Genomic DNA, 115,343 nt, shown 5'->3' with positions numbered 1-115,343 from the left:
TCGTGCGCGGTAAATATTTCATTCCATCTAAAGCCATTCAAGTGTTCTTAAATCATGTAGATTCTTTTGCGAAAAAACAGAGTTGACCTTCACATTAGTGTGAAGGTTTACAATACATGTAAAAGGAGTGAAATACATTGCGAATTGGAGAATTATCAAAAGAAACTGGCGTTAGTGAAAGATCACTAAGACATTACGAAGAAAAGGGCTTACTCCCTTCTAAGCGCCTTGCAAATGGCTACCGTGATTTTGATGAAAGTGCCATCGAAAAAGTGGAGCTTATTCAAATGTACTTACAAATTGGCTTAAATTTAGAAGAGACGGCAAGGATGCTGCGCTGCCTTGAAATTGAACCGCACCTGTACGACAATCCGTGCAGCAGTATCCTTACACTTTACGAAGATAAACTCAATGAAGTAACAAAGCAAATCACATTACTTTCCAACATCCAAACGAATTTGCAAAAACACGTTTCACTCCTAAAACATGCAAAAGAAAAGGAGTGATTACATGTTTGTTATACATGGCAGTTCAAGACAAAACGGAAATACAGAAGCTTTAACACATATGATGATAGAGGACATTGAAACAGAACAAATTTATTTGCGTGATCATACCGTCTATCCTATTACAGACCAACGTCATGATGCAGAAGGATTCCAATCCGTAAATGATGACTATGAGCAGTTAACCAAACGCATGCTAGAGCACGACACGATTATCTTTGCTACACCATTATATTGGTACGGAATGAGTGGACATATGAAAAACTTTGTTGATCGCTGGTCACAAAGCTTGCGCGATACATCTCTTCATTTCAAAGAAAAAATGAAAGGCAAAAAAATGTATGTTGTCATCGTTGGCGGGGATAATCCAAAGCTAAAAGCATTACCGCTTATTGCTCAATTCCAATATATCTTTGATTTTGTTGGTTCTTCATTTGAAGGTTATGTTATTGGAGATGCGAATGGACTGGATGAAATTAAAAACGATGCTGAGGCGCTGGCAAAAGCACAATTGTATAATAATAAATTCAAAAATAGCGAACAGAAATAAGTTTGACAAACCCTTTTGTATGCGCATACAATAAAAGTAATATTATGAAAGGAAGGTACTTTGACCAATGAAGTTCTAATTCTCTTATTTATTTCATCCATCACAAATAGTGAACAAAAATGATGAAAACTAGCAGGGGATTAGTCTGTCCATTTGTCGATACTTTCTTTCGAAACGATCATGTAAAAAATCGTTTATTTATGTACGATTTTTTACATACAAGGGCGACGTTTATCCTCTCTAGTGAAACTAGGGAGGTTTTTTTATGACTATTTTATTCGCACGTAATATTGAAAAGAGCTTTGGTGATCGCACACTATTTACATTACCATCACTGGAAATTCAAGCACAGGATCGCATAGGAATTGTCGGAGTCAACGGAGCTGGTAAATCTACGTTATTACAAATATTAAGTAAAGAAATAGAAGCTGACAGAGGCATAGTAACTCATCATAGTTCTATCGCCATCATTCCTCAGCTCAGCGAAGAACTACCGGAAACCGCTTCTTCTCTCGCAAAAGGAAAATGGAGTATTTCAAACGTTACCGACGCAATGAGCGGCGGTGAACGAATGCGACTAAAGATTGCGCATGCTCTCGAACAAAATGCAGGCATTTTATTCGCTGATGAACCAACAAGCCACTTAGATATGGTCGGTACAGAGCAATTAGAAAAGGCACTTTCATCTTATAAAGGGGCACTTGTTTTAATATCGCATGACCGTGAATTTCTAGATAATATATGTACCAAAATTATTGAAATTGAAGACGGTATTATTCAAGAGTACAAAGGTAATTATTCAAACTATCGAAAACAAAAAGAACGTGAACGAATACAAAAACAAGCAGAATATGAGCAATATATACAAGAAAAAAATCGTTTAGAACAGTCCATTCTACAAAGAAAGCAACGTGCTTCTAACATGAAAAAAATCCCAACACGGTTCAGTTCATCTGAATCTAGACTTTATAGATTAAGTGGGGCTCATGGCCAAGAACAGGTTAGTAAAGCAGCGAAAGCATTAGAGACACGTCTCGAAAAACTAGAAAAGAAGGAAAAGCCAAAGGATCTTTCTCAAGCTCAATTTGACGTGCAATACCATACACCCATTCATAGTAAGGTGGCAGTACAATTCAATAAAGCAACAAAGAAAATAGGCGACCGTATACTATTTAAAAATATGAATGGAACTATTGCCCCTGGTGCAAAGCTTGCCGTTTTAGGGGCAAATGGAAGCGGCAAAACCACTTTGTTCAACATGCTTCTCACAAACGAGCGTGGCATGCAGCTATCGAAAAGTTGTAAAATTGGATACTTCGAACAAACATTATCTATTTTAAAAACAGATAAAACCATTTTAGAAAATATTCTAGAAGAAACAAACTATACAGAAGCATTCGTTCGCACAATACTTGCACGACTTCTATTCCGCCGTGAGGATGTTCATAAACCTGTGCACGTTCTAAGCGGGGGTGAACGAATGAAGGTTGCACTCGCAAAAGTATTTTTAGGAAACTATAATATGCTTCTGCTAGATGAACCGACAAACTATTTAGACTTAGCGACGCAAGAAGAATTAGAAACCATGTTACAAGAATATCCTGGCACAATACTTTTCATTAGCCATGACCGTGCCTTTATTCGCTCTGTTGCAGACCATATTCTACACGTAGATGAGAATGAACCAAGAATCTTCCACGGTAATTACGAGCAATACACAAAAAGAACCACCGGAGATTCTGTAAACGTTACTGAGCAAGAAATGTTACGATTACAAACAAAATTAACAGAAGTCATCGGACGGATTTCCATTCCAAATCATCACGATGACATCACATCTCTCGAACAAGAATACGCAAAATTATTAACTCAAATTCAAAAATGTAAAGAAGCACTCTAATGTCTTCCCTATATATCGACGGGGCATTCCACATTTCCCAAGAAATATTGAATCTTCGACATAGAATACAAAAAGCCGTGCATCAGCACGGCTTTTCATTTTAGATACGGACAGCAGTCCCGCTCACAGCAACCATTAGCATTCCTTCGCGAACTACCTCGTAATCCACGTCGATACCAACAATTGCATTTGCATTTTTTTGTCTTGCGAAAGTTTTCATTTCTTCCATTGCGATGTCGCGTGCTTCTTTTAATTTACTTTCATAAGCACCCGCACGACCGCCGACAACGTCACGGACGGAGGCGAAAAGGTCACGAACGATATTCGCGCCCATAATCGCTTCTCCATTGACAATATCGATGTACTCAATAATTTCTTTTCCTTGAATTGTAGACGTTGTTGTTACAATCATACTTTATAGCCTCCCATATGAGATTTTTACCTACTTATGGTGCACTAATTCTGTACAAATTATATTTACGAACTAAACTGAGCTTCGTATAACCTACTGTATCCTCCACCTTGCTCAATTAATTCATTATGTGAACCTTGTTCTGCAATACCATCTTTATTTACAACGACGATGCGATCTGCATTTTTAATCGTTGCAAGTCTGTGAGCGATAACTAATGTTGTACGGCCAACAGATAGCTCCGCAAGCGATTTTTGAATCGCAAGTTCTGTCTCTGTATCTAATGCAGAAGTTGCTTCATCCAATATTAAAATTGGAGGGTTTTTCAAGAACATACGAGCAATAGCTAGACGCTGCTTTTGTCCACCTGAAAGTTTCACGCCGCGCTCACCGATAACAGTATCTAAACCGTCCGGCTGTGAGTAAATTAAATCTTCTAATTGCGCACGTTTTACTGCCTGCCAAATTTCAGCTTCTGATGCTTTTAAATTTCCGTAAGCGATATTTTCACGAATTGTTCCTGAGAATAAGAACACGTCTTGCTGCACAATTCCAATTTGCTTACGAAGTGAAGATAATGTCATATCTTTCGTATCAATTCCATCAATTTGAATCGATCCAGATGATTGTTCATAAAAACGTGGTAATAGGCTACATAACGTCGTTTTCCCAGCTCCTGATGGTCCAACGAACGCAACTGTTTCACCTGCATGTATTTTCAAACTAATGTCATTTAAAATCGGTTCTTTGTTTTCATATCCAAACGTAATGTTGTTATATTGAATATCACCGTGTACATGCTTCACTTCCATTGCATCTTTAGAGTCTACAATGTCAGGCTCTGTTTCAAGAAGCTCTACATATCTTTTAAAACCGGCGATTCCTTTCGGATAGCTTTCGATTACCGCGTTAATTTTTTCAATTGGGCGGAAGAAAATATTCGTTAATAGAACGAATCCGATAAATCCACCGTACGTTAATTCTCCTTGCAGCACAAACCATGTACCGCATATTAAGACGAAGAGCGTTACGAGACGCATGAGCATATAACTAATCGACGAATTTAACGCCATAATTTTATACGCCATTAATTTTGTTGTACGGAAACGAGCGTTGTTAACAGCAAATTGCTCTTTCTCAAACTTTTCATTTCCGAATGCTTGTACAACGCGAATACCACCAACATTGTTCTCAATGCATGCATTAAAATCAGCAACGTCTGAGAATAAACGTCTAAATGTACCTGTCATTTTTTTATTAAAGTAAAGTGCTAACCATAATAGGAATGGAATGACGAAGAACGTTAATAACGCTAACTTCCAGTTGATCATCATCATAAATGAGAATGCCCCAACTAAAGTCATTACGGCAATAAATAAATCTTCTGGTCCATGGTGAGCAATTTCCCCAATTTCCATTAAATCGTTTGTAAGGCGTGAAATTAAATGACCTGTTTTATTATTATCAAAAAATCTGAATGATAGCTTTTGAATATGATCAAATAATTTCTGCCTCATATCTGTTTCAATGTTAACACCAAGCATATGTCCCCAATATGTAACGACATATTGTAAGCCTGCATTTAACATATAAACTGCGAGTAAACCGAAACAAGCCCATAAAATAAGCGTCCAGTTTTGCCCTGGCAATAACTTATCAATAAATTGATTTACGATAAGCGGGAAGCCGAGTTCTAATAATCCTGCGACAACCGCACAAGAAAAGTCGAGTATAAATAAACCTTTATACGGTTTATAGTACGAGAAAAATTTACGCAGCATATCTTACCTCCATTTTCCAAAATTAAAAAGACTCCCTAAATGATAACCATTATCAAATAATTATTCAAGTTATCCGTCTATGAAACTGAAAATAAGCTTTGCGATAGTTGTCGTTTTTTGCTGGAAAGTCGATATATTCGAATAATTCCCGATATATTTCGAGTTGCGCTGATATATTTGCAAAATCGCCGATATATTTCAAGTTGCGCTGATATATTCGGAAAATCGCCGATATAAATTTCATTTACTAACTACTCTCCCATCCCCCAAAAACAAAAAAGGTACCACCACAAGGTGATACCATTCCTTCTATTACATCGCTTCCGAATCCCACTCATGCTCCTGTTCAACGAATACAATACCTAATTCGTGATGTCCACCAGCATATAATGCAGTTTGTGCAAGACGAAGCTCACCATTTGTATCTAATACTTCTAATTTACAAAATGCTCCTGTCGTCTTCGTTTGAAGCGCATCATAAAATTCCTCGGCGCTTTTTGGAATGACTCCATTTACTTTCGTAATAATTTCTCCAGGCAGTAATTTCAGCTCTGCTCCAATTGTATTTGGAATTGTATCTAGTACAACGAGCCCATCATTGCGTGCAGCAAAATACGCTGGTCTTGTTTCATCGGCAATTTTTTCTTGCATCGAAATTGTGAAACGCCCAAGCATAGCGACTCCCATCGCGATAATTGCAAGTACGTGCCACCAGTAACTTGCGATTCCTAAAACGAGCACAAGTCCTGCTAATCCGTACACACGTCTTCCTGTAAATAATAAAGCTTCCGTCGGCTCATAACTTCTAATCCTTCTCATAAATCCAATTAAAAATGGAACGAGGAATAGAGAATATGTATTTGAACCTATTGAAACGACAGGCCACCATGAAATAAACTGCGTTACCGCATCACCCGGTACAAGAATAAAAATAGGAACGATCCATAAACGCTTTGATTCGTGTAAACCAATCTTTAATCCACGCTTCCCCTGCCTAAGCCTCGGCGTCGAATATCCTACTGCGTTTTTAGAAATCAATAAGCCTTCTACAATAAGCATAACGCCTAGTAAAATAACAAGGGATACAATGGTACTCTCTTCACCTTCTCGAAGCTGTAAAAAGGAAACTGGTAGCTTAGAAGATAATAGAACACATACAATCGCAATGCTAAATGTATAAGCCGCCGATAAATATCGATACATAGCCGTTAATCCAAATAGTAACGTCCAAATTAAAATGGCCCATAAGCTTGCTTTAGAAACAACAAGTCCAAGCCCAATCGTAATAATAGATACTACTAATCCGTATCCAATCCCTGCAAATAGAGAGGTTCGCAGTTCAAACCAAATATCATAAACTTTAAAAGAAAAATCTTTTCGTTCTCTTAACATACGTAAGTATCCAACGAAGATACTACTTATTACAAATATATAGACAGCAGGGTGTAAGAAAAAACGTCCAACTGCCCGCATTATTTCAAAAATCCACGCCTCCACGAACTCATTCACCACCATTTATATCATTCTTTCTTTTTATATTATCATAACTAAACAAACGTTTGTTTAACACAAAAAAATACAGGCAGCAAACTGCCTGTATTTCTTCTTATTTTGCCATTAATTTTAATGCTGACTGTAATTGTAGATCATTTTCTCCAGAACGGATTTTTTCGATAATTTTAGTTTGAATCGCTTCAGCTGTCTTTTTATCAAGCTGTCCTGTCGCTTCCATTTCATTTGCATTTTGGAATGCTTTCAGAGCCGATTCTGTCTCTTTACTAAAGTATCCATCTTCACGACCTGGTACATAACCTAAGCTCTTAAGCATTTCCTGAGCATGTTTTACTTGTACATCATTTGAATTGTATGAAAGTGTTTTTTCAATTTGAATTGGTGTCGCATGATAATAATTTGGTTGCTTCACTTCTACTGTTGGCGCGATTCCTTTTTTATGAATCCAGTTCCCATCCGGCGTTAACCATTTAAACATCGTTAATTTAATGTTGCTGCCGTCTTTAAATGGAACAGCTTGCTGGACAGTACCTTTACCAAATGTCTTTTCACCAATTAAATCGTATCCTTCTCCTTCTTTTAGCGCACCCGCTAAAATCTCTGAAGCAGAAGCACTTCCATTATCAATTAATACTGAAATTGGATATGGTTTTCTCTCTTTCAGTTCCGTAGAGAATTTCTTCTTCTCACCATTTCGCTGCTCTACTTGTAGCATCGGCTTTTTATTCGTCATAATTTCCCCTAGTATATCTTCTACACTATTTAAGTAGCCACCAGGATTACCACGCACGTCAATAACTAAGCCTTTTATATTTTTCTTCTCTAACTCTTTTAACTGATCCTTAAATTCTTTCGCTGTATTTTCAGCAAAAGAAGTGATTTGCATATAACCGATATCTTTTCCGCTCTCTTGCTTCACAGAACTAAACACTGTAAAGATCGGAATCTTTTCACGCTTAATTTTAAATACAATCGGATCAGTTACTCCCGCACGTTTAATTTCAATTGCGACAGTCGTTCCCTTTTTACCACGAATTTTTAATACTGCTTCTTCACGTGATAAGTCTTTCACACTGTTTCCATCTACAGATAAAATTTGGTCATTCGGTTTAATTCCTATCTTTTCTGCTGGTGAACCTTTAATTGGCGATACGATAATAAGCTTACCGTCCGTCTTGTTCACCTCAGCCCCAATCCCCTCTAATTCGGGATCAAGCGATTCACTAAACTGTTTGGCTGTTTCTTTATCCATATACGTGGAATAAGGGTCCTTCAGCGTAGACAACATACCTTGTATTGCACCTTCAACTAACTTTTCATCTTTCACGTCTTCCACATAACGTGAATCAATTAGTGCATACGCCTCATTAATTTTTGCCAAATTCCCTTGCGCAGTGCTAGCATTCCCACTCGAAATTGTTTGCGTTACTTCTGATGGGTTAACCCCAAATACAGACATGCCTGCAAACATTCCGCCAGCACCAATTAAAAATGCAACAACCATTCCAATAATTGCAACTCTACGTTTCAATGCGGAATTCCCCTTTCCAAAACACACAGGTGGTGTAGCAAAAGGCATCACACAGTGTGTGATGCCTTTACCTATTTCTACTATATGATAAGCTTGTACGAATTATGTTTGCAACTTTTTATACTTTTAAGAAGCGACGAATTGACATTACACTTCCCCACATACCGATTAAAGCACCGATTAACACTAGTAAACCAGCTAATTGGAATACGAACGGACTGTATGGTAGAAGCTCGAAAATTGTTCCGCCAAGTTTTTCATTAAACACACCTTGCAACGAATTATACGTAATTAGAATTAGGCCAATTGGAATAATTGATCCTAATACTCCTAAGAATAATCCCTCTAGCAAGAATGGCCAACGAATAAACCAGTTTGTTGCACCAACAAGTTTCATAATTTCAATTTCTGTACTACGAGCATAAATTGTAATTTTAATTGTATTAGAGATTAAGAACATCGCTGTGAATAAAAGACCAGCAATTAACGCAATCCCAATGTTACGACCAGTTTTTACAGTATCAAATAATCGTTCAACTTGCCCTTTTCCGTACTGAACATTACTAACAAACTGCATTTTTTCAACCTTCTTCGCGATTGTCGCTGTATCGGTTGGTTCTTTCGCTTTTACAACGAATACGTTTTTAAGTGGGTTATCTTGTTCAAATAACTCAAACGTTTTTCCACTATCACCTAAGCTTTTAATTAAACGTTTTAACTCTTCTTCTTTAGAAGAATATTTAATAGAATCTACTTTTGCAATCTTACTCATATCTTCTTCTAATTTCTTTTGATCCGCTTCTTTTGCAGCTGGATCAATGTGTACACGAATCTCTACATCTTGCTCTACTTTCGTCGCAAAATGGTTCATATTCATAATCGCTGTTAAAAAGACACCTACAAGTAATAATGTAACTGTTACTGCACTAACAGAAGCAAATGTCATCCATCCGTTACGTGATAGATTCTTTACACCTTCTCGCAAATGTCGACTAAGGGTCTTAGCCTTCATATCCGTATCCTCCCTCAATCTCATCTCGAACAATTTTTCCGCCTTCAATCGCGATTACACGATGACGGATTGTATTTACGATATCTGCATTATGCGTCGCCATAACAATCGTTGTGCCGCGCTCATTAATGCGAGTAAAAATATTCATAATATCAAGAGCTGTTTCAATATCTAAGTTACCTGTTGGCTCATCGGCAATTACAACCTTTGGTCTATTTACAATTGCTCTTGCAATAGCCACACGTTGTTGCTCCCCGCCCGAAAGCTCACTTGGAAGTGCGTCTGCACGATCTTCAAGGCCTACAAGACCTAGAACTTCTGTTACACGCTCACGAATTGCATCCGGTTCTTCTTCAATTACTTCTAAAGCAAACGAAACATTCTCATATACCGTTAATTTAGGTAGCAATTTGAAATCTTGGAAAATCACGCCTAATTGACGACGGAAATACGGAACATCTCTTTCTGCCAATGTTTCGATAGTAAGTCCATTTACATTAATAGATCCTGTAGATGGTTTCTCTTCACGATACATCATTTTAATAAATGTAGATTTTCCGGCTCCACTCGGTCCAACTACGTATACGAATTCACCTTGTTTAATGTTAACTGTAAGACCAGCAATGGCTTTCATACCATTCGGGTACTCCTTATAAACATTCGTCATTTTTATCATTATTTATCACCCAATACTTAATGATTTTTTTCGAAATACTTTTCTGTACATCTGAAAACAAAAGACATCCTTCATTTTCATTTAGTCATCCTTGTTGAAGATAGTTTACTTATGCTTTCTCATAAGCAATACCACTCTATGTAATATATTTCAGCAAAATTCTACAAACCCCATTGTAACATCAAACGGTTTCCAATTTGGATACATTTTTGTTACAGTTATGTTACATACCAGAAAAAAGGAAAACGAGTTGACTATATTATCAACTCGTCCATTTCACCTTTTTTATTTATGTTCAGCTAACCATTCAGACACTTTTTTCGCATCTTCACCTTGAATAAGTCCTGGTGACATTGAACCGCGGCCTTTTTTAATAATCTCTTCGATATCTGCAGCGTCGTACTTACCGCCTACTTTTCTTAAATCAGGTCCAGTTGCCCCTGATAAATCTGTTGCGTGACATCCCGCACAACTTCTTTGGAAAATTTGTTCTGCGCTGTCTGTGCTTGCAGACTGTTTCGAAGACTTACTCTCTTCTTTATTTCCGCATGCTCCTAAAGCAAAAACAACCGATGTCCCTAGCGCAATAGCCAACAATTTCTTTTTCACTTCTATCGCTCCCCATTGTTGATATTCTTTTTATTCCTAACACACTCATTTTCATTATAAGCATTATCTTTATATAGAAAAACTAAGGTGTATTTCATATTCCTCAAAAATACAGTGAGAACCTTGATAAAATAATGCTTTCATAAGTTGTTTCAATTCTGTGAACAACTTAAAAAACTCCTATAAAGCATCCTTTTTAAAAGGAAAATTAGAAAGTTCTATATAAATCTTTACCATATTACCGCTCTATTTTACTATTCTCTACTTTTTACAAAACAATATACAGCATTGTAATCTACATATAATCCCATCAAAAAGAGAAGTTGTCGTTTCCAACTTCTCTTCCTCTTTACTTCATCTATAAAAATAAAATCAAATTCTTTATATCCTCTATTGTCCTCAGCATGCGCCAACAATTTCGTTGGCTTTTTTTCGCTTATTAGATGCGAGAACGTAAGTAAGCATCAATAAATGGATCAATCTCTCCATCCATAACAGCTTGTACGTTACCAACCTCCGTATTTGTACGATGGTCTTTTACAAGAGAATACGGGTGGAATACGTAAGAACGGATTTGGCTACCCCATCCGATTTCTTTTTGCTCTCCGCGAATTTCATCTAATTCTGCTTGTTGCTCTTCTAGTTTCTTTTGATATAATTTCGCTTTTAACATTTTCATCGCATGCTCACGGTTTTTAATTTGAGAGCGCTCCGACTGACATGTTACAACCGTATTTGTCGGTGTATGTGTAATACGAACTGCTGAATCTGTCGTATTTACGTGCTGTCCACCAGCTCCACTTGCTCGGTACGTATCAATTTTTAAATCTTCTGTACGTACTTCGATTTCAACTTCATCATTGAACTCTGGTACAACTTCACAAGATACGAATGATGTATGACGACGCCCTGAAGAATCGAATGGTGAAATACGTACAAGACGATGTACACCTTTCTCTGCTTTTAAGTAACCGTAAGCGTTATGACCTTTAATTAATAAAGTTACACTCTTAATACCAGCTTCATCACCTGGTAAATAGTCAACCGTTTCTACTTTGAATCCGCGTTTTTCAGCCCAGCGTGTGTACATACGTAATAGCATAGAACCCCAGTCTTGTGACTCAGTTCCACCTGCACCTGGATGTAATTCTAAAATCGCATTATTTTTATCATAAGGATCACTTAATAGTAACTGAAGCTCATACTCATTCATTTCTTGAATTAAGCCTTTTACTTCTGATTCTAATTCCTCATGTAAATCTTCATCATACTCTTCTTTTAAAAGCTCATGCGTGATTTCTAAATTTTCGAACGTCTCATCTAACTGACGGAACTTTCCAACCATATCTTTTAACGCATTCGCTTCATTAATTACAGCTTGTGCGCCTTGTTGGTCATCCCAAAATCCTGCGCCCATCATTTTCTCTTCTAATTCTGCAATTTGTTTCTCCTTAGTAGGGAGGTCAAAGAGACCCCCTAAAAGCCGCTAATCGCTTAGCCATTTTCTCTAATTCCTGTCTAATTTCTACTAATTCCATTTCCTTCACCTCTATGTAATTGCTGTTACTTTCGTATGAAAACAAGGGAAACTCTCTCCACTTATTACGGAGAGAGTTTAATCCTTCTTAATTATACATTTTTGATATAAAAGTTTGCAAAACAGCCAAAGCTACCGTCCTATATTACTGAACGATACCACAGCAGTTTTTATATTTTTTACCACTACCACATTTACATAAATCGTTGCGGCCCACTTGGTCACCTTTTACAACTGGCTTTTTCTTTGCTTCTTCGCCATCGCTAGAAGGATGAACAGCTTCACCTTGAACAACTTCTTGACGTTCTAAGTTTTGTTCAATTTCAGCTTTCATAATGTAACGAGAAATTTCCTCTTCAATAGAAGCAACCATTGACTCGAACATCGCGAACCCTTCCATTTGGTACTCACGAAGTGGATCGATTTGACCGTAAGCACGTAAATGAATACCTTCACGAAGGTGATCCATCGCATCAATATGCTCTGTCCATTTCGTATCTACAACGCGGAATACAACAACCTTCTCAAACTCACGCATTTGCTCTTCTGGCATAAGCTTTTCTTTTTCATTGTATCGCTCAATTAATTTCGCAATAATTGGCTCGCTCATTTCCTCAGGAGCAAGGCGACGTAATTCTTCTTCTTTTACATCTCCGTCTTGAAGAAGGTTTGTATTTAAGTAGTCAACAAGACCTTTAATGTTCCAATCTTCTTCAATTTCCTCTTGTGTATGAAGAGCAACAGCACGTTCTACTGTAGATTTCATCATACCTTCAATAATGCCGCGTAAGTTGTCAGACTCCATTACCTCTTGACGCTGTTTGTAAATAACTTCACGTTGCTGACGAAGTACATCATCATATTGCAGTAACTGCTTACGTGCATCATAGTTATTTCCTTCAACACGTTTTTGTGCAGATTCTACCGCACGAGAAACCATTTTACTTTCAATCGGCTGAGAATCATCCATACCAAGGCGGTCCATCATTGCTTTCATATTATCTGAACCAAATCGGCGCATTAATTCATCTTCCATCGATAAGTAGAACTGCGTAACACCAGGGTCCCCTTGACGACCAGCACGACCACGTAACTGATTATCAATACGACGACTTTCGTGACGCTCTGTACCGATAACTGCTAAACCAACGTTTTTCACATCGTCTCCAAGCTTAATATCTGTACCACGACCTGCCATGTTCGTCGCGATTGTTACAGCACCTTTCATACCAGCCTCTGCAATGATATCTGCTTCACGAGCATGGTTTTTCGCATTTAAGATGTTATGACGTACACCTTTACGCGTTAACATTTTTGAAATAAGCTCTGAAGTTTCAATTGCAACTGTACCTACAAGAACAGGTTGTCCTTTTTTATGACGATTTACAATATCCTCAACAACAGCATTGAACTTACCTTCCATTGATTTAAAGATTAAATCGGCACGATCATCACGAATAATCGGTTTGTTTGTCGGAATTACAATAACGTTCATATTGTAAATGTTACGGAATTCCTCTTCCTCTGTTTTCGCTGTACCAGTCATACCAGATAATTTTTCATACATACGGAAGTAGTTCTGGAATGTAATTGTTGCAAGCGTCATGCTTTCATTTTGAATTTCTACACCTTCTTTTGCTTCAATCGCTTGGTGTAATCCTTCGCTATAACGACGACCTTTCATAAGACGACCAGTGAATTGGTCTACAATTACGATTTCGCCTTCTTGTACAACATAATCTGTATCACGATGCATAACAACGTGTGCACGAAGCCCCTGATTAATATGGTGAAGAAGTGCTACATGTTTTAAATCGAATAAGTTTTCAATATGGAAAGCTTTCTCTGCTTTCGTAATACCATCTTCTGTTAGCATTACATTTTTCGTTTTCACATCAAATGAATAATCTTTTTCATTTTCTAACGTACGAACAAATGCATTTGCAAACATGTATAGCTCTGTTGATTTTTGAGCTTGTCCTGAAATAATAAGCGGCGTACGTGCTTCATCGACTAAAATAGAATCGACTTCATCGATAATAGCAAAGTGAAGTGGACGTTGAACGCACTGCTCTTTATATAAAACCATGTTATCACGTAAGTAATCGAATCCAAGCTCATTATTTGTGCTATACGTAATATCAGCAGCATAAGCCTCTTGTTTCTCTTCGCGTGACATACTATTTAAGTTAATTCCTACCGTTAAGCCAAGGAACTCATGAAGTTGTCCCATTTCGCTCGCATCACGTTGTGCTAAATATTCATTGACTGTAACAACGTGAACACCTTTTCCTGTTAAAGCATTTAAATATACAGGTAATGTAGATGTTAACGTTTTACCTTCACCCGTTTTCATCTCAGAAATATTCCCTTCATGTAAGGCAATACCACCCATTAACTGTACGCCATATGGACGCATTCCAAGAACACGAGTTGCCGCTTCGCGAACAACTGCAAAAGCTTCAGGTAGTAAATCATCTACTGTTTCACCTTTTGTTAGACGTTCTTTAAATTCAAGCGTCTTTCCTTTTAATTGTTCATCAGTTAGTGGCTTAATAGATGACTCTAATGCATCAATTTGCTCAACTGTCTTTTGCATACGTTTAATTTGGCGTTGATTTACATCAAACACCTTTTTTAAAATACCGATCATAGGAAATACGCTCCTCTTTTTATTAAAATAAAACTTCCGATTGTTTTTCTTTTTCTCTATTACAATCAGTCGTTATAAAAATCAAATGTATGTTATGCCAATTTTTCTCCTAATTAAAAAAACTAAAATGTATATACCTAATGATAATTGTAACACTTGTCTTATAACTATGACAACAATCGGCCGATTGTCTCGTTCTAAATTAAGAAAAGTTTTTTAAAAATCTATTTTCAGCAAAAAAAGCGCAGCCTCATTTGGCTGCGCTTTCGAATTATTATTTAGTTTCGATTAAACCGTATTTCCCATCTTTACGGCCATATACAACATTAGTTTCGTTTGTATCAGCATTTGTGAAGACGAAGAAATTATGTCCTAGCATATCCATTTGTAGGATTGCCTCTTCAACGTCCATCGGTTTTAAATCGAATCGTTTTGTACGTACAAGTTCTAATTCATCTTCTTCTACCTCATCCAAAACAGCTACTGCTTCCGGAAGGATAAAGTTCGTTTTTATAGAACCTTTCTCACGTAACTTACGATTTACTTTTGTTTTATGTTTACGAATTTGTCGCTCAATTTTATCAACTACTAAATCGATAGCAGCGTACATATCGCTATTAGTTTCTTCTGCACGAAGTAATAAATCAGTAAATGGAATTGTTACCTCGACACGTTGCTTGTCAGAGTATACTTTTAAATTAACTTTAATCTCTGGGAATGTATCAAAATAACGCTCTAACTTACTTAGTTTTTTCTCTACATATTCCTTTAATGCTGGAGTTACTTCAATATTTTCACCACGAATGTTGAATTTCATAGATGAATTCCTCCTTTCAAGCCTATGTACTATAATTTCGACATTGGCTTAAAAACTCCTTCTAACTTTTTTAAAAAAATTAGTGGAATTGCGATTTTTTTATCGTTTTTTGTTGAAATGAAAAGATGCATCGTTTCTATCTTTATTTTATCCTATTAACATCGTGAATAACGAATATTTCTGTGGACAATTCGTTACAGAAAAGAAACAACTTTTTGACAACTTACCCTATAACAAAAACCCCTTGCGAAAAACAAGAGGTTCTACTACATATATATAACGTTGCCACAAACGCAGCTTTCTCTTCCCAAAACAATATACCCTACAGTTTCACAACATTAGCTGCTTGTGGCCCACGTGCTCCATCTACAATGTCAAACTCTACTTGTTGCCCTTCTTCCAATGACTTATACCCATCTTGTTGAATAGCAGAAAAATGGACAAATACATCGTCACCATCTTCACGCTCAATAAACCCAAATCCCTTTTCTGCATTGAACCATTTCACTCTTCCTTGCATGTTCATTCCATTCCCTTCACTCTAAAAATCAGGGCATTCGCCCCATATTTTGACTATAACGAATGACAACATATGAAGTCAAAGAAGACTTATCGCCTTTTTATTATCCCTTTCGACACTGTCATATTAACTTCTACAAAGTGTCAAACTAGATACTTCCCTTGCCCCTCTTTCATATAACAAACTTCCGATTTGCCTAACTGTAATCCCTGTCGTATACACGTCATCAACGAGTAAAATATGTTGCCCAGAAAACATCTCTTCTCCCTGAAAATAAAAAGGATTGCTTCCTGACACCCTTTCTTTACGTGTCTTCTTACTTTGCTTTTCTGTTTCCCTTCTTCTTAATGATGGATAAGAAATTTTGACAGGCAAACAAGTTGCTAATAACTCAGCTTGATTAAAACCACGTTCAACTTCCCTTTCCTTACTAAGCGGAACAGCGATAACAGTTGAAACATTGGCAAAACACTTTTGAAATAAACTTCGAAAAGGACGATAAAAAATGTGCACTAACTCTGCATCCCCCCGAAACTTAAACTGCGCTACTATTTCTTTCATCTCATCATCATACATATATAACGAACGGTTTTTAAAAGAACGATACTTCTCCTCTTTCATCCACCTTATACAATCTATACAAATACCGTCTTCTTGAAATGAGGCAGGAACAAATTCTAAAGGTCGCCCGCACTCCATGCAAATTTCTCCTATAATATAGGAAAGTTTCTGCTCACATCTATCACATATATATTTTCTATGACACTTTACAAAAAAGTGTACCAACTAACCTTTTCTACAAAACACTCATCACAAAGTAAACAATGCATTAATCGATCAATCCTTGTTCTTTCGCATTTTTATTCATACCTTGAATATGTTTTTTCGCGCGCACCATCGCCTCTGTCTTGCCATAGTGAAAATAAATGACCTCTCCATACGGTGCTTCAAAGCTCCGCCCTGCTCGGCCCGCAATTTGTACGAGCGCACTTTCTGAAAATATTTCTTCTTCCGCCCCTAAAACTGCAACTTGCAAATTTTTCACCGTTACGCCTCGCTCTAAAATTGTCGTTGTAACTAATAATGGGATTTCTCCCTTTCTGAACGCTGCGACTTTCTCTTTTCTCATCGGATCTTCTGCATGTACCCCTTCAACTTTATTATGCAATGATTTCAATAACGAGCTTATTTCTTCTATATATCGTACATGGGGAACGAATAAAAAAACAGGATACTTTTTGTTTAAGTGCATCTTTAACCATTGTAGTAAAACTCGAGGAATTCTTTCACGGTTGAGGCTTTTCTTCCAATTTCCGCACCAGCAAAATAGAGGAACTGGCAACGGATGACGGTGATATCGTCCAGAAACAATAACACCTTTTTGTTCACCTTTTCTAAATTTTCGCTTCCACGTTTCATCTGGAGTCGCAGTTAAATAAATACGCGCCGCTTTTTCTTTCATCGCTTGTTTTACCGCGTACTGTAACATTTGATCTGCACAATATGGAAAAGCATCTATCTCATCTACAACTATGACATGAAACGCCCTATAATAACGTAATAATTGATGCGTGGTCGCAACGACTAATACTGCATCTTTTTCTTTATCTACACTCCCTCCATATAAAGCCGCTACCTTTATATATGGAAATACTTCTTGTAATCTCGGTGCTAATTCCAAAACAACATCCGTTCTTGGCGTTGCGATACAAACTCTTTCTCCTTTTTGAAGCGCTTCGTTAATACCGTAAAACAACATCTCTGTTTTCCCAGCCCCGCATACAGCCCAAATAAAAAATGATTCTTTTTGCTTAATAGCCTCTATAACTCCTTGCGCCGCCAAATTCTGGCCAGTAGACAACGTCCCGTTCCACTGTAACAAATTTGAATTCTTTTCTCTCTTTCTTTCAGCAATCCCGCGAACAAGTACAGCACATTCACTTACTCTCCCCATCGTTATACACTTCCGGCAATATGTGCACACTTTACTGCACCTTTTACATAAAAACGACTCAAATAGCCGCCGATCTACATTTCCACAGCGTTGGCACATATATTTAGAATTCTTCTTTTTTACACCTTGTACACATACAATCTCTCCCTTCTTTTTCAAATCGTTTAATTTCCTCTGTAAATCTGAAGAAAGTTCTTCTAATAGCAACTGTTTCCCCGCTACCATCAACAATCACCTCCAGCACTACTATAAACCTTTCTCATCATCTCGTAAAAACTCAAAAAAGCCGATAACCTACTTATAAAATAGTAAGCTATCGACTTTATACACTTTTTTTATTCTTTTATAAATCCTAGAATCGACCGTATCCTAAGAAATGTTTTTGGTTATACGAGCTGTTAATATCACCGTACGCAATTCCTTTATCACTAGCGTGAATCATTTGGCCATTACCAACGTAAATACCGATGTGAGATGGACCTGCTTTATAAGTACCTTGGAAGAATACTAAATCTCCTGGTTGTGGGCTACTTACTTTTGAAACAGAATTCCAGTAACCATTAACGTCTTGACGACCTACACCAAAGATGTAAGAAATGAATCCACTACAATCAAAACCACCGTTTGATGGAGATGCACTTCCCCAAACATATGGTAAACCTAAGTAGCTTTGTGCTTTACCAATTACGCCACCCACATTTGAAGCTGGCTTTTTCTCTTCTTGTTTAGGTGCTTCTTTCTTAGGCTCTTCTTTTTTTGGTTCCTCTTTTTTAGGTTCTTCTTTTTTAGGCTCTTCTTTTTGAGCTTGTCCACCATTGTTTGCTGGTGCAGCTTGCTCTGCAGGTGCTGGCTGAGCTTGCGCAGCTTTAGCAGCTTGCTCTGCTTGTTTTTGAGCAGCAGCTTCTTGTGCAGCTTTTGCTTGTGCTTCTTCTTCTGCAATGCGTTGTAATTGCAGTGCTTGTTTCTCAAGCTCTTTCAATTGACCTTCCGTACTTGTCATTGAAGTTACAACTGTATCCATTTTACCGCTTAAATCGTTTACCGCTGTTGCTTTTTTCTCTTTTTCAGCGTCAAGTTCTTTCTTAGCAGTTTCAATTTGAGCTTGTGCTTCTTTTAATTCTTTTTGTTTCTCTTTTACCGTTGCAACATCTTTTTTCACACTAGCTTGGTCTTCTTGTTGTGTTTTCATGATATCTTCATCAGACTCAAGAATTTTAGAAACTGAAGTTAAACGATCAACTAAATCTGCAACATTTTTAGAGTTTACAAGAACTTCTGTTACAACGTTCGTATTTGGTTGTTCTTGAAGTGCAACTAAACGCTTTCTTAATAGCTCTTCACGTTTTGCAATCTTTGTTTGTAATTCTGCAATATCTTTATTTTTCTTTTCAATTAATTGCTCAGTATCAGAAACTTTTTTCATTGTTTCATCAAGCTTTGCAGCATTCTCTTGAACAGATTTATCTAAACCTTGAATTGTTTTGTTTAAGTCATTCATTTGCTTTTGTAATTCATCACGTTCTTGTTGTTGTTTATGTAAAGTGTCATTTTGTGTATTAATTTGTGATTTCACGTCAGAAATTTTATCTTCTGCAAATACATTTGGTGTTAGCCCAGAAAACATTAACCCTGCAACTAATGCACAAGATGCCATTTTTAGCTTTTTCATTTTATTTTTTACACCGCTTTCTTTTTTCTTTTTCCGTATATAACCTATAAAATTTATACCATAATTCGGGATTTTTTTTGCTAATGTTACGTTTTTGTAAAACAAATGTAATATTATATGTAGCTCTAGCGCAAAATGCGTATATTTTTGTATGTATGTGTAGAAATTTATATACTTTTCTCACTTCTATAAACAAAGAAAAAACGTAAGGAATCCCTTACGTTTTATTAAATATACGAATACAAATGAAATGCTACTTCATCCATTTCTCAGCCCAATTTTGGACCTCATCCATAACACTTTCTAACGCTTTTCCCTTGTCAGTTAAGCCATACTCGATTCGAACTGGTACTTCTGGATAGACATTACGAACTACAATGCCCTCGCTTTCCAATTCCTTCAAACGCTCTGACAACATACGATCGCTCATATTTGGGATAATATCTGCGATTTCTCTAAAACGTTTCGACTCTTCAAGCAAAGATTTAATAATTAAGCCAGTCCACTTCTTACTAAGCAGAGTAAAAGCTGACTCAAACTTTGGACATAAACAAGAATTATGCTCCATATGTTTCACCTCTCTTCTATTATAATATAGTTTCTTGTAAAAAGTAAGTTATAAAACTTTCCTCATTATTTTATTTTACGTACATTTTACCATTTCCAAATATTAACTTGTCAACTAAACGTAACATACCCGTAAAAAAACCCTCTTAAAAAGAGAGCTTTTTATATCTTTATTACTTCGTATACCATCCAAGACCTAATGCACCTTCACCTAAGTGCGTACCAATTACAGCTCCAAAATAACCTGTACGAATTGTGACGTGAGGATATTTTGCTTCTAATTCTTTCTTCCATTCATTCGCTTCTTCTTCACGTTGCGCATGAATGATAACTGCTTCCATAGGTACACCTTTACTTGCTTGCTCATCAAAAATTTCAATGATACGTTTTAATGCTTTTTTACGTGTACGAATCTTTTCAAACGGAATAATGATTTTATCTCTAAAATATAGAACTGGCTTCACTTGTAACAGACTGCCGATGAAAGCTTGCGCGCTATTCAATCGACCACCACGTTGTAAATGATGTAAATCATCAACTACAAAATAGGCGTCCATCGTTTTCTTCATTTCATCAAAACGAGCGATAATCTCTTTTGGGTTCTTTCCTTCACTTGCTAACTTTGCACCTTCACGCACATAAAATCCTTGTACTTCACAACTAATTTCAGAGTCATACGTGTATACATCAATACCCTCTACCATCTGTCCAGCTGTCGTTGATGTTTGATATGTACCACTAATTCCACTTGATAGGTGAATACTAATAACTGCATCATAATCTTTAGCTAGTTCTTCATATAGCTCAACAAACTTTCCGATTGCTGGTTGAGAAGTTTTTGGAAGTTCCTCTTGTTCACGTACTTTCACATAAAAATCATCTGCTGAAATTTCAGCTTCTTCTTGATAAGATTCTGTTCCAAACACAACGTTTAATGGAATCATATATATATTGAGTTCATCACGAATTTGCTTCGGTATATATGCCGTACTATCAGTAACAATAGCTATTTTCATTTTCGTACCTGCCTTATAAAAAGTTTTATTTCCTAATTTTACACGAAAACTACAAATGGTGCATCCATACATGAAAATGCCGGTTGAAATTATACCTACCATCTCGACAAATTACAACAAAAAGATAAAATACTCACCAAAAACTTCAGCATATTTAGAAAAAATGTTTGAATATAAAAAGGCTCGCTTTTAAAATGGAAAGTACTAGTCATTTTGATAGATAGGGGCGTACACAAGTGCTATTACAATATTTAACAATCAAAGACTACGGCGAACACGAAATCGTCATTCAAAAATCAAGATTTATTTGTTATATTAGCCGAGCAACGACTGAGGAAGAGGCTCAAGAATTTATACAAAAAATAAAAAAACAACATTGGAATGCAACACATAATTGTTCCGCTTATTTAATTGGCGAACAAGATCATATTCAAAAAGCAAATGATGACGGTGAGCCTAGCGGTACAGCTGGCGTACCAATGCTGGAAGTACTTAAAAAACGTGGACTAAAAGATACCGTCGTCGTCGTAACACGCTATTTTGGTGGCATTAAACTTGGCGCAGGTGGATTAATTCGTGCATATGGAAAGTGTACAAGCGAAGGCGTTAATCATGTCGGTGTTGTCCAGCGAAAACTAATGCGTGTGATGCAAACCGAGATTGATTACACATTACTTGGCAAAGTGGAAAATGAATTACGCAATTCAAAATATGCCATTAAAGATATACATTATCTAGAAAATGTCACATTTGATACGTATGTAGAAGAAGACGGCAAACAAGCATTTACAGATTGGATGATTGAATTAACAAACGGGAAATGTACAATTACAGAAGGAGATATGTTGTACTTAGAACAAGATGTTATCTAAGCATAACCAATTTATCACCTTCAAAGATTAATGTAGTGAATTACTTCCCTACAAATGAACTAACGAACTAAGGAGATTATATATGGAAGAACGTTATTATCATCTCCAAAATAGCAGAATAAAAAAGAAGCGAAGAAGGAAACTTTTCTTCTTCCTTATTTTCGCATTTTTATTTGGCAGCATAGGAGTTTATGTGTTAAATTCTTACTCTTCTCTTATGGGGATGTATAGTGGTTTTACTCGTGAAAAATCAGATTTAAGAAACAAAGATGTAGAAATTACAAAGGAACCTTTTACAATTCTCATTATGGGTATAGAAGATTATGCGACAGATGGTCAAAATGGTCGTACAGACTCATTAATGTTTGCAACAGTCAATCCAAAAACGCAAAAGATTTCACTTATGAGTATTCCTCGTGATTCTCGAGTTAAAATTGTTGGCAAAAATAAGGAAGACAAAATTAACGCTGCCCATGCTTACGGCGGAGAAGAAATGGCAATCAAAACTGTCGAAGGCTTTCTAAAAGTTCCTGTAGACCATTATCTGAAAATTGATTTCCAAGGCTTTAAAGGTATCGTTGATGCTGTTGGCGGCGTTACCGTTGACGTACCCTTCGATTTCTGGGAGCGCTCTGACGTGGATTACTACAAAAAAATTCAGTTTAAGCAAGGACAGCAAAACTTAAACGGTGAAGAAGCACTTGCTTACGTCCGTATGCGAAAGCAAGATCCAAATGGCGATTATGGTCGAGCTGCTAGACAAAGACAATTACTGGCCGCTGTTGCTCATAAACTAAACTCCACCTCTACTGTATTTAAAATTAAAGATTTAACAGCTGTCGTTGGAAAATATATAAAAACCGACATTCCTATTTCAGACGGACTTGCTCTTTACAATAAACTTTCTGGATTTGATCCTTCTACAATGCAAACGTTAAAGCTTGAAGGCGAAGACAAAAAGATAGGCGGTATTTATTACTTCCTTCCAGATCCAATCAGTGTAGAAACGGTGCGTAACGAAATTGAAAAAGAATTAGGAGAAAAAGCAAAAAATCCAACTACAAAAAACAACTCAAATCCTGATTCAAGTTCTAACTCTAACGAACAAACAAAAAAAGAGACAAACCAAAATAAAACACCAACTGATCCGCCACCTTCTACAAATGCTCATGCAGAGTGGATTATGCGCAATCAGCCGTAAAAAAAGGCCCAATCTATCCGATTGGGCCTTTTTTTATTTACTTATTAAAGTGTTGTAAAATCGCTTCTACAATACGCTCTGATGCACGACCATCACCGTAAGGGTTAGATGCTTTCGCCATCTTATCATGAGCTTCTTTATCTGATAACAACTCATCAGCAAGACCAAAGATTGTCTCTTCGTCTGTTCCTGCTAATTTCAGCGTACCTGCTTCAATACCTTCAGGGCGCTCTGTTGTATCACGAAGAACAAGAACTGGTACCCCAAGTGATGGAGCTTCTTCTTGTACACCACCAGAATCCGTTAACATTAAGTATGAACGAGCTGCAACATTGTGGAAATCAATTACATCTAGCGGCTCAATTAAATGAATACGGTTATGTTCACCTAAAATTTCATTTGCTATTTCACGAACAACAGGGTTCATATGAACAGGGTACACAACTTGTACATCTTCATGCTTATCAACAAGACGCTTAATTGCACGGAACATATTACGCATCGGTTCACCTAAGTTTTCACGGCGGTGAGCTGTCATAAGTACAAGACGATCATTTCCAAGTTTCTCTAGTACAGGATGACTATATGTTTCTTTTACAGTCGTTTGTAACGCGTCAATCGCTGTATTTCCTGTAATGAAAATACGTGACTCATCTTTATTTTCCTTCTGTAAGTTCGTTGCTGATTTTGCTGTTGGTGAGAAATGCAGATCCGCCATTACACCTGTTAATTGACGATTCATCTCTTCTGGGTATGGAGAATACTTATCCCACGTACGAAGGCCCGCCTCAACATGACCTACTGGAATTTGATTATAAAAAGCAGCTAAGCTTGCAATAAATGTTGTTGTTGTATCACCATGTACAAGTACAATATCCGGCTTCGCTTCTTTCATTACTTTATCCAAACCTTCTAAACCACGCGTTGTAACATCAATTAAAGTTTGGCGGTCTTTCATGATATTTAAATCGAAATCTGGCGTAATTCCAAAGATACTTAATACTTGATCTAACATTTGGCGATGCTGTGCTGTTACAGTCACAATCGATTCAATTTTTTCTGGGTGTTTTTGCAACTCTAATACAAGAGGTGCCATTTTAATTGCTTCTGGACGTGTCCCGAAAATTGTCATTACTTTTAAACGTTCAGTCATGTGATTGCCTCTTTTCTTTCACTAATTACAGCTTCTATTATGACATATAAAAATATGCATGAGTACATCCCTTTTTAACGCATAACAGAAACTTTTCTATTACAAATACTTTTTCTTCCTACCGAGTAATAATCTATCTTTTGTTTCTTAACATCTTCATCAGTATAACAATTTCTCCCATCAAATAAAATAGGCTCCCTCATAAGTTGTACGTACTTTTCTAACGGATATGTTTGAATATCTTCCCATTCTGTTACGATAAAAACCGCACTCGCATCTCTAATCGATTCATCTATACATCTACTATATTGTATAGCATCTCCAAATATATTTTTCACATATTGAATTGCTTTTGGGTCGTAAAGAACAATTTCTGCACCTATATTAAGTAATGCTTCTATTATAATAAGAGATGATGCCTCTCTAATATCATCCGTATTCGGTTTAAAGGATGCGCCAAGAACTGCAATCCGCTTTTTACTCATGTTCATAACTTTTTTCGCTTTTTCAATCAATAGCAGCTGTTGCTTATTATTTACTTCAATAACCGCTTTTAACAAACGAAAATCATGAGCAACATTTCCCGCAATTTGCACCAGCGCTTTCGTATCTTTCGGAAAACACGACCCTCCGTAGCCAATGCCCGCATTTAAAAAAGATGCGCCAATTCTCTTATCCATTCCCATCCCTTTGGCAACATCTAATACATTCGCGCCTACCTTCTCACATATATTTGAAATTTCATTAATGAAACTAATCTTTGTAGCTAAAAAGGCATTCGACGCGTATTTAATCATCTCTGCACTTTTAATATCTGTAACATACGTTTCTAAACATAATTCACTATACAAACTCTCTACTCTTCTTGCTACTTCCTCACTATCCGCTCCAATTACAATACGATCTCCATGAAAGAAATCATAAATACCTGAACCTTCACGCAAAAACTCTGGATTCGATACGATATGTACTGTATGCCTCCCTTTTAACTTCTCCTCAATCCATCCCTTCATTACATCATTTGTACCTACTGGAACTGTACTTTTCGTAACAACAATAATATCGTTCGTCGCATATAATCCAATATCGTTACAAGCACTCTGAATATACGTTAAATCTGCCGTCCCATCTAATAAAGGTGGTGTTCCAACTGCAATAAATATAAACTCTACATCATCAAATGCCTCTTCTTTATTTGATGTAAAAATTAAAGCATTATTCTCATATGCATAATTTATTAATTCATGTAATCTAACCTCATAAATAGGTAAATCCCCTTGTTTTATCCGTTCAATTTTTTCATCATCTATATCAAAACATGTAACTGAATACCCTAATTTTGCCAATCCCACTCCTGTAATCAATCCAACATATCCAGTACCTACTATCGTAATTTTCATTTCCTTTTCGCACAGGAATTTACAATAGAAAAGATATGAAATATAGAACTCTCCCTGCGCTTCCCCCTCTCATATTAAAAATGTGAAAACCCTTTTCCTTCTTCATTATATGAATTACTTCCCTTACTTTTTTTAAAGTTTTTGTAAAATTAAATGTACTATAAAGTAAAACTTAATTAGTAAAAATGAGGCTGCCAGTTCACGCGTGATAAATTCCCACATTTTAACACGAGACTTACTTATTTCTACGTGCAACACTTATAATACTGAAATAAAAGTATTCACTATCGAAGAAAAAGAGGAAATGTCACATTCCAAGGTTCAGTACGATTAACCTTCTCATATGATTCAACATTCTATATACAATTGTCATATATTCTATTCGCTTCCATTAACCGTAAAAAGAAAAAAAGATTGAATTCTAATCTTTTTGTGATACCATATGTTATGAGCCTGTAAATAAACATCATAATTTTCAGATAAATATATTTTCAAAAAAAAAAATTACGTTAGACTATAAAGGGTGGGGTATTAATGGACTCACAAGTGATTTATGCCATTTTGGCATCTTTCATCACTGTACTTGTCGTTACTCCTTTAGTTATTAAATTAGCTTTTAAAATAGGAGCGACAGATAAGCCAAACGCACGTAAAGTGCACCAAAAGATTATGCCACGTCTTGGCGGGTTAGCAATATTTATTGGTGTAGCTGTAGGATTTGTTGTCGGCGGCTTATATGAGCAAAGAATGTTATCGATAACGCTAGGTGCAATTATCATTGTAATCATCGGAATTTTAGATGATATGTACGAGTTATCTGCGAGAGTAAAATTCGGTGGACAACTGTTAGTTGCCATTATGATTGTAAAAAGTGGATTATTAGTGCAAGTATTATATATCCCATTCTTTGGGGATACTGAACTTGGATGGCTTGCTTATCCAATTACAGTATTTTGGCTTGTAGGTATTACGAATGCAATCAACTTAATTGACGGCTTAGATGGATTATCTGCTGGGATTTCATCTATCGTACTTGCAACGCTAGCATATATGGCCTTTACTAGCCCATGGGGTACTGGAACAGCTATTATCTTGCCACTCGCATTAATTATATTAGCAAGTACAATTGGATTTTTATTCTACAACTTCCATCCAGCAAAAATTTTCATGGGAGATACAGGAGCACTATTTTTAGGATACTGTATTTCTGTTATATCGTTACTTGGATTATACAAAAGTGTAACGTTATTCAGTTTTATCGTTCCAATTATCATTTTAGGTGTACCTATATTTGATACGATATTTGCAATCATCCGTCGTATCGTAAATAAAAAACCTATTTCAGCACCAGATAAATCGCATTTACATCACCGCTTACTTGCAATGGGATTCTCTCATCGCAAAACGGTACTAATTATATACGCATTCGGTATTTTCTTTAGTGTAAATGCCATTATTTTCACTACTGCAACGTTATGGTTATCCATTATTCTTCTTTTCGCTTTGATTTTCTTCACAGAAATCATTGCTGAAATAATCGGGCTTGTACATGAACGCTACAAACCAATCATTTCCTTTTATAAAAAAGTGAAAAAACGCGAAGACTAATTGTAGTATAGCCTTTTCAATTATGAAATATTCAAATAGCATCCTCTTTCTTATAAGAGGATGCTATTTTTTATTCTCATTTTATATTTCCAAAATATAGATTGTTTGAGAGTTCCTCTATTGGAGAAAGATATACATAATAAGAAAAGTATCAAGTTTTCTTTTTTACATCTTGATTGTCAAACTGAGGGTGAATGTTATGATCAAGCGAGTATTTCAATGTATTATTTTATTTTTAACGATTACTATGTACGTATCATCTAATACTGAAGCAACAACTATTATTCCTGCTGAATATCATCCAAATACTGGAACAACTTCTCCTACACAAAAAATTGCGTACTTAACATTTGATGACGGACCAAACAAATATACTACACAAATTTTAAACATCTTAAAAGAAAAGAACGGAAAAGCAACTTTCTTTGTTATTGGTGGAAAAGTACCACATTATAAAAAGACAATGCAACGATTAATTAAAGACGGACATTATATCGGACTTCACAGTATGTCACATGATGTAAAACGCCTTTACACTGGTGACCCTTCCACTTTAATTGCAGAAATGGAGCAAACACAAAGCATTGTCCAGCAAGTTACGAAATTAAATACACATCTCGTTCGCGTTCCATATGGTAGTATGCCTTACTTAAAAAAGAATTACCGTGACGCACTTGTATCGGCCCAGTATAAAATGTGGGATTGGACGATCGATACATACGACTGGAAAAGCTATGACAACCCTTCTGCCATACTCGAAAGAGTACGTAATCAAAGTGATGAACAAGTCGAAGTCATTTTAATGCATGATTCGAGTGTAACCGTACAAATACTGCCAAAAGTAATTGATTATTTACAGTCACAAGGATACAAACTTCTTCCCTATAATCCTTCTTCTCATCTCAAGGTAAATTTTTGGAAAGACACAAGATTGTAACAGCTTTAGTGCCTATGTGCTAAAGCTGTTTTATTTTTCTCTTCCCACCCTTCCCATTTTTGTGTAAAATTTTAAATAGTGATGAAGTTTCGAGGTGAATAGAAATGAAACGAATAGATCTCATTTTTAACGCAATACAAAAAGGCAATTATACAGAAGGTGTAACCGCATCAGAACTCGCTACATTTCTGCAACTAGATCGTGCCAATGTAAGTAGCGATTTAAACAAACTTGTAAAAGATAAACGTTTATTAAAAACAAATACGCGACCTGTTCGTTTTTACATAGAAACGAACACTTCGTTGAAAACGCATTCAAAAGGCATAACTTCATTAGATACATTTGCAATTGAAAATACGAGCCTTAAAATTGCAATTGAAAAAGCGAAAGCTTCTATTCTCTATCCTCCAAACGGTATGCATACTTTACTACTGGGAGAAACAGGGGTCGGAAAGTCTATGTTTGCTTCTTTAATGCACGAATATGCAATTGAAGTTGAACAGCTTCCCAAAGATGCACCATTTATCGTCTTTAACTGTGCTGATTATGCAAATAATCCCCAGTTACTACTCGGGCAATTATTTGGGATTAAAAAAGGAGCTTATACAGGAGCAAGTGATCAAAAAGGGTTAATTGAAAAAGCACATGAAGGAATTCTTTTCTTAGATGAAGTACATCGCCTGCCTCCAGAGGGACAAGAAATGCTTTTCACCTTTATTGACCGCGGAGTATACCGCCGCCTTGGAGAAACAGAGAACGAACGTAAAGCACAAGTATTAATCATTACTGCAACAACAGAAGAACCAAATTCATTTTTATTAAAAACATTTACAAGACGTATACCGATGACTGTTACGCTGCCACCACTTCGTGAGCGTACACATAAAGAGCGCTTTGCTTTACTACAGCTATTTTTCACAAATGAAGCAATTCGTCTGCGAAAAGACATTCACGTTAGCCCAAATGCAATGCGTGCTTTCGTCTTTTACAATTGTCCCAATAACATCGGTCAATTAAAAACAGATGTTCAAATTGCATGTGCGAAAGCCTATTCTGATTTGGTCACAAAGAAACGTGATTCTGTCTATGTTTCAAGTACAGATTTACCTTGGTATATGAAAGAAGGGTTGTTCATTGAAAGAAAGAGCCGTCACTTATACCAAATACCAAATGAAACATTTGTATTTACAGGTGAGGAAGGTTGGAGTAATCATAAAACAGAAGATGAAAAACGCTCTTCTATTTACGATTATATTGATTATAAATACGAAGAACTTCAAGCACGTGGTATTGAAGAGGAAGAATTAGAATTACTAATAGAAAATGATGTTCAAAGCTTTTTCGTACAATATTTTAACCAAATATCCAAAAAAACAAGCCATGAAAATGTTTTTAAAATTGTGGATCGTAATATCGTTTCCGTATGTGAAAAAATAGCGGAACTTGCTGAAAAGCATTTATCTAAGACGTTTGATGAAAAAGTATTTCTTGCTTTAAGTTTACATGTACAGACAACTCTACAACGTTTACAAAGCGGAAAACAAATACATCACCCACAATTAAATCAAATTCGTACGAAATATAAAGAAGCTTTTTCCGTAGCTATGCAATGCATTCAACTACTGGAGGAAGAATTACAAATAACAATGCCTATTGATGAAGCTGGCTTTTTAACAATGTTCTTCGTTGTTGATCCAATTCCTGCCTCACAAACAGAAGTAAAAGTATTAATATTAGCACACGGTAATGGTATCGCAACTGAAATGGCAAACGTTGCAAACGAACTTCTCGGCATTGAGGAAGTAACCGGTATTGATATGCCGTTACACGAATCACCGAAAGATTTCTTGGAACGTGTGAAAGTGTATATGAAAACACTACAAAATGTAAATGGGCTTCTCTTACTTGTCGATATGGGGTCACTTGCTTATATCGGTGACATATTAGAAACGGAGTTCAAAATCCCTGTACGTGTTCTCTCGATGACGAGCACACCACATGCACTAGAAGCAGCTCGAAAAGCTCAGCTCGGTTATTCATTAGATGCGCTGTATGAAACAGTAAAAAATTTAACACCGTTTTACTTAAACGTACAAGAAGAAAAGAAAAAACCTCTCTCTCCAATGAAATCTGTTATTTTAACAGCTTGTTTAACTGGTGAAGGAAGTGCTTTAGCTATTCAAAAAATGTTAGAGAACTATTTACGATTTGATAAAGACTTAATTGAAATTATTCCGATTAGTATCGTCCATGAAAAAGATTTAACGAAAATGATCGAGAACATAAAAAAAGAGCGTAATATCATTTGTATCGTCACGAATTTCGATGTGCAAGTGCCGTGCTTAACATATCATTTCCAAGACATCGTAAACTACACAGCGATTCAGCCCATTCAAGAATTAATTACGTATGAAGAAACATATGCAAAAATGGCGGATATTCTTGAACAACAAATGCAGCGTAACGATGGGGCATTACTGATTAAAACAATTCGTTACGCATTAAATACAATTCAAGAATTAATTTCCTTACAGCTAACTCCTGATAGCTTAATGGGGGTTATTCTGCATATGAGCTGTATGGTTGACCGTCTTCAAAAAGGAGAAAGCCTTCTTCCTCACCCTGATAAAGAGAAAAGAAGACAAGATGAATACTGGATGTATATGAAAGTAAAAAAAGCATTGCAACCGATTGAAAATACATTTGAAATACAAATACCTGATGACGAAGTATTTTACGTTATGGACTTCTTTATTAAAAATCAGCCTGTTAAAAATTAATTGAGGCCGTTTTTAAAAATATCGACCGTAACGTGAGTTATATCGGCGATTTTCAAAACATATCGATTTACCGACAATAATCGCTAAAACTAGCACCTTATATAATGAGAAAAGGCTGTTCCAACATATGGACAGCCTTTTCCTCTACTTCTTTACTTTTCTAACTCGCCCTCTTATTTCTCCTCTTTTTTGTGATTTCGTATGAACATTAACATATACATTTGCTTGAATAATTTCTTGAAGTAAATGTACAAATGATTTCCCTTGTAAAGGTCCCTCAAAATCCTCTACATTCACTACACCAGTAATACTTCCCTCGTTCAAACTAATCCCTTGCTCCAGTGGACCATACAAATATAAAACAACAGGACCAATTTGAGTAGACTTCCCTAAATGAATTTGACACGATGTAACCTTTTCTATATTTTTTAGTATTACTCTGTAATGCAATTTCGTTAAATCATCACTAAAAATAAACTCTGCTACCCCAAAAGCTTCTGTATTTACAGGAGGCACTTCCCTCTTACCTGTTAACCTGGCAAAGAAATGTGTTGTCATAAGGCATTCTCCTTATATAAATTTCCCAGCACTACTTCTACTACTTTATGGTTTAGACATAATCATTTATGACTTTTTCAATTTTAATTACAAAGAAAAGATTCACAAAATCTTTACATTAAAATCGTTCCTGTAGATTGAAAGTCTCTTGTATAATGCACATAGAAAAACATTATAGGAGGTTATTTTGAAAAAAAACAAACACATCTTTCACACATTATTAGAGATTTTTCTCGTCTCATTTAAATTAGGACTTACTTCATTCGGCGGTCCTGTCGCTCATCTCGGCTATTTTCACCACGAATACGTGCAAAAAAGAAAATGGATGGATGAACGAAGCTATGGAGATTTAGTAGCGCTATGTCAATTCCTTCCTGGTCCTGCCAGCAGTCAAGTCGGTATGGGGGTTGGATTATTAAGAGGCGGACTATTAGGAGCTATTATTTCATGGATTGGATTCACTTTACCGTCTGTACTTGTTTTGGTTTTCTTCGCCTCATTCCTTAATCAGTTCGATCTTGGAAGTGCTGGCTGGATTCATGGACTAAAACTTGTAGCAGTAGCTATTGTCGCTCATGCCATATGGGGAATGGCGCGAAAGTTAACTCCAGATCGCAACCGTGCGACGATTGCGATTGTAACTGCCGCAATTGCCTTATTATGGCCAAGTAGTTGGACACAAGTCATCCTTATTATAATATGTGGCTTTATCGGCTGGTTTTTATATCGCAACCAACCAATTAGCCAATCACAAAATATAAAAGTACCTATTTCAAAAAAGATAGCAGTTTCTTGTCTCGTCTTATTCTTTGGACTATTACTGCTGCTACCGATATTAAGACCGTTTTCTTATTACATCGCTTTATTTGATAGTTTCTATCGCTCTGGCGCACTTGTATTTGGAGGAGGACACGTCGTGCTGCCCCTTCTTGAAGGTGAGTTCGTACAAAACGGAATGATGACGAAAGAACAGTTCCTAGCTGGATACGGATTAACACAAGCAGTACCAGGACCACTATTTACATTCGCCTCTTATATAGGAGCAGTATTAAACGGGACGCTTGGGGCAACACTCGCAACAATTGCGATTTTCCTCCCTGCTTTCTTACTCGTTATTGGTGTTTTACCATTTTGGAACAGTGTGAGAAAAATATCATTCATACAAGGCGCACTACTTGGTGTTAACGCCGCAGTTGTTGGTATTTTAATTGCCGCTTTTTACGATCCTATTTGGACGAGTACAGTTATAAATGCTTCAGATTTCGTTTTCGCTTCGCTTCTTTTTTGCTTACTAGCTTTTTGGAAAACACCACCTTGGGTTATCGTTATACTGGGAGCCTTTGGCGGATATATTCTGTCCATTTTATAAATAAAAAACGACGGCATGATGTAGCCGTCGTTTTTTCTATTAAAACTTCACAAGCTCTATGCCTTCTGGCAACTCACTCTCTGTTAAAATACGCAATTCCTTCACACGATCCATTACGTAAGAAGAACGCTTCACAAGCTCTGGATCAATATATGCTGGATGAACCATAATTTCTACCGTTTGTTCACCTTGTACTCTTTCTTTTAACTTCACAAAGTAATCTTCCGTCACACCATCCGCATAAAAGTCACTGTAAAACACATCAGAAAATGGATGCACCGCTCTATCTTCCTCACAACGACGAATCGGAACATTATATTTAGCCGCTAATCTCTTAAGAACATCATGTAAAATCGGTAAACCATGCACATGATGATGACTATCTAAATGAGTTGGTGTTAATCCGTAAGATAAAAACTTCTCAATTTGAGCAGTCCATTCTCTCTCAACTTCTTCTGGATTTATATTCCCTTCCCTTACAACACTTTGTTTATGAAACGATCCGTTTTCCCCTACGAGTGACGGTACATCCTTTAACAGTGGTTCTCCTGCCGTTAATACGAGATGTACGCCTACTCCGAGTAGGTTGTACTCTTTCGCTAAGCGTACCGCATGCTCTGTTCCTGGCATATTCATCATCATCGTCGTTGAATTTACAAGTCCATTTATATGCCCATCAATAATGCCGTAATTTGTACCTTCTGTAAGACCGAAATCATCTGCATTTACAATTAACTTAATCATCATAATACCTCCTAATAGAATAAAAAAAGCGGGCTAAATAGCGCCGCTTTTACTTCTCTACCTTTTTGAAGAACTGCGGAAGATACTCTTTATGTGCTTCCAACATTTCATCTAAAATTTGTTTTGCAACTTTATCTGATGGTACAAGTGGATTGATTGTCATAGCAAGCAGCGCCTTATGATAATCCCCTGTAACAGCAGCTTCAATTGTTGTGCGCTCGAATGATTTAATTTGTTGTACTAAACCGCGAACTGGTACTGGAAGGTCTCCAACTGCAATTGGTTTGGGGCCTTCTTTCGTAATAATACAGTTCACTTCAACAGCTGAATCATGTGGTAAGCTTGCAATTGTTCCGTTGTTTCGTGTATTAACAGGCTGGATATCACCTTTATTATTGTAAATAGACGTAATTAAGCTACATGCTGCATCACTATAATAAGCTCCGCCACGTTTTTCTAATTGTGGTGGTTTAATATCTAAGTTCGGGTCTTTATATAACTCAAATAAATCATTTTCTAATTGTTTTACTACTTCTGCACGTGTACCTTTTTCAACAGAAGCTTCTTTCTCTTCTTCTAACATTTCACGTGTTTTGTAGTAATAACGATGGTATGGACATGGAATCGCACGAAGTCCGCGAATAAAGTCTGGCTCCCAGTTAAGCGCTGCGATATTTTCCATCGTAATTTGTTTTTCTGGATCTGTCACAAGCTCTAACACACGGTCCATTACACTTACGCCATCTAAGTATACATCTAGTCCGTATACCATATGATTTAAACCTGCGAAATCAACGTGAACACGACTCGCATCTACTTCAAGTAATCTTGCAAGACCCATACGAATTCCGATTGGAACGTTACATAGACCAACTACTCTTTGAATATTTGTATAACGAAGAACTGCCTCTGTTACCATACCAGCTGGATTTGCAAAGTTAATTAACCATGCATTTGGACAGAGCTCCTCCATATCCTTACAAATATCTAAAATAACAGGAATCGTTCTCAACGCTTTGAATAAACCACCAGGACCATTCGTTTCCTGACCGATTACATCATACTTTAACGGAATTGCTTCATCTTTTGCACGTGCTTCTAATAAACCAACGCGAAGTTGTGTTGTTACAAAGTCAGCATCTTTTAATGCCTCACGGCGATCAAGTGTTAAATGTACCTCGATTGGTAAGCCTGATTTTTTCACCATACGTTTCGCTAAGTTACCAACGATTTCTAACTTTTCTTTTCCTGCCTCAATATCTACTAACCAAATTTCACGAACAGGAAGCTCATCATAACGCTTAATAAATCCTTCAATTAACTCTGGTGTATAACTAGATCCACCGCCGATTGTAGCAATTTTAATTCCAGTCATGCTTTATTCCCCTTTCGCTTCAAGCTTTTTATAAAGATCGATAAACTCTGCTGCTAATTCTTTCACTGTAATCGCATTCATTAAATGATCTTGTGCGTGAATTAAAAGAACACTAACCTCTGTTTTTTCTCCTCTTGCTTCTGATTGTATGAGCTCTGTTTGGAAATGATGCGCTTCATTAATCGCTTCTTTTGCCTTTACCATCGCTTCATCTGCTTCTGCCATTTTCCCCTGTTTGGCAAATTGAAGTGCCTCCATCGCAAAGCTTCGTGCGTTACCACTATTTAAAATCAATTGGAATGGAATTTGTTCTGCTGTAGTCATCATAATTACCGCCCTCTCTATAAGGTTCAACCGATTTAAATACCCCTTCAGTTTGAACATGTCTATTAAAGTATGAATTTATTAATGATAGTTTAGTGTTCATATAGATGTTTTTCATCTTTTTGAACATGATATAAAGGTAATTATTCTGACGAGCTATAGGAACTCGCCAGAATAATATTTTTTAAAGTGATACTGAATTGTCGCTTCCTTTTGTTTCAGCTTTTGCAGCCTGTACATAAGTACGGTCACACATTAATACGAATGGATAGTAAATTACTACCGCGATTGCAAAGTTTACTACTTGTAATGCTGCACCAGCGATGCTTCCGCCCGCTACAAGATAACCACTAAAGATTGGTGGCATTGTCCATGGAACTAAAGCAACTGTTTTTGGCACCCATCCTAAAGAAATTGCTGTATAAGAAGTAATTACTAATACAACTGGTGTAAGTACGAATGGAATGATTAACGCTGGGTTTAATACAATTGGTGTACCGAAAATAACTGGTTCGTTAATGTTGAAGAAACCAGGACCGATAGATACGCGCCCCACACCGCGAAGCTGCGCACTTTTTGCAACAAGCATTACCGCTACTAGGAATGCTAATGTTGCACCTGATCCACCGATGTACACATATACATCAAAGAATGGTTTTGTGAAAATATGTGGTACATCATATGCAGACATACCATCGTTAAATAATTTAATATTTTTTTCTAATGCTGGTAAATAAATCGGGTCAATAATACCACCAACGATATTAGGACCATGTAATCCGAAGAACCATAATACATGAATAAGTAACGCTACAATAATTGCACTTGGTAATGTACCTGCTAAACCTTGTAATGGTACTTGAATTGTTTCAAATACGATTTTATGAATACTTGTTCCTGCTAATTTCACTGCTAATTGAATACTTGCTGTTACGATTAAAATAACGAATGCTGGAACTAACGCTGCGAATGATTTCATTACTGCTGGTGGAACACCATCTGGCATTTTAATTGTAATATCTCTTTGAACGAAGAACCTAAATGCCTCTGTTACAAGAAGAGCTACAATGATAGAAACGAATAAACCTTGTGATCCTGTCCACGCTAAATCAATACCGCCTTCTTTTGGCGTTGTCGGAGAAATAATAATTAATGCACCGAATGTAATAATTGCTGCTGACAATGCGTCAACGCCGTAAGATTTCGCTAAATTATAACTTATCCCTACTGCGACTATGAGGGCGAGTATAGCGAAGGAACCTGCCCACATACCACCGCCGATATCTTTCCAAACGTCACCGAATGCACCTTTCATAAATTTTTGGAATGCATCCACTGGTAAGTTATTAACAAGTATTGCAAATGATCCAACTAAGATAAGAGGCATAACTGCGATAAATCCATCACGGATCGCAACTAAGTGACGCTGCGACCCAATTCTACCTGCGATTGGAACTAAATATTTCTCCATAAATGCAATAAACTTTTGCATTTCGCTTCCCCCCTAATTATTTTTTAAGTGTTAATGCGTGATCTAAAACTGCTTCTCCATTCATCATGCCGTAGTGCATTGGATTGATAACGTCGATTCCAACGTTTCTCTCATCAGCAAGCGTTTTCATTGAAGAAAGCATGTAACGAACTTGTGGTCCTAGTAATAATACATCTGCTTGATCGATATTCGTTTTTACTGCATCCCCAGATACAGCCCAAATCTTGCCTTCTAAACCGCGAGCTTTTGCAGCCGCTTCCATTTTTGTAACTAGTAAACTTGTAGACATCCCTGCTGAGCAACATAATAAAATATTCATTTGAAAATCCCCCTTGTGTAGTATAAAAAATTTATGTTTTATTTATTTTTCTTTACGCTATTTATTAATGCAATTAGCGTGCCAACTTTTTAAAACCACTAAAATCAGCACTTTTTCGACTATTTCCTTTGTGTGTTAACGCTTTCAATTAGTGTGTCGTCCAAAAAACACACAGTGTGTTATAAAACAACACGCTTTTAACACATAACTGTATGAAAATAGATTAGTGTTTAGTTGTCTAGTTGTGTTTAATATGAAAAAACACTAAAAAAACTTTTTTATCGTAGGAATCTAGTAAAAAACAACATTTTCTTGGGCTCAGTCTTCTATCTATTCTATTGTCCAAGCAAACTCTACTAGATTACATAAAATAGAATAAAATAACACAATTCGAAAGGGGATTCCTATGCCAAAACATAGAAAAAAAAGCAAAATAAAGATTTATAGAATAACAAGCTATAAAAAAGACAAGCGTTCTGAATTAGACTCTGACAAATTTGAACTAGAACAGCAGGACAAGCATGATATACAAGACAAACAGGACAAACAGGATGAGCAGAATAAGCAAGATAAGCAAGTACAATCGGAAAATGTAACTATAGTACCTACAGATTCACACAGCTTAGATGTGTGGGATGAAATTTCTCTAAAGGAAATACAAGCTGGTGAACATACGAGCCTATTTGAAGAAAAGAGTAATTATCAAAATATTAATTTAGTCCAAGTAAACGATGTTCGCTTATACTTGGACAAGCAACTACAATTCAGTTCCGTTGATGAGCAAATTTATCATGAAGCACTTGTACATCCGATTATGGCAAAAGTAATTGATCCAAAACGTGTTCTCATATTAGGTGGTGGCGATGGCCTTGCCTTACGAGAAGTTTTGAAATATGAAACTGTGCTACATGTAGACCTTGTTGATTTAGACGAGGCAATGATTAATATGGCACGTAATGTTCCAGAAATAGTATCTTTAAACAAAAATGCTTTTTTTGATAATCGTGTGAACGTGCACGTATGCGATGCAAAAGAATTTCTAAATTCACCTTCATCTTTATACGATGTAATCATTATTGATTTTCCAGACCCAGCGACAGAATTATTAAGTACTTTATATACAAGCGAACTATTTGCTCGTATAGCTACATTCTTAACAGAAGATGGTGCTTTCGTCTGTCAATCTAATTCACCTGCTGATGCACCTCTAGTATATTGGAGTATCGGTAATACAATTGAACACGCTGGATTAACTGTGAAGAGTTATCATACAATCGTTCCTTCTTTCGGAACTGACTGGGGATTTCATCTTGCTACTAATTCTGCACATGTACTCGATCAAATTGAACAATTATATGTAGTACCAACTCCTCGAACATTGCCTGCTCTTCTTTTTCCTTTATTTCAATTTAAAGAAGAACATTTAGAACAACGTAACCTCGCTCTTTTAAATTCAGAATCAAATCTTATCTTACATCAATGCTACAAACAGGAAATGAAGTTTTGACAATATTATAATAAGGAGTGCTACCCTATGGAATATTCTACTTTTGGCAAGCATATAATAGTAGATTTGTGGGGAGTGGACTTTTCCCTATTAGATGATATGCAATTTTTAGAATATCATCTAGTTACAGCTGCAGATTACTCTGGTGCCCATGTTTTAAACGTAAGTAAAAAAGAGTTCCAGCCATATGGTGTTACTGTATTAGTGTTATTATCAGAAAGCCATCTTTCCATTCACACTTACCCGGAACAAAATTTTGCAGCTATTGACTGTTATACTTGCGGTACAACCGTTGAACCACAAATATCGATTGATTATATCGTAAATATATTAAAACCGGAGCGGATGCATATAAAAAGATTAATTCGTGGTATAGGAGAAATTGTTACTGCCGATTAATTATAACTCTTACTCATCCGAAAAAAGGAGGATTGTAAAATACCATCAGTGGGATGAACATTTCGCTGATGGTACAGGCACATACATAAAATGAAATTTTAATTAGTGGGTGTTTTACTGCCCGTTAATTCGAGATAAAAAAACCTTGCATAAGCAAGGTTCATTCATCCACCGACATCTTCCTATATAACTCTACAAACTCACTCGCTAATTCTTTCACCGTAATTGCATTCATTAAATGATCTTGCGCGTGTACCATTAAAAGAGTAACTTCGGTCTTTTCGCCACCAGCTTCTTTCTGGATAAGCTCCGTTTGTACACGGTGCGCCTCTTTTAATTCCTCTAGTGCTTCTTGTAATTTAGCTTCAGCTTCTGTAAACTCCCCACGCTTCGCACAATCAATTGCTTCCATTGAACAACTTCTCGCGTTTCCCCCATGCAAGATTAAATGAAAAGCTTTTGTCTCTATCGTATCCATTTTAGTTCTTTACTCCCCCTTTTCTTCCGCCAGTTTTTGTTTATCCCATATTTTTAAGAACGGTAAATAAATGAAGAATGCTAGCGCAAAGTTAACAAGTTGCAAAATAACACCTGAAATTTTCCCGCCCGATCCTAAATATCCACTAAAAAGAATAGGTGTCGTCCAAGGTACAGCGGCCCCACTCGGACGTGCGACCCATCCCCATTCCATTGCAAAGTAAGAAACAATTGTTAACACAACTGGAACTAATATGAATGGAATTAGTAAAAGTGGGTTCATTACAATCGGCATACCAAAAGTTACCATCTCATTAATATTAAATATACCAGGTGCAATTGACAATCTCCCTAAACTTTTTAATTGTTGACTTCGTGCAAATAGTAACATTCCGACAACTAGAGCAAGCGTTGCACCAGAACCGCCCATATAAATCCATAAGTCAAAAAACTGTGCCGTAATCGTATTTGGTACATCTTGCCCAGCTTGAAAAGCGACTCGGTTTTGATCCATTAACGACAACCAAACGGGGCTCATTACACCACCAACAATAGTAGCACCATGAATTCCACACGACCAAAGAACATGAACGAGAATAACTGCTATTATTGCGCCCCAAAGACTAGCACCAAGTACACTAAGTGGTTCCTGTAAAATTTGTCCTACAATATTATGGATACTGCCAAAAGAAGTATTTTCTATAATTAAGCGTAAAATCCAAATAACTGTTACAACAATAAATCCTGGAACAAGTGCCGCAAATGAACGCGTGACAGCTGGTGGAACTGTCTCTGGCATCTTTATAATTATCTTTTTTTGTACAATAAATCGATACAGTTCAGTAGATATAAGTGCAATAATCATTGCTACAAATAACCCTTGGCTTCCCATTAATGCAGCTGGGATAGCGCCTTCTACAAGTACACTTTCTTTTGTACTTGGTATAATATATGCAACTTGAAATGGCGTCGCAAGTAAAAACGTCACAAGCGACAATGCCCCGGATGCTAAAGCATCCACTTTATAATACTCTCCAAGTCTGTAAGCGATTCCAAAAACAGCTATTAAAGCCATTATATTAAAAGTTGCACTAACTGGATACCCTAAAGCTCTCTGCCAATTCTCACCAAACAAACCTGCCATAAACTCGTTATATCCGGGTATCGGCAGTGCACTAATAATGAGGAAAAACGATCCAATAATTAAGAAAGGCATCGTTAAAATAATTCCATCTCGAATTGCTTGTAAATGCCTCTGCTCTGCAACCTTCCCTGCTACCGGCATCACGTACTTCTCTAAAAACCGTATCATCTATCCCACTCTCCTCATGGTTTCATTGACAAAGCTGCTTGCAAGATAGCTTCTCCATTACAAAGTCCGTAATGAACAGATTGAATGACATCAACAGGTATCCCTTTATCCTTACATAATTCTTTCATTTTCGGTAATAAATAACGTACTTGCGGTCCAAGTAAAAGGACATCAGCTTTATCAATATGACTATTCACTTCAGAACCTGATACTGCCCAGATTGTTACTTCTATCCCTCTTGTCTCTGCTGCTTTCTCCATCTTTGTAACAATCAAACTGGAAGACATTCCCGCTGCACAGCAAAGTAAAATATTCATCCCGCTTCCCTCCCCTTTTTTCTCTACCTAAATTATGGTGCACTCCTTGCCACCACTAGGTTACAAATATATATGTCTAGATTTCCTGCTGTATGCCGAGCTTAAAAACAAAAATTTCTTGGTTTTCGCGCTATTCCATTTATCCGTATTCTCCTAGTAAAGAGAACTCTAACTCGCTATAATGATTCAGTATGACTTTTTTTAATTGATAGGAGGATATATTTATGAAGGCATATCGCTTTCCACTTATTTTATTATCTTCTATCCTAATTGGTGGTTTCATTGGTTATTTCATGGGTGCCGATGCAGTTGCTTTAAAGCCGCTTGGTGACATTTTCTTAAACTTAATGTTTACGATTGTTGTACCTCTAGTGTTCTTTAGCATCGCATCGTCTATTGCTAATATGGATGGATTAAAACGTTTCGGTAAAATTATGTCTAGTATGGCTGGGACTTTCTTATTTACAAGTATTTTAGCTGCTATTTTTATGATTATTGTTGTGAAAATATTCCCGCCAGCACAAGGTGTTGTACTAGAACTAACACAACCTGACAAAGCCGGCAAAGCTGTTAGTGTTGCAGATCAAATCGTCGGTATTTTAACAGTATCTGACTTCTCGAAGTTACTATCTCGTGAAAATATGTTAGCTCTTATTTTCTTCTCTATCTTAATGGGGATTGCAACTTCAGCAGTTGGCGAAAAAGGAAAGCCATTCGCTACATTCCTACAGGCTGGTGCAGAGATTTCAATGAAGGTTGTATCTTTCATTATGTACTACGCCCCAATCGGACTTGCTGCTTACTTTGCAGCATTAGTTGGCGAATTCGGACCACAACTTCTTGGAAATTACTTCCGAGCAGCAATGGTATACTATCCTGCTTCTCTAATTTATTTCTTTGTATTCTTCACATTCTATGCATACCTTGCAGGTCGCAAACAAGGTGTACAAGTATTTTGGAAGAACATGGTCTCTCCTACAGTTACATCACTTGCAACTTGTAGTAGTGCCGCAAGTATTCCAGCGAACTTAGAAGCAACGAAGAAAATGGGTATTTCTTCAGACGTTCGTGAAACAGTTGTCCTTCTTGGTTCTACACTTCATAAAGACGGCTCTGTTTTAGGTGGCGTATTAAAAATTGCTTTCTTATTCGGTATTTTCAACATGGAATTCGAAGGACCGAAAACATTAGCAATCGCACTTGTTGTTTCTCTATTAGTAGGAACAGTAATGGGTGCTATTCCCGGCGGCGGTATGATCGGTGAAATGTTAATTGTATCTCTATACGGTTTCCCGCCAGAAGCACTGCCAATTATCGCAGCAATTAGTACAATCATTGATCCACCTGCAACGATGTTAAACGTAACAGCAGATAACGCTTGTGCGGTAATGACAGCTCGCCTTGTAGAAGGTAAGAATTGGATCAAAAACAAATTTGCTTAATAGAAAGAGGATGCTCGTTTAGAGCATCCTCTTTCTTTCGTTATTTGTTGATAAGTTGATAGCTCCTCTCGCCACAAATTTGTTACAATCTTCACAAATATTCCACATCCATTATCCATTCTCCGTACTATAATCATGTATGGAAAAGGAGATGAACACGATGACACAAAGCGCACCTGAATTTAAAGTTTTGCAAAGCATTGCATTTCTCGCTGTCGTTTTGCAAAGTTCGTTATTATATACAATGAAGCAAGGAAATGTCTTACTTGAGCAATCCCTCATTATGGGCATGCTATTTAATCTTGCAAAATTCTCAGCACCAGCATTCATATTTATCGTTGGATTTCACTTAATTCGTCACTATACGAAGCAATTAGTATATAAAGAATATATTTCTGAAAAAGCGACACACTTACTCATTCCTTATTTCTTTTGGTCTATTCTTTACTTATTAACAACAAATGATCTTATTACGTTACAAAGTGGAATAAAAAGTTTATTACTCGGAACAGCCGCGCCCCATCTTTGGTACGTTATTATGATGTTCCAAATTCACTTATTGTTCCCTTTACTATGCACACTTTTTTATTGGTTTCAAAAACGAACAGAAAATAAAAAAGACATATATAAATATATGACCTTTTTCGCTTGCCTATATTTTCTATTAATGTGGTTCTCTTCTCACTATATTTTTAATGGAGAAAAATTAACAAGTTCAACAATTTTACATTATACAGATCGATCATTTCTATTCTACTCATTCTATTTCGTTATGGGCGGCATCGCCGCTGTAGCACTAAAAACTTGGCGGCTATTCGTCATGAAACATATCCCGCTTATAACAATATTATTTTTCATCTTATTTTTATTCATCAATTATGAGTTGTTTAGTTTTTACGGAGCAAACTCTATTCATTTAACTGTTTCTACCTATTTAAAACCATCTATGTTTTTATATATCGTATGCGAAATTATCATACTGTATGTGTTATCTATTATGATAGTACAGCGTCGTGGTTTCTTATATAAAACGTTACGTTTCATTGGAAATTACACGTATGGTGCTTATTTAGCTCATTTATTCTTCTTGCAACTATGTACAAAACTTCTTTCCTTATTCACGCTGCAAGAAAATACTATATTGTATACCCTATTACTATTTGTGTTAACGGCCATTATCTCTATTTCAACAATGGTCATTTGTAGCACAATACCATTTCATATTTGGATTACAGGGCCTTCTCCTACAACAAAGGTGAAATGGACGAAGGTTGTATTCCGAAAAAATCATAAAAAACTATTCAAGCCATATATTTGATATAATAATACGCATATAAAAAGAAAGCGAGAGACACCTATGATTAATCAAGTTGGACAAATTATGCTATATGTAAATAACCAAGACGAAACAGTACAATTTTGGACAGAAAAAGTAGGGTTCCAAATCATTGCGGAAGAAAATAACGGAAACGGATTCCGCTGGATTGAAATTGCACCGGCGAAAGAAGCAGGAACAAGCATCGTCCTTCACGATAAAGCGTTAATCGCGAAGATGCAACCTGAACTAAACCTAAATACACCTTCACTTATGTTCTTCTCAAATGACTTAGACCGTCTATATAAAGATCTTTCTGAGAAAAATGTCACAGTTGGACAGGTTGTAGATTTACCTACTGGTAGAGCATTCAACTTTGCTGATAATGAAAATAATTACTTTGCAGTAATGGAACGTAAATAAAAAATAAGCTATCCGAAAAAATCGGATAGCTTATTTCATCTTAAGAAACTTGTTCTACATTCGTTTCTCTATGCTGTATATGACTCGTAATCCAAGCAATTCCACCGGCAACAACGAGATAACATAACAATATTAAAATTTGCATTTGTAATTGCGACCAATCTCCTAAAGAAATAACATCTTGTAATCCTCTAAGAGAATGAGACATTGGGAGAAATTGTCCAATTTTACTAAGAACAGCTATATTTAATTCTCCTGGGAAAGTACCTCCGCTCGTCGCTAATTGCAGGACAAGAAGGGTTACCGCTAAGAACTTTCCAACAAGACCAAATACTGTTACTAGCATAAGAATAAATGTCATGAACGTAAAAGAAATAACAATACTTGATAAAACAAAAAGTGGCACACTTGCGACTTCTAATTTCATAACACCTAGCACAACTACATCTACGAGTAGCGCTTGAATAAGTCCAATTAAATATACCAATCCTAGTTTATTAATAAAATGTACCGTTCCGCTTACCTTCATATTTTGTCTGCGACCAAGCGGTAAAATATTCGATGCCATAATTCCGCCAACATAAAATGCAAGCGATAAGAAATATGGTGCAATACCTGAACCGTAATTAGGCACGTCAGAAACTGTTGACTTCACTAACTGAACTGGCTCTGAGAACATCGTATTGCGTGCATCATCATTACGAATATCCGCTATCTTCTCTGCGCCCTCTCCTAATTTCCTAGAAAGTTCTTTCGCACCATCATCAAGTTTAACAAGTCCGTTCGTTAACTGATCAGCACCATGATTCAGCTCTGTTCCGCCACTCGCAAGTTGATTTACACCTTCTTGTAATGATGTAAATCCAGCTCCCCATTTCGTAAATCCACTAGCTAAATTTGTAGCACCATCTGCTATTTTTTTCGTTCCAGCAGTAGCTTCATTTAACTTAACTCCGAATGTATTCATACCTTCTTCAACCTTATGCTGACCATTTGCAAGCTTCTGCGCACCTTGTGTTAATTGTTGTTGGCTATTATTTAAAATACTTGTTGCTTTAGCTAGTCCATTAGACGTAGCAACAATTTTTTGAAAAGCGGGATCTTGCTGCACTTCTGGATGATTTTTCACGTACTCTTCTAATTGTTGTTTTACACTATTTGCCGAATTGTCCGCTTTCGCTTGCCCTTCAGCAAGTTTTTCATTTCCATTCACCCATTCATTTGTACCAGCACTTAATTCACTAATTCCTGATTGTAACGTTTTTTCACCTTGTGCTAGTAATTCCATACCACTATGAAGTGATGTCGCTCCTTGACTCAGCTCATTTGCTCCCCCGGTTAAAGCAGATTGACTGGATGCAAGCTTTTCACTTCCTTCTTTCAATTTCGATGTCCCATCACTTAAACGATCAATACCATTCGCAAGCTGATTCGCTCCATTTTTTGCATCGGTCGTTCCTTCATGTAACTTCTCAGCACCATTACTTGCATCACTCAATCCTTGTGCCAAATCTTGAAACTTTGAAAAGACACCTTCTGTATAAGATTTCGTAATACTGTTTGAGATTTTTGTTTTCATATTTTCAACAGCTGTCGTTCCAATTTGCGCTGCTACAAAGTTTTTACCCGGATTTACTTTGTACTGCAATTGTGCTGGTTCTGGTTTCTCATCCATAAGTGTACTTACCTTTTTAGAGAAATCAGCTGGAATCGTAACAACCATATAGTACTTATCTTCTTTTAGCCCTTCATCAGCATTTTTTTCTGATACGAAATGAAAAGCCAGTTCTTTATTCTCCTTTAAATTTTTTACAAAATCGTCTCCTGCATGAATTGTTTTCTCATCCATCGCAGCACCTTTATCTAAATTCACAACCGCAACGGGTAATTTATCTAATTTTCCGTACGGATCCCAATATCCAGCTAAAAAGAATCCTGAATAAATTAACGGAACGATTAATAAAAAAATTAAAGCGATACGTCCATGTTTATGATGCCACATCGCTTTCCAATCTTTAAATACAAGTTGAATTCCCTTCATGAAACATACTCCTTCTCCGAATTTAACACCATTAGAATGGTTTAACAGATTTACTATACACGTCACTTTCCATACTGTATAATACATCTTTAATTATTAATTCATTCCTTTTGGTCTATAGAAAGGAGACTCGAAATGGAACTGCTCCAGTTAAAATACTTTCAGACAGTCGCACGACTAGAACATATGACAAAGGCAGCTGAAGAATTGCATATCGCACAACCTTCACTCAGCAAAACAATAGCTAGACTCGAAAAGGATTTAGGCGTTCCTTTATTTGATCGCCAAGGTCGACAGATTACTTTAAATTCTTTCGGAAAAGTATTTTTAAAACGAGTAGAGCGTATTTTTCATGAATTAAGCGAAGGGGAACGAGAAATTAAAGATTTAGCCGAATTACAACAAAGCTCTATTACACTAGCCGTTTCTATTCCGAGAATATTACCAGAACTACTTGGCTCTTTTTTACTAGAACATCCTAACGTTCGGTTCCAACAATTTCTGGCATCCACTCCTTCTATGAAACGACAACTAGATAATATAGAAATTGACTTTTGTATCTCCTCTGTGCCAATTGAAGGAGAAGAAATTGTTTGGGAACCACTTATTACAGAAGAAATTTTCTTAGTCGTCCCTTCAGGCCATCGTTTATCAGGCCGAGAAAATATCCACCTCCATGAAGTAAAGGACGAACCGTTCATTAGTATGAACACTGGTTATGGATTTCGACACTTAACGGATGAATTTTGTAAAGAAGCTGGTTTCACTCCACATATTGCTTTTGAAGTCGATGAACCGACCGTGATTAGCGACCTCATTAAGCAAGGTCTCGGCATCGCTTTTGTTCCAAGTTTAACTTTATTAAAAAACTCTACTTTAGCATCGAGCAAGTTGCGTATTATTGAACCCACTTGTCAGCGAACCATCGGATTAAGTTGGTCAAAAAAACGCTACTTATCAAAAACAGCTCAGCAATTCCGTGAATTCGTGATTGACTACTTCTCTAATATTAGGACGTAAAATTATATGAACAAATAAAAGGTGCCACCCTCATATGGTGGCACCTTTTATTGTTCACTCTTCTTTAATTCCATTTCAGCTAAAAGTGGTAGTACGTTATCAAAAATATGCGTATTATTATTTTCACCTGTTACATATCCACCGTAATATCTACTAAATACGTTGTCATTTCGGAATGTGGCCATATGATCATACAATTCCTTCGCAAACTTTGTATCACCTGTTTGTAGTACGTACAAAATCGTTAGTCCATACGCGGCCGGCGATTCATAATTCACAGTTTGTTTTCCCGTTTCTAAATTGTAACGACCGTATAGCTTTCCATCCTCCTGGAACTTCTTTTTTATAAATTCCAAATAAGCAGCTGATGAAAGACCACCTAAACTTCGATGATATGCAACGTATGATTGGTCAATAAGATTCACTTCTTTATCGTACGTAAATGTACCATCTTCTTTATACTCTTTTGGGAATGCCCAGCCATGCCTTGGATAATCTGCTAAAAATTGAACGACTTCCTGATATTGCTGAGCAGAAACTTTGCCGTACTTCTTCATATAGGAGAATGCACGCGGATTTATGTATGATGTTGTTACAAAATTATTTTGTTTCCCTGCATCTGCATCATAATAATCAACATAATAATTATCTTTTTTATTATAACGAAGTACAGCATCACTTAATTGATCGGCAAGGTTTTTATAACGCTCTTCCTTATACATTTCATAAGCACGATATAATTGTTCTATAATACGAAGATCATCTATAAGTGCATTTGTAGCTGACTGCCTCTCTCCCTTTTCAGAGAGTTTCCATAAAACAATATGATTCTTATATATGAAATTATCTTGAATAACCTTTACTTGCTCATCAAATAACGCCTGATCATCTTTATCAAGTGTATAGTGTAACCATAATCCCGCCGATTCTGATAAAGCTTCACGTCCCTTAGCTTCACCCGTACCTGCCTTAGTATCTACTAAACGATACGTGGCAAGTGTTCCATTGTCATTCACCATATGTCTTAAAATAAAATTTTCTGTACGGTTTCCTTGTAAAGCTGACCAAAATACAATTCCACCTAAAGCGATTAAGAAGATAACTCCAATCCCTATATATAAACGTTTCCGCAATCTTTTCACCTCCCTAGTAAGGCTAACCTTAATTTTATCAGAACATACATAAATTTAAAAAAGACAATCTATTAGATTGTCTCCCCCCATTTCTATCCCTCGCAAACCTCTTTAGAAGGTTTATATAGCGATTGTACAAGTCGATCATATTCACGACGTGTAATTTCTTTATTATATAGCTTCAATAATAAATCTCTATGCTCTTTTGAAAATGCCATCTTTTTAATGACTTCAGGATACATAAAACACCCTCTCCATTTCACATAAACTTCTTCATTCTAAAAACAGAACTTATGTTCGCATAAAAGATTATAAAAGATTCCTGAGCAAAAAACAAACAAAACATGACCAACTATTTATTTCTTTCTATTCAAAATATTACAACATTATATTATCATATTCACTTTTTAAATACATATATATTTTTGGTAGTTTTTTTGAATAAATCTTCCAATTCAATCAGAAAATAATGGCAAAAAAGAAGAGGAGTTTACATATGGATACGGTAACATTAGCAAGAGCATTTTTCGGTTCTTCATTAGCATTCCACATTATCTTTGCAACACTTGGGGTCGGACTTTCATTGATGATTTTTATAAGCGAAATACTCTATCACTGGAAGAAAGACTCCGACTATGCCATTATGGCGAAAAGATGGACAAAGGCGTTTGCTATTCTTCTCGGTGTAGCAATTCCAACTGGAACAATCGTTGGTGTGCAAATCTCACTTCTTTGGCCTGGTTTCGCCAAAATTGTTGGGCAAGTTATTTCTGTTCCCTTCCAAATTGAGATTTTCGCCTTCTTTTTGGAGGCTTTATTCATGTCGATTTACGTATATGCAGCCGATAAACTTCCTCCATTTATGAGATTAATCTCGCTATTTTTCGTCATGCTTGGTGCCACGGCATCCGCCGTGCTTATTACATCAGCAAATACATGGATGAATACACCAGCAGGCTTTTCAATGAATCCAGATGGATCTGTTTTTAACGTTGATCCTTGGAAAGCTTTCTTTAATCCGAGTTTTGGTACAAGTGCATTCCATGTCGTTATTACGGCTTATGCAACTGGTGCGGCTGTCATTGCTTCTATCGCTGGATTTAAATTATTGAAGAAAAATTTAAGTACACGTGAAATTGCTTATCATAAAAAAGGGCTGCTATTAGGGCTTGTCGTTACATTTATTACAGGCGCTACGATGTGGCTTTCAGGACATGAATCAGCGATCGCCTTACATAAACACTCACCTGAAAAACTTGCATCTGCTGAAGCTTTATTTGAAACGACATCACACGCACCGCTATCCATTGGCGGAGTTGTGGATCCCAATACACTTGAACTAAACTATGCACTTGAAATTCCCAACATGCTTAGCTTATTAGTGGGACTAGACCCTAGCACTGTCGTAAAAGGTCTAAAGGAATTTCCCCAAGAAACATGGCCACCATTTTATACACATACACTATTCAACTTAATGGTCGGCACCGCTGCGTTTACCTTTGCAGTTGCAGCAATTGCGCTCTTATATTGGTACTTCGTTTACCGAAAAAAGGGAACAGAACTACCGAAGTGGCTACTTTGGGGGGCTGCCGCATGCGGACCAATTATGATGCTCGGTATTGAATTCGGATGGATTTTCAGTTGTAGCGGTCGTCAACCATGGACAATTTATGGTATGCAACGTACCGTCGATGCATCTACACGCGCCGATTTCGTCGGTCCTTTATTTGTTTTGTTCATCATTTTATATATTGGACTCGCTATTTTAACAGTCATTGTTCTACGGACATTCTTTAGAAGACATCCATTAAAGAATGATTTACAACATCAAGGAGGCGATTCTCATGCATGAGGAAAGTATTGCAATCATCATCTTATGGGCCCTTATTTTCGTATACAGTATACTAGGGTCCATTGATTTTGGAGCTGGTTTTTGGGGCATGGTATACGCAAAACATCCGACGCTCGCTGCTAAACTTGCGAATCGGTACTTATCACCAACTTGGGAGGTAACAAATACGTTTCTCGTCTTCGTCGTTGTCGCATTTCTCGGCTTCTTTCCGAAAGCGGCCTTTACTCTTGCGACAGTAATGTTCGTACCAGTTATGTTAATTTTAGTGCTCGTTGCAGTACGTAGTACGTTTATGGTATTTGCTTACTCCTTGCCAAAATATCAGTACCTTCTTCGGGTTATTTCAGGTATTACTGGTCTCTTAATTCCAGCACTATTAATTACCGTTTTACCCGTTACAGAGGGAGCCTATATTACAATGTCTGAAGGAAAAGAAGTACTCCTGTATGGAAAACTTCTTTCTAGCCCGGTTATCTACTGTTATATGCTTTTCGGACTAACGTCTGAACTATTTCTCTCCTCTCTCTTTCTTGCTGATTTTGCGAGAGAACAAAGTTCAGAAGATACGTATAGAATTTATAGAAGAAATGCTATCATTCTTGGTCCTGCAACGCTCGTTACAGCAATCATCGCCCTCGTTGTAATGGACCCAGAAACACATTGGCTTATGCAAGGATTAATAAAGCAATTCCCGTGGTTTACAGTTTCTATTGTTTTATTCGTTATCGGATACTCGTCCCTTTGGTGGACAAACAAAAAATACAATACACTAGGATACCCTCGCATTGCCGTTTTAGCTGTCGTCGCTCAATATGCATTTGCAAGCTACGCTTACGGCGTCGCGCATTTACCGTATATTATTTATCCTGACGTAACTGTATTTACAAGCTTCACAACGACAGAAACGTTCTATGCACTGCTCATTCTATACGCAATTGGGATTGCAATTTTATTACCAGGATTTATTTTCTTCTGGAATTTATTCTTGAAGGATCGTACTTTTTTGAAGGAAAAATAATATAGTCTTGGAGTCTGTCCCAAAAGGCATTTTGGAATAGACTCCTTTTGTCATGTTTTGTCGATAAGTCGATATATTTTAAAAATCGCTGATATATTTTGAGTTGCGCCGATATATCTCCATAATCGCTGATATATTTTAAGTTGCGCCGATATATCTCCATAATCGCTGATATATTTTAAGTTGCGCCGATATATTTCAATAATCGCTGATATATTTTAAGTTGCGCCGATATATTTCAATAATCGCTGATATATTTTAAGTTGCGTCAATATATCTCCATAATTGCCCATATAAATTTCATTTACTATTTTACTGCCCCAATAATTTATAGACTCCTCTCATAATAGTTATTTCACTATTCGTGACACTTGTCCTTTAGCTTGAAAAACACATATTCGCTTCATCTCGTTATACGTCTAGTTCTTCTTATTTTTTGCTGAATATACTACCAATATAAACTTGAGACAAGCTACATCTGTTCAAGGGAAAATAGAAAGGTAGGCAAAATATGAGCATTGAAATATGGATTACTATTATTGTATTCTTCTTAACGATGATCGTTATCTTTTGGCGGCCTCGAGGTTTGAATGAGGCGTGGCCAGCAGCAATCGGAGCTGGTATCATCATAATTACTGGACTTGTATCAAAACCAGACGTCATGGATATTATAAGTAAAATTGGCGGTGCTTCCATAACAATATTAGCGACCATCGTCATGGCAGTTATATTAGAAAGCTTCGGCTTCTTCCATTGGTCCGCAGCGAAACTGGCAAATCTAGCGAAAGGTTCTGGACGCCGTCTATACTGGTATATTCAATTATTATGTTTTCTTATGACTCTTTTATTTAATAACGACGGTAGTATTTTAATTACAACTCCCATTTTAATTCTTCTTCTAAAAAACCTTCAATTAAAACCACATCAACAAATTCCTTATTTATTAAGCGGAGCTTTAATCGCTACCGCATCTAGTGCACCAATTGGTGTAAGTAATATCGTAAACTTAATTGCATTAAATATCGTTAATATGACTCTTTATATGCATACTGCTATGATGTTTGTACCTGCAACATTAGGCTTATTATTTATGTCATGGCTCATGTATACAGTTTTGAAGAAAAAACTTCCGAAAAAATTACCTGTTTCTTCATATGATATTGAAGAAATTTTCTTCACGAAAAACTTCCATCCACTAAAAGGAAATAATTCTGTTGATACGAAACAAAAACGGACAAGATTCATGTTAAAAGTATTAGGTTTCGTCTTCCTGATGCGCTGTCTTCTATTCGTTGCATCCTTCTTATCCATCCCAATTGAAATCGTTGCAGTACTTGGTTCACTCGTTCTTCTCATTTGGAGATGGTACTACTTACGAACAAACCCTGTCGACATTTTGAAAAAGACACCGTGGCACATTTTAATTTTCGCCTTCTCTATGTACGTCATTATTTACGGACTCCACAACGCAGGATTAACAGCTGCACTTGTACAATGGCTCGAGCCAATTGTGAATCAGCATCTACTCTATGCTAGCTTTGCAATGGGCGGACTTGTATCCATCCTCTCTAACGTCTTCAATAACCATCCTGCCCTTATGATTGGTACAATCACATTAACAGAAATGGGACTAGATCCGGTCACATTAAAAACAATCTATCTTGCAAACATCATTGGTAGTGACATCGGTTCACTATTACTACCAATTGGTACACTAGCTTCACTCATTTGGATGTATATTCTGAAACAAAACAAAATTAAAGTAAAATGGAAAGACTATTTAAGTGTATCCCTTATCGTTATCCCGCTCACAACAGTCGTCACACTATTCCTCTTATTCTACTGGGTACATCTCTTCTTTGCCTTATAAACAACAGAATCCCCATTTACTACCGTCTTAGCAAATGGGGATTCTTCTATAATAAAGTTAGGTACTACAGTGTGATCAATCAAGTAAAGAGGTGTAACGTGTTATTGATATAAATGACTACCAGCTTCTTTAAATTCTTCTGCTTTCTCTTTCATTCCTTTTTCAATTGCTTCTGTCGTTTCTAAATCATTTTCTTTTGCATATTCACGAATATCATGTGAAATTCTCATACTACAAAACTTCGGTCCACACATTGAACAGAAGTGAGCTGTCTTTGCCCCTTCTGCAGGCAACGTTTCATCGTGATATTCCATCGCACGTTCAGGATCTAAAGATAAATTAAATTGATCGCGCCAACGGAATTCGAAACGTGCTTTTGAAAGTGCATCATCACGCTGATGAGCCGTTTTATGTCCTTTCGCAAGATCAGCCGCATGCGCTGCAATTTTGTACGTAATAACACCCGTGCGTACATCATCTTTGTTTGGCAAACCTAAATGTTCTTTCGGCGTTACATAACAAAGCATCGCCGTTCCAAACCAACCGATCATCGCAGCTCCAATTGCCGATGTAATATGGTCATAACCTGGTGCAATATCTGTCGTTAGTGGCCCAAGTGTATAAAACGGCGCGCCCTGACAAATATCAAGCTCTTTCTCCATATTCTCTTTAATTAAGTGCATCGGTACGTGTCCAGGTCCTTCAATCATAACTTGCACATCATGTTTCCAAGCAATTTTCGTTAATTCACCAAGTGTTTCAAGCTCAGAAAACTGTGCTTCGTCATTTGCATCTGCAATCGATCCTGGACGTAATCCATCTCCAAGAGAGAACGAAACATCGTACTGCTTCATAATTTCACAAATCTCTTCAAAATGAGTATATAGGAAGTTTTCTTTATGATGGAATAAACACCACTGCGCCATAATCGAACCACCACGCGAAACGATACCTGTCGTACGCTTTGCAGTAATTGGAATGTAACGAAGCAATACACCAGCGTGAATCGTAAAGTAATCAACCCCTTGCTCCGCTTGCTCAATTAACGTATCACGGTACACTTCCCATGTTAAATCTTCTGCAATTCCGTTTACTTTTTCCAGCGCTTGATAGATCGGTACAGTTCCAACTGGTACAGGCGCATTACGAATAATCCACTCACGCGTCGTATGAATGTTTTTACCTGTAGATAAATCCATAATCGTATCTGCACCCCAGCGCGTTGCCCACGTCATCTTCTCTACTTCTTCTGCAATAGAAGAAGATACAGCAGAGTTTCCGATATTTGCATTTACCTTCACGTGGAAATTACGCCCGATAATCATCGGTTCTGCTTCTGGATGATTAATATTCGCTGGTAAAATAGCGCGGCCTTCTGCGATTTCCTTACGAACAAACTCCGGCTCTACTCCTTCACGAATTGCAACGTATTCCATCTCAGACGTAATAATGCCATTACGCGCATAATGCATTTGCGTAACATTTGCACCTTGCTTCGCTCTAAGCGGCTGGCGATCCATTTGCGGGAAAACAGGTGTATGTTTCGAAGCCACTTTCACACCATCATCCTCTGGTTTCATCTCGCGCCCTTCATATGCCTCTACATCCCCGCGCTCCATGATCCAAGAATGACGTGGCGTTGGAATTCCCTTTTCCAGCTCCACTTTATACGCCGGATCCGTATAAGGACCGCTCGTATCATACACACGGACTGGAGGATTTGGGATGCCGTTCGTTTCGCTTTGTTCAATCTCACGCATCGGCACTTTCATGCCTGCGCGTGGTCCATCCACATATACTTTCTTACTCCCTGGTAAACTCGATTTCAATTCAATTTGCTCAGCTGAAACAGACTGTTTCATAACCTTTGTTGCCTCCCCTGTTCGTGACAAGGACGAGATATGGCCAGCGCATGCCAAAATAAAAAGAGCCAGGTCCATAAAAAAATAAGGACCTGGCTCATAAAAGACATCATTATGTAAAGCCGTTAACTTCCCTACGCTGGTACGAGCCAGATCAGGTCCAAAGGGTTAAGAAGATCACGCGCTTCTCTCTCAGCCTACGCATACGTTAGGCACCCCTAGTTTATCACTGATTTAATTTTCAATACTTTCCCATCATACACGATAATCTGAAAAATGCAAAGGTTATTTCTTTTTCTCTTTATGGAATCATCCACGTTAAATAATATGCTTGAACATACGTTATAATACCAACAATAATTACGAAGAACACCCTATTGTAAAAATAGTTTATGATTTAACATGGGAGTTTAAAAACATCTTCACCACAAAGAGTGTTGAGAATCTCAACCATTGTATTAAGAAAATTAAGAATACTAATATACAAGAGTTTAAGAGCTTTACGAATGGATTAGCCCGGGATATTGAAGCTGTCAGAAATGCGGTAACTTATGAGAATAATAATGGTCTTACCGAAGGGAGCATAAACAAGTTAAAGCTTATTAAAAGAATCATGTATGATCGATGCAAATTCTCCACATTGCGGACAAAGATTCTACTTTTGGAGAGAATGAGACTTTTCAACTAACTCCGGGAAGAACCATTTTTTACTTGCCAAATACATTCATCAGTCCCGTTTGCCAAAGAGCCTTTGTCTCTGCTGTATTTCGCTACAACTGCTACTGTTACCTGCCATACAACCTGCAATAGAGATAGGTAACAATTTACTATACAAGGAACAAAATTGACCTGCTCCTCCATTTAGTGATTTAACTATCTTTATTATTCAGAGCTAAAACTCAAAGAAAAATCTCTTACATTTATTGTAACGTAATTTCCTTAATATGTTAATTATTTTTTTGTTGTCTTGTTAGTTAAAGGGGTACTTAGTACAAAAAATAACCGTAGATAGTAGCATGAACACTATTCTTGTTATAATTATTTTTTTTCAGAACGTCTATAATCCTCTTTTAAAAAATATATGTAAATATAATAAAAAACGAATGATTAATAGAAATATTCTACACCACTCGTTTTTTATCGGACTTCTTTTTACTGTACTTTTATTTTCTTTATGAGTTATTAGAAAAATAATTGTCTATATAAGTCTTTATTTTTTCAAAATTCTTTTCCATAAATAAGATTGCTGGTACTTCAATTATTGGAAGATTATTTTCATTATCAAAAGCTGGACACGGTTTGGGAACTACCAAATAGTCAACTGAGTTTTTATCCCTAATATAATTAATTGAAACATCATAATACTTAGAAAAATATTCCTTCAAATCATCCTGATTCCTTAAAAATGGTAGAGAAAATATTGAACCATAATTTATACCAGCGTCGACAATTAATACAAAGCATATTTTTTTCATGATACACCCTCCTCGTATAATAAGTTTTAAGTTAATAACTGTTCCTTGAAAATTAAATAGTTTTTATCTTCAAGAGCTACATCAAAAAAATGATGTATGGGTAAAATTTAGTCTTGGATACTGGGGGATTTCCCCAGATAATGGAAGTATGGAAATGGATCCATCGGGAATATGCTTACTCCTCCTGTAGTTCGACCACGTTAAAAGACTGTGACCCAGACCAAAATGCACTGCATACGCACAAGCTGTATCGGTTTCCTTCACTTACCTCTCATAATGGTGGGAGGAGTAGCTTAGATGAAGGCAATCATTGAATACTCATACGCGAGGTTGTGGCTATGTTTTTGACTCTAGGGAGATCCCACAGTATCCAAGCTCATTCCAAATACTATTCAAAGAAAGGAGGTCCTTTCTTTGAGATTATTCGTAGCTATTGATGTAAGCTCTGAAAAACTTGATGTATGTTTTCTTGACAGTCATGACACTGTTTTGAAAGAAATTTGTCTTTCAAACGATGTGAATGGTGCCAACGCCATTAAGGAGGATGTTCTCCATTTTCATCAGTTGTACAACTATAAAAAAATTGTCATTGGTATGGAATCTACTTCCGTCTATAGTTTCCGTCCTTCCATGTTCCTAACGGAAGATAAGGATTTGAGGGCTTTAGACGTGGAAGTGGTCGTACAAAATCCAAAAGCCATCCATCGGTATAAAAAACTCTTTGAAGAAGATAAGACCGATAAAATAGATGCTTTCCGTATTGCCGATTTTTTACGAATCGGACGGTATAATAAGTTTCTTATCAAGGAGGAAAAATACGTTGCCCTTCAACGTTTAACACGATCTAGATATCAACTCGTTCACCAGCAAACAGAATGTAAGCAACACTTTCTGAAGAACCTTTACTACAAATGTAATACGTTATCGAAAGAGTTAAATACCTCTGTTTTTGGTGCGACGATGATGGAAATACTCTCAGATTCCCTTTCGTTGGATGAAATCGCAGAAATGGATCTAGAAGCACTCGCTACTCTTCTTCAGAAAAAGGGGAAAGGACGCTTTAGCGACCCGGAAGATTTAGCGAAAACCATCAAGAAAGCCATACGTGACTCCTACCGACTAGGTAAGGTCGTTCAAGACTCTGTGGACGTTGTATTAGCCACTTATGCACGATTGATTCAAACATTGAAAAAACAAATCAAAGAGATAGAAAAAAGCATTACTGCTTTATTCTAAGCCATTCCAGAAGCGAGATATTTAACAAGTGTTCCAGGCATTGGAGTCGTATACGCCGCGGGAATCATTGCGGAAGTTGGACAAATTGAACGCTTTGAGAACGAAGCACAATTGGCCAAATACACCGGTCTTTACTAGAAAAAATCGCAATCTGGAAACTTTGAATCGGAACGAACACCCATGACACGAACGGGAAACCAGTATCTTCGTTATTACATGGTTGAAGCTGCCAACTCTGTACAATTTCGTGAAGCTACTTACCGTGCTTATTATTTAAAGAAATATGATGAAGTTCCGAAATACAAACATAAAAGAGCCCTTGTCTAAAGCCGTAACTAGATTCGCTAAATTGTTTTTCAAATATTGAACCAAACACTTGACTGATTGCTTGTTGAACAACCCTATCCACTACTGTCGGTATTCCCAATTTGCGCATCTTCCATAAAAAGAGCCAGGTCCATAAAAAAATAAGGACCTGGCTCATAAAGACATCATTATGTAAAGCCGTTAACTTCCCTACGCTGGTACGAGCCAGATTAGGTCCAAAGGGTTAAGAAGTTCACGCGCTTCTCTCTCAGCCTACGCATACGTTAGGCACCCCTAGTTTATCACTGATTTAATTTTCAATACCTTTCTATCATACACCATAATTTGGAAAATTAAAAGTTTATTTCTTTTGTTGTTTATGGAATCATCCACGTTAAATAATAAGCCTGAACATAAGTCATAATACCAACAATAATTACGAAGAACAAACTATGCTTCACTGTAAAACGGAACAAATCCGATTCTTTTCCAGCAAGACCAACCGCTGCACAAGCGATCGCAATCGACTGCGGGGAAATCATTTTACCTGTTACACCGCCTGTTGTATTTGCTGCAACGAGAAGCACTTCAGATACGCCGACTTGCTGCGCTGTAATGGCTTGTAAATTTGAGAACAGTGCATTCGCAGACGTATCAGACCCTGTTAGGAATACGCCAATCCAGCCTAAGAATGGTGAGAAGAACGGGAATAGTCCGCCAGTTCCGGCTAATGCTAACGCTAACGTAGAAGATAGACCAGAATAGTTTGCTATAAATGCAAACCCTAGTACGAATCCGATAGATAGAATTGGCATTTTTAATTCGCTTAACGTTTCTTTAAATGTCACTACTGCATCTTTTACATTCATTTTCAAAATAAACATGGAAATGATACACGCAATTAAAATCGCTGTTCCGGTTGCCGATAATACATCAAACTTCAGAATTGCCTCGTAAGGCGTTGGTTTATTTACAATTGGCTCTGCTTTCATTACTAGATTATGCAGACCTGGAATTTCAAACTTAAATACAAGACTTTCTAAAGCCCCTCCTGGAGTGAATAATGCCTTAAAGAAACTTTGGCTCCAAATGACTACCATAACCGTTAATACGATAAATGGGGACCATGCCTTCACTACTTTTCCAAACGTTAATTTCGGCATCGATGCTACTGTCGTTGTTGCTGCTACTTCACTATTTACTTGCCCGGATTGATAAGTTTCTTTCGGCTGCCAAACTTTTAAGAACAGCGCTAAACTAATTAAACTTACAAGTGCCGATGTAATATCCGGAAGTTCCGGCCCTAAAAATGTCGCTGTAATGAACTGCGTAATCGCAAATGAACTACCCGCTACAAGTAACGCAGGCCACGTTTGTCTTATCCCTTTAAACCCATCCATTAAAAATACGATAAAGAATGGAACAAATAATGATAGGAACGGTAATTGATGCCCAGCCATTTGTCCAATTTTATGTGGATCAATACCTGTTACTTGTCCAGCAACTGTAATCGGAATTCCCATCGCTCCGAACGCCACTGGTGCAGTATTTGCAATCAAACAAAGACCTGCTGCGTATAAAGGATTTAACCCAAGACCCGCAAGAAGCGCTGCTGTAATCGCTACTGGTGCCCCAAATCCTGCCGCTCCTTCTAAAAATGCTCCAAATGAAAATCCAATTAAAATAACGAGTAGACGATGATCGTTCGTAATCGATAATACCGATGCACGAATCACATCGAATTGACCTGTTTTCACAGAAATTTTATATAAAAATACCGACATAATGATAATCCAAGCAATTGGCCATAATCCGTATAAGAAACCATATCCGGTCGCTGCCATTGCCATCGTGAACGGCATTTTATAAGCGAATAACGCTACTAAAACTGTAAGTACAACTGTAATAAACCCTGCCACATACCCTTTCATGCGGAAAACTGCTAAAGCTAAGAAAAAAAAGATAATCGGAATAAGTGCGACCGCTGCCGAAATCCAAATGTTTCCGAATGGATCATAAACTTGTGTCCATGTGTTCATTGTTCTCTCCCCCTAAAGAATCCCCTTTTGAATAGAATAACCCCATCAATAGACTATCAGGTCATCATACCTTTAAGTCTAAAATAAAAAAACGTTTAAGAAAACGTTTTCAACAACTTTCATTTATACTGTACCATAACAATTTCTATTAAAAAAGATTTTTTTGAAAATTTTATTATTTAACAGAAAATCTTACAAAATCGTCACGTTCTTGTAATGTTCATCGATAGGAAGTTTGCCAAAATTATTGCATAATAATAGTATAACAACAGAAATTATTTATGAGGTGATATATATGAACGGAAATAAAATATTAGCTGCGTTATCATACTTTAGTGTACTATTTGCCCCTATCTTATTCCCTATTATCGTTTGGATTGTAGGAGACGCTGAAACAAAACCACATGCAAAACGTGCTCTATGGACACACATCATTCCAAGTATCGCTACATTCATTGGCGTAACTATTTTAGGAATTATGGGTCTTGGATCTGATCAACCAGATGTAACACTTGGAATTGGATCAATGATTGTCTTAGCTATTTGCGGAATCATCAGCTTATACTACTTCATCTGGAACATTGTAAAAGGAATTAAAGTGCTGAAAGCTTAATTTTAAACAAATGTTTGTTTAAAAAGGGCCCCTTGCAAGTTGTAAGGGGCCCTTTTCCTAATTCGTTCACTTTATCTTCTGCGTTTCTTCTTTTTTCTCATCATTTTCTTTCGGCGTGTATTCACTTTATCCGCTATAATGTGGAGCGTACTTGCCACAACAATTCCCATTAAGAATGTTACAATTTCAACCTCATGTTTCTGCGCAATTTCTATTAAATTACCATCCAATGCGATTACATTTAATAGTAATAAAAATGGAGAAAAGACAATTAACATGTACGCAATACGAATCACATCACCAAGTATAATCGTATGCGTAAAGAAAGATCGATGCGGCATTACTTTCTTATAAGGATACCAAAATATACGTAAGAAACCCCATTTGTTATAAGCATTACTGTACGTATCTAAATCTGGTGTTAAAAATGAAGTACCTACTAAAAAACCAATTGCAAAAGTTAATAAAAAATCAAAATTTGTTAATCCATACGAAAAGAGCAAAAACAAAACAACCGGAAGGGATATTAAGTTTATTTTCGTATGCGTTCTTCCTGATGGCATAATGCACTTCCTCGCTTACGTTCGTCCTGTCACCTCATGACAGATTTCACCTATTGACCTAATTTCTGATCGATAAATGTTGTGTCTATATCCGAACCAAACCATTCTGCCAACTTCACTCGTGCCTTATCTTTCACATCTTCATTGACGTATAACGACACCTGTATTAGTGCGGCCGTTAACGCCCCTAAATCATCCGTATAGCCAATTCCAGCAATGAAATCTGGAATCGCATCAATCGGTGCAATAAAATAAGCAAGTGCTCCAATTACAATAATTTTCACTCGTTTTGGAACATCGGGTCTTTGCAAAACGTAAAACAGTAATAAACTTGCATAAATGACCGACTGCCCTGCTTGCTTTGCAACATGTTTTACTTTCTTCCAAAACGCTTCAACTGAAAATTTTTGTTTCATGTAAAAAGCCTCCCTATTTTTAAAAAGAAATAAGCTACAATATGTTATCAGTAAAAGTTCATGGAAATTACACAAAACCTATCAATGAACTTCCATTGTAACAAACAAACTAAAAAAGAACAAGTGTTCGTTAATTTTCACACGATTTCCTTCATATAATAGATTTCTAGATAACCCTTACCCATCTTCGTTTCTTATTTCTCAACAAAGAAAATTTTCACTTCCACTTAACATTCTGCTCTACCTTTGTTATATTTTCTAGTTGACGGACATATAAACGAATGTTAAAGTTTTCTCTGGTAGTGACAAATCTTATACAAAAAATGTAAAATGTTATAGTGTTTCTCAGAAATGAATTTTGTTGTATAATACAGAAATGACGTTATGCTTATGAGCAACAAAAGAAACCAAAAGGGTATGCATAGTTATAGTCGTATATGGGTGAATATAGAACCTTTAATTATGGCCAAGAAAACTATGTATTTTTTATTTTAGCATTTTTCGCTCCAAAATCGACCAAGCCTGATAGAGAAAGGGTGGAAATGAATGAAAGAAACCTTGAAATCACAATTTCAAAATGTGCGTTTCACTTTATTCGTAGCTTTAGCCTTATGGCTGAAAACTTACCTTATTACACGCACAAGCTTTGATTTAAAACTTGAATCTTTCATGCAAGAATTCATTTTATTCCTTAGCCCATTAGCAGCATCATTACTGCTTGTTGGTCTTGCATTATTTGCAAAAGGGAAAAAACGTAACTATATAGCACTTGGAATTAATTTTGTCTTAACAATCGTTCTTGTTGGTAACGTAATGTTCTACGGATTCTACAATGACTTCGTTACATTACCGGTGCTAGGACAAACATCTAACTTCGGAAGTTTAGGTTCTAGTGTGAAAGAATTATTTAACTACAAAATTATCCTTGCATTTGCAGACATTATCGTTTTCTTCGTTCTATTAAAGAAAATGAAGAACTTTGCACCTACAGAGCGTGTAGCACGCCCGATGCGTTCTCTATACTTCGTATCAACAGTTGCTATTTTCTTCGCAAACTTAGGACTTGCAGAAGCTGAACGCCCAGAACTATTAACACGTTCATTCGACCGCGTTATGCTTGTTAAAAACTTAGGATTATATGTACACCAAGTATACGATCTTGGCTTACAAGCAAAATCAAGTTCACAAAAAGCGTTCGCTGACGGTAGTAAATTACAAGAAACAGAAAACTACGTAAAAACAACACAAAGTAAACCAGATCCAAATATGTTCGGTACTGCAAAAGGGAAAAACGTAATTGTTGTCTCTCTTGAGTCATTACAAACATTCTTAATTGGTGCAACAGTTAACGGACAAGAAGTTACACCATTCTTAAACCAATTTACGAAAGAAAGTTATTACTTTGATAACTTCTTCCATCAAACTGGTCAAGGTAAAACATCTGATGCTGAATTCCTAGTAGATACTTCGTTATATCCACTAGACCGCGGTGCTGTATTCTTCACACACGGTAACAATGAATATACAGCAACTCCAGAAATTTTACGTCAGCAAGGGTATCACACGTCGGTATTCCACGCAAACAACGCAACATTCTGGAACCGTAACATTATGTATCCAGCACTTGGTTATGATCGTTACTACAACGAACTTGACTACAAGATTACGCCAGAAACAAAATTAAACTGGGGATTAAAAGATATCGAGTACTTCGATCAATCTATTGATATGTTAAAACAAGTGAAGCAACCATTCTATACTCGCTTCCTTACTTTAACGAATCATTACCCATTCACTTACGATGACAGTACAAAATTAATCGACGAATACAATTCTGGTGATGGCGTATTTGACCGTTACATGGTAACTGCTCGTTACTTAGACGAAGCAATGAAACACTTTATTGAGCGTCTAAAAGCAGAAGGTATTTACGACAACTCAGTAATCGTATTCTACGGTGACCACTACGGTATTTCTGAAAACCATAACCGTGCAATGGCACAGTTCTTAGGAAAAGAAGAAATCACTGCATTTGACCATATGAACTTACAAAAAACACCGATGTTTATTCACGTTCCAGGTCAAAAAGAAGGTAAAACAATTTCGAAACCAACTGGTGAAATTGACATTAAACCAACTATTCTAAACTTACTTGGTGTAGATTCTACAAATGACGTTCGATTCGGTCATGATGTATTCTCACCTGATAATAAAGGATTCGTTGTTCTTCGTGACGGTAGCTTCGTTACAGATAAATACATGTACACAAACAGTACATTCTATGACCGTGCTACTGGCGAAGTTGTACAATTACCGAAAGAAGAATCTCAACCACTAATTGATCGCGCCCAAAATGAATTGAACATGTCTGATAAAATCATTGAAGGTGACTTACTTCGCTTCTCTGAAAGTAATAAGATCAAAACTGGTGAAGTAAAAACAGTTATTAAAGAAGAAAAGAAGAGTGCTGAGTAATCTCAGCCTCTTTTTTTATTTTCTTCCATACAACTACTTATATTCATTAACTTTAAAATTACATAACCTTTACCAAATATTCACATAGTGTTAATGAAGAATCTCTATAATAAAATATGTAAACGAGGTTCTACATATTTCTTATCTCTCATCTTTCGTAAGATCCCTTAAAGAAGTGTGTAAATCTTTTGTTTCTACTTTCTTATAATTGTCTTTCAACATGTTTTGTTTCCATACACAAAACATTCAACGAGACAATGTCCCTATGAAAGATAGCTACCCTCCTTGTGCAGCATTCCATAAGAATGTTGCTTTTTTTTTATTTAAAAGCAGGATTCTCATTCTTATTTTCGAATTTGTATATACAAAATGCTGTAAAGTGAAACTTTAATCAGCCCTCACCAATCGGGCAGCTACGGGCAGTTATTCGCCCAATTCACTTCTTTGCTCCACCCGAATTTTTAAGTAGGAGTTTTACTGCCCATTAATGCGGGGTAAACCATCCTTACTTCTCTATGATTTACAAATACATATACGGTCATATGTAGAGAATTGCTTACATAAAAATTACTATAGTGATTTTTATCTCGCATGAATGAAAGTTTCACGTTACTTACGTACTTACGAAAGGATGGGACGGAAATTGGCATACGAAAAATTTGTACTTTGGAATGATGAAGTTATTGATACAACAAAACAACAAACGTACATAGAACTTGAAGAGAGAGGTTCGCAGTTCGGAGATGGTGTCTACGAGGTTATTCGCCTATATAAAGGGAACTTTCACTTATTAGATCCGCACATAACGAGATTATATCGATCCATGGAAGAAGTAGAATTATCGCTCCCTTTCTCAAAAGCTGAGCTCATCACTTTACTTTACAAATTAATTGAACGAAATCATTTCCATGAAGATGGCACAATTTATTTGCAAGTATCTCGTGGTGTACAAGCTCGCACACATGTATTTTCATATGACACCCCTCCGACAATTTATGCCTATATTACAAAAAAAGAAAGACCAGCCTTATGGATTGAATATGGTATACGCGCTATATCAGAACCCGATACTCGATGGCTACGCTGTGACATTAAATCATTAAATTTATTACCAAACGTACTAGCTGCTACGAAAGCTGAACGAAAAGGCTGTAAAGAGGCACTTCTCGTAAGGAATGGTATTGTAACGGAAGGAAGCCATTCCAACTTCTTTTTAATTAAAAACGGAACTCTTTACACACATCCAGCCAATCACCTTATTTTAAATGGCATTATTCGTCAATATGTCCTTTCTTTAGCGAATACTCTTCACATACCTGTACAGGAAGAACTTTTCAGCGTTCGTGACGTTTATCAAGCAGATGAATGCTTTTTTACAGGCACAACGATTGAAATTTTACCAATGACCCACCTTGATGGAACCGCGATTCAAGATGGGCAAGTTGGGCCTATCACCAAAAAACTGCAAAAATCATTTAATCAAATCTTGTTACAATCCAATATGGCATCTTCTTAAACCCGAATAATTTCTGTCCTTTCACATTCAATATATGCATTTAAATGGAAATCAAGGTGTAAATTTATGCCTTGATTTTTTCTTGTAATCTTTTTGTCATATTCAGATTCCCACATAAGCCTTGACAGTAATCGACATGCTCTTTAGAATTTTTAACAGTTGGTAAATATTTCTTCACTACATTACAGACAGAAAGGAATCGACAAATTATGAAAAAGTATCTTGCCGGTCTTGCGGCAGTGTCTGTAGCAGGAGGAGCAGCACCTACACTTGATAGTGTTCAAGCTGCACCTGAACAAAATACACAAAAAGCTGCTACAACTGTCCAAGCTTCTGCGTCAAACAACTCATCTTATACGGTAAACGCGAGCGTCTTACATGTTCGTGCGGGATCAAGCACTTCTCACGACATCATCTCACGCGTTTATAACGGTCAATCACTAAACGTGATTGGCGAAGAAAATGGTTGGTTCAAAATTAACATTAACGGAAAAACAGGCTTTGTTAGTGGCGAATTTGTATCAAAAAGTGGAGCAGCAAACAACAATGTAAGCACAGGTGGAAACAATAAAGTTACCGCTGATGTATTACGTGTACGTACAGCTCCTAACACTTCTAGTTCTGTTTCTGGACGTGTATATGCAGGACAAACATTAAACGTAATTGGACAAGAAAATGGTTGGGTGAAAATTAACCATAATGGACAAGTAGGTTATGTAAGTGGCGAATTCGTATCTGGCGTTTCTTCTACTGGGGGTTCTTCAAACAACAATACGAATAATAACAACCAAGAAGTAAAACCAGCAAGCGGAAACTATACAGTAAATGTATCTTCCCTTCGTGTTCGTACAGGTCCTAGCACTTCTCACACAACTGTAGGTTCTGTTACAAAAGGGCAAGTAGTACAAGTTGTTGGCGAAGTTCAAGATTGGTTCAAAATCAATTACGCAGGACAAACTGCTTATATAAGCAAAGACTACGTAACAAAAGGCGGTTCTAACGAAAACGTTACAGAAGGCAACAAACAAGAGCAAAACAATAATGGAACTATTCAAACTGGTGGTTCTTACGTAGTTAACGCTACATCTTTACGTGTTCGTACAGGCCCTGCCGCTTACCATAGTGTAATTGGTGGCGTTTTAAACGGTACAACATTAAACGTAGTTGGATCTGAAAACGGTTGGTTTAAGGTAAATTACCAAGGAAAAACAGGCTTTGTTAGTAGCGAATTTGTAAAATTCGTTAAAGGTGGCACTACTACTCCTGAGCAACCAAAACAACCTGAAAAACCTAACCAAGGTGCAATTGGCGACTATTACATTAATGCTTCTGCACTAAATGTACGTAGCGGCGAAGGTACAAATTATAGAATCATAGGCGCACTTCCACAAGGTCAGAAGGTTCAAGTAATCTCTGAAAACTCTGGATGGAGCAAAATTAACTACAACGGTCAAACTGGTTATATCGGAACACGTTACCTATCTAAAACACCAGTTGGAGGCGCAGTAGATAATAAGCCTAACAATAACCAAAATAACAATCAAAACAATAACAATAATAATACGGGCAATAATAGCGGCGACAGTTCTTCCGTACTTGCATATGCAAAATCAATGCAAGGTGTACCATACGTTTGGGGCGGAACTTCTGCTAACGGTGTTGACTGCAGTGGTTACATCTACCACGTATTTAAGAAATTTGGTCATAACATTAGCCGCCAAAGTGTTGCAGGATATTGGAGTAGCCTACCAAAAACTTCAAGTCCACAACCTGGTGACTTAATTTATTTCCAAAACACTTATAAATCTGGTCCTTCTCACATGGGTATCTACCTTGGGGGCGGATCATTTATCCAAGCTGGAGATAAAGGTGTAGCAATCGCTTCATTAAGTAACTCTTATTGGAAGAGCCACTTCTTAGGATACACGAAAGCACCTTAATTAATAGTTTCAAAGCCTTCTAGTTTACTAGAAGGCTTTTTTGCTATGAGTTCAACATATTACTCCCTTTCTCCTACCTTCTCTCTACAAAAATAATGTATCCATTCTTCCATTTCATACACTTTATTCTGCAAAAACAATGCATAACGTTATCATAATGTATATATTCCCATAAAAAACATAACCTATTTCATGTCTATTTATTTCATATGTGTTTTTTTGAAGAATTTTCTTTTTATTTAAACTTTTCATTAGACGTTTGACCTCCGATGTCCATTATGATAAGTTACTTAAGATGTTATATTCGTAAACGTATAGACAACTGGTTTATACACTGTTTTTACTATGAGGAAGGAGCATACACTGCATGAATCTTTTATGGGGAATTGGCGGCGTGATTGGAGTATTAGCAATTGCATTCTTACTATCTTCCAACCGCAAAGCTATTAATTGGCGCACAATTTTAATCGCGCTAGCATTACAAATGTCATTTTCATTTATCGTATTACGATGGGATGCTGGTAAAGCAGGTTTAAAACACGCTGCTGACGGTGTTCAAGGATTAATTAATTTTTCTTACGAGGGAATTAAGTTCGTTGCTGGGGATTTAGTCAACGCAAAAGGACCTTGGGGATTTGTATTCTTTATTCAAGCACTACTTCCAATCGTATTTATTAGTTCATTAGTAGCAATCTTATATCATTTTGGTATTATGCAGAAATTTGTTAGCGTCGTTGGTGGTGCATTAAGTAAACTTCTTGGAACTTCTAAAGCAGAAAGCTTAAACTCAGTAACGACTGTATTTTTAGGACAAACTGAAGCTCCAATCTTAATTAAACCTTACTTAGCACGCTTAACAAATAGTGAATTCTTCACTATTATGGTAAGCGGTATGACAGCTGTTGCTGGATCAGTTCTTGTCGGCTATGCAGCAATGGGTATTCCGTTAGAGCACTTATTAGCAGCTGCAATAATGGCAGCTCCATCAAGCTTATTAATTGCGAAACTCATTATGCCAGAGACAGAAAAAGTAGATAATAACGTTGAACTTTCTACAGAACGTGAAGACGCAAACGTTATCGATGCAGCTGCACGCGGTGCATCTGAAGGTATGCAACTTGTTATTAACGTAGCAGCAATGTTAATGGCTTTCATCGCATTAATCGCTTTATTAAATGGATTATTAGGATGGGTTGGTTCTTGGTTCGATATTAAACTTAGCCTTGATTTAATCTTCGGTTACTTATTATCACCATTTGCAATCTTAATCGGGGTTTCTCCTGGTGAAGCTGTACAAGCAGCAAGCTTTATCGGTCAAAAACTTGCAATCAACGAATTCGTTGCATACGCAAACTTAGGACCACACATGGCAGAGTTCTCTGACAAAACAAATCTAATTTTAACATTTGCAATCTGTGGATTCGCAAACTTCTCTTCTATCGCAATTCAATTAGGTGTAACAGGAACGTTAGCTCCTACTCGCCGTAAACAAATTGCACAATTAGGGATTAAAGCAGTTATCGCTGGTACATTAGCGAACTTCTTAAATGCAGCAGTTGCAGGTATGATGTTCCTATAAACTTATATAGAGTCTTCTCTTTCTACAAGAGGAGACTTTTTTCATGCAATCCAAATGTCTTTTATGCATCTATTAATCACTTTATGCCAAATATAAGAACATTATGATACAATAATGTTTAAGTCTTTTTATTTTTCTAATGAAAATAGAAATACTACTTGTTGTTGCCCTTCAAAAGAATGTAACGACATGGTCAATTTCTTAATAATTGCGCATACTACAAGTATCTATTGATGAAATAGCTTTAAGGAGGAAAGTTTTGTGAAAGATAAGTTCTATAAAATCCTCTCTATGTGGATTTTACAAATTGTATTTTATTTTACTACTGTACATGTGACGAAATATGAGCATGCTCTTATTTTTACAATAATATACGTAATCGTAAATGTGCTATTCTTATTTTTAGCTGACAAAACAGCATTTGTTTTCTTCATACTAGGAACCATTATTTCCGTATTTTATTTGTTCTATCAAGCATGGCTTCATTTATGGAGTACATCAGATCAATGGCAATATATGATTATCCACTTCCTGATGGCAGCTAACTTCTTCATTGTATATATAACAACTCACCTATTGAAAAAAGTGATTCATGAAAATAAAACTTTAACTGAGCGTGTGAGAACGTTAGAACAATATATTGGAGAATCAAAATTACTAACAAGACAAGAATTCGAGAGACGCCAAGCATTATTAACAACTGCAATGAATCGTCGTAATGAAACAGGCGTTATCATTTACTTTGATTTCACTCCCTTTAGTAAATATACGAAGGAAAGTGTTATGGACCGTGTAGCTTCCTTATTAGTTGAAACGGTAAGGAATGATTTTGACCTTGCTGCTGAATATAATAATAATACGCTAGTTATTTTATTACAAAACACAAATGAAGCTGGTGCTGACATTGTAATGAACCGCCTAAAGCCAAAAATGGAGCAATGGCTTGCTGCTGAAGCAATCCGAGATATAAAAATTTCACGCGAGCACATTGGAAACAAAGGACAGACACTGTTATGATGACTCTCGTTATACTTCTTTTATTCCTTCTGTTTTGCGTACTCGTTTTTTGGATTAGTATCACATTTTCAATTAAATATGTACTTATTTTTACGGCCTTTCTATTCTCTGGTTTACTCGTTTACTACTCTTTCTTAACAATTGCGGGCTTAATTCATCGAAATAGCAAACGAAAAGATCGTACGCTAGAACATTATCCGAGCGTCGATATTTTCATACCTGCCCATAATGAAGGCGTCGTTATTAAAGATACTTTAGAGGCGATGGCGAAGATTGAATATCCTGGAAAGCTAACTATTTATTTATTAAATGATAACTCTCAAGATGAAACACCTGAAATCGGCGATGATTTCGACAAAGCTTATGCTCATATTCGTCATATTCGTGTTCCCCCCGGTGAACCGAAGGGTAAATCACGTGTACTAAACTATGGGCTTAGTATTTCAGATGGTGAATACTTCTGTGTGTACGATGCAGATAACCAACCTGAACCACACGCACTGCGAATGCTTGTAGAGCACGCTGAAACAACTGAAGATGCTGTTGGAGCTGTTGGACATGTTCGTACAGTAAACGAAAAGCGAAACTGGCTGACGCGAATGATTTCACTGGAATTTCAAATCTTCCAGCTCCTTATGCAATCTGGACGCTGGTTACTATTCCAAACAGGCTCACTGACAGGAACAAATATGCTTCTTCGTCGCTCCGCACTAGAAGAGCTTGGTGGCTATGACCCTTATGCAATTGCAGAAGATGCTGAATTAACATTAAGAATTACACAAAAAGGTTATCTCTTACCAATCGTCCCAGAATCAGTTACTTGGGAACAAGAACCAGAGCATTTAAAAATTCTTATTAAACAACGTACACGTTGGCTCCAAGGGAATTTATACATTTTAGAAAAAATGTTCTCGTCATTAAGTTTCTTTAAAGGAAAGCTGCTTGTTCATTCCTTACAACAAGTTCTAGTGTATGTTGTATTTTGGCTATTCCTAATCATTTCAAACGTTTGGTTTGTAATTGGGCTACTCGGGATATTCCAAATTCAATATAGCATCCCGCTACTATTTATGTGGTATGTCGCATATATTACATATGTTTCTCAATTATTTAGTGCCCAGAGTGTCGAACGAACCTTTACACCGACTAATATTTTTATTAGCGTTATTATGTACTTTACGTACGCACAGCTCTTTACGTACTTATTTATTCGTAGCTTAATCCTATACTTACGTGCAAAGAGTAAGAAACAAGTCATTGGCTGGGATAAAACAGTTCGATTCAAAAAAGATAAATAATAACAATAAGCACAGAGCGCCGTATGCTCTGTGCTTATTTATTGCCGTATAAATTATATATCAGACAATACCCCTTAGCTGAAAGTAATTTCACGTCCATCCCCCAACGAACGATCGACCTTCATTTATATACGAAAAAGTGATTGCTATTTTTGTAGAACCAATTGCTTCTCTTGCTGTTCTTTGCGCGTTTCAGTCTTAGGTTCCGTGCTTTCTTGGACACTACGATGTGCCACACGTTTCAAACAAATATGCTTCCACTTTCTTTCGTAACGTTTCATTATTCTAGATGTCCCCCTTGAATGCGCTTTAAAACTATTTGAAATCGCTTACAGGAAATAATATAGCACATATATATAAACGTGACAACACATTTCCGACATATTTTTGACAAAAATACGAATAGAATTCGTAAGGTATCGAATATTGTCGAAACTTATCGTTTTTTCTTCATATAAAAGGCATACTACTTATATGGTAAAGTATTTTATTTCCCCTACCCGCATTTCAAATTCCTTCTATATAAAGTGAAACTTTCATTAACCATCACCAATCGTACTTTTACAGGCAAATAGAGAAATAAAAAAGAGCTGATATGAAATCAGCTCTTTTCCTTCTATTATTAATGACGCTTCATACGTCCTTCTTTTTGTAACTCTTTAAATAATGCTGCCATCATAAAGAAAATAACAAAGACGAACGGGAATGCTGCAATGATAGCTGCCGTTTGTAAGGCTTCTAATCCGCCAATATATAATAGCGTAGAAGCTATCGCGGCTAGAACGATACCCCAAATCATTTTAATACGATTTGGTGGGTTTAAACTACCATGTGTCGTTAACATTCCTAAAACAAATGTTGCAGAGTCTGCAGATGTAATAAAGAATGTTGCAATAAGTAAAATACCTAAAACTGATAAAGCTGATCCAAAGCTGCCCATCTGATCGAACATAGCGAATAATCCTACTTCTGTTCCCATTTCTTTCACTTTGTCGAAGATATGTGCATCACCAAACAGCTCCATATGAATACCTGTTCCGCCGAAAACTGAGAACCAAAGTGCACCAATTACTGTCGGCACAAGTAACACACCGATAACAAACTCACGAATTGTACGACCTCGTGAAACACGAGCAATAAACGTACCTACGAACGGTGACCACGCAATCCACCATGCCCAATAGAAGATTGTCCACGATTGAATCCATTGGTTTCCACCTTCGTCTAATGGACTTAAACGGAAGCTCATGCTTGGCAATTCCTGAATGTAAGAACCGATTGTTGAAGTGAAGTAATTCATAATAAAGTTTGTTGGACCCGCAAATAATACAATGATCATAAGTGCAAACGCAAAAACAATATTCGTATTACTTAAATATTTAATTCCTTTATCAAGACCTGTTTGTGCAGATAACATGAAAAGAACTGTTACGATTGCAATAATAACTAACTGAGTCGTTAATGAATTCGGAATAGATGTTAAATAGCTAACACCACCTGCAATTTGTTTTGCACCGAGACCTAATGACGTTGCAACACCAAATACAGTTGCGAAAACAGCTAACACATCAAATGAATGAGCAATACGCCCGTGTTCCCCGCCCTTAAATAACGGACCTACTGTCGCACTAATCGTACTTGCTTTTCCTTTTCTAAAAGTAAAGTAAGCAATACATAACGCTACAAACGCATATAGTCCCCAAGGATGTAATCCCCAATGGAAAAACGAAAAACGCAGTGCAAGGCGCGCACTTTCCTCAGTTGCACTATCTCCAAACGGAGGTGCGTATAAATGGTTTAATGGTTCGGCAACGCCCCAGAAAACTAAGCCGATACCCATACCAGCACTAAATAACATAGCAAACCATGTCATATAACTATAATCAGGTTCATCATCATCTTTACCTAAACGAATAGAACCGTATTTCGAAACAATTAAAAAGATAGACACACCTAAAATAATAGACACGGAAATAATATAAAACCACCCGAACTTACTAACTAATGCAGTTTGAATTGCGGTTGTTACATTTCCTAAGCTACCTTTTCCAATAATAGATTCGGGAATAATCCCCCAAATTGTAAATGCAATACATAATGTTAATGAAACGATGAATGTTTTTGTCAGTTTCCTCATCAAATCCCCCTTCGTAGGTTTCGCTTTTGTAAATAACATAAATTCCGATATGTAAAATCGGATAGAAAACTATAATTTTGCGGTGATTTTCTTACTTTCACCTTCACCAATTCGAATTCTTATGGACAGCCTTACCTTTCGTATAACCTTTTCACTCTGCAAGAGCTACAAGTTAGAAATACTGCTGTCAAATTGTGTGAGAAAAACGCGGATAGGAATGTATTTTCCTAAAAAAGGATGTGTTACATATGTAAAAAAGGGCAAAGTTCTTCCTTACAACCCTTTCGTTTTGTAACAATTATGCGGTTTTTTTGCTAGTATATAGCACGTGTTTATAGCTTCACAAACAAAATGTTTATGTTTATATAACTATATTACCCATAAAACGGTAAAATACTCAAGGAATGTAATCGTTTAGTAAACATCATGTAACATTCCTGTAATATTTTTATTTACGTCGAAAAAAACATGTTGTATTAAATATTTTGAATATAACTAGAAACCTATGAGTCATATAGAATGAAAAACGCTTTCTTATATTTTTTGTTATATTACAGGATGTTAACGACTTATTACGAATGGTTTGTAATTGTGTGTTTTCCCCAAATCCGAAAAAATCTGTTGCTATAATGAGGACACGAAAACAAACGCAATGGAGGCTATCATGAAAAAATTAATTGGTATAGCAACAGCAGCAGTTTTTGGTCTTGGGATTTTCACATCATCTGCTAATGCAGAAACTGTTGTAACAACAGACGTACTAAACGTACGCGAAAACCCTACTACTGAATCAAAAGTTGTCGGTAAATTACTAAACGGTAATAAAATAGATGTTCAAAATACAGAGAACGGATGGTCAAAAATTACTTTAGACGGTAAAGACGCATTCGTAAGTGCAGAGTTCACAAAAAGCATCTACTACGTAACAGCTAACGTATTAAACGTACGTGCTGAAGCGAACACAAACTCAGAGGTTCTTGGAAAGTTGAAGAAAGACGATGTAATCGAAACAACGAACCAAGTACAAAATGAGTGGTTACAATTTGAATATAACGGGAAAACAGCTTATGTTCATGTTCCTTTCTTAACAGGTACAGCACCTGTAATTGAGAAACAAGAAACAACAGCTCCTGCTAAAGCTGAAGCACCAGCTAAGGCTAAGGCTCAAGCACCTGCAGCACAAGCAAAACCAGCTGCTAAGCCTGCTGTAAAAGCTGCTGAAACTAACACACCTTCTGGTGGTCGTGAGTTAACAGTTGTAGCTACAGCATATACAGCTCACCCGAGCGAAAACGGTGGCACATATGGCGGCCGTGTATTAACTGCAATGGGTCATGATTTAACTGCGAATCCAAATATGAAAATGATCGCTGTTGACCCGAAAGTAATCCCATTAGGATCTAAAGTATGGGTAGAAGGTTACGGAGAAGCTATCGCTGGAGATACTGGTGGTGCAATTAAAGGTAACCGTATTGATATCTTACTTGGATCAGATAGCGCTGCTCAAAAATGGGGACGCAAAACTGTTAAAGTGAAAATTTTAAAATAACCAATGACTGCTAAATTACAAGCCGGTTCTCTTTATTGAGGGCTGGCTTTTATTTATTTATAATACATATAAGGAGGCTACGCCCATGAATGTACAAGCAAAAGTAGACTGGATTGGTACGCCAAAACCGTACATATATAAAGATGAAGTAACATATAACGCTACTTCTATTGATTTCTCACTCGCTGGCGATGATAACCGCTATAAGTTAATTGTGCTCAAGTCTGAAAACAATACACATTACAAAATTGTGCAATATGGAATAAAACCAGGCTCTCAAAAGCCATTTCCTATCGACATTCCATTTGAACAAAACATGTTACCAATTATAGAGCAAATATTACATGATCCATATGTACAAGCGATACTAAAGGAAACACACTCATAATTGTAAAAAAATATATCAACGATTTTTCGATTATATCTATCATAAATCGCAATATATCAACGATTTTCCGATTATATCTATCATAACTTACGATATATCAACGGTTCGACACGAAATATCGATTTAGCTACAAAAAAGAAGCTGTTCAAATATTGAACAGCTTCTCTCATATTAACGAGTTGGACCAGATACATCTTCTGATTTCAACGTATTATTTGCACCAAGAGAATGATACAACATCTTTCCATTTCCATTCACAGTTATAATATGTTCGTTATTAAAACTTTTGAACTTCACAGATCCATCACCGTAACGAATATGGTACTCTTCATATGTCGTTACTTTATATTTCGTAGCACTTTGACGCTCTACATTACGAACTTCCATCGTTAATAAGTCTTCTGTAATTCCTTTTTTGTGTAAATACTGTATATAATCACGGTCTTCCTTATACGATTTCCCGCTCTTATCATAATTATTTTCAATTAAACTAAAATCATTTAATGAAATTGCACGCACGTTATCATAAATATGATTTCTTACAAATTCGCCCACTGCTGAACTTGATGTTTCTTTCGGGAATTTTAAGTAATATGTGCTTTGGTCTCCAATTTTAACACTTTCAGATTTCATCACACCAAGATCAGTAGTTTTCTCTAAATGTACTTCTACTGTTTCATCTGTGGATACAGGGCCAAGCTTATAACTTCCATAATTTAATTTTCCACGTTTTTTCCCATTCACAAATACAGTTGCATCACTTTCATCAGAAGAAATGCTTACATACTTGCCTTCAAGCGATAAATCCACTTTCACCTTCTCGCTCTGTTCATCCGCTAAATCTACTTCTTTCTCTGTTTCTAATTCAGTAAGTTCTGTCTTCGCCGTTGCCTTTACAACATATGTACCTGGGAAGTATGGCCCCAACTCTTTCGAAGTTTTATCACTAGAAAGCTCTGCTTCTTTTTTGTCATTCACATATATTTCTGCATTTTTTGCAGTTGTACTAACGCTCATATAATAAGATTTCATGCTGAACTTATACTTTGGATATAAGAACCACTCTTTTCCCTCTTCTACTATTTCCCCGTCCTTAAATGAAGATTTATCTTTTGTTAACTTTTGATCTACTGTCTCTTTCTGTAAATAAGACAGTAATTGTTTGTTGTAAGAAGGATTCTCTTTTAAATAACGCATGTACGCTTTAAGATCCTCTGTCTTAATCTTTAAGCTTGAATCATTTGCTTTTACAAACTCATCAATTGCATTAATATCTTTCTTTTGGAATGCTTCAATCATTACATTTACTTGCTTTTCTTTTGAAAACTTATATGCTCCAAATTTATATGCCCCAAATAATAATGCAGCAATAATGGCAAAACCAATGATTAAAAATAAATTTTTCTTACTTTTCACTGGTTTTGTCTCGCTTTGTAATTCTGTATATGAAGCAGCAGTGTTATCAACGATTACTTCTACTTTACTCCCACACTCAGGACAAAAGTTCAAATGGTCTGCAACATTCTTTTTACATGTTCCACAAAACTTCAACGTGCTCTCCTCCTATTTTTTAGCTAATTTCATTCCAGCAAATGCCGCTACATATGTCACAATAAAACTAAACAAAATTAAATATGTAAATGAATTTTGCATAGATAGTACTGTTCCGCTTGTTCCAAATAAACTTGTTACAGTTCCTGAAACATTAATTTGGAACTTAGAAATCATATTCATTACAATCATCATAATTGTGTAAGAACCACTGCATACCGCTAATGTAATATATATATTGGCAGTCGGTAATTTAGCTAACTTTCTTCCCGCTCTAAACATAAAGAACAATGGAATAATAAGCAGTAATAAACCGTAATGGAATACGTTATTCACTTTATCAAATTCTGCAAGGCTTCCCTCATTTGCTCCTTTTGAAATCAATATCTCTCTAAGCTCTACGCCATTTACAGAGACGCCTGATATAAATGAAAACGATAGTGTGCTCTCATATGCATTTGATTTCTTACCAATTCTAGTAAATTCCTTACTAAGTGCTGGACTTGATACTTCTAACGGCGCAAAATGAGCCATACTCCATAATTGAGGTGTTAACTCTAATGCTAATAATGTACTTTCAGATTTTAAAGTTGTTATTTCTTTTAATGGTTCAATACCGTCTTCCTTACTTACTAACGCCATAATACAAACCGCTACTGCTGTTACTAAAAGTCCTTTTATCATAGCCGAAACACCGTAATAAACAGACGCTCCATATGGCATTAACTCTTGAAATGCTGCTGCCATATTGTTTTTGCTTGTATGAGCAATAAATCCTAATAAGGTAAATAATGTCCCACATACAAAACCACTCAATAAACTCTTCATCGCTGAATAGCCAACCGTAATCTTACCTGCTTCTGAGAATGGGATTGCAAAAGATTGTGATGCTATAAAACTTATAATGAATAAAAAGACTCCATAAATAATACCAACTGTTGCTGCCATAAAGATTTGATCTTTAATCGTTTTCGCAACATGCTGTTTCCCTAACCAAATTCCTGTACCAGCGAAAATAATAAATGGAATGATTAATAATAATGTAAATGGAGTATGCCAAGATAAAGAAAATATCAATCCACTATCATCGTTAGCTGTAAAACCAAGTAAATGGTAACTTAACATCGTAGAAGTTGCACTCGAATAAAAACTTGGCAACATTTCTAATTCTTTCGCAAATTTGCTAAACATCTCACTTAACATAGAGGCAAATAATAAACTACCAATCCAACCAGCAATTAACATGAGAATACTTGCAACAGCCCCACCAATAAAACCTTTTTGTAAAACGGCTTTATCTGCTTTAAATTCAACTTTAGGAGCACCATCCATTGTAGGCAATTTTACAGTTTGTTCTTTTTTCTTCACAACAGATAAAGAATACCCACACTTTTGACAATATAAATTTTTTTGAGCATTTTCACTGCCACAACCTCTGCAGTATTTTGCAGTATCTTTTTCTAATGTTACTGCATCTATAGCTCCTGCAATCTCCATACTACCTTCATTTGGACAATAATTTACTTCTTCAACATGTTGTTTTCCACATGTGCGACAATACATTTAATTCACTCCCCACTTTGCTTAATTCCACAAACTGGACAGTAAGTAGAGTTTTTATCGATATGCTCATTACATGAAATACAATTTACCGTTTCACCTTCATTTTCTACTGCTAACATCGGGTTAGGCTTTCCACACGAACCACAAAACTTATCATTTATTGATAAAGGTCCACCACATTCACATGTAGCTTTTTCACCTTGTTGTTTTTGCAATTCAACAATGCGCTTTCTTGCTTGATAAATAGCTACATCAAATTCTTGAACTGGAGCAATCATTTCTTTTAAGCTCGCTTCATTTACTCCACTTCCTCTTAATTGAACATACACTTGCTGTCCAACCTCTAATAGAACCTCTGCTTTTTTCTGCATTTGCACTTGCATTCCCTTTTTCAATTGAGCAATTTCTTGTGCAACTTGCAACTTCATTTTCCCTTGTTCTATTCCTTCTTGTAACTTATTCATTCCACTACCTAACTTCTTCTGTAAATCTGACAAATCATTTCTCCTCCTATACATATATATTCATATATGAAATTAACATTTTATATATTACCATGATTTTCAAGTTATGTAATCCAAATTTCATTTTTTCTGTTTTGAGCATTTTTTGTTTATAATGGTAAAGGAAAGAAATATGTGTACGGAGGAATATTATGCTGCAACACTCAATTACGAAAGATGAAATTATGATGATTGCGAATGAGTTCGTTCAAGGACTAGATCCACAGCAAACAGCTGATCAGGAACATGTCGCTACAGCTCGGCACCTATATCGTAGTGGTGTTGTCTACAACGTTGACTTTGATGGTTATACACTATCAGGAACTGTAGATGCGGAAGGCAACGTATATAGCGTTCATATTCCGATTCGTAATGTCGCTGAAAGTTATTGTGATTGCTTCGCACCAACACAATGTGAGCATATGCTCGCTGTATTACTATCTGCAGCGTCTAGTTTCGGGCAAGTAGGAGATGTATTAACTTTATTTAAAAATAATACGAAACCTTCCCTTCCTCCTATTCGAACTGCAAGACAAGTATTGCAATCATCAGCTTTTGAAGAAACGGATTATAAAAGTTGGGAATCATATTTTGAAAAAGAATATGAATCATTTAAAAAAGAACAAGCTCGCCTTACTTATAAACAAATGTATTTTCTTATGAGTATCTTTACAGATTTCTATACGAAGCTTGAGCGGAAAGCTCCGCGCGTCATCGCCATACATGAATTATTCAGGTTACATGCAGCACTTTACTGCTTTCAAAAATTATTAGAAGAAATCCAGGCATTCGAAGCAAACAAAACGTATTCTTATCACCAACCTGTTAATGTCGTTCGCCTATTTGTAGACAAAGTGGAATCCATCGTTCGGGACTTACAATCAGAAGCGATTCCTTCAGAGTCTGAAATAATTTTGCAAGAAACAGCTCGTCTTGTTCATGAAGTATTCTTCTCTACCGACGCTTATACACAAGAGCGATTTTTCATTTATCGCCACATATGGAGTGAACTTTTAAACAATAAAGAGAAAATACAAGAGGAAGAAAAACGAATCGATACGAAAATCAATCCACTATCTAAAGCATTAGCGTCTTCTCACCTTCTCTTTTTAAATGAAGAAGATCTACTAGCGATGGACTTACTAAAAAAACAGCCTGCTTCTGTTGTGAGTCTATACTTCTATTGGTTAGAAGAACTATTAAATGCCATGCAGTGGGATCGTGCGAAAAACTGGCTTTCCTTTACGTATAAACAAGTAAAGAAAACGATCCAAGATCACGAAAATACGATTTTTATAAAAGATATCGTTCGGCTATTTGTAATCATGTATGAAACATATGCAACACATACAAATGAACAAGCTGGTTTTGAAATGATCTTGCAGGAACTATTACCGTATAGTTTCACAAACTATGAACAGTACGTACTCGCGAAAAAACAGTATCGTACATGGGCAGAGCTTCATCTCTTATATGGGTTTGAAGCAATTGAACTGTTAAAAGAACCACTGAAAGATATTGAAAAAGAAGCGCCAGAAGCAGCACTTCCTCTTTATCATCTTGCTGCTGTAGAAGCAATTGAAGAACGAAATCGTAAATCATATAGACGCGCAGTTCGTTACTTAAAGAAATTACGTACATTATATAAACGATTAAAACGCACCGATGAATGGGATGCTTTCATTATTCACATCGCCAATCTCCATTCACGTCTGCGTGCACTACAAGAGGAATTACGGAAAGGAAAATTAATCGATGATCAATCAAACTGAAGTAACAATTAGGCTCCAGCATGTTAGTCAAGGTTGGTTCCTTTGGGGAGAAGATGACAGCGGTACTCCATTATCCGTAACAAGTTGGAAACGAAATGCATTCACATGGCACTCCACTTCTTTCTACTGTACGTTTCTAAAAGAAGCAACCTTCGAAGGAAAACAAGGTGTGCTACTAACAAATGCACAAGCCTTTGAATACATTGCAAACAAACCAATGAATTCCTTTGCACATATTCAACTGAACGGCCCTATTACAGCACTTACAAAAGATGCAAATGAATTATGGGATGCCTTTACGAGTGGTAGCTTCGTACCAGATATGGAGCACTGGCCCAAACAACCATCTTGGAAAGTTCAAAATACGCCAATTGAAGATGACACATTAGCATCTCTTTTCTCAGCAGCAGTTAATGAAAGCATATTACAAGATAATCGCTCAAATGACGGCTGGGAAGATGCTAAAAGACTATATGAACATTACGACTTTACGAAAAGACAATTGGAAACAGCACTACATGAAGAAGATTGGCTTCGAAAAATTGGTTATATTGAAGATGATCTTCCGTTTACAATCGGACTAAGACTGCAAGAACCACAAGAAGAATTTGAAATGTGGAAACTTGAAACAATCGTGACACCAAAGCGCGGGGCGCATCGCATATATGTATATGAAAACATCGATTCCTTACCGAAAAGATGGCACGATTACGAAGAACGGATTACAGAAACACAAGAAGGTTTTAGTAAGCTCATACCGTGGTTAAAAGAAGGAGATACATTCCGAAATGAGCTCTTTGAAACAGAAGCGTGGAACTTCTTAACAGAAGCAAGCAATGAATTACTTGCAGCCGGCATTACAATTTTACTACCATCATGGTGGCAAAATTTAAAAGCAACAAAACCGAAATTACGTGTCCAGCTGAAGCAAAATACAGTACAAACACAATCGTTCTTCGGTATGAATACGCTCGTTAATTTTGACTGGCGAATTTCGACGAACGGCATTGATTTATCAGAAAGCGAGTTTTTTGAACTCGTTGAACAAAACAAACGTCTATTTAATATAAACGGTCAATGGATGCGACTAGATCCAGCCTTTATCGAAGAAGTAAGGAAACTCATGAACCGTGCCGATAAATACGGACTAGAGATGAAAGATGTTTTGCAACAACATTTATCAAATACGGCTGAAACAGAAATTGTAGAAGATGATAGTCCGTTTACTGATATTGAAATCGAACTAGATGGATATTATGAGGAACTATTCCAAAAGCTACTTCATATTGGAGATATTCCAAAAGTAGATGTCCCTACTTCACTAAACGCAACACTTCGTCCGTATCAACAACACGGCATTGAATGGTTATTATATTTACGAAAGCTTGGATTTGGAGCATTGCTAGCTGACGATATGGGACTCGGGAAAAGTATTCAAACAATCTCTTACTTACTATATATAAAAGAAAACAATCTCAAAACAGGCCCTGCATTAATCGTAGCGCCGACATCTGTTCTTGGAAATTGGCAAAAAGAATTTGAGCGTTTCGCACCGAATTTACGTGTTCAATTACATTACGGAAGTAATAGAGATAAGGGCAATTCTTTTGAAGATTTCCTTCAATCAGCAGATGTTGTATTAACATCTTATGCATTGGCTCAACTCGATGAGGAAGAACTAACTTCATTATGCTGGGATGCTGTTATTTTGGATGAAGCACAAAATATTAAGAACCCACATACGAAACAGTCGAAAGCAGTACGAAACTTACAAGCAAATCACAAAATCGCTTTAACTGGTACGCCGATGGAAAATCGCCTTGCTGAACTTTGGTCCATTTTCGACTTTATTAATCATGGATATCTCGGAAGCTTAGGGCAATTCCAACGTCGCTTCGTCACACCGATTGAAAAAGATCGTGATGAAGGAAAAATCCAGCAAGTTCAACGGTTTATCTCACCATTTTTACTGCGCCGAACGAAGAAAGATCAAACGGTCGCATTAAATTTACCAGATAAACAAGAACAAAAAGCTTACTGTCCTCTTACTGGTGAACAAGCTTCCTTATATGAACAACTTGTTCAAGATACACTGCAAAATGTCGAAGGATTAAGTGGAATTGAAAGACGCGGCTTTATATTACTTATGCTGAACAAGCTAAAACAAATTTGTAATCATCCAGCTCTTTATTTAAAAGAAGAAGAGCCACAAAATGTCGTTGAACGCTCTATGAAAACAAAAACGTTAATGGAGCTCATCGAAAATATAAAAGATCAAAATGAAAGTTGCCTCATCTTCACTCAATACATCGGCATGGGGAACATGCTAAAACGTGTGCTAGAAGAAAAATTCGGCCAGCGTGTCCTCTTCTTAAACGGTAGTGTGCCGAAAAAAGATCGCGACAAGATGATTGAGGAGTTCCAAAACGGAACGTATGACATTTTCATCTTATCCTTAAAAGCTGGCGGAACAGGATTAAACTTAACCGCTGCCAACCATGTCATTCACTACGACCGTTGGTGGAATCCAGCTGTGGAAAATCAAGCAACAGACCGCGCATATCGCATTGGTCAAAAACGATTTGTTCATGTTCACAAACTTATTACAACAGGAACATTAGAAGAAAAAATTGATGAAATGCTAGAAAGAAAACAATCTCTAAACAATGCGGTCATCACAAGCGATAGCTGGATGACTGAACTATCAACAGACGAACTAAAAGAATTACTTGGTGTATAAAGTGAAACTTTAATCAGTGGGGGTTTTGTTCATCCCCACTGATTATTAGTTGAACCAATCGGGCTTTTACGGGCAGTTGATCACCTCCCTAACTCCTTTGCTTTCGCTGAATTTTGAGGTGGGGGTCTTACTGCCCGTTAATGCGGGATAAAGTGAAACTTTAATCAGTGGAGGTTTTACTCCCCGCAAAAAAAAAGCGCTAATCTCGAAATGAGATTAGCGCTTTTTTCTATTCCAAAACCAATTACTTATTATAATCCCCGTTAACCCGCCGCACGTATCAAGCAATGAATCTTGCCACATTGGTGTACGATCCCCCGTATACCATTGGTGAATCTCATCAAATGTTGCATAACCCGCAACGAAAAGAAGGGCATATATAAAACATCTTTTCCTCGAATAACCTGATCGATGAAAAGCGTAATAAATCAATGAACCTAGCATAAAGAACACCATAAAATGAGCACCTTTACGAAGGAAAAACTCAATAAATCCGCCTACACCTTTATTCGCAATACTAACAGGGGTTCCTCCACCATAATCGATAGATACCCATGAAAAATGCTCTTTCACAAATTCAACATTTACATATTGTTCAATATCTGAACGCATATCCTGCTTTTTATATGGTTGTGCCGAAGAATAGAAAATCAGCCCCATCCATAGTAATACAGGAATCCAAAATAACCATTTACGATTCATTATCCAGAATTCTCCTCTCTTAATCTTTTAAGGGTACCAAAAAAAAGAAAAAATTTCACGCCAAAACATGACATTTGTACCCTATTTATAAAGTGAAAGGAGGTGATACACATGGCAATTGAAACAATCGTAATGGATTTAACTTTACGTCTTGTCTTAAACAACGGATTAGATAAGAACGGCAAAACAGTTTTCAAGAGCAAACAATTTAAACGTGTTAAAACAAATGCGAGCTTAGATCAAGTACACAATGTAGCTCATGCTCTAGCTTCCTTACAAGCATCACCACTTCACGCTGTACAACTTGTAAGCACATCAGATCTTTCTAAACTATAAAGTAAAACTTGGATCAGTGGGGATTTTATTCATCCCCGCTGATTATTAGCCCGCAATTTAACCGGCAGACCCAAATCCCGTAAATAGCGGGATAAACACAAAGGAGGGAATAACACATGCAAGTACTAGAGTTGATTTTCGCGAAAGAAGATGGAAAAACAGTCGTTTTTTCTATCGATACGCCCATCACACCAATCGATGCACAAGTCGTAAATCAAGTAATGGATACAATCCTTGCCTCATCTGTATTTTCATCCATTGATGAAAATACAAGAAAAAAGGGAGCTCGCCTTATAGAAAAAAATGTATCTGAAGTTCAAATTACTTTATAAAATAAAAAAGACGAATCTGCATCATTTTGCAGATTCGTCTTTTTTCTTCGGCATTTCAATCGGGATAAAAATCTTTGAAAAACCGACGCATACATACTTATAATGTTCTTCCCCTATATCAAACTCAGTCGTATATGTTGAGAAGAATATATAATCATTTCGCTTCGTATAATGATCGATTAATAACCCAACTTGTGGCTCAACATACTTTTTCGCTAACTTTTTACCGGCCGATGCCAAGTCGCCAAGGAGACCCTCTTCATTCTCTTTTTGAACTTCATCTAGCTTCTTACTCACATCATTACGCTTCATAAACTGCTTCGCTGCCCATTCTGTATATTCTCCTTTACTCGGATTACTGTTTGCTAAATATACTAGGAGAACGACAACTAAAGCCATAATAATATACTTTTTCTTCATACTATATCACCGCCTACTCTTTTCTATTTTCATATATATGTACAAGCGATGCAAATTAGAAAGACTATCACCTATTGATTGTAAACGAAGAGCCAAAATTTACAATATGAAATAGAATATTAACAGTAAATTTACTTAATTTATATATAATTATATTCGGAATGAAAATTATAAGGGAGGATATAGAATTATGGATAATGAAAACAACATTTTTATTTCTAGTTCTACAATGATGCTTGAACCATGTAAACACCCTTATTACCGTACAAAAATTATTGACAGTAGCGGAAACCATCTTTACTCCTGTCAAACTGCTCTCCAACTTATACAGAAATCTTGTCTAACAAATATTCATTCTACTTATCAAGGGAGACGTAATGCTGTAAAAACAAAATTTAAATTTAAACAAAACGTTCCAATTCCAATCAATCATAGAGAATATATTTGTGCTTTCCCAACAGAATCTCCTGCTTCTCCAAATTGTATTTGGCTTTTCTTCAAACATGTTCATACAATAGAGTTTTTCAAAAAAGCTAAACGAGCTAAAATTCATTTTTCAAACGGAGCTACCGTAACGATACAAATTAGTCCCCATAAGTTAAGCCAGCAATTATGGAAAGCTGGATATGTATTATCCCAAATGAACATGCAAGATTCATCACCTTAATAACAAATAGAATGGAAGGTAGTATTTCCTTACCTTCCATTCTATTTTCTATTTTTATCCTTTTACACTATCTCGCATTTTCTCAAGTGCTTGCCGATACATCCATCTTACTTGATAATATGTCATTTCCGTCTCTAAAGCGATTTCTCCCATCGTCTTCCCTACAAAAAAACGTTCAAAAATAATATACTTCTCCTTCTCATCTAACACGCTCATAAAATCCTTCACTCTTATTTCAACATCCTCAAAATGAAAGATATCCTCATACTCTCCTACACATACACATCTCTCCTGCACTGCGAACTCTTTCTTCAATCTCTCTAATATATAACCTCGCACCGTTACAACTGCATATGCAGGGAAATACCCCTTCTTTTCATCAAATCTTTCATACGCATGCCAAAGACCGATTAAACCACATTGATAATACTCTTCATAATCTTTACGAATACCTAATTTCTTTATTTGATTTACAATCATCCCTTCATACAAAACAACTGCCTCTTTAAAAGTCGCTGGCTTCACACAGTACCCGTTTCTAAAAGGTATACCTTTCTAGTATTCCGCGGTACCTTCACAATATAAAAATAAAGAAAAGATTTCACTGTGAGTCATTTCAAATACTACCGACGGAATTTGAAATTACACTAGATAGTATTTGAAATTTTGTTGATGGTATTTGATATAGGGGTAAAAATAAAAAAGGTGACTCTTGGAAGAGCCACCTTTTCTATCTTATTTCCTTATTGGAACATACCTTGTAAAGCTCCGATTCCAAGAGTTAAAACAAAGAAAACAATAGTAATAATTGTTGCCTGCTTTTTAGTCAAACCTGCTGTAATTTGAAGACCTAGCCATGTAACTGCATATCCCCAAATTGTAAACACTTCAAATTTACTTACAATGCCTTTTACAACACCACTACTTGAAGCAAAAATTGGCTCTAGGCCAGTGTACATTTCTTGACCTGATCCACCTAAAATATATGCTAAAATCGTATTTATTAATAAACCTAGTAATGAAATAACACTTGAATATACAGTAATCGCTAATAACTTTTTAAAAGAAGTATCATTGCTTATAAATACCATTAACACTTTATACACCACAGCACTAAGTAGAAAGACAAATGCCATACTAATAGCAATTATCCCAAATCCCATACCATATGTCATTGCAGCTGAAACAGTAACACCTAATTCCTTATTAAGCTTAATTGCTTCAGGTGTTAGAGAATATACATAAGCAGCAAATCCCCCAACAAGCCCAGCTATTAAAACAAGTAGCCAAAATGCACCCCAAACTGCATTACTCGTCTTCATTCTCTCAAACTGCTCACTTGGAGAAATAATCATTCCTAATAATGATGGCTTCTTCGCACCTACATCTTGCGTATTAATATTAGCTTCCATTATAACGCCTCCTTCTATTTATATAACCCGTTCTAACGGGCGGTTCACTTCCTCATATAGAGGCTACGAACCGCCCACTAGAACGGTAATGTGTAGTTCTACTACACTATTAATTACTCATAACGTAATGCTTCAATTGGATCTAATTTCGCAGCTTTATTTGCTGGAATTAATCCGAAAATAATACCGAGTGTCATCGAGAACAGTACGCCTCCAACGACAACTTCCCATGAAACGAGTGGTGGCCATTTTGCGAATGTAGAAACGATATATGCTCCGCCATACCCAAGGCCAATTCCGATCAAACCACCTAGAAGTGTTAACATAACGGCTTCAATTAAAAACTGTAATAAAATTTTACTACGCGTTGCTCCAAGCGCTTTACGTATCCCAATTTCGCGCGTACGCTCCGTTACAGATACAAGCATGATATTCATAACACCAATACCACCAACGACTAATGAAATACCAGCGATACCACCGATAATCATCGTCATGATGCTAGTTACTTTAGAAACATTTTCTTGGAGTTCTTTTAAATTCACCAGTTCATATTTACCTGGGATTTCACTTGGCTTACGACTATTTAATACATCAACAGCTCGTTTCCCTGCTGCTTCTAAATTGTCTACATTTTTAGCTTGAATGGCGATATTTTGAATATCATCTGTTCCGTATAAAACAGGCCATAATGTAAGAGGGATTAACGCTTCTTCCATTTCAAATCCCATAAACTCATTATCAGATGTATACACACCAATAATTTGCATTGGCTGTCCCTTCATCTCAATAATTTGTCCAACTGGGTTTACATCCTTAAATAACGTCTCCTCTGTTTTTGTACTAATCATCACAACGTTATTTGCATGAGAAATATCTGATTCGTTTAAAGTACGTCCCTTTACGACCTTTACTTTATTAACCGCAAAATATTCATTATCAAGACCAATAACATTCAGCCTTGCTTTTTTATCATTTACATCAAGTGTCTCTGTCGTCGAATTTGTTGTAATAACGTGTGAAACATCTTTCACTTGTTTTACTTCCAAAATATCCTCTTCCGTTAACTTCGGCATCTCAAATCCACCTATAGCAAATTCATCATTAATATCTGCTTTAAATTGAATTGGCATAAGGTTATTACCACCAGAACCCGCGAATTTCGACTTCAGCATCGCTTCCCCGCCTTGCCCAATTGCAACGACAGTAATAATCGAACCTACCCCAATAATAATACCGAGCATCGTAAGAGCTGAACGCAGTTTATGAGCTAAAATAGAAGACAGGGCAATTTTTATACTATCTAGTAAACTCATACCGCACACCTTCTATCTTCTGTAACTTTCCCGTCTCGCAGTACAATTCGGCGGGAAGAATACGCTGCTACTTCCTCTTCATGCGTAACCATAACAATTGTCGTACCTTCTGCATTAAGCTTCGTGAAAATATTCATAACTTGCTCACCAGACTTCGTATCAAGTGCACCAGTCGGTTCATCGGCCATAATGAACGTTGGATTATTCGCAATCGCTCTTGCAATCGCTACACGCTGCTTCTGTCCACCTGATAACTCATTTGGTAAATGATGCACGCGATCTGCCAATCCAACTTTACCTAACGCCTCCAAAGCACGCTTGCGACGCTCCGCTTTCTTCACGCCACCATATACGAGCGGAAGCTCAACATTTTCCACTGCGGAAAGACGAGGTAGTAAATTAAAATGCTGGAATACAAAGCCAATATATTCATTACGAATTAAAGCAAGCTTTGACTCGTCTGCTGTTAAGATATTCACGTCATTCAGCATATATTCGCCTTCTGTTGGACGATCTAAACAACCGATAATATTCATAAGCGTCGACTTACCAGAACCAGACGGTCCCATAATCGAAACGAACTCACCGCTCTGAATTGTTAAACTAATACCATGCAAAATCGGCACCGCCAATTTTCCTTGATAATACGTTTTAGCAATATTATTTAACGTAATCATTTCTCTTTCACTTCCATTCCGTCATACACATCGTCGGAAGGATTTTTAACCACCTTTTGCCCCACTGTTACGCCTTCTACAACCTCTGTCCAATCTCCATCAGTAGAACCTTTTTTCACATTTTGTTTACGAAGCTTTCCTTTTTCCTCAACATAAACAAATGCATCATCGCCTTTTGCTACAATGCTCTTACTTGGGACAGCAATCATCTTCTTATTCTCTAAGTTTACTTGCAATGAAACGTGATAACCTGGAGATAAACCATCTTGACTATCAAGGCTAGCTTTATATGTATATTGGGACATATTTTGAGTTGCTTCACCCATGCCGCCAGCTTGCGCCATCTCTGCACTTGTTGGGAACTCACTTACCTCTGTAATTTTACCTGTCCACTTCTTCTTATTATTTGCTTTCGCAGTTACAGTGAATGTTTGATCCTTTTGAATTTGTGACTTCTGAAGCTCAGTTAACGTACCTTGAACTTGGAATGGATCTTTAGAAGCTACTTGTAAAAACGCTTTTCCTTGACCACCTAACGCTTGAGATGAACTTTGTGCCGCATCTTTATCTAACTTTTGAACAACACCAGCGAAATTGCTATAAATCGTAAGTTCTTTCTGCTTCTTACTTAACTCTTCTTTCTGCAACTTTCCTTTTTCTTTCTCAAGGTCAATTGTTTTTTGTCCTATCTCTAACTCGTTTACTTGCTCGTCCATCGGATCTGTTACTTCTTTCCCAGCTCCGCTATCTTTCGCCTTCTTAATTTCTTTCTTCAACGAATCAATCTTCTTTTTTCCTTGATCATAACGCATATCCGCCATCTTCTGATCAAGCTCAGCTTGCTTCATTTGAAGGTTAATCTCTTCATTATCATAAGAGAATAACTTCGTGCCTTTCTCTACCTCTTGCCCTTCTTTTACCTCAATATCTTTCACTTTCCCTTTGGCCGGATCTGCATAGAAGCTTTCAATATTACCAGGCTTCACCTGACCAGAAATTAACTTCGTATTATTCAGCTTACGCTCTGTCACTTTCTCAAAACTTACAGCATCAGCATTTGTTGATGCGCCCTTCTTCTTACCTTGCATAACAAAAATATTAATTGCCGCTACAATAACAATTAGTGCAATAACCCCAATAATAATCCATTTCTTCTTCTTGTTTGGAGTACGAACCGTATTTGGTAACATATTACCGCTCCTTTTTTATAACTTAATAGTTTAATATAAAAATTGTATAAAACTTTCTGAAAATATATTACATATTATTACATTATTTTTACAAAGTTTTACACATCCATTTATATTGTAACAAAAATTCCAATGATTAGAAATATGACATTATATCTTTTAAGATAGATTTAAGGAAAGGAAAAAGGATAATTTAAATTGAATTTTCAAGTACTTTTTATATGAATGTAAGCCATCTTTTATTAATAAACTTCTTACCAAGATAAATTATTAAAATCATTTTCCTAATTGTACTACTATCATTTTTGTCATATATATTTGACATTTCATTTATTCAATTATAAAATGTCACATATAAATGACATTTCGGTACACGAGGTCTACAACCATAAATGGGAGGGTTATATTTGAATAACGTCAAACAATATCGAAAATCTGAAGGGCTATCGCAGCTAGAGTTAGCTAAAAAAGTTAACGTGGCGAGACAGACAATAAATTTAATTGAAAATAATAAATATAACCCTTCTTTAGCCTTATGTATCGAATTAGCAAAAGCACTAAAAACAGATTTAAACAGTCTATTTTGGGAGGGAGATTAAATGATGAAAATTGAATGGAAAGAAAGAGTTTATAATAGTTTTGTTGGAACACTGAGTGAGAGAGATGAATATCAAAAACAAGAAATCAATAAAGAATTATCTGTAGCTGGAATTGGTTTATGGTGGCTAAATATGTTGGTAATGCTTATTATGTTACTTGTTGATACTATGAACCACACAATATCTATAGGGACAATATTCATTTTTCTATCTAATATGATTTATGCTAATTACTTAGCCTTTAAATTCAAGAAAAAAGGTTTAAGTGATACTGAATGTGCAACAAAAGAAGAATATTTACAACACAAGAAAAAATTAAGAAAAGCTGGCTTAAAAGCAGGTGTGCTTTGGGGCTTTCAAATGTTTGTTTTTATGAATTATATCCTTCCCTATGTAGGTTCAGAAGAAATCTCTATTTCTTTATTTAAGGTTGTAATTTTCATCTGTGGCGGTGGATTTTTCGGTCTAACTATGTACGTGATTGGTTTATTAAATCTAAAAAAATTATATTAAGTAACAAAAACCTTTTACACATTAAACTCCAATTTTACATACTATTTGTTTTTTCTAAATAAAAATATAAAAGCTATCCAATATAACAATTGGATAGCTTTTTCAAATAAAATATTATACTACTTTAGAAGCTTTTCTCTCATGTCCCATTTGAACAATCAGTAAGAATATCGTTGCTAATATGCCACCCGCTAACAGTAACATGAAGCAACCATCCCAGCCAGAACGATCAACAATGATACCAATTGCTGCGTTTGCTATGAAACTTCCTCCAACATAACCGAACAGACCACACATACCAACTGTCGTACCTACTGCAAATTTCGGTACTAATTCCATTGCACTTAAACCGATTAAGAACTGTGGTACATAAATTAAACAACCGATAATAGAAACTGCAACACTCACAACAATAATATTAGTTGCTTGCCAATAGACGATTGTTCCAACAACAACCCCAGCCATACTCATAACACATAATGGCATACGTTTTCCTTTGAATAATTTATCGCTTAAAAGGCCGACAATTAAAGAACTTGGAATCGCTGCCGTTTCAAATATTGAATACGCAAAATGCGCTTCTGTTTTTGTAAAACCTTTCACTGTTGTTAAGTAAATTGGTACCCAGTTAATAACACCGAAACGAATTAAATAAACAAAAGCATTCGCAATACATAAGAACCATACAAATTTATTTTTCACTACATATTTCATTAAAATTTCTTTTGGTGACATTTTGTTAGCATTATCTACTTTTTCAAGTTCTTCATAGTCATTACGATATTCATCAATTGGTGGAAGACCTTCAGATTCTGGTGTATCCTTCGCATTGATCCAAACAAGTACTGCAATTACCATTGCGATAATCGCTGGGAAAATAAACACGCCGCCTTGCCAATGGCTTTCACCGAAAATCCCTACCCCAATCCCAATGAATGGTGGAACAAGTAGTGCACCAACGTTATGTGAAATATTCCAAAGACCTGTTTTCGTACCACGTTCTTTCTTTGAAAACCATTTCGTCATAACAATACTACAAGGTGGTGCTCCCATACCTTGTACAATACCGTTTAGAACAAGTAATGTTAAAATCATCCCAAAGGAAGATGCATAACCGAAACAAATATTAACAAGCCCAGATAAAAATAAACCTACTGCAATAAATCGTTGAGCAAATGCCTTATCCGATAAATTACCCATAAAGAATTTACTAAGTCCGTAAACAACAGCCATTACTGCACCTAATAATCCGATTTGTGTAGTGCTAAATCCGAACTCGTCTACTAAATACGTAGTAGATAAATTAAAGTTACTACGAACTAAATAATAAGCAGCATATCCAACTGAAATCCCGATTAACACACGAATACGTAGTAATCGATATACACGGTCGATCATATCCGCTGGCAATCTTTCAATTGCAGGTGCTGGCTTAAGCCATTTAAACATATATTTCCGTCTCCTTTTCTCACTTCAGAGAGAGACGCTGTCTATTCCATATCTCGATTATTCCGCTATTTGATATATTTTGGTTCGTCCTTCTAACCGGCTGTCCTTCTATTTCTTTCTCATTCTTCGCAAACATCGTTGGTACGCCAAACGACACTTTTTCTAAAATATGCCCCGCTTCTTCTGATAAACAATAATCAATAAATAAATCCGCAATAATACCACTCGGTGCACGTTTTAGTTTAGAAATCGCATTAACAGATAACCCTGTTTGCTCAGGTTCGTTACTTAAAATCGGAAAACCTTGTTTTTGAAGCATTCTCTGATCTCCCATAAAGTTGATGCCTATCATATATTCACCGCTCGCAACAAGTTCTGCTGGAATGTAACCATTCACTGTTACTTCTCCAACTTGTTCTGCCAGACTCTTCACATATTCCTTCGCTTCCTCTTCACCTAACGTATCAATAAGTGACTGGAAAAACGTATATGCTGTACCTGAAACATTTGGATCGGGCATGACAATCTTTCCCTTATATACTGGATTCAATAAATCTTTCCATCTTAACGGATACGAGAGACCGAGCGGCGCTATTTCCTCGTTCCACCGCTCTTTATTAATCGCAATTGCCAGCTTCTCCACTTCATAACCGTACCAATAACCATCTTTATCTTTAACAGTTTTTGAAATACGATTTGCATGTTGGCTTATCACAGGAATAGAAAGATTTTTTTGCTTCATCATTTGATGCGCATCTACTGTACCGCCAATAATAATATCCGCCTTCGGATTTCCAGCTTCTTCTTCCACTCTACGAAGAAGTTCTTCTGTTGAAAGACGAATAAATTCATACGTACATCCGCGCGGCTTACAAAATGATGAAAGTAACGCTTCACCAACTTCCTCACGAGCCGCTACATACGCAACAATATGACGATCATCCAAAATAGGGAGACCATTTTTACTATATTTAATAGAGGTTGTATCTCGAGAGCAACTAGACATCGCTCCTCCAATTACTAGCAAAAAGAAGAAAAAGGCTATCTTTCTCATGACGCATTCTCCTTTACGAATAACTCTGCTAGAGAGCTTTTCATATACATGACATTTCCGTTATTATCACCGAGATATTGCACAACAAAGTACGATGGATACACAGAAATCGTAAGAATATCTTCACGATCATTCTTTACACGCTTACCTGTTTTATAAGCTGTAATATAAGCAATCGGTTCATTCTGCGATTGTAATAACTTCTGAATTTCTCCGTAATCTGTAATTTGCTTTGCGTACCGAATAGAATCAAGTATGTGCGTAAGATTGATAGTACGTACCACATCACCTTGACGTACTACGACATCCTTTGCTGAAGCAAAGAAATCACTAATACGCTCTGGCGTGTAATACAGGCTTAATAAATACGTTTGAAGTGCTGAAATCATCGGATCCATGCCATTCTTTCCGTATACATTTTCCCCATACTGGAACAAGTCACCTACTGCAAAAGTACGCTTATGTCCATTCAAGTACGTTACTTCTCCAGTAAATACTTGTTCTTGGCTCTTAACGCCCTCAGGCTCTATTCGAATTCGGTCAAAGAATGAAACAATCGTATGCAAACGAACTTCATCCGTTACAACAATTTCTCCCCACTTTTCATGTCTTACTTTCACTTCAATTGGAAGAGATTCATTCACCCTTTGTAAAACGGCTTGTTTATCATTTACAATGTTGATTCGATTATAGATTTGCTTCTCCATAACATAAAACAAAACAAGAGAAACAATCATACAAATGACAAACATAAGAATTTGAAATGATAGCCTTTTCATTTCTGCCTACCTCCAAGATAAAAAAACGTTGTTTCGAAAATACCGCATAATTGTTTCATAAATGTATCATTTAACCGCTTTCAAGTTTTTTATGTCTTCCATCCTTCTCGGAAGCAAAAATGTAATGAATATTATAGTACCTATTTCTTCACTACTCTCAATCCGCATGCTTCCGCCCTGCTTACTCATAATCTCCTGACAAATATACAAACCATAACCATTCCCGTAACTAGAAGGAAGTGCCTTTCCTTTCGGAGACTCATTCCACTCCGCAAGCACCACTTCATCTATACCGATCCCATCATCATGAACAAAGACCTTCGCCTCATGCTCATTTACAATTACATTCATACGAATGTGCGAAGCATCACTATACTTAATTGCATTATCAAGCACATTTAAGAAAATTTGCTTCGTCTTATCAAAATCCGCAACAACATGTACATCCGTTAACTCATTTATCACTTCAATTTCAAACTGATTTAGGCGAGGTTTCACAATTGAAACTGCTTCCTCTGCCAATTCCTTTATGTTCACAACTGTAGGTGACACTTCAAACGTACTCGTTCCATATTTCGAGGACTTAAGCAATTCCTCTACAAGTGATAATAAACGCTCACTTTCCACAGCCACATAACGGAGACTTTCCTGTACATCTTCTTTCGATTGTAACTTCGGAATTAAATCAACATAACCGATAATTGCCGTTAGCGGTGTTTTTAGCTCATGCGTAATGCGGTCTAGGAAATCTTTCTGCTTCTCTTTCTCCTCCTGCAATTGCTTAATATGCAGCTCAATTCCATCGGCCATCGCGTTAAAAGATGCTGAAAGCTGAGCGATTTCCACGTACTCATTTAACTCAATCTTACTCTTATAATCACCATTCGCGAGCCTCTGTGCCATTTGTCTCAACTGATCAATTGGTTTATGAAGAGACTTCGCTAAACGAATCGCAAAGAAAATACCGGTAGCTACTAAACAAAGAGACGTCATTAAGAACGTCCAGCTCACATTTGTTAAAACTTCCTTCTCACCCGTTAACTCATTTATAAAACGAATACTTCCAATGACATCGTTTCCATAATAAACCGGGCTTGAAAACAAAAGAATGGGAGCGGGATCCGCCTCCTCGAAAACATAAGACTTCTTCCCCTTCAAGGAACTCTCAATGTCGATGTTACGGTGAAGCAATGCTCCTTTTTGTGTATCTGCAACAACATCGCCATTCTTCCCAATCATCTGCACACGGACATCCATACGCTTCGCTAAATACGACGCAATTAAAAGTGAATTCGGACCAAGCGTATCCACTTCTGCTTCCTTCTCTAAATAATTCATCGTATAAATTTGTGCTTCTACACTTAACTTTTCTAAAGAATCTGCTGCGTTATGATACATATTCTTTTCTAACGTAATATAAACAACTGCATATAAAAGAACAAAAATCGGAATTAACAGCCCAACTATTCCAAACACCATATTTCGCTTTAAAGACATACCATCACCACTTAACAATCCAGTTTATAGCCAACGCCATAAATTGTCTTAATATATTCTCCGCTCGTCCCAAGCTTCTTGCGAAGTCTCTGCACCATAATATCAACCGCTCTCGTATTTCCGATATACTCAAATCCCCATACTTTCTCAAGCAACTCATCCCTCATAAACACACGCTGCGGATTTGAAACAAATAACTGACATAAATTAAACTCTCGGTACGTTAACTGAATCTCTTGTCCACTCACATGTACCTTTCTTTCCTTAGGACAAATCACGATCTCTCCAGCCTCAATTACTTCATGACTTACAGCAGTCTCCGTCTTCTTTACACGCCGCGCCATATTCTTAACTCGAAGAATAAGCTCCGCATAATTAAACGGCTTCGTCACATAATCATCAGCACCAAGCTGCAATCCAAGCAACTTATCATTCATCTGACTCTTTGCCGTTAACATAAGCACCGGAATATCCCTATCCCTCTCACGGAACAAACGAAGCAACTCATACCCATCCGTATCCGGAAGCATAACATCCAAAATCAATACATTCGGCCCTTCATTCCATCGCTCTAAAGCTTCTCTTCCATCAGCCGCTGCCAATACTTCATAACCTTCCATCTCCAACTGCATCCGAATCAAATTACGAATACTCGATTCATCATCAACCACAAGTATTTTCATCATTCTCCTCCTTCCACCACGTATTATAGTACAGTTTAGTATAGCAAAAATCCTATAAAAAAAGAGAGGGTATTGTCGAACATATTTTGTCGACGATACCCTCTCTTTCACTTATTATATTTATTTAGCATATCCATTCGGTTGCTTTTGATGCCAATTCCAAGCATGTTCAATGATTGTCTTAACATTTACATACTTAGGATCCCATCCTAGCTTCTCTTTCGCTTTCTTAGAAGAAGCAACTAAACGTGCTGGATCGCCCGCACGGCGCGGTGCTACCTCAGCAGGAATTTCATGATTTGTAACCTCACGAACTGCATCAACAATTTCTTTTACACTGAAACCATTACCATTTCCTAAGTTATAGAAATCACTCTCTCCGCCGTTCTGCAAGTCTTTAAGCCCTAAGAAATGAGCCGCTACTAAATCTTCAACATGAATATAATCACGGATACAAGTACCATCTGGTGTATTATAATCATCACCAAACATCATAATCTTCTCACGTTGACCTAAAGCCACTTGCAGCACAAGAGGAATTAAATGAGTCTCTGGACGATGATCTTCTCCAATAATACCACTTGGATTTGCACCAGCCACGTTAAAGTATCTGAAAATCTTATAACGTAAATTAGAAGCTTGGCTATACCAATGAAGCATCTTCTCGATTGCTAACTTCGTCTCTCCATACGTATTCGTTGGATTTGTCATCGTTTCCTCAGTAATAAGATCCACATCTACCTCACCATACGTTGCTGCAGTAGAAGAGAAAATAAACTTATCTACCTTAAACTCATCCATCACTTCTAACAAGCAAAGGGCACCATACACATTATTATTATAATATTGAAGGGGCTTTTCCATACTAACTCCAACTAAAGAATCAGCTGCAAAGTGCATAACCGCCTCAATATTTTCTTGTTTAAAAACATCCCTTAAAAAGGATTTATCACGAAGGTCACCATTATAAAACTTCGCGCCTTCCGTAATTGCATCTTCATGACCAGTTTGTAAGTTATCTACTACTACTACAGATAAACCTTCGTCTACTAATTTTTTCACAGCGTGAGAACCGATATAGCCAGCTCCACCACAGATTAAAATTGAATTCATTGTTTTCCTCCTACTATTTTCAGATATCTTAATTATAAAAGGAAAAGGTATACGGGAACTCGTACACCTTTTATCTCTCCTTCATTACTTAGCTACAAAATAATCAGTTACATGTTTCGCCCAAACATCATGTCCTTTTGCACTTGGGAAACCAAATTCTTCTTGTAGGTATGGTAAAATTGCTTTCGTTGAAGCATCCGGCCATGCTCCCCAATGATCAATATATGTATAATTATTTTGCGTTGCAAATTGTTTTAATGCTTCAATCGATTTCGGGTAATTTTTCGCACCATACACTGGATTTGATGGTTGAATCATAATCGTAGCGCCTTTTGCACTAGTAGAAAGTGCTTGAACAAACTTCTGTGTATTCACAACAGAGTTCCCATTACCAGTTTTACCGTTATCAGTAATAAATGGTGGTTCAAATAAAATCACATCTGGATTGTCTTTCGCGATCTCTTTATCACGCTTATTCGCGATTAACTCTTCTGTGCTTTCACCCTTATATTCCTTTATAGTCACATTCCATAAACCTTTACCATAAGCAGTTTCTAAATTAGCCGTTAGCTTAGCTGCCCAAGCACCTTTTTCAGATGAAGAAGCTTCATCACCAACAATAACAAGATTTACTGCCTTTTTATCCTCAGCAGCTTTCTTTAACTTCTCTTTCACTGCATCTGGCAAGTTCTTCGCATAGGCTTCATTAAAAGATGACTTCGTATCTTGTTTTTTCTCTTCCTTTTTCGCTTCTTTCTTCACTCCACTATCTTTCACTTCAACCTTTGTTTTCGTTACTTCACTCGTCTGTCCCGTTGCATTCGCAATCTTCTTATTCCAGTACAATTTACCGCTCACAATCGAAGCAATAAACAATACAAAAACAACAAGAACAAGTAATGCTTTCTTATTCATCGATTCACCTCATCTATTAATCTCACAATATATAATACTAATATAAATCTATGCAAAAATAAACCCAACTCCTTCCAAAGGAGTTGGGTTATTACATATTACTTAGTCAATTCAAGATGCGCTCTTAACTTATTCGTTAAATCTTGTTTCGCTGCATCTGGAACATAGTAGTACCAAATACCATCAGCGGCTTTGTGGCCATCACCTGGAATTTGGATTTCTTCACTATTCTGCATGCAGTCTTTATAATTCTTTTGAATATCAAACATTTGATCTTGCGTTAAACTTGTTTTAACGTTTTTCTCAATTGCTTTTAATACATCACCGTAATTTGCTAGAGAAGATACACTTGCACCTTTTTTAATTACAGCTTGAATAACTTGACGTTGGCGCATTTGACGGCCAAAGTCACCACGTGGGTCAAGCTTTCTCATCCTAGAATAATGTAATGCCTTACTACCATCTAGATGAATATTTCCTTTTTCAAAATGAATTCCTTCATATGTAAAATCTAAATCATTATTTACATCTACGCCACCAACAGCATCTACAATATCTTTAAATCCATCCATATTTACTTCAATATAATGATCAACTGGTACATTAAGAAAATTCTCTACTGTTTTTACAGACATATCAATTCCGCCAAAAGCATAAGCATGATTAATTTTATCCTTTGTACCTTTTCCAACGATTTCTGTATAAGAATCACGTGGGATACTAACAATTTTCATAGATTTCGTCGTAGGATTTAATGTAAATAGCATTAATGAATCTGACCTTCCTTGGTCTTCACCACGTTGGTCTACTCCCATCATTAAAATAGATATTGGTTTTTGATCTGAAATATCTACCTTCTTTTCTCGTTTTTCAGATTTCTCACGATCTAATGGTTTATGGACAGCATCTAAGGTATTAGAAACATTAGAATAAACAGTATAAGCATATACTCCACCACCGACAATGAGAATTCCAATAATACCCAAAATCCAGAATAAAATTTTCTTTTTCATTTTTTAACCTTCTTTCGAAAATCGAAATCTTTTCTCAAAAAACATAGTTACAATTATAACCTAAATAAATTCAAAATATCTATAGTCATCATAAATAATCAAATTCTTTTATACAATCAATTGCAAGAATTCAAATTTTTATATACACTTCGTACAAAATATCTAATTTAATTTTTCATTTAATAAAACACATTTTTAACCAACCATTTGCAATTAGTTCATTATACTCTTATGCTTGCTAAACTTCTTAGTTCATATAGATTATTAAAATTGTAATAAGAAATTTGTTTACTGCTTATATTCATACAATTACGTGTATCAAATATAATAGCCTTTCTTGCGTTATCAATAATGACTTGTTCATCTATTTGTTTAAACTCATTATGGTCTGTTAGTACTAAAATACATTCTGCATTTTTCACAGCATTCTCTAGACTATATAAGTTAAAATGGACCTGATTTTCATGAACATGAGGATCATGTACAGCAACTTCATAACCCTGTTCTTTAAGTAAATCTACAATTGTCATAGCTGGACTTTCTCTGACATCATCGATATTACCTTTATATGTAATTCCTAAAACTGCAACTTTTGCATTTTTATCTGGAATAATTTTTGCTAATTGCTCTACAACAAATACAGGCATAGAATTATTTATAAAGCGCGCATTAGAAATTAATTGAGACTCTTCGGGTGCCTTTTCAATAATAAAATACGGATCCACTGCTAAACAATGTCCTCCAACCCCTGGTCCTGGAAGATGTAAATTTACTCGAGGATGATGGTTAGCTAATTTAATAACTTCTAAAGCATTTACGCCAAGTTTTTCAGAGATTTTTGCTAATTCATTTGCTAATGCAATATTTACATCGCGGAATGTGTTTTCCATAAGCTTAGACATTTCTGCTGTTACAGCAGTAGTTTCAAGGATTTCTCCTTTTACAAAGCAACCGTAAACTTCGGCTGCTTTTTGCGTAGATTTTTTATTAATCCCACCAACTATTCTTGTATTCTCTACTAATTCAATTAAAATACGTCCAGGTAACACACGTTCCGGACAATGTGCAAGGTAAATTTCTTCCCCTACTTTCCATCCCTGTTCCTCAATAATTGGAGCCACTATATCATCAATAGTTCTTGGTGGAATAGTAGATTCTACAATTACAATACTTTCCTTCTGTAAGAATGGTAAAATAGACTTAGTAGCTTCTACGACATAGTCTAAATTTGCAGTATGATCAGCATTGTGTGGTGTAGGAACAGCAATAATAAACACATCAGCTTTGGTTGGTTCTACACTAGCGCTCAATTTCCCCTTTTCTACTACATCTTTAACTAATTCTCCTAATCCAACCTCTTCAATATGAACTTTACCTTGATTAATCATTTCAATTGCAACAGGGTTTACATCTACCCCTATAACATCATATCCCGCTTTTGCAAAAATAGCTGAAGTTGGTAAACCAATGTAACCTAAACCTACTACACAAACTTTCTTATTCATTTTCACCAATCCTTATCTTTTTATTATTTAGCTCATATATTAAAATTATAATAAATATAAAATCATACAAATTTATACTTACTAGAATATTTCATATAAAAATACTATACTTTATTATCCTTTCAGTTAATCAAATCCTATTATTACGTATTAATGATGATTAATTCTTTAATTATAAAGACTCATTGCACTACCTATAATTTTTTCATTTGGAATATAACTCTTCTATTGAAGATAGCATTTTTTCAATTGTAAAGGTTTCTTCAAATGTCCTAAAACTATTTTTAGATAGCTTGTCATATAAAATAGGATCTTTTATAGTTTCTAATATTTTTTGTGTTCCCTCTTCAGCATTATCTTTATCAAAAAGATAACCATTATAATCATCAAGCACTATTTCATTATTACCTACAACATCCGTCGCGATAATAGGTTTTTTATATGATAACGCCTCTATTAATGAGTAAGGCATACCTTCATATAAGGAGGTAGATAGGAATATATCAAATCGATTTAATTCTATATCTGGATTCGAATGAAATCCTTTTAATTTAATAAATTTATCTAAATTATTTTTTTGAACATAATCGAAAACTTCTTTAAAATACTCTCCGTCCCCAATGTACACAAACTCAACGTTTTGATTTTCCCTAATTACCTGTTCAGCTATACGAATAAATAACCATGGGTTTTTTTGATAATCCATTCTCGCAATCGTTCCTACTACTAATTTCTCTTCACAATCTTTTAAAGAAAATTTACTATCTGTAGCGGGAAATGAAATACCATTATATACTACCATTGACTTATTTAACGAAATGACTTTATGCTCCAAGGCAAATGTTTCTTCACCTTTTGAAACATGAAGAACTTTTGTTGTTAAGAAGCCTAATAATTTTTCGATATTTTTATATACAAATTTTTTCTTTGAGGATAAATTTGGGTTTTGAAATACATATGCATGTGGTGTATAGTATACCCTTTCTATCCCACATATTTTTGCCGCTATCCTGCCTATTGCACCTGCTTTAGAGCTATGACAATGAACAATTTGCGGCCTAATTTCTCTTAGTATTTTTATAATTGATTTTGTAGCTCTTATGTCATTCTTAATTGATAATTCCCTTACCATTTCTGTGACTTCATAAAAATAAAGCCCTTTTTTCATAAGCTTATTTTTTGCCGATAGAAATACATCATCTACCCGCTTAGTACCATGTACAACATGTACCTCATATTCATCTAAATCTAGATTGGAGAGTACATCCACTAAATGTCTCCTTACTCCTCCACCTAACGCCTCACATATAAAAACAACCTTTTTCATTGCTCATGACCCCTTTTATCATTAGTTAGAAGATTTACTTAGTAAAGACTTAATACCAATAATTATTTTATTAGGAGCTATTAGCAAGATAAAAGATTTTACTATTCCCACATAACTTTCTAAAACTAGGGGCTTAAAATATTTTTTTTGAATTTTAATTCTGCTATATAACTGTCTCTTTCGCCTACTTAATGAAATACTATTAGGATTAATTTCTTTACGAATGAGAACTTCATCTAAATTTGAAACCTCATACTTATTCATTATCCTAAAGAAAAATTCGTAATCTTCTGCTGCCGGAAAATCCGTATGATATACACCAATATCCTCAATAATCACTGTTCTAAACATAACAGATGGGTGTGGGAAACAACTATTAATATGCATCTTCTTTTTTATCTCTTCTGTTGAAAGCGGCACACGCTCTATAAACACTTCTTTACCATCCATATCTGTATGCCTTACGTTCGATCCTATCAACATATAATTCGGATTATCTAACATATATTGTTTCTGTTTATAAAATCGATTAGGTTCAATTGTATCTCCTGCATCTATCCTAGCAACAAATGTATAGCCATTATCACAAATGTACTTTAATCCTAAATTTAAGACATGCTCAATTCCTTTATTGACTTCGGATTTTATAAAAATAATATGGTGAATCCCCACAGTCTCTGGAACATAGATTGGTTCCTTACTACCGTCATCAACAACTACTACATCTACCTTCTCTTTTGTTTCCTTCAATAAAGATTCTAAGGTTTGATTTAAACCAACTTGATCGTTATATACAGGAATTAATAATGCTATTTCTGGCATATACTCGCTCCAATCCACATACTAAAAACATAAAAAAGGATTTAAGAATTTAATTAGTACAGATTCTTAAATCCTCCTTGATATAAGGGTATTCTTATATCCTTAATTTAGTAAACTCCTGGTTTCATTAATCTACTCAATATTAGTATTTAGCTTATTATTTTTTAATATATCTATATTACTCGCTGCTACGATTCCCCCCATAAATATAAGCCAATAACTTAATGTAAAATCATAGGGTCTTTGGTAAATTGATAATAAATAAATTATGGTAAAAATCCATACATTACTATTTTTTAAATTAAACGCATAACCCATAAAATATAAAGTATGGAGAATAAATAATAATAAACCATTTATCACCACAAAAGTTTTCCAAGATAACGCTTCTGAACCATATGCATTTGCTTTATAAAGATATTCTTTCTCTTTAATTCCTAATAACAAGTTTCCATCTTGCTTAAATTCTTTATATATTTGCTCAAAACCAGCATTCCCTCTATTGTTTCCCTCTATTTCCTTATTACCCAAATCTAGCCTATACAAAATTTTAGTATATACATAACTATCTTTAGGAACCGTATTCATTAATATTACTAAAGTCCCTAATATTACCCATATATATTTATATTTTTTTATTGATACATACACTAGTAATATTATATAAAAAGCAAAAGAAAACGATAGTATACCAGCAATAAAAATTATCTTTTCATAACTTCTCCGCAAAGAAAATCCCTTTGAGGCTAAAATTAAACCACTAACTGTTCCAACAACACCTGGTTCATCAAACATCCCACAAATCCTATCAATACTCCCCCCCCATGGAAAGAAGTATCTTTGATCTGCACCATTAAAGAAATGGTAGATAGAAAGATTATAATAGTTTCTATAAAATGGTTTGGTCCATGATGTACTAGATAATTGTGACCACTGTATATCAAACCCTATAAATAAAAAAATAGCTATAACTATAGCCGGAATAAGTGATATAGCAAAAATTTTAATAAATTTATCATAAATCTTTAAACGATCTTCTTGTTTTATTAATACTAAAGGAATTAAGGAAGCTGAATATAAGCATAAATTACGCACTATATTCTCATCCTTAAAACTAAACAAAGTAATTAATATTAAGGCAAAAAAAGCACTTAATATACCTGTCTTATTAATTTTAAAATCTGATATAAATGCCCAAAATAAAAACATTGAAATATGGATTCCCGCAAAAAGAGGAATCATAGCATTATTCCAAGTAAAAAAAGGATGCAACCACAAAAATCCAAAAATCGCTGCAATATATATATATATTTTATAAAAGAGTAAATCTATTCTTCCTCTTTGCATTTACTTATATCATCCTATCCTAAATTCTGTTAAATATCTTAATTATTAAAATACACATCAACATATCACAATTAAACAAAGCTGATAATATCATTTACAAAATCCTATTTTAATAAATTCAAATACTTTGTAGAATTTAAATTATAACTATAAAATTTCTTTAATTGATCATAATTAAATTCTAACGGATTTAAACTAATTTCTACTAATCTATCAGCAATTTTTTCCTTCTCATTATCTACATTATCAAATAATTCATTTAGGTTGTTTCCAATATTTAAAATCCGTTTGTTAGCATAGAGGTAATCAATAATTTTACTTGGAATTTGACTTGTACTTTTATTATTTAAATTAATTAACAAATCCATTTCCCTCATAATATTAAGAATCTCACTTCTACTTTTAAAATCATTAATTTTAATAGGAAGTTTTTCTTTATCCAATCCTTCCATATTTAAAAATTCTTCTAAAGCTGTCACATTTCCAAAATAATGAAATTCTATTTGTTTATTCCTCTTACTAGCTAAAGATAACGCATGAATAAACTCCACTGGACTGCGTATGCCTCTATAAAAAGATCCTGCATACATTATATTAAATTTATCTTTATCTACCTCATAATTACTTTCCCCTTGCTCCTCCTCAAATAGTTGGGGAATAACATGAATTTGCGATTTATTTACTCCTAAATTAGTATAGCAATCTATCGCACTTTCTGTTGGAATGACAATAGAATCTACATTATTAAGCATCCTTGATTCCAGAAATCTATCATATTTTCTTATTTCTCGATCCGGGTTATAAGAGAATGGATCACCATAATCAGCTATCCATTTTAAATGGGGAACATCTTTTTTTAATAAATGTCCTGTAATGTGGGTAGACACTGGTAACCCCACAGTCACCATGGCCATACTATTACTATGTAACTTATTTTTTTTTACATAACGGTAAGCATTAATTGCCCATTCAATTGTTCTATCTGGCCAAATAAGTACATCGTATAATTTTTTTAGCCCTTTAGTAAGAAGGTTACTATGAGAATTGTTTAATATATTTCTGTTAACATCCCATCTATTTTTTTCTTTATGAAGTAAAATACCTGGTTTAACTTGATGCAAAGTAATATTATTTGAGTTTTTATTACCTATTTCTTGGTACATAGCATTTTTGGGGAGCACTAAATCCACATGATACCCATCCTTTATCAAGGAGGAAACTATCCCTTTCACATGAAAGGCCCGAGCTACATTTTCTGGATAATACCAGTAACTAATTACTACTACCCTTTTCATTTTCTATCCAGCCACCTTCTCAGTTTATATAATTACATCTCTTTCGTATGCACTACTCACTAAAAACTTATAGATTTTTCTCATCAAATAGAATACATCTTACTTTTCATTTATAATATTCTTGTATAAATTTAATTCTTTTTCACCATTTTTATCCCAGTCAAAATTATTTAGCCAATCATTAGAGAGGTTTATACTGTATTTATTTTTAGCAATAGATAAAATTTTTTCAGCCAATTTTTCTTCGAAATATTGATCATCTTTTATAATACAAGTTTTATCAATAATTACTTCCGGAATTCCACCATTACTACTTCCAATTACAGGTATACCGCACGCTTGTGCTTCTAATAAAACTGACCCCAATCCTTCCTGACGACTAGGTAAAATTAATACATCCATTACACTAAGATAGTCGACTACCTCTTGAGGCGCTACCTTTCCAGTAAACAAAAATTTAGCATTAATTTCATTAAATTTTCTTTCCATTTCTTGCTTTAAATCTCCGTCGCCTATAATGAGAAAAGTAAATTCATCTTCAGTAATTTTATTGAGTTCTTTATATATTTGAGGAATTTTATCTACTCTTTTCACTTCAACTAAATTACCAATATAACCCACCAAATACCCTTTAAGGCCATACTTAGCTCTTAATTCACTCTTCTTTTTTGAGCACACTGGATAAAATTTTTCTCTATCGATACCATTATATACAATTGAAAAATTATTCCCACAATAGCCAAGATCTCTAGCTTCTTTTTGTAAATACTCACTCACAAAAATATTTTCATCCGCATATTCTAGGTTCCGAACAATTACTTTTTTTAAATTCGCACTTTGTTTAGGCATAGTATGAATATCACTACCATGCAATGTCAATGCATATGGAATCCCCAAAAAGCGCTTAATATAGTAAGCTAAACTTCCTTGAGTATGTCCCCAATGAGCACTTACCATATCAAACTCTTGTATTTTTACCTTATTTCTTAAAATCACCTCTAAATAAACTAAAAAGTCTATTCCTAACTTTTCTAAAACCTTTTTTGTAATCGTATTCTTCAAAAAGAGTTTTCTATATTTTATATCTTCATATATAAAATACTCCCCCTCTTTTTGATAAATTTTTTTCTTCAATAATTTTTTCAATAATTTCAATACTATTCCATCATAAAAATTTATACAATATTTTTCACTATCAACCTTATTATCGTTCAACTTAATTCTCTTATGAGTTGCATTGAATAATCCGGTTTTATTTTGAGGATCCATATTAACTAAATATAAAATCTTCATAGGTTTCTCCCTTTTAATTTTAATTCTATATACATAATATACCGACAAAAAAAGAATGAGGAATCTTCTCCTCATTCTTTTTCTATACTTTTTTAAAATAAATTCTATTGATGAAAATGGTTATAAAATATGTAGCTGTTGTTGCTATAGCTGCGCCTAACGCTCCAAATTTATAAATTAATATGAAATTAAGGATTATATTAAAGCCAAAAGAAATACAACTCACTTTAAAGTTCAAATCAACTCGCCCTATACTAAGTAATGTGATTCCTTTAGGTGAATAAATACTCCAAAAGAACAATCCTATTACAAGTACTTGAAAATAAGGTACTGAATTCACATACTCTTTTCCAAATATCATTGGCATTATTAACGGTATTATGAAAAATGTTGATGTACATAATAACGCCGTTATCATCAACATTCTACTCTCAAATTTTTTCAACATCTTTTTTATTTGAACCCTATTATCTGTTTGCTCAGATATATACGGTATCATTAATTGATTTAGCGTATTAGGAATAATCATCATAGAAGTGATTATAAGCTGTGCTATACCATAATAACCTACTTCTTTTGGATCCACATTCATGTAATTTAAAATAAGGACATTAAATGTAAGTATTAATTGACCTAGTAAATTTGTAATAAACGAATAGCTACCTAATTTTAATGGCTTCGCGATTAATCCTTTGTCTATTCGCTTATATTTTATGGATTGCAACTCAGATTTAATGAAAGGTACAAATAATAATGTGGTTAATGATAATGCAATTACTAAAGTAATTATGTAGCCTGTCATTCCATAAATGTATGCTCCTAAAATACTTATTATTACTACAGCAATTTTAGAAATACTTTGTACATTAGACATTAAATGAATTTTTTTCTGAGATTGTAAGTAAGCGACAAAATACGCACTTATAGAAAGGAAAGGTATTTGAAAAGCATAAATTTTCATTAGATTATTTATTTGGATATCCGATGAAAAACCTCCGAATCCAGCTATAATGAAGGTTAATAAAGTAATAAGTACCGAGAAAATTGCCGTTACCTTGAAACCATCTTCAAATAATCTCTGCTTTTGCTGCATACTAATTTTTTCAGAACACATTTTTAATATGGCAACATTCAATCCTAATCCAGCTATAATTGTTAAATTACTTAAAAAAGATTGCAATACCTTTAATCTTCCAATGTCTTCAACAGATAAAATTCTTGTTAAAAATATCTGCCCTCCGAATCCCGCTATTTGTAGCAAAAAATTCGCACTAAGAAGATGTACGAAGCCTTTCTCCATAGCTTTATTAGTTACTAATTTAATTTTTCCAAATAGGTTTTTGCTCCGCAATGCTATCGATTTCATTCTTCATTTCACCATCATTTACTTTCCAAGCTAAATTTAATAATTTGATTTTTTCACAAGTTAACAAAATCTTGTTCAACCTTAGATTGTATAAAAGATTATTAATAAGCACCTTTACGTAATACGACCAATAAAACTGTTTTAAATAAGATAATAATATCTAATTTTAAAGATTGATTGTATACATAATATAATTCTATATCCACCCTTTCTGGGTATCCTACATCACTTCTACCACTCACTTGCCAATAACCTGTTAAACCAGGACTCACAGATAAAAAGTCTGAAGTTTTAGAGCCGTATTCTTTTAATTCCTCCTGAATTACTGGTCTCGGACCAACTAAACTCATATCGCCTTTAAGGACATTGATAAACTGTGGCAATTCATCTAAACTTGTTCTTCGTAAAAAGCGCCCTATGTTTGTAATACGTGGATCTTCCTCTGGCTCAAGCTTATAGTTATTATCTACATATTTCTTATATAGGACTTCATTTTTTTCTAATTTCTCTTCTGCATTAACTACCATAGAACGAAATTTATAAATACCAAATACTTTACCATCTTTACCAATTCTGGATTGTTTAAAGAAAACTGGTCCTTTCGCATCCCCACGCATGTAAAGGATAGGAATTATAATAAAAAACGGAGAAAATACTATCAAACCCACAATAGCACCTATAATATCCAGTGTCCTTTTAAAAAACGCATGGAAAATTGATATTTTTTTCACTACACTTGTTTCTTTCTCCACAGATTTATGTATTAATCCTCTTTCTTCCAACCTTTTCACCTCACCTTTACACATGTATATTTTCTAGTTTTATAAGTTGAGTCATATACTCCAATAATTCATCTTTTAATTCTTTGTGTTGTAACGCCATCTCAATTGTCGTTTTAATAAACCCAAACTTCTCACCAACATCATAACGAGTTCCCTCAAAGTCATAAGCAAATACACGCTGAATTTCATTTAAACGTTGGATCGCATCAGTTAATTGAATCTCGCCACCTGCACCTGTCTGCTGGTTCTCTAAAAACATAAAAATTTCTGGCGTTAATACGTAACGTCCCATAATTGCTAAGTTTGATGGTGCTGTTCCTTGAGCTGGCTTTTCAACAAATTGACGTACTTGATAACGACGATCATTTTGTTCAAGGGGATCAATAATACCGTAACGATGTGTTTCATTTTCAGGTACTGTTTGTACACCGATAACTGCCGACTGTGTACCTTCATATTGATCCATTAATTGACGTAAACATGGTGTTTCCGCTTGTACAATATCATCACCAAGTAATACTGCAAATGGTTCATTTCCAATAAATTTACGCGCACACCATACTGCATGCCCTAAACCTTTTGGCTCTTTTTGTCTTATGTAATGAATATTTATTTTTGAGGAAGCTTGTACTTTTTCAAGCATTTCATACTTCCCTTTTTCTAAAAGGCTTTGTTCTAATTCAAAAGAGTGATCGAAATGATCTTCAATTGCACGTTTTCCTTTTCCAGTAACAATAATAATGTCTTCAATTCCTGATTCAATCGCTTCTTCTATTATGTATTGAATTGTTGGTTTATCGACGATAGGTAACATTTCTTTCGGCATCGCCTTCGTTGCTGGTAAAAACCTTGTCCCAAGACCAGCAGCTGGGATAATTGCTTTTCTTACTTTTTTCAATTATACTCCTCCTATAAATCTATTTATTTGTATGTAACAATAACAAAAACCCTACCTATAGAGTCATTTTTATAACTCCATAGGTAGAGTTTCTATTAGAAATAAATTATGGGCATCTAACCCATCCTCACGCCATACTCCCGACGACAAGCGTCTAAGGTAGGCATGAAATAAAATTTCTACCCACAGCACGACCGAGTGCCCCCGTTGATAACGGTTAGGAGACATCACCAATTATTTATTTAAAAAATACCGAACAATTTTTTACGACGAATTTGTTCTGGATCTTCTTTATAAATTGTTTTTCCGCTAATCAACAAATATGGATTCTCTTTCAAATCACTCATAACACTGGTTCCAAATTCTTTATAAATTAGTTCATAACTTTCTGCTAAATGAAATCCTCTTGACGTTATGTTATGTGCATCTGAAGCGACCATATGTGTTAAATTATGTTCCACAAGTTGTAATGAAAACTTTTTAATTTTTTTGCCAAACTTCCCTAATAAACTACCTGCCGTTACTTGCGTTAGTGCACCTTTATTTACAAGGTTATATAACTTATCTGGCCGCTCGATTAACTCGGCATTACGTTCCGGATGAACAATAATTGGAATCATTCCCTTAACGCGCAGTTCATATAATAGGTGTTCCGCATAACGCGGTACGTGATTAGATGGGAATTCAATGAATATATATTTATTTGTTTCGTTTAAAGTAACGATTTTATCAGCTTCATAGTCTTCTAATAAATCACCATATAACCTAATCTCCTGCCCCGGTAAAATGGTAAGTGGAATATTATGTTGTTGTAGTTCATCATTGAGTTGTTTTACGTGATGAATAATTGAGGTACGTTCATTTATATATTTGCCATTTTGATGGTGCGGCGTTGCGACAATTGTATGTATTCCTTCTGATATGGCTTGTTGTGCCATTGCTAAACTATCTGTCATGGTTTGTGCACCGTCATCAATACCATGTAAAATGTGACAATGTAAATCAATCATTCTTTCAGCCTCCCTCTCTCCTATCAATCTTTTTTCCCTTGAATATGAGACATCTCATATTCAAGGGAAAAAAGGAGATATGGTTGAAACATATCTCACCCTTTTAATTAGTTTGCTCCATAATAATAATATAAGCCTTGTTCACGTTCACGGTCGTTTAAAACAACACCTAACAATTTACCTTTTGCAGACTCCAATAACCCTTTTGCTTTTACTGCTGTTTCTTTCTCTGTCGATTCACTACGGACGACAAGAATAGAAGCATCACATACATTTGCCATAATTTGTGCGTCGGTAACAGCTAAAATAGGCGGCATATCGAAAATAACTAAGTCATACATGCTATATGCTTGTCCAAGAAGTTCTTTCATTGATTTTGAACCTAACAATTCGGCCGGGTTTGGTGGGATTGGACCACAAGCTAGAAAGTGTAGATTATCAACTAATGTTGTTTGCACACATTTTTCTAAACGTTCACTATGTGTTAGTACGTTCGTAAGTCCAAAAATGTTATCTACTTGAAACATTTGATGCATTGCTGGTTTACGCATATCTGCATCAATTAATAATACTTTTTTTCCTTGTTGAGCAAATACAACTGCCATATTCGCTGTCGTTGTCGTTTTCCCTTCACTTGGGTTTGCAGACGTGACCATTAATGAATGTAAATTCGTATCAACAGCTGCAAATTCAATATTCGTTCGAATATTACGATATTGTTCTGAAATTGGTGATTTCGGTTGTTGATGAGCAATTAATTGACGTCGTTGACGATGATTCTTTTTCTTTTTAAATAAATTAAGAGCCAATTGTCTGTCCCCTCACTTTTCTTGATGATGGAGCGTGTGATTTCACGTTCATTGTTTCTTCATCCATACGAGCTACAATACCTAATACTGGTAAGCCAAGTAAGTTTTCCACATCTTCTTCTTTTTTCACTGTGTTATCTAAGTACTCTAGTAAGAATGCAAGACCAACCGAAGCCATTAAACCAACAACGAAAGCGATTGCCACATTTAACATTGGACGCGGTTTAATTGGAGATAGATTTTCTGCAACTTCTGCTTTTGATAAAACTGTTACGTTATCAACACTCATAATTTTAGCCACTTCACCTTGGAACACTTCTGCAGTGGTGTTAGCAATATCACGAGCTAGCTTGGGATCTTTATCTTGTGCTGTTACCGCCACTACCTGCGAGTCTTTCTCGTTAGCTACTTCAATTTTCTTATTTAGCTCTTGTACTGTAATATTTAGACCTAACTTTTCTTTCACTTGATCCAAAATAACAGGACTTTTAATAATAACCTTATATGTATTTGTTAATTGAATATTTGTTTGTACCTCATTATACTGAATTGCTGCACCTTCTTGCTTCTTCTGATTAACAAGAATTTGCGTCGAAGATTGATAGATTGGTGTCATAAAGAAGAAGCTAATGATAGCACTTACTATAGCTACACCAAATGCGATTACGAGGATTATTGCTAAACGTTTTTTTAAGATATGAAATAATTCTTTCAGATTAATTGTTTCTTCCATAAGTTCCTCCAACTTTCTAAAATTTACACATAGGAAAAATTATAACATATAAATCTTACATTTTTTATTTTTAATAATTCAGTTCTATATTTGTTCACAAGAAACAAGTTTAATCTTACAAAATAATCTTAAATATGACAACACATTCCAATGATTTCCCAAAAATTTTATCATATCATGCTTTTTACATTGTATAACTTGATAAATAATTTTCAGAAAACAAAAAAGCCAACATTTTTTTGTTGGCTTTTTGATATTTTAGTAATAACCATATTGTTCTTTTTCTTCTCTTTTATCGTTCAAAATAACACCTAGTAGTTTTCCTGATGCTTTATCTAATATTTGTTTCGCTTTTACGATTTTATCTTTTTCCGTCTTTTCACTTCGTACAACGAGTACGATTCCATCACATTTGTTCGCTAGTATTTGTGCATCCGTAACCGCAAGGACAGGTGGTGCGTCGATTAATATAATATCAAACATGTTATATGCTTCTAGCAACGCCTCGTCCATTGCCCGGCTTCCTAATAGTTCTGCTGGATTTGGCGGGATTGGACCTGCTGCCATTAAGTATACGTTCTCTATATCTGTTTTTTGAATGCATTGCATAAGTTTTGCTTGTCCTGATAATAAGTTTGTTAACCCATTTGAACTATGAATGGCAAATAAGTTTTGTATCGTCGGCTTACGCAAGTCAGCTCCAATTAATAAAACTTTCTTTCCTTGTTGTCCAAAAACAACTGCTAAGTTTGAGATTGTTGTTGTTTTCCCATCACCTGGATCTGCTGAAGTAACAATAATAGAACGAACATGATTATCTACAGATGTAAACTCAATGTTTGTACGAATGTTACGGTATTGTTCTGTAATACGCGATTTAGGCTCTTTATGTGTAATTAATTGTCGTAATGGTTTTCTTTTCTTTCTCCCGAACATATTCATAATCTCCTTTTGTGAAATGCGACATTTCCCTTTTCTCTCTCTTATGCTCGATTTCATACGTCTAATTAATATTTTTGCTGATTTCCCCATATCTCATCATAATCAATAACATTCTACTTTGTCTTACTTAAGTACCTTAACAATATGACAATGCCTTTATTTCTTTATTACCTTTATCACTTATCCTGTTTTCTAAATAAATAATAAAGTAAGTATATGGTAATTACCATATATTTACAAGATATTTTCTGATTAGTTTGTATATTATCTTTTCATCGTTATATAGCAGTAAACAAAAAATCCCCTTGTCTTTTTCACAAGGAGATTTTTTAGTACTATCTATTCTTTTTTATCACCAATTGCAAATGTAATTTCTGCCTCACATGCAACTTCACCATCTACTGTTGCGATTGCTTTTCCTTTTCCAATTGGGCCGCGTACGCGTGTCATTTCTACTTCTAGACGAAGCTGATCACCTGGGCGTACTTGTTTTTTGAAACGGCAATTGTCGATACCTGCAAAGAAAGCA

At 35.9% G+C, this 115,343-nt stretch carries 105 protein-coding genes, 3 pseudogenes and 2 riboswitches (2 of these 110 only partly in view); of the genes and pseudogenes, 38 read left to right on the top strand and 70 right to left on the bottom strand.

The window, feature by feature from the left end:
- From DN404_RS03945 to abc-f, 4 genes are all read left to right on the top strand, one after another.
- On the top strand, positions 1 to 86 hold the final stretch of the coding sequence (locus DN404_RS03945) for a LysR family transcriptional regulator (RefSeq protein ID WP_001099987.1). 808 nt of this gene lie to the left of the window's left edge; only the last 86 of its 894 coding nucleotides appear in the window; the start codon falls outside the window, past its left edge; its stop codon occupies positions 84 to 86.
- A gap of 51 nt (positions 87 to 137) precedes the next feature.
- Positions 138 to 506 (top strand): MerR family transcriptional regulator, encoded by a 369-nt coding sequence (locus DN404_RS03940; protein ID WP_001219205.1) that lies wholly within the window; start codon positions 138 to 140, stop codon positions 504 to 506.
- A gap of 4 nt (positions 507 to 510) precedes the next feature.
- Positions 511 to 1,056 carry a flavodoxin family protein gene (locus tag DN404_RS03935; RefSeq protein WP_000497611.1) on the top strand — a complete coding sequence of 182 codons (546 nt, stop codon included), beginning with the start codon at positions 511 to 513 and terminating at the stop codon, positions 1,054 to 1,056.
- A 265-nt stretch (positions 1,057 to 1,321) separates the two neighbouring features.
- A complete protein-coding gene (gene abc-f / locus DN404_RS03930; protein WP_149214746.1) occupies positions 1,322 to 2,956 on the top strand; it encodes a ribosomal protection-like ABC-F family protein in 1,635 nt (544 codons plus the stop codon).
- A 100-nt stretch (positions 2,957 to 3,056) separates the two neighbouring features.
- On the opposite strand, the gene DN404_RS03925 is transcribed toward abc-f, so the two are convergent.
- From DN404_RS03925 to DN404_RS03845, 16 genes and pseudogenes are all read right to left on the bottom strand, one after another.
- A complete protein-coding gene (locus DN404_RS03925) occupies positions 3,057 to 3,368 on the bottom strand; it encodes a heavy metal-binding domain-containing protein (RefSeq protein ID WP_000637523.1) in 312 nt (103 codons plus the stop codon).
- 65 nt (positions 3,369 to 3,433) lie between these two features.
- A complete protein-coding gene (locus DN404_RS03920) occupies positions 3,434 to 5,149 on the bottom strand; it encodes an ABC transporter ATP-binding protein (protein WP_000944620.1) in 1,716 nt (571 codons plus the stop codon).
- 312 nt (positions 5,150 to 5,461) lie between these two features.
- A complete protein-coding gene (locus tag DN404_RS03915; RefSeq protein ID WP_033687562.1) occupies positions 5,462 to 6,664 on the bottom strand; it encodes a PDZ domain-containing protein in 1,203 nt (400 codons plus the stop codon).
- 91 nt (positions 6,665 to 6,755) lie between these two features.
- Positions 6,756 to 8,192 (bottom strand): S41 family peptidase, encoded by a 1,437-nt coding sequence (locus DN404_RS03910; RefSeq protein WP_000830313.1) that lies wholly within the window; start codon positions 8,190 to 8,192, stop codon positions 6,756 to 6,758.
- Positions 8,193 to 8,310: 118 nt separating this feature from the next.
- A complete protein-coding gene (gene ftsX, locus DN404_RS03905; protein WP_000645027.1) occupies positions 8,311 to 9,204 on the bottom strand; it encodes a permease-like cell division protein FtsX in 894 nt (297 codons plus the stop codon).
- Positions 9,194 to 9,880 (bottom strand): cell division ATP-binding protein FtsE, encoded by a 687-nt coding sequence (gene ftsE, locus DN404_RS03900; protein WP_000594321.1) that lies wholly within the window; start codon positions 9,878 to 9,880, stop codon positions 9,194 to 9,196. Before ftsE ends, ftsX begins: the two co-directional genes overlap by 11 nt.
- Positions 9,881 to 10,165: 285 nt before the next feature.
- Positions 10,166 to 10,489 carry a cytochrome c551 gene (gene cccB, locus DN404_RS03890; RefSeq protein WP_000727971.1) on the bottom strand — a complete coding sequence of 108 codons (324 nt, stop codon included), beginning with the start codon at positions 10,487 to 10,489 and terminating at the stop codon, positions 10,166 to 10,168.
- A gap of 439 nt (positions 10,490 to 10,928) precedes the next feature.
- Positions 10,929 to 12,027 (bottom strand): peptide chain release factor 2 gene (prfB, locus tag DN404_RS03885; protein WP_096001716.1). Its coding sequence is split into 2 segments (ribosomal slippage): positions 10,929 to 11,954 and positions 11,956 to 12,027, totalling 1,098 coding nucleotides; the frame shifts between segments, so codons are not numbered across the junction.
- A 144-nt stretch (positions 12,028 to 12,171) separates the two neighbouring features.
- Positions 12,172 to 14,679, bottom strand: a complete 2,508-nt coding sequence (gene secA, locus DN404_RS03880) for a preprotein translocase subunit SecA (RefSeq protein ID WP_000579387.1) — start codon at positions 14,677 to 14,679, stop codon at positions 12,172 to 12,174.
- 274 nt (positions 14,680 to 14,953) lie between these two features.
- Positions 14,954 to 15,496 (bottom strand): ribosome hibernation-promoting factor, HPF/YfiA family, encoded by a 543-nt coding sequence (gene hpf, locus DN404_RS03875; protein WP_000671185.1) that lies wholly within the window; start codon positions 15,494 to 15,496, stop codon positions 14,954 to 14,956.
- A gap of 322 nt (positions 15,497 to 15,818) precedes the next feature.
- Positions 15,819 to 16,016, bottom strand: a complete 198-nt coding sequence (cspC, locus tag DN404_RS03870) for a cold shock protein CspC (RefSeq protein WP_001990088.1) — start codon at positions 16,014 to 16,016, stop codon at positions 15,819 to 15,821.
- A 126-nt stretch (positions 16,017 to 16,142) separates the two neighbouring features.
- Positions 16,143 to 16,846, bottom strand: a pseudogene (locus tag DN404_RS03865) (phosphoribosyltransferase family protein).
- On the bottom strand, positions 16,846 to 18,195 hold the full coding sequence (gene comFA, locus DN404_RS03860; protein ID WP_149214745.1) for an ATP-dependent helicase ComFA: 1,350 nt from the start codon (positions 18,193 to 18,195) through the stop codon (positions 16,846 to 16,848). Before comFA ends, DN404_RS03865 begins: the two are co-directional and overlap by 1 nt.
- A gap of 127 nt (positions 18,196 to 18,322) precedes the next feature.
- Positions 18,323 to 19,744 carry a C40 family peptidase gene (locus DN404_RS03855; RefSeq protein WP_149214744.1) on the bottom strand — a complete coding sequence of 474 codons (1,422 nt, stop codon included), beginning with the start codon at positions 19,742 to 19,744 and terminating at the stop codon, positions 18,323 to 18,325.
- A gap of 148 nt (positions 19,745 to 19,892) precedes the next feature.
- Entirely contained in the window at positions 19,893 to 20,207 is a 315-nt protein-coding gene (locus tag DN404_RS03850; protein ID WP_000400857.1) for a winged helix-turn-helix transcriptional regulator, read from the bottom strand.
- A gap of 172 nt (positions 20,208 to 20,379) precedes the next feature.
- On the bottom strand, positions 20,380 to 21,222 hold the full coding sequence (locus tag DN404_RS03845; protein ID WP_000684725.1) for a DegV family protein: 843 nt from the start codon (positions 21,220 to 21,222) through the stop codon (positions 20,380 to 20,382).
- 236 nt (positions 21,223 to 21,458) lie between these two features.
- Here DN404_RS03845 and DN404_RS03840 point away from each other — a divergent pair, with 236 nt between their 5' ends.
- Positions 21,459 to 22,094, top strand: a complete 636-nt coding sequence (locus tag DN404_RS03840; RefSeq protein ID WP_000926672.1) for a YigZ family protein — start codon at positions 21,459 to 21,461, stop codon at positions 22,092 to 22,094.
- Between the two features lie 82 nt (positions 22,095 to 22,176).
- Positions 22,177 to 23,295: an LCP family protein gene (locus tag DN404_RS03835; protein WP_000392799.1), complete on the top strand. Its 1,119-nt coding sequence runs from the start codon at positions 22,177 to 22,179 to the stop codon at positions 23,293 to 23,295.
- Positions 23,296 to 23,332: 37 nt separating this feature from the next.
- Here the strand turns inward: DN404_RS03835 and wecB are convergent, their stop codons facing one another.
- On the bottom strand, positions 23,333 to 24,448 hold the full coding sequence (gene wecB / locus DN404_RS03830; RefSeq protein ID WP_000140145.1) for a non-hydrolyzing UDP-N-acetylglucosamine 2-epimerase: 1,116 nt from the start codon (positions 24,446 to 24,448) through the stop codon (positions 23,333 to 23,335).
- A gap of 74 nt (positions 24,449 to 24,522) precedes the next feature.
- On the bottom strand, positions 24,523 to 25,848 hold the full coding sequence (locus tag DN404_RS03825) for a UDP-glucose dehydrogenase family protein (RefSeq protein WP_006917643.1): 1,326 nt from the start codon (positions 25,846 to 25,848) through the stop codon (positions 24,523 to 24,525).
- 534 nt (positions 25,849 to 26,382) lie between these two features.
- On the opposite strand from DN404_RS03825, the gene DN404_RS03820 reads away from it, so the two are divergent.
- The 3 genes from DN404_RS03820 (at position 26,383) to DN404_RS03810 (ending at position 31,173) form a co-directional block, all read left to right on the top strand.
- Positions 26,383 to 27,456, top strand: coding sequence for a glycosyltransferase family 4 protein (locus DN404_RS03820; protein ID WP_006917642.1), 1,074 nt, complete (start codon positions 26,383 to 26,385; stop codon positions 27,454 to 27,456).
- A gap of 199 nt (positions 27,457 to 27,655) precedes the next feature.
- Positions 27,656 to 28,393 carry a polysaccharide deacetylase family protein gene (locus tag DN404_RS03815; protein ID WP_000597148.1) on the top strand — a complete coding sequence of 246 codons (738 nt, stop codon included), beginning with the start codon at positions 27,656 to 27,658 and terminating at the stop codon, positions 28,391 to 28,393.
- A 104-nt stretch (positions 28,394 to 28,497) separates the two neighbouring features.
- Positions 28,498 to 31,173, top strand: a complete 2,676-nt coding sequence (locus tag DN404_RS03810) for a sigma-54-dependent transcriptional regulator (RefSeq protein ID WP_149214743.1) — start codon at positions 28,498 to 28,500, stop codon at positions 31,171 to 31,173.
- A 144-nt stretch (positions 31,174 to 31,317) separates the two neighbouring features.
- On the opposite strand, the gene exsM is transcribed toward DN404_RS03810, so the two are convergent.
- Positions 31,318 to 31,731, bottom strand: a complete 414-nt coding sequence (exsM, locus tag DN404_RS03805) for an exosporium regulatory protein ExsM (RefSeq protein ID WP_000207046.1) — start codon at positions 31,729 to 31,731, stop codon at positions 31,318 to 31,320.
- A 187-nt stretch (positions 31,732 to 31,918) separates the two neighbouring features.
- Here exsM and DN404_RS03800 point away from each other — a divergent pair, with 187 nt between their 5' ends.
- A complete protein-coding gene (locus DN404_RS03800; RefSeq protein ID WP_000739648.1) occupies positions 31,919 to 33,100 on the top strand; it encodes a chromate transporter in 1,182 nt (393 codons plus the stop codon).
- 39 nt (positions 33,101 to 33,139) lie between these two features.
- Here the strand turns inward: DN404_RS03800 and chbG are convergent, their stop codons facing one another.
- The 5 genes from chbG to DN404_RS03775 form a co-directional block, all read right to left on the bottom strand.
- On the bottom strand, positions 33,140 to 33,844 hold the full coding sequence (chbG, locus tag DN404_RS03795; RefSeq protein WP_016123775.1) for a chitin disaccharide deacetylase: 705 nt from the start codon (positions 33,842 to 33,844) through the stop codon (positions 33,140 to 33,142).
- A gap of 49 nt (positions 33,845 to 33,893) precedes the next feature.
- Positions 33,894 to 35,219 (bottom strand): 6-phospho-beta-glucosidase, encoded by a 1,326-nt coding sequence (gene celF, locus DN404_RS03790; protein WP_000145762.1) that lies wholly within the window; start codon positions 35,217 to 35,219, stop codon positions 33,894 to 33,896.
- Between the two features lie 3 nt (positions 35,220 to 35,222).
- Complete coding sequence (locus DN404_RS03785) at positions 35,223 to 35,546, bottom strand: PTS lactose/cellobiose transporter subunit IIA (RefSeq protein WP_000989055.1); 324 nt, start codon at positions 35,544 to 35,546, stop codon at positions 35,223 to 35,225.
- 181 nt (positions 35,547 to 35,727) lie between these two features.
- On the bottom strand, positions 35,728 to 37,035 hold the full coding sequence (gene celB / locus DN404_RS03780) for a PTS cellobiose transporter subunit IIC (RefSeq protein WP_149214742.1): 1,308 nt from the start codon (positions 37,033 to 37,035) through the stop codon (positions 35,728 to 35,730).
- 16 nt (positions 37,036 to 37,051) lie between these two features.
- Positions 37,052 to 37,354 carry a PTS sugar transporter subunit IIB gene (locus tag DN404_RS03775; RefSeq protein ID WP_001023569.1) on the bottom strand — a complete coding sequence of 101 codons (303 nt, stop codon included), beginning with the start codon at positions 37,352 to 37,354 and terminating at the stop codon, positions 37,052 to 37,054.
- Positions 37,355 to 37,760: 406 nt separating this feature from the next.
- On the opposite strand from DN404_RS03775, the gene DN404_RS03770 reads away from it, so the two are divergent.
- Together DN404_RS03770 and speD are read left to right on the top strand one after the other, a co-directional pair.
- A complete protein-coding gene (locus tag DN404_RS03770) occupies positions 37,761 to 38,861 on the top strand; it encodes a polyamine aminopropyltransferase (RefSeq protein WP_001123939.1) in 1,101 nt (366 codons plus the stop codon).
- Between the two features lie 27 nt (positions 38,862 to 38,888).
- The gene (speD, locus tag DN404_RS03765) at positions 38,889 to 39,260 is read left to right on the top strand and encodes an adenosylmethionine decarboxylase (protein WP_000456823.1); all 372 of its coding nucleotides are present in this window, start codon (positions 38,889 to 38,891) and stop codon (positions 39,258 to 39,260) included.
- Between the two features lie 160 nt (positions 39,261 to 39,420).
- On the opposite strand, the gene DN404_RS03760 is transcribed toward speD, so the two are convergent.
- From DN404_RS03760 to DN404_RS03750, 3 genes are read right to left on the bottom strand one after another with little or no spacing between them, the layout of a single operon-like run.
- The gene (locus DN404_RS03760; protein WP_000379645.1) at positions 39,421 to 39,738 is read right to left on the bottom strand and encodes a PTS sugar transporter subunit IIA; all 318 of its coding nucleotides are present in this window, start codon (positions 39,736 to 39,738) and stop codon (positions 39,421 to 39,423) included.
- Between the two features lie 9 nt (positions 39,739 to 39,747).
- The gene (gene celB / locus DN404_RS03755; RefSeq protein WP_000617789.1) at positions 39,748 to 41,049 is read right to left on the bottom strand and encodes a PTS cellobiose transporter subunit IIC; all 1,302 of its coding nucleotides are present in this window, start codon (positions 41,047 to 41,049) and stop codon (positions 39,748 to 39,750) included.
- 14 nt (positions 41,050 to 41,063) lie between these two features.
- The gene (locus tag DN404_RS03750) at positions 41,064 to 41,366 is read right to left on the bottom strand and encodes a PTS sugar transporter subunit IIB (RefSeq protein WP_001023557.1); all 303 of its coding nucleotides are present in this window, start codon (positions 41,364 to 41,366) and stop codon (positions 41,064 to 41,066) included.
- Between the two features lie 224 nt (positions 41,367 to 41,590).
- Here DN404_RS03750 and DN404_RS03745 point away from each other — a divergent pair, with 224 nt between their 5' ends.
- From DN404_RS03745 to DN404_RS03735, 3 genes are all read left to right on the top strand, one after another.
- The gene (locus DN404_RS03745; RefSeq protein ID WP_149214741.1) at positions 41,591 to 42,808 is read left to right on the top strand and encodes a dicarboxylate/amino acid:cation symporter; all 1,218 of its coding nucleotides are present in this window, start codon (positions 41,591 to 41,593) and stop codon (positions 42,806 to 42,808) included.
- A gap of 160 nt (positions 42,809 to 42,968) precedes the next feature.
- Positions 42,969 to 44,126: an acyltransferase gene (locus tag DN404_RS03740; RefSeq protein ID WP_000194290.1), complete on the top strand. Its 1,158-nt coding sequence runs from the start codon at positions 42,969 to 42,971 to the stop codon at positions 44,124 to 44,126.
- Positions 44,127 to 44,165: 39 nt separating this feature from the next.
- Positions 44,166 to 44,546 (top strand): VOC family protein, encoded by a 381-nt coding sequence (locus DN404_RS03735; protein WP_000610162.1) that lies wholly within the window; start codon positions 44,166 to 44,168, stop codon positions 44,544 to 44,546.
- Positions 44,547 to 44,586: 40 nt separating this feature from the next.
- Here the strand turns inward: DN404_RS03735 and DN404_RS03730 are convergent, their stop codons facing one another.
- On the bottom strand, positions 44,587 to 46,587 hold the full coding sequence (locus DN404_RS03730; protein WP_149214740.1) for a YhgE/Pip family protein: 2,001 nt from the start codon (positions 46,585 to 46,587) through the stop codon (positions 44,587 to 44,589).
- A 135-nt stretch (positions 46,588 to 46,722) separates the two neighbouring features.
- Here DN404_RS03730 and DN404_RS03725 point away from each other — a divergent pair, with 135 nt between their 5' ends.
- Entirely contained in the window at positions 46,723 to 47,607 is an 885-nt protein-coding gene (locus DN404_RS03725; RefSeq protein WP_000421926.1) for a LysR family transcriptional regulator, read from the top strand.
- Positions 47,608 to 47,654: 47 nt separating this feature from the next.
- On the opposite strand, the gene DN404_RS03720 is transcribed toward DN404_RS03725, so the two are convergent.
- Positions 47,655 to 48,740, bottom strand: a complete 1,086-nt coding sequence (locus DN404_RS03720) for a transcriptional regulator (protein WP_140421493.1) — start codon at positions 48,738 to 48,740, stop codon at positions 47,655 to 47,657.
- Between the two features lie 92 nt (positions 48,741 to 48,832).
- Entirely contained in the window at positions 48,833 to 48,982 is a 150-nt protein-coding gene (locus tag DN404_RS30420; protein ID WP_000283179.1) for a hypothetical protein, read from the bottom strand.
- 254 nt (positions 48,983 to 49,236) lie between these two features.
- Here DN404_RS30420 and cydA point away from each other — a divergent pair, with 254 nt between their 5' ends.
- The 3 genes from cydA to DN404_RS03705 all read left to right on the top strand — a co-directional run bounded on the left by cydA (position 49,237) and on the right by DN404_RS03705 (position 53,480).
- On the top strand, positions 49,237 to 50,592 hold the full coding sequence (cydA, locus tag DN404_RS03715; RefSeq protein ID WP_000381978.1) for a cytochrome ubiquinol oxidase subunit I: 1,356 nt from the start codon (positions 49,237 to 49,239) through the stop codon (positions 50,590 to 50,592).
- Positions 50,585 to 51,610, top strand: coding sequence for a cytochrome d ubiquinol oxidase subunit II (locus DN404_RS03710; protein WP_000544187.1), 1,026 nt, complete (start codon positions 50,585 to 50,587; stop codon positions 51,608 to 51,610). The genes cydA and DN404_RS03710 overlap by 8 nt, the downstream gene beginning before the upstream one ends.
- A gap of 511 nt (positions 51,611 to 52,121) precedes the next feature.
- A complete protein-coding gene (locus DN404_RS03705) occupies positions 52,122 to 53,480 on the top strand; it encodes an arsenic transporter (RefSeq protein WP_000021123.1) in 1,359 nt (452 codons plus the stop codon).
- A 101-nt stretch (positions 53,481 to 53,581) separates the two neighbouring features.
- Here DN404_RS03705 and thiC read toward each other — a convergent pair whose 3' ends face one another.
- Both thiC and DN404_RS31255 read right to left on the bottom strand, forming a co-directional pair.
- Entirely contained in the window at positions 53,582 to 55,342 is a 1,761-nt protein-coding gene (gene thiC / locus DN404_RS03700) for a phosphomethylpyrimidine synthase ThiC (RefSeq protein ID WP_006917602.1), read from the bottom strand.
- Between the two features lie 114 nt (positions 55,343 to 55,456).
- Positions 55,457 to 55,572, bottom strand: a riboswitch (TPP riboswitch).
- Positions 55,573 to 55,643: 71 nt separating this feature from the next.
- A pseudogene (locus DN404_RS31255) lies at positions 55,644 to 55,715 on the bottom strand (L-lactate permease); the annotation flags it as partial.
- 3 nt (positions 55,716 to 55,718) lie between these two features.
- Between DN404_RS31255 and DN404_RS31250 the strand changes: the two are divergent.
- Complete coding sequence (locus tag DN404_RS31250) at positions 55,719 to 56,030, top strand: transposase (RefSeq protein ID WP_074553787.1); 312 nt, start codon at positions 55,719 to 55,721, stop codon at positions 56,028 to 56,030.
- A gap of 484 nt (positions 56,031 to 56,514) precedes the next feature.
- Here DN404_RS31250 and DN404_RS03690 read toward each other — a convergent pair whose 3' ends face one another.
- Positions 56,515 to 56,817, bottom strand: coding sequence for a hypothetical protein (locus tag DN404_RS03690; protein WP_000717611.1), 303 nt, complete (start codon positions 56,815 to 56,817; stop codon positions 56,515 to 56,517).
- Between the two features lie 414 nt (positions 56,818 to 57,231).
- Here DN404_RS03690 and DN404_RS03685 point away from each other — a divergent pair, with 414 nt between their 5' ends.
- Positions 57,232 to 58,053 carry an IS110 family transposase gene (locus tag DN404_RS03685; RefSeq protein ID WP_074553754.1) on the top strand — a complete coding sequence of 274 codons (822 nt, stop codon included), beginning with the start codon at positions 57,232 to 57,234 and terminating at the stop codon, positions 58,051 to 58,053.
- Positions 58,054 to 58,056: 3 nt separating this feature from the next.
- Positions 58,057 to 58,380: pseudogene (locus DN404_RS31245) on the top strand (transposase).
- Here DN404_RS31245 and DN404_RS31395 read toward each other — a convergent pair.
- Both DN404_RS31395 and lldP read right to left on the bottom strand, forming a co-directional pair.
- Positions 58,307 to 58,480: a reverse transcriptase family protein gene (locus DN404_RS31395; RefSeq protein ID WP_033695279.1), complete on the bottom strand. Its 174-nt coding sequence runs from the start codon at positions 58,478 to 58,480 to the stop codon at positions 58,307 to 58,309. The pseudogene DN404_RS31245 and the gene DN404_RS31395 sit on opposite strands and share 74 nt — an antisense overlap.
- 69 nt (positions 58,481 to 58,549) lie before the next feature.
- Positions 58,550 to 58,665, bottom strand: a riboswitch (TPP riboswitch).
- Positions 58,666 to 58,736: 71 nt separating this feature from the next.
- The gene (lldP, locus tag DN404_RS03675) at positions 58,737 to 60,398 is read right to left on the bottom strand and encodes an L-lactate permease (protein ID WP_046393082.1); all 1,662 of its coding nucleotides are present in this window, start codon (positions 60,396 to 60,398) and stop codon (positions 58,737 to 58,739) included.
- Positions 60,399 to 60,693: 295 nt separating this feature from the next.
- Here lldP and DN404_RS03670 point away from each other — a divergent pair, with 295 nt between their 5' ends.
- Positions 60,694 to 61,011 (top strand): magnetosome magnetite crystal formation protein family, encoded by a 318-nt coding sequence (locus DN404_RS03670; RefSeq protein ID WP_001014099.1) that lies wholly within the window; start codon positions 60,694 to 60,696, stop codon positions 61,009 to 61,011.
- 71 nt (positions 61,012 to 61,082) lie between these two features.
- Here the strand turns inward: DN404_RS03670 and DN404_RS03665 are convergent, their stop codons facing one another.
- Complete coding sequence (locus tag DN404_RS03665; RefSeq protein WP_001139061.1) at positions 61,083 to 61,574, bottom strand: metal-binding protein; 492 nt, start codon at positions 61,572 to 61,574, stop codon at positions 61,083 to 61,085.
- A gap of 50 nt (positions 61,575 to 61,624) precedes the next feature.
- Positions 61,625 to 61,990 (bottom strand): YkvA family protein, encoded by a 366-nt coding sequence (locus tag DN404_RS03660; protein ID WP_000810369.1) that lies wholly within the window; start codon positions 61,988 to 61,990, stop codon positions 61,625 to 61,627.
- A 546-nt stretch (positions 61,991 to 62,536) separates the two neighbouring features.
- Between DN404_RS03660 and DN404_RS03650 the strand changes: the two genes are divergently transcribed.
- The 6 genes from DN404_RS03650 (at position 62,537) to DN404_RS03625 (ending at position 71,815) form a co-directional block, all read left to right on the top strand.
- Positions 62,537 to 64,465, top strand: coding sequence for an LTA synthase family protein (locus DN404_RS03650; protein ID WP_000665335.1), 1,929 nt, complete (start codon positions 62,537 to 62,539; stop codon positions 64,463 to 64,465).
- Between the two features lie 631 nt (positions 64,466 to 65,096).
- Positions 65,097 to 65,981: a D-amino-acid transaminase gene (locus DN404_RS03645; RefSeq protein WP_080120341.1), complete on the top strand. Its 885-nt coding sequence runs from the start codon at positions 65,097 to 65,099 to the stop codon at positions 65,979 to 65,981.
- A gap of 209 nt (positions 65,982 to 66,190) precedes the next feature.
- Entirely contained in the window at positions 66,191 to 67,921 is a 1,731-nt protein-coding gene (locus tag DN404_RS03640) for a C40 family peptidase (protein ID WP_061113488.1), read from the top strand.
- A gap of 367 nt (positions 67,922 to 68,288) precedes the next feature.
- On the top strand, positions 68,289 to 69,500 hold the full coding sequence (locus DN404_RS03635; protein WP_001051020.1) for a NupC/NupG family nucleoside CNT transporter: 1,212 nt from the start codon (positions 68,289 to 68,291) through the stop codon (positions 69,498 to 69,500).
- Positions 69,501 to 69,761: 261 nt separating this feature from the next.
- Positions 69,762 to 70,517, top strand: coding sequence for a diguanylate cyclase (locus tag DN404_RS03630; protein ID WP_049108189.1), 756 nt, complete (start codon positions 69,762 to 69,764; stop codon positions 70,515 to 70,517).
- Positions 70,514 to 71,815, top strand: coding sequence for a glycosyltransferase family 2 protein (locus tag DN404_RS03625; protein ID WP_000988751.1), 1,302 nt, complete (start codon positions 70,514 to 70,516; stop codon positions 71,813 to 71,815). The genes DN404_RS03630 and DN404_RS03625 overlap by 4 nt, the downstream gene beginning before the upstream one ends.
- 622 nt (positions 71,816 to 72,437) lie before the next feature.
- Here DN404_RS03625 and opuD read toward each other — a convergent pair.
- Positions 72,438 to 73,952 carry a glycine betaine transporter OpuD gene (gene opuD / locus DN404_RS03620; protein ID WP_149214739.1) on the bottom strand — a complete coding sequence of 505 codons (1,515 nt, stop codon included), beginning with the start codon at positions 73,950 to 73,952 and terminating at the stop codon, positions 72,438 to 72,440.
- Positions 73,953 to 74,616: 664 nt separating this feature from the next.
- On the opposite strand from opuD, the gene DN404_RS03610 reads away from it, so the two are divergent.
- Both DN404_RS03610 and DN404_RS03605 read left to right on the top strand, forming a co-directional pair.
- Positions 74,617 to 75,501 carry a cell wall-binding protein EntA gene (locus tag DN404_RS03610; RefSeq protein ID WP_061113489.1) on the top strand — a complete coding sequence of 295 codons (885 nt, stop codon included), beginning with the start codon at positions 74,617 to 74,619 and terminating at the stop codon, positions 75,499 to 75,501.
- An 85-nt stretch (positions 75,502 to 75,586) separates the two neighbouring features.
- Positions 75,587 to 75,889: a DUF3910 family protein gene (locus DN404_RS03605; RefSeq protein ID WP_001102539.1), complete on the top strand. Its 303-nt coding sequence runs from the start codon at positions 75,587 to 75,589 to the stop codon at positions 75,887 to 75,889.
- 171 nt (positions 75,890 to 76,060) lie between these two features.
- On the opposite strand, the gene DN404_RS03600 is transcribed toward DN404_RS03605, so the two are convergent.
- The 3 genes from DN404_RS03600 to DN404_RS03590 are packed head-to-tail and all read right to left on the bottom strand — an operon-like array spanning position 76,061 to position 79,500.
- Positions 76,061 to 77,440 (bottom strand): zinc ribbon domain-containing protein, encoded by a 1,380-nt coding sequence (locus DN404_RS03600; RefSeq protein WP_000666888.1) that lies wholly within the window; start codon positions 77,438 to 77,440, stop codon positions 76,061 to 76,063.
- A gap of 12 nt (positions 77,441 to 77,452) precedes the next feature.
- Positions 77,453 to 79,003, bottom strand: a complete 1,551-nt coding sequence (locus tag DN404_RS03595; protein ID WP_149214738.1) for a zinc ribbon domain-containing protein — start codon at positions 79,001 to 79,003, stop codon at positions 77,453 to 77,455.
- Positions 79,004 to 79,008: 5 nt separating this feature from the next.
- Positions 79,009 to 79,500, bottom strand: a complete 492-nt coding sequence (locus DN404_RS03590) for a zinc ribbon domain-containing protein (RefSeq protein WP_149214737.1) — start codon at positions 79,498 to 79,500, stop codon at positions 79,009 to 79,011.
- A gap of 158 nt (positions 79,501 to 79,658) precedes the next feature.
- Here DN404_RS03590 and DN404_RS03585 point away from each other — a divergent pair, with 158 nt between their 5' ends.
- Positions 79,659 to 81,278, top strand: a complete 1,620-nt coding sequence (locus DN404_RS03585; protein WP_149214736.1) for an SWIM zinc finger family protein — start codon at positions 79,659 to 79,661, stop codon at positions 81,276 to 81,278.
- The gene (locus tag DN404_RS03580; protein WP_149214735.1) at positions 81,262 to 84,018 is read left to right on the top strand and encodes a DEAD/DEAH box helicase; all 2,757 of its coding nucleotides are present in this window, start codon (positions 81,262 to 81,264) and stop codon (positions 84,016 to 84,018) included. The genes DN404_RS03585 and DN404_RS03580 overlap by 17 nt, the downstream gene beginning before the upstream one ends.
- A 216-nt stretch (positions 84,019 to 84,234) precedes the next feature.
- On the opposite strand, the gene DN404_RS03570 is transcribed toward DN404_RS03580, so the two are convergent.
- Complete coding sequence (locus DN404_RS03570) at positions 84,235 to 84,720, bottom strand: VanZ family protein (protein ID WP_001080709.1); 486 nt, start codon at positions 84,718 to 84,720, stop codon at positions 84,235 to 84,237.
- A 111-nt stretch (positions 84,721 to 84,831) separates the two neighbouring features.
- On the opposite strand from DN404_RS03570, the gene DN404_RS03565 reads away from it, so the two are divergent.
- The gene (locus tag DN404_RS03565) at positions 84,832 to 85,056 is read left to right on the top strand and encodes a DUF1659 domain-containing protein (RefSeq protein ID WP_000963861.1); all 225 of its coding nucleotides are present in this window, start codon (positions 84,832 to 84,834) and stop codon (positions 85,054 to 85,056) included.
- Between the two features lie 116 nt (positions 85,057 to 85,172).
- Positions 85,173 to 85,388 (top strand): DUF2922 domain-containing protein, encoded by a 216-nt coding sequence (locus tag DN404_RS03560; RefSeq protein WP_001197591.1) that lies wholly within the window; start codon positions 85,173 to 85,175, stop codon positions 85,386 to 85,388.
- 21 nt (positions 85,389 to 85,409) lie between these two features.
- On the opposite strand, the gene DN404_RS03555 is transcribed toward DN404_RS03560, so the two are convergent.
- Positions 85,410 to 85,808: a DUF4359 domain-containing protein gene (locus DN404_RS03555; RefSeq protein WP_000731405.1), complete on the bottom strand. Its 399-nt coding sequence runs from the start codon at positions 85,806 to 85,808 to the stop codon at positions 85,410 to 85,412.
- Positions 85,809 to 85,998: 190 nt separating this feature from the next.
- On the opposite strand from DN404_RS03555, the gene DN404_RS03550 reads away from it, so the two are divergent.
- Positions 85,999 to 86,475 (top strand): competence protein ComK, encoded by a 477-nt coding sequence (locus DN404_RS03550; protein ID WP_000368312.1) that lies wholly within the window; start codon positions 85,999 to 86,001, stop codon positions 86,473 to 86,475.
- A 54-nt stretch (positions 86,476 to 86,529) separates the two neighbouring features.
- Here DN404_RS03550 and DN404_RS03545 read toward each other — a convergent pair whose 3' ends face one another.
- From DN404_RS03545 to DN404_RS03525, 5 genes are all read right to left on the bottom strand, one after another.
- A complete protein-coding gene (locus DN404_RS03545; protein ID WP_002025078.1) occupies positions 86,530 to 87,000 on the bottom strand; it encodes a sigma-70 family RNA polymerase sigma factor in 471 nt (156 codons plus the stop codon).
- A 218-nt stretch (positions 87,001 to 87,218) separates the two neighbouring features.
- The gene (gene yknW / locus DN404_RS03540) at positions 87,219 to 87,887 is read right to left on the bottom strand and encodes a YknW family membrane protein (protein WP_061113495.1); all 669 of its coding nucleotides are present in this window, start codon (positions 87,885 to 87,887) and stop codon (positions 87,219 to 87,221) included.
- 113 nt (positions 87,888 to 88,000) lie between these two features.
- Positions 88,001 to 89,203, bottom strand: coding sequence for an ABC transporter permease (locus DN404_RS03535; RefSeq protein WP_149214734.1), 1,203 nt, complete (start codon positions 89,201 to 89,203; stop codon positions 88,001 to 88,003).
- On the bottom strand, positions 89,200 to 89,880 hold the full coding sequence (locus DN404_RS03530; RefSeq protein WP_000631626.1) for an ABC transporter ATP-binding protein: 681 nt from the start codon (positions 89,878 to 89,880) through the stop codon (positions 89,200 to 89,202). Before DN404_RS03530 ends, DN404_RS03535 begins: the two co-directional genes overlap by 4 nt.
- A complete protein-coding gene (locus tag DN404_RS03525) occupies positions 89,877 to 91,070 on the bottom strand; it encodes an efflux RND transporter periplasmic adaptor subunit (RefSeq protein WP_025709693.1) in 1,194 nt (397 codons plus the stop codon). The genes DN404_RS03530 and DN404_RS03525 overlap by 4 nt, the downstream gene beginning before the upstream one ends.
- Before the next feature lie 407 nt (positions 91,071 to 91,477).
- Between DN404_RS03525 and DN404_RS03520 the strand changes: the two genes are divergently transcribed.
- Both DN404_RS03520 and DN404_RS03515 read left to right on the top strand, forming a co-directional pair.
- Positions 91,478 to 91,669 (top strand): helix-turn-helix transcriptional regulator, encoded by a 192-nt coding sequence (locus DN404_RS03520; RefSeq protein WP_001067016.1) that lies wholly within the window; start codon positions 91,478 to 91,480, stop codon positions 91,667 to 91,669.
- A complete protein-coding gene (locus DN404_RS03515; protein WP_000975591.1) occupies positions 91,670 to 92,182 on the top strand; it encodes a DUF3278 domain-containing protein in 513 nt (170 codons plus the stop codon).
- A 114-nt stretch (positions 92,183 to 92,296) separates the two neighbouring features.
- On the opposite strand, the gene pgtP is transcribed toward DN404_RS03515, so the two are convergent.
- The 22 genes from pgtP to fabZ all read right to left on the bottom strand — a co-directional run.
- On the bottom strand, positions 92,297 to 93,631 hold the full coding sequence (pgtP, locus tag DN404_RS03510) for an MFS transporter (protein ID WP_061113497.1): 1,335 nt from the start codon (positions 93,629 to 93,631) through the stop codon (positions 92,297 to 92,299).
- Positions 93,632 to 93,650: 19 nt separating this feature from the next.
- Positions 93,651 to 94,685, bottom strand: coding sequence for an ABC transporter substrate-binding protein (locus DN404_RS03505; protein WP_001225644.1), 1,035 nt, complete (start codon positions 94,683 to 94,685; stop codon positions 93,651 to 93,653).
- Entirely contained in the window at positions 94,682 to 95,464 is a 783-nt protein-coding gene (locus tag DN404_RS03500) for a DUF3919 family protein (RefSeq protein WP_006925814.1), read from the bottom strand. Before DN404_RS03500 ends, DN404_RS03505 begins: the two co-directional genes overlap by 4 nt.
- A gap of 66 nt (positions 95,465 to 95,530) precedes the next feature.
- Positions 95,531 to 96,961, bottom strand: coding sequence for a sensor histidine kinase (locus DN404_RS03495; protein WP_048534531.1), 1,431 nt, complete (start codon positions 96,959 to 96,961; stop codon positions 95,531 to 95,533).
- An 11-nt stretch (positions 96,962 to 96,972) separates the two neighbouring features.
- Complete coding sequence (locus DN404_RS03490; RefSeq protein ID WP_149214733.1) at positions 96,973 to 97,644, bottom strand: response regulator transcription factor; 672 nt, start codon at positions 97,642 to 97,644, stop codon at positions 96,973 to 96,975.
- 120 nt (positions 97,645 to 97,764) lie between these two features.
- Positions 97,765 to 98,757 carry a UDP-glucose 4-epimerase GalE gene (gene galE / locus DN404_RS03485; protein WP_149214732.1) on the bottom strand — a complete coding sequence of 331 codons (993 nt, stop codon included), beginning with the start codon at positions 98,755 to 98,757 and terminating at the stop codon, positions 97,765 to 97,767.
- Between the two features lie 84 nt (positions 98,758 to 98,841).
- A complete protein-coding gene (locus DN404_RS03480; RefSeq protein ID WP_149214731.1) occupies positions 98,842 to 99,672 on the bottom strand; it encodes an SGNH/GDSL hydrolase family protein in 831 nt (276 codons plus the stop codon).
- A gap of 98 nt (positions 99,673 to 99,770) precedes the next feature.
- Complete coding sequence (tagU, locus tag DN404_RS03475) at positions 99,771 to 100,685, bottom strand: polyisoprenyl-teichoic acid--peptidoglycan teichoic acid transferase TagU (protein ID WP_149214730.1); 915 nt, start codon at positions 100,683 to 100,685, stop codon at positions 99,771 to 99,773.
- Between the two features lie 221 nt (positions 100,686 to 100,906).
- The gene (locus DN404_RS03470; RefSeq protein WP_001036872.1) at positions 100,907 to 102,190 is read right to left on the bottom strand and encodes a nucleotide sugar dehydrogenase; all 1,284 of its coding nucleotides are present in this window, start codon (positions 102,188 to 102,190) and stop codon (positions 100,907 to 100,909) included.
- Positions 102,191 to 102,395: 205 nt separating this feature from the next.
- The gene (locus DN404_RS03465; protein ID WP_149214729.1) at positions 102,396 to 103,517 is read right to left on the bottom strand and encodes a glycosyltransferase family 4 protein; all 1,122 of its coding nucleotides are present in this window, start codon (positions 103,515 to 103,517) and stop codon (positions 102,396 to 102,398) included.
- A 21-nt stretch (positions 103,518 to 103,538) separates the two neighbouring features.
- The gene (locus tag DN404_RS03460) at positions 103,539 to 104,339 is read right to left on the bottom strand and encodes a glycosyltransferase (RefSeq protein ID WP_149214728.1); all 801 of its coding nucleotides are present in this window, start codon (positions 104,337 to 104,339) and stop codon (positions 103,539 to 103,541) included.
- A 132-nt stretch (positions 104,340 to 104,471) separates the two neighbouring features.
- Positions 104,472 to 105,686, bottom strand: coding sequence for a transcriptional regulator (locus DN404_RS03455; RefSeq protein ID WP_149214727.1), 1,215 nt, complete (start codon positions 105,684 to 105,686; stop codon positions 104,472 to 104,474).
- 104 nt (positions 105,687 to 105,790) lie between these two features.
- Positions 105,791 to 106,981, bottom strand: a complete 1,191-nt coding sequence (locus DN404_RS03450; protein ID WP_149214726.1) for a glycosyltransferase family protein — start codon at positions 106,979 to 106,981, stop codon at positions 105,791 to 105,793.
- A gap of 99 nt (positions 106,982 to 107,080) precedes the next feature.
- Entirely contained in the window at positions 107,081 to 108,274 is a 1,194-nt protein-coding gene (locus tag DN404_RS03445) for a glycosyltransferase (RefSeq protein WP_149214725.1), read from the bottom strand.
- Positions 108,275 to 108,356: 82 nt separating this feature from the next.
- Positions 108,357 to 109,640, bottom strand: coding sequence for a flippase (locus tag DN404_RS03440; protein ID WP_255444921.1), 1,284 nt, complete (start codon positions 109,638 to 109,640; stop codon positions 108,357 to 108,359).
- Positions 109,641 to 109,741: 101 nt separating this feature from the next.
- The gene (locus DN404_RS03435) at positions 109,742 to 110,422 is read right to left on the bottom strand and encodes a sugar transferase (RefSeq protein ID WP_149214724.1); all 681 of its coding nucleotides are present in this window, start codon (positions 110,420 to 110,422) and stop codon (positions 109,742 to 109,744) included.
- 16 nt (positions 110,423 to 110,438) lie between these two features.
- Complete coding sequence (bpsC, locus tag DN404_RS03430; RefSeq protein ID WP_149214723.1) at positions 110,439 to 111,320, bottom strand: UTP--glucose-1-phosphate uridylyltransferase BpsC; 882 nt, start codon at positions 111,318 to 111,320, stop codon at positions 110,439 to 110,441.
- A 242-nt stretch (positions 111,321 to 111,562) separates the two neighbouring features.
- Complete coding sequence (locus DN404_RS03425) at positions 111,563 to 112,330, bottom strand: tyrosine-protein phosphatase (RefSeq protein WP_149214756.1); 768 nt, start codon at positions 112,328 to 112,330, stop codon at positions 111,563 to 111,565.
- Between the two features lie 107 nt (positions 112,331 to 112,437).
- The gene (locus DN404_RS03420) at positions 112,438 to 113,139 is read right to left on the bottom strand and encodes a CpsD/CapB family tyrosine-protein kinase (RefSeq protein WP_088040464.1); all 702 of its coding nucleotides are present in this window, start codon (positions 113,137 to 113,139) and stop codon (positions 112,438 to 112,440) included.
- The gene (locus DN404_RS03415; RefSeq protein ID WP_098840362.1) at positions 113,129 to 113,872 is read right to left on the bottom strand and encodes a YveK family protein; all 744 of its coding nucleotides are present in this window, start codon (positions 113,870 to 113,872) and stop codon (positions 113,129 to 113,131) included. Before DN404_RS03415 ends, DN404_RS03420 begins: the two co-directional genes overlap by 11 nt.
- Positions 113,873 to 114,130: 258 nt before the next feature.
- Positions 114,131 to 114,808, bottom strand: coding sequence for a CpsD/CapB family tyrosine-protein kinase (locus DN404_RS03410; protein WP_149214722.1), 678 nt, complete (start codon positions 114,806 to 114,808; stop codon positions 114,131 to 114,133).
- A gap of 345 nt (positions 114,809 to 115,153) precedes the next feature.
- Positions 115,154 to 115,343: the end of a 3-hydroxyacyl-ACP dehydratase FabZ gene (gene fabZ, locus DN404_RS03405; protein WP_000931959.1), read on the bottom strand. The gene runs 245 nt beyond the window's last position; 190 of the gene's 435 nt are visible here — the last part of the coding sequence; the start codon falls outside the window, past its right edge — the gene reads right to left on this strand; the stop codon is at positions 115,154 to 115,156.

Origin of the sequence: Bacillus sp. TE8-1 (genome assembly GCF_008368855.1) — a bacterium.
GTDB lineage: Bacteria > Bacillota > Bacilli > Bacillales > Bacillaceae_G > Bacillus_A > Bacillus_A cereus.
The sequence above is the reverse complement of the archived record's forward strand: the minus strand, read 5'-3'. Positions and strand labels throughout refer to the sequence as shown.

What these genes read in the sequence shown, in the direction of transcription:
- DN404_RS03450 (WP_149214726.1), bottom strand. Translation starts at nt 106,981, where the DNA reads ATGAAAAGGGTAGTAGTAATTAGTTACTGGTATTATCCAGAAAATGTA.
- DN404_RS03845 (WP_000684725.1), bottom strand. Translation starts at nt 21,222, where the DNA reads ATGAAAATAGCTATTGTTACTGATAGTACGGCATATATACCGAAGCAA.
- DN404_RS03425 (WP_149214756.1), bottom strand. Translation starts at nt 112,330, where the DNA reads ATGATTGATTTACATTGTCACATTTTACATGGTATTGATGACGGTGCA.
- DN404_RS03550 (WP_000368312.1), top strand. Translation starts at nt 85,999, where the DNA reads ATGGATAATGAAAACAACATTTTTATTTCTAGTTCTACAATGATGCTT.
- DN404_RS03505 (WP_001225644.1), bottom strand. Translation starts at nt 94,685, where the DNA reads ATGAGAAAGATAGCCTTTTTCTTCTTTTTGCTAGTAATTGGAGGAGCG.
- DN404_RS03935 (WP_000497611.1), top strand. Translation starts at nt 511, where the DNA reads ATGTTTGTTATACATGGCAGTTCAAGACAAAACGGAAATACAGAAGCT.
- DN404_RS03415 (WP_098840362.1), bottom strand. Translation starts at nt 113,872, where the DNA reads ATGGAAGAAACAATTAATCTGAAAGAATTATTTCATATCTTAAAAAAA.
- DN404_RS30420 (WP_000283179.1), bottom strand. Translation starts at nt 48,982, where the DNA reads ATGTATCCTGAAGTCATTAAAAAGATGGCATTTTCAAAAGAGCATAGA.
- DN404_RS03835 (WP_000392799.1), top strand. Translation starts at nt 22,177, where the DNA reads ATGGAAGAACGTTATTATCATCTCCAAAATAGCAGAATAAAAAAGAAG.
- DN404_RS03915 (WP_033687562.1), bottom strand. Translation starts at nt 6,664, where the DNA reads ATGGTGGTGAATGAGTTCGTGGAGGCGTGGATTTTTGAAATAATGCGG.
- DN404_RS03490 (WP_149214733.1), bottom strand. Translation starts at nt 97,644, where the DNA reads ATGAAAATACTTGTGGTTGATGATGAATCGAGTATTCGTAATTTGATT.
- DN404_RS03525 (WP_025709693.1), bottom strand. Translation starts at nt 91,070, where the DNA reads ATGTTACCAAATACGGTTCGTACTCCAAACAAGAAGAAGAAATGGATT.
- lldP (WP_046393082.1), bottom strand. Translation starts at nt 60,398, where the DNA reads ATGAACACATGGACACAAGTTTATGATCCATTCGGAAACATTTGGATT.
- DN404_RS03470 (WP_001036872.1), bottom strand. Translation starts at nt 102,190, where the DNA reads ATGAATAAGAAAGTTTGTGTAGTAGGTTTAGGTTACATTGGTTTACCA.
- pgtP (WP_061113497.1), bottom strand. Translation starts at nt 93,631, where the DNA reads ATGTTTAAATGGCTTAAGCCAGCACCTGCAATTGAAAGATTGCCAGCG.
- DN404_RS03495 (WP_048534531.1), bottom strand. Translation starts at nt 96,961, where the DNA reads ATGTCTTTAAAGCGAAATATGGTGTTTGGAATAGTTGGGCTGTTAATT.
- chbG (WP_016123775.1), bottom strand. Translation starts at nt 33,844, where the DNA reads ATGATTAAGTTAATTGTAAATGCAGATGATTTCGGTCTTACAGAAGGT.
- abc-f (WP_149214746.1), top strand. Translation starts at nt 1,322, where the DNA reads ATGACTATTTTATTCGCACGTAATATTGAAAAGAGCTTTGGTGATCGC.
- opuD (WP_149214739.1), bottom strand. Translation starts at nt 73,952, where the DNA reads ATGAGGAAACTGACAAAAACATTCATCGTTTCATTAACATTATGTATT.
- celF (WP_000145762.1), bottom strand. Translation starts at nt 35,219, where the DNA reads ATGACTGGAATTAAAATTGCTACAATCGGCGGTGGATCTAGTTATACA.
- DN404_RS03665 (WP_001139061.1), bottom strand. Translation starts at nt 61,574, where the DNA reads ATGCCATCAGGAAGAACGCATACGAAAATAAACTTAATATCCCTTCCG.
- wecB (WP_000140145.1), bottom strand. Translation starts at nt 24,448, where the DNA reads ATGACTGAACGTTTAAAAGTAATGACAATTTTCGGGACACGTCCAGAA.
- DN404_RS03500 (WP_006925814.1), bottom strand. Translation starts at nt 95,464, where the DNA reads ATGAAAAGGCTATCATTTCAAATTCTTATGTTTGTCATTTGTATGATT.
- DN404_RS03815 (WP_000597148.1), top strand. Translation starts at nt 27,656, where the DNA reads ATGATCAAGCGAGTATTTCAATGTATTATTTTATTTTTAACGATTACT.
- DN404_RS03735 (WP_000610162.1), top strand. Translation starts at nt 44,166, where the DNA reads ATGATTAATCAAGTTGGACAAATTATGCTATATGTAAATAACCAAGAC.
- DN404_RS03750 (WP_001023557.1), bottom strand. Translation starts at nt 41,366, where the DNA reads ATGAATATTTTACTTTGCTGTGCAGCGGGAATGTCTTCCAGTTTGATT.
- tagU (WP_149214730.1), bottom strand. Translation starts at nt 100,685, where the DNA reads ATGAAAAAGAAAATTTTATTCTGGATTTTGGGTATTATTGGAATTCTC.
- DN404_RS03710 (WP_000544187.1), top strand. Translation starts at nt 50,585, where the DNA reads ATGCATGAGGAAAGTATTGCAATCATCATCTTATGGGCCCTTATTTTC.
- DN404_RS03455 (WP_149214727.1), bottom strand. Translation starts at nt 105,686, where the DNA reads ATGCAAAGAGGAAGAATAGATTTACTCTTTTATAAAATATATATATAT.
- DN404_RS03535 (WP_149214734.1), bottom strand. Translation starts at nt 89,203, where the DNA reads ATGAGTTTACTAGATAGTATAAAAATTGCCCTGTCTTCTATTTTAGCT.
- DN404_RS03530 (WP_000631626.1), bottom strand. Translation starts at nt 89,880, where the DNA reads ATGATTACGTTAAATAATATTGCTAAAACGTATTATCAAGGAAAATTG.
- DN404_RS03465 (WP_149214729.1), bottom strand. Translation starts at nt 103,517, where the DNA reads ATGAAAAAGGTTGTTTTTATATGTGAGGCGTTAGGTGGAGGAGTAAGG.
- speD (WP_000456823.1), top strand. Translation starts at nt 38,889, where the DNA reads ATGGAATATTCTACTTTTGGCAAGCATATAATAGTAGATTTGTGGGGA.
- celB (WP_000617789.1), bottom strand. Translation starts at nt 41,049, where the DNA reads ATGATACGGTTTTTAGAGAAGTACGTGATGCCGGTAGCAGGGAAGGTT.
- DN404_RS03625 (WP_000988751.1), top strand. Translation starts at nt 70,514, where the DNA reads ATGATGACTCTCGTTATACTTCTTTTATTCCTTCTGTTTTGCGTACTC.
- DN404_RS03565 (WP_000963861.1), top strand. Translation starts at nt 84,832, where the DNA reads ATGGCAATTGAAACAATCGTAATGGATTTAACTTTACGTCTTGTCTTA.
- DN404_RS03460 (WP_149214728.1), bottom strand. Translation starts at nt 104,339, where the DNA reads ATGCCAGAAATAGCATTATTAATTCCTGTATATAACGATCAAGTTGGT.
- DN404_RS03585 (WP_149214736.1), top strand. Translation starts at nt 79,659, where the DNA reads ATGCTGCAACACTCAATTACGAAAGATGAAATTATGATGATTGCGAAT.
- galE (WP_149214732.1), bottom strand. Translation starts at nt 98,757, where the DNA reads ATGAATTCAATTTTAATCTGTGGTGGAGCTGGCTATATCGGTTCTCAC.
- DN404_RS03745 (WP_149214741.1), top strand. Translation starts at nt 41,591, where the DNA reads ATGAAGGCATATCGCTTTCCACTTATTTTATTATCTTCTATCCTAATT.
- hpf (WP_000671185.1), bottom strand. Translation starts at nt 15,496, where the DNA reads ATGAAATTCAACATTCGTGGTGAAAATATTGAAGTAACTCCAGCATTA.
- DN404_RS03660 (WP_000810369.1), bottom strand. Translation starts at nt 61,990, where the DNA reads ATGAAACAAAAATTTTCAGTTGAAGCGTTTTGGAAGAAAGTAAAACAT.
- DN404_RS03920 (WP_000944620.1), bottom strand. Translation starts at nt 5,149, where the DNA reads ATGCTGCGTAAATTTTTCTCGTACTATAAACCGTATAAAGGTTTATTT.
- thiC (WP_006917602.1), bottom strand. Translation starts at nt 55,342, where the DNA reads ATGAAACAGTCTGTTTCAGCTGAGCAAATTGAATTGAAATCGAGTTTA.
- DN404_RS03580 (WP_149214735.1), top strand. Translation starts at nt 81,262, where the DNA reads ATGATCAATCAAACTGAAGTAACAATTAGGCTCCAGCATGTTAGTCAA.
- DN404_RS03925 (WP_000637523.1), bottom strand. Translation starts at nt 3,368, where the DNA reads ATGATTGTAACAACAACGTCTACAATTCAAGGAAAAGAAATTATTGAG.
- ftsX (WP_000645027.1), bottom strand. Translation starts at nt 9,204, where the DNA reads ATGAAGGCTAAGACCCTTAGTCGACATTTGCGAGAAGGTGTAAAGAAT.
- DN404_RS03515 (WP_000975591.1), top strand. Translation starts at nt 91,670, where the DNA reads ATGATGAAAATTGAATGGAAAGAAAGAGTTTATAATAGTTTTGTTGGA.
- DN404_RS03725 (WP_000421926.1), top strand. Translation starts at nt 46,723, where the DNA reads ATGGAACTGCTCCAGTTAAAATACTTTCAGACAGTCGCACGACTAGAA.
- cydA (WP_000381978.1), top strand. Translation starts at nt 49,237, where the DNA reads ATGGATACGGTAACATTAGCAAGAGCATTTTTCGGTTCTTCATTAGCA.
- DN404_RS03820 (WP_006917642.1), top strand. Translation starts at nt 26,383, where the DNA reads ATGGACTCACAAGTGATTTATGCCATTTTGGCATCTTTCATCACTGTA.
- DN404_RS03670 (WP_001014099.1), top strand. Translation starts at nt 60,694, where the DNA reads ATGAACGGAAATAAAATATTAGCTGCGTTATCATACTTTAGTGTACTA.
- DN404_RS03730 (WP_149214740.1), bottom strand. Translation starts at nt 46,587, where the DNA reads ATGAAGGGAATTCAACTTGTATTTAAAGATTGGAAAGCGATGTGGCAT.
- DN404_RS03635 (WP_001051020.1), top strand. Translation starts at nt 68,289, where the DNA reads ATGAATCTTTTATGGGGAATTGGCGGCGTGATTGGAGTATTAGCAATT.
- exsM (WP_000207046.1), bottom strand. Translation starts at nt 31,731, where the DNA reads ATGACAACACATTTCTTTGCCAGGTTAACAGGTAAGAGGGAAGTGCCT.
- DN404_RS03690 (WP_000717611.1), bottom strand. Translation starts at nt 56,817, where the DNA reads ATGAAAAAAATATGCTTTGTATTAATTGTCGACGCTGGTATAAATTAT.
- DN404_RS03595 (WP_149214738.1), bottom strand. Translation starts at nt 79,003, where the DNA reads ATGTATTGTCGCACATGTGGAAAACAACATGTTGAAGAAGTAAATTAT.
- DN404_RS03770 (WP_001123939.1), top strand. Translation starts at nt 37,761, where the DNA reads ATGCCAAAACATAGAAAAAAAAGCAAAATAAAGATTTATAGAATAACA.
- DN404_RS03610 (WP_061113489.1), top strand. Translation starts at nt 74,617, where the DNA reads ATGAAAAAATTAATTGGTATAGCAACAGCAGCAGTTTTTGGTCTTGGG.
- DN404_RS03640 (WP_061113488.1), top strand. Translation starts at nt 66,191, where the DNA reads ATGAAAAAGTATCTTGCCGGTCTTGCGGCAGTGTCTGTAGCAGGAGGA.
- DN404_RS03705 (WP_000021123.1), top strand. Translation starts at nt 52,122, where the DNA reads ATGAGCATTGAAATATGGATTACTATTATTGTATTCTTCTTAACGATG.
- DN404_RS03445 (WP_149214725.1), bottom strand. Translation starts at nt 108,274, where the DNA reads ATGAAGATTTTATATTTAGTTAATATGGATCCTCAAAATAAAACCGGA.
- ftsE (WP_000594321.1), bottom strand. Translation starts at nt 9,880, where the DNA reads ATGATAAAAATGACGAATGTTTATAAGGAGTACCCGAATGGTATGAAA.
- DN404_RS03480 (WP_149214731.1), bottom strand. Translation starts at nt 99,672, where the DNA reads ATGAATAAGAAAGCATTACTTGTTCTTGTTGTTTTTGTATTGTTTATT.
- DN404_RS03825 (WP_006917643.1), bottom strand. Translation starts at nt 25,848, where the DNA reads ATGAAAATTACGATAGTAGGTACTGGATATGTTGGATTGATTACAGGA.
- DN404_RS03555 (WP_000731405.1), bottom strand. Translation starts at nt 85,808, where the DNA reads ATGAAGAAAAAGTATATTATTATGGCTTTAGTTGTCGTTCTCCTAGTA.
- DN404_RS03605 (WP_001102539.1), top strand. Translation starts at nt 75,587, where the DNA reads ATGAATGTACAAGCAAAAGTAGACTGGATTGGTACGCCAAAACCGTAC.
- DN404_RS03775 (WP_001023569.1), bottom strand. Translation starts at nt 37,354, where the DNA reads ATGAATATTTTATTATGTTGCTCAGCAGGGATGTCTACAAGTTTACTA.
- DN404_RS03810 (WP_149214743.1), top strand. Translation starts at nt 28,498, where the DNA reads ATGAAACGAATAGATCTCATTTTTAACGCAATACAAAAAGGCAATTAT.
- DN404_RS03785 (WP_000989055.1), bottom strand. Translation starts at nt 35,546, where the DNA reads ATGATGACTACAGCAGAACAAATTCCATTCCAATTGATTTTAAATAGT.
- secA (WP_000579387.1), bottom strand. Translation starts at nt 14,679, where the DNA reads ATGATCGGTATTTTAAAAAAGGTGTTTGATGTAAATCAACGCCAAATT.
- DN404_RS03760 (WP_000379645.1), bottom strand. Translation starts at nt 39,738, where the DNA reads ATGGATACGATAGAGACAAAAGCTTTTCATTTAATCTTGCATGGGGGA.
- DN404_RS03650 (WP_000665335.1), top strand. Translation starts at nt 62,537, where the DNA reads ATGAAAGAAACCTTGAAATCACAATTTCAAAATGTGCGTTTCACTTTA.
- DN404_RS03410 (WP_149214722.1), bottom strand. Translation starts at nt 114,808, where the DNA reads ATGTTCGGGAGAAAGAAAAGAAAACCATTACGACAATTAATTACACAT.
- DN404_RS03850 (WP_000400857.1), bottom strand. Translation starts at nt 20,207, where the DNA reads ATGGAGCATAATTCTTGTTTATGTCCAAAGTTTGAGTCAGCTTTTACT.
- cspC (WP_001990088.1), bottom strand. Translation starts at nt 16,016, where the DNA reads ATGCAAGGAAGAGTGAAATGGTTCAATGCAGAAAAGGGATTTGGGTTT.
- comFA (WP_149214745.1), bottom strand. Translation starts at nt 18,195, where the DNA reads ATGGTAGCGGGGAAACAGTTGCTATTAGAAGAACTTTCTTCAGATTTA.
- DN404_RS03560 (WP_001197591.1), top strand. Translation starts at nt 85,173, where the DNA reads ATGCAAGTACTAGAGTTGATTTTCGCGAAAGAAGATGGAAAAACAGTC.
- DN404_RS03645 (WP_080120341.1), top strand. Translation starts at nt 65,097, where the DNA reads ATGGGACGGAAATTGGCATACGAAAAATTTGTACTTTGGAATGATGAA.
- DN404_RS03440 (WP_255444921.1), bottom strand. Translation starts at nt 109,640, where the DNA reads ATGAAATCGATAGCATTGCGGAGCAAAAACCTATTTGGAAAAATTAAA.
- DN404_RS03740 (WP_000194290.1), top strand. Translation starts at nt 42,969, where the DNA reads ATGACACAAAGCGCACCTGAATTTAAAGTTTTGCAAAGCATTGCATTT.
- yknW (WP_061113495.1), bottom strand. Translation starts at nt 87,887, where the DNA reads ATGGAAGCTAATATTAATACGCAAGATGTAGGTGCGAAGAAGCCATCA.
- celB (WP_149214742.1), bottom strand. Translation starts at nt 37,035, where the DNA reads ATGCAAAAGTTTATTGCATTTATGGAGAAATATTTAGTTCCAATCGCA.
- DN404_RS03570 (WP_001080709.1), bottom strand. Translation starts at nt 84,720, where the DNA reads ATGAATCGTAAATGGTTATTTTGGATTCCTGTATTACTATGGATGGGG.